107 protein-coding genes and 1 tRNA gene (1 of these 108 running past the window's edge) are annotated in these 115,343 nt (G+C 43.5%); 71 read left to right on the top strand and 37 right to left on the bottom strand.

The features are described 5' to 3' along the window. Nucleotides 1-690: the 5' portion of an Rpn family recombination-promoting nuclease/putative transposase gene (locus tag ACYVRA_RS15155; protein WP_461253570.1), read on the bottom strand. Its footprint begins 279 nt before the window's first position; the window shows 690 of its 969 coding nt (coding positions 1-690); its start codon is at nucleotides 688-690; its stop codon lies off the left edge, out of view. Nucleotides 691-1,050: 360 nt separating this feature from the next. On the opposite strand from ACYVRA_RS15155, the gene ACYVRA_RS15150 reads away from it, so the two are divergent. From ACYVRA_RS15150 to ptsP, 4 genes are all read left to right on the top strand, one after another. Then, nucleotides 1,051-1,986: a hypothetical protein gene (locus ACYVRA_RS15150; RefSeq protein ID WP_461253569.1), complete on the top strand. Its 936-nt coding sequence runs from the start codon at nucleotides 1,051-1,053 to the stop codon at nucleotides 1,984-1,986. 80 nt (nucleotides 1,987-2,066) lie between these two features. Continuing rightward, the gene (locus ACYVRA_RS15145) at nucleotides 2,067-2,879 is read left to right on the top strand and encodes a flagellar filament outer layer protein FlaA (protein WP_461253568.1); all 813 of its coding nucleotides are present in this window, start codon (nucleotides 2,067-2,069) and stop codon (nucleotides 2,877-2,879) included. 11 nt (nucleotides 2,880-2,890) lie between these two features. Further along, on the top strand, nucleotides 2,891-3,637 hold the full coding sequence (locus tag ACYVRA_RS15140; protein WP_461253567.1) for a flagellar filament outer layer protein FlaA: 747 nt from the start codon (nucleotides 2,891-2,893) through the stop codon (nucleotides 3,635-3,637). A gap of 49 nt (nucleotides 3,638-3,686) precedes the next feature. Beyond that, entirely contained in the window at nucleotides 3,687-5,414 is a 1,728-nt protein-coding gene (gene ptsP / locus ACYVRA_RS15135) for a phosphoenolpyruvate--protein phosphotransferase (protein ID WP_461253566.1), read from the top strand. Nucleotides 5,415-5,504: 90 nt separating this feature from the next. Here ptsP and ACYVRA_RS15130 read toward each other — a convergent pair whose 3' ends face one another. Together ACYVRA_RS15130 and ACYVRA_RS15125 are read right to left on the bottom strand one after the other, a co-directional pair. Next, on the bottom strand, nucleotides 5,505-6,506 hold the full coding sequence (locus ACYVRA_RS15130; protein WP_461253565.1) for a hypothetical protein: 1,002 nt from the start codon (nucleotides 6,504-6,506) through the stop codon (nucleotides 5,505-5,507). A gap of 410 nt (nucleotides 6,507-6,916) precedes the next feature. Beyond that, nucleotides 6,917-7,837, bottom strand: a complete 921-nt coding sequence (locus tag ACYVRA_RS15125) for an Rpn family recombination-promoting nuclease/putative transposase (RefSeq protein WP_461253564.1) — start codon at nucleotides 7,835-7,837, stop codon at nucleotides 6,917-6,919. Between the two features lie 298 nt (nucleotides 7,838-8,135). Here ACYVRA_RS15125 and ACYVRA_RS15120 point away from each other — a divergent pair, with 298 nt between their 5' ends. Beyond that, nucleotides 8,136-8,996, top strand: coding sequence for a cation diffusion facilitator family transporter (locus ACYVRA_RS15120; protein ID WP_461253563.1), 861 nt, complete (start codon nucleotides 8,136-8,138; stop codon nucleotides 8,994-8,996). Nucleotides 8,997-9,273: 277 nt separating this feature from the next. Here the strand turns inward: ACYVRA_RS15120 and ACYVRA_RS15115 are convergent, their stop codons facing one another. The 7 genes from ACYVRA_RS15115 to uvrA form a co-directional block, all read right to left on the bottom strand. Continuing rightward, nucleotides 9,274-11,250 carry a tetratricopeptide repeat protein gene (locus tag ACYVRA_RS15115; RefSeq protein WP_461253562.1) on the bottom strand — a complete coding sequence of 659 codons (1,977 nt, stop codon included), beginning with the start codon at nucleotides 11,248-11,250 and terminating at the stop codon, nucleotides 9,274-9,276. Between the two features lie 25 nt (nucleotides 11,251-11,275). Continuing rightward, nucleotides 11,276-12,022: a hemolysin family protein gene (locus ACYVRA_RS15110; RefSeq protein WP_461253561.1), complete on the bottom strand. Its 747-nt coding sequence runs from the start codon at nucleotides 12,020-12,022 to the stop codon at nucleotides 11,276-11,278. Beyond that, complete coding sequence (ybeY, locus tag ACYVRA_RS15105; RefSeq protein ID WP_461253560.1) at nucleotides 12,019-12,492, bottom strand: rRNA maturation RNase YbeY; 474 nt, start codon at nucleotides 12,490-12,492, stop codon at nucleotides 12,019-12,021. The genes ACYVRA_RS15110 and ybeY overlap by 4 nt, the downstream gene beginning before the upstream one ends. Further along, nucleotides 12,485-13,924, bottom strand: coding sequence for an HD family phosphohydrolase (locus tag ACYVRA_RS15100; RefSeq protein WP_461253559.1), 1,440 nt, complete (start codon nucleotides 13,922-13,924; stop codon nucleotides 12,485-12,487). The genes ybeY and ACYVRA_RS15100 overlap by 8 nt, the downstream gene beginning before the upstream one ends. Next, a complete protein-coding gene (locus ACYVRA_RS15095) occupies nucleotides 13,908-14,870 on the bottom strand; it encodes a PhoH family protein (RefSeq protein ID WP_461253558.1) in 963 nt (320 codons plus the stop codon). The genes ACYVRA_RS15100 and ACYVRA_RS15095 overlap by 17 nt, the downstream gene beginning before the upstream one ends. 70 nt (nucleotides 14,871-14,940) lie before the next feature. Continuing rightward, on the bottom strand, nucleotides 14,941-18,351 hold the full coding sequence (locus tag ACYVRA_RS15090) for an LPS-assembly protein LptD (protein ID WP_461253557.1): 3,411 nt from the start codon (nucleotides 18,349-18,351) through the stop codon (nucleotides 14,941-14,943). After that, nucleotides 18,348-21,197, bottom strand: a complete 2,850-nt coding sequence (gene uvrA / locus ACYVRA_RS15085) for an excinuclease ABC subunit UvrA (RefSeq protein WP_461253556.1) — start codon at nucleotides 21,195-21,197, stop codon at nucleotides 18,348-18,350. Before uvrA ends, ACYVRA_RS15090 begins: the two co-directional genes overlap by 4 nt. Nucleotides 21,198-21,554: 357 nt before the next feature. On the opposite strand from uvrA, the gene ACYVRA_RS15080 reads away from it, so the two are divergent. The 8 genes from ACYVRA_RS15080 to ACYVRA_RS15045 all read left to right on the top strand — a co-directional run bounded on the left by ACYVRA_RS15080 (nucleotide 21,555) and on the right by ACYVRA_RS15045 (nucleotide 30,894). Further along, nucleotides 21,555-22,886 (top strand): ATP-binding protein, encoded by a 1,332-nt coding sequence (locus ACYVRA_RS15080; RefSeq protein ID WP_461253555.1) that lies wholly within the window; start codon nucleotides 21,555-21,557, stop codon nucleotides 22,884-22,886. 14 nt (nucleotides 22,887-22,900) lie between these two features. Further along, a protein-coding gene (gene prfB, locus ACYVRA_RS15075) for a peptide chain release factor 2 (protein ID WP_461253554.1) occupies nucleotides 22,901-24,014 on the top strand; the annotation gives its coding sequence in 2 pieces (ribosomal slippage) (nucleotides 22,901-22,972 and nucleotides 22,974-24,014; 1,113 coding nt in all). Beyond that, entirely contained in the window at nucleotides 24,011-25,483 is a 1,473-nt protein-coding gene (locus ACYVRA_RS15070; RefSeq protein WP_461253553.1) for a hypothetical protein, read from the top strand. The genes prfB and ACYVRA_RS15070 overlap by 4 nt, the downstream gene beginning before the upstream one ends. After that, nucleotides 25,480-26,349: a signal recognition particle-docking protein FtsY gene (gene ftsY / locus ACYVRA_RS15065; protein ID WP_461253552.1), complete on the top strand. Its 870-nt coding sequence runs from the start codon at nucleotides 25,480-25,482 to the stop codon at nucleotides 26,347-26,349. Before ACYVRA_RS15070 ends, ftsY begins: the two co-directional genes overlap by 4 nt. Further along, nucleotides 26,333-27,661: a hypothetical protein gene (locus tag ACYVRA_RS15060; RefSeq protein ID WP_461253551.1), complete on the top strand. Its 1,329-nt coding sequence runs from the start codon at nucleotides 26,333-26,335 to the stop codon at nucleotides 27,659-27,661. Before ftsY ends, ACYVRA_RS15060 begins: the two co-directional genes overlap by 17 nt. Beyond that, nucleotides 27,658-28,944 carry an ABC transporter permease gene (locus ACYVRA_RS15055; protein ID WP_461253550.1) on the top strand — a complete coding sequence of 429 codons (1,287 nt, stop codon included), beginning with the start codon at nucleotides 27,658-27,660 and terminating at the stop codon, nucleotides 28,942-28,944. Before ACYVRA_RS15060 ends, ACYVRA_RS15055 begins: the two co-directional genes overlap by 4 nt. Continuing rightward, nucleotides 28,937-29,635 carry an ABC transporter ATP-binding protein gene (locus tag ACYVRA_RS15050; RefSeq protein ID WP_461253549.1) on the top strand — a complete coding sequence of 233 codons (699 nt, stop codon included), beginning with the start codon at nucleotides 28,937-28,939 and terminating at the stop codon, nucleotides 29,633-29,635. Before ACYVRA_RS15055 ends, ACYVRA_RS15050 begins: the two co-directional genes overlap by 8 nt. Beyond that, nucleotides 29,632-30,894, top strand: a complete 1,263-nt coding sequence (locus ACYVRA_RS15045; RefSeq protein ID WP_461253548.1) for an ABC transporter permease — start codon at nucleotides 29,632-29,634, stop codon at nucleotides 30,892-30,894. Before ACYVRA_RS15050 ends, ACYVRA_RS15045 begins: the two co-directional genes overlap by 4 nt. Before the next feature lie 130 nt (nucleotides 30,895-31,024). On the opposite strand, the gene ACYVRA_RS15040 is transcribed toward ACYVRA_RS15045, so the two are convergent. Further along, nucleotides 31,025-31,450 carry a DUF3597 domain-containing protein gene (locus ACYVRA_RS15040; RefSeq protein ID WP_461253547.1) on the bottom strand — a complete coding sequence of 142 codons (426 nt, stop codon included), beginning with the start codon at nucleotides 31,448-31,450 and terminating at the stop codon, nucleotides 31,025-31,027. 222 nt (nucleotides 31,451-31,672) lie between these two features. Between ACYVRA_RS15040 and ACYVRA_RS15035 the strand changes: the two genes are divergently transcribed. The 4 genes from ACYVRA_RS15035 to ACYVRA_RS15020 all read left to right on the top strand — a co-directional run bounded on the left by ACYVRA_RS15035 (nucleotide 31,673) and on the right by ACYVRA_RS15020 (nucleotide 33,544). Continuing rightward, nucleotides 31,673-32,428 carry a leucine-rich repeat domain-containing protein gene (locus ACYVRA_RS15035; RefSeq protein ID WP_461253546.1) on the top strand — a complete coding sequence of 252 codons (756 nt, stop codon included), beginning with the start codon at nucleotides 31,673-31,675 and terminating at the stop codon, nucleotides 32,426-32,428. 232 nt (nucleotides 32,429-32,660) lie between these two features. Next, the gene (locus ACYVRA_RS15030; RefSeq protein ID WP_461253545.1) at nucleotides 32,661-32,924 is read left to right on the top strand and encodes an AbrB/MazE/SpoVT family DNA-binding domain-containing protein; all 264 of its coding nucleotides are present in this window, start codon (nucleotides 32,661-32,663) and stop codon (nucleotides 32,922-32,924) included. Then, nucleotides 32,918-33,256: a type II toxin-antitoxin system PemK/MazF family toxin gene (locus tag ACYVRA_RS15025; RefSeq protein WP_461253544.1), complete on the top strand. Its 339-nt coding sequence runs from the start codon at nucleotides 32,918-32,920 to the stop codon at nucleotides 33,254-33,256. The genes ACYVRA_RS15030 and ACYVRA_RS15025 overlap by 7 nt, the downstream gene beginning before the upstream one ends. A gap of 54 nt (nucleotides 33,257-33,310) precedes the next feature. After that, nucleotides 33,311-33,544 (top strand): hypothetical protein, encoded by a 234-nt coding sequence (locus tag ACYVRA_RS15020; RefSeq protein ID WP_461253543.1) that lies wholly within the window; start codon nucleotides 33,311-33,313, stop codon nucleotides 33,542-33,544. On the opposite strand, the gene ACYVRA_RS15015 is transcribed toward ACYVRA_RS15020, so the two are convergent. The 3 genes from ACYVRA_RS15015 to ACYVRA_RS15005 form a co-directional block, all read right to left on the bottom strand. Further along, the gene (locus ACYVRA_RS15015; protein WP_461253542.1) at nucleotides 33,495-34,181 is read right to left on the bottom strand and encodes a hypothetical protein; all 687 of its coding nucleotides are present in this window, start codon (nucleotides 34,179-34,181) and stop codon (nucleotides 33,495-33,497) included. The genes ACYVRA_RS15020 and ACYVRA_RS15015 overlap by 50 nt on opposite strands. Then, nucleotides 34,153-34,407 (bottom strand): hypothetical protein, encoded by a 255-nt coding sequence (locus tag ACYVRA_RS15010; protein ID WP_461253541.1) that lies wholly within the window; start codon nucleotides 34,405-34,407, stop codon nucleotides 34,153-34,155. Before ACYVRA_RS15010 ends, ACYVRA_RS15015 begins: the two co-directional genes overlap by 29 nt. Before the next feature lie 87 nt (nucleotides 34,408-34,494). Next, nucleotides 34,495-34,761, bottom strand: a complete 267-nt coding sequence (locus ACYVRA_RS15005) for a hypothetical protein (protein ID WP_461253540.1) — start codon at nucleotides 34,759-34,761, stop codon at nucleotides 34,495-34,497. Nucleotides 34,762-35,057: 296 nt separating this feature from the next. Here ACYVRA_RS15005 and ACYVRA_RS15000 point away from each other — a divergent pair, with 296 nt between their 5' ends. The 30 genes from ACYVRA_RS15000 to ACYVRA_RS14855 all read left to right on the top strand — a co-directional run bounded on the left by ACYVRA_RS15000 (nucleotide 35,058) and on the right by ACYVRA_RS14855 (nucleotide 63,847). After that, on the top strand, nucleotides 35,058-35,540 hold the full coding sequence (locus tag ACYVRA_RS15000) for a division/cell wall cluster transcriptional repressor MraZ (protein ID WP_461253539.1): 483 nt from the start codon (nucleotides 35,058-35,060) through the stop codon (nucleotides 35,538-35,540). Next, the gene (gene rsmH, locus ACYVRA_RS14995) at nucleotides 35,537-36,493 is read left to right on the top strand and encodes a 16S rRNA (cytosine(1402)-N(4))-methyltransferase RsmH (protein WP_461253538.1); all 957 of its coding nucleotides are present in this window, start codon (nucleotides 35,537-35,539) and stop codon (nucleotides 36,491-36,493) included. Before ACYVRA_RS15000 ends, rsmH begins: the two co-directional genes overlap by 4 nt. Continuing rightward, nucleotides 36,483-36,779 (top strand): FtsB/FtsL family cell division protein, encoded by a 297-nt coding sequence (locus ACYVRA_RS14990; protein WP_461253537.1) that lies wholly within the window; start codon nucleotides 36,483-36,485, stop codon nucleotides 36,777-36,779. Before rsmH ends, ACYVRA_RS14990 begins: the two co-directional genes overlap by 11 nt. Beyond that, entirely contained in the window at nucleotides 36,769-38,166 is a 1,398-nt protein-coding gene (locus ACYVRA_RS14985; protein ID WP_461253536.1) for a UDP-N-acetylmuramoyl-tripeptide--D-alanyl-D-alanine ligase, read from the top strand. Before ACYVRA_RS14990 ends, ACYVRA_RS14985 begins: the two co-directional genes overlap by 11 nt. After that, nucleotides 38,156-39,235, top strand: coding sequence for a phospho-N-acetylmuramoyl-pentapeptide-transferase (gene mraY / locus ACYVRA_RS14980; RefSeq protein WP_461253535.1), 1,080 nt, complete (start codon nucleotides 38,156-38,158; stop codon nucleotides 39,233-39,235). The genes ACYVRA_RS14985 and mraY overlap by 11 nt, the downstream gene beginning before the upstream one ends. A gap of 13 nt (nucleotides 39,236-39,248) precedes the next feature. After that, nucleotides 39,249-40,412 carry a putative lipid II flippase FtsW gene (gene ftsW, locus ACYVRA_RS14975; protein WP_461253534.1) on the top strand — a complete coding sequence of 388 codons (1,164 nt, stop codon included), beginning with the start codon at nucleotides 39,249-39,251 and terminating at the stop codon, nucleotides 40,410-40,412. Continuing rightward, nucleotides 40,402-41,217: a cell division protein FtsQ/DivIB gene (locus ACYVRA_RS14970; protein ID WP_461253533.1), complete on the top strand. Its 816-nt coding sequence runs from the start codon at nucleotides 40,402-40,404 to the stop codon at nucleotides 41,215-41,217. The genes ftsW and ACYVRA_RS14970 overlap by 11 nt, the downstream gene beginning before the upstream one ends. Next, nucleotides 41,217-42,482, top strand: a complete 1,266-nt coding sequence (gene ftsA, locus ACYVRA_RS14965) for a cell division protein FtsA (protein WP_461253532.1) — start codon at nucleotides 41,217-41,219, stop codon at nucleotides 42,480-42,482. Before ACYVRA_RS14970 ends, ftsA begins: the two co-directional genes overlap by 1 nt. Before the next feature lie 63 nt (nucleotides 42,483-42,545). Further along, nucleotides 42,546-43,826, top strand: coding sequence for a cell division protein FtsZ (ftsZ, locus tag ACYVRA_RS14960; RefSeq protein ID WP_461253531.1), 1,281 nt, complete (start codon nucleotides 42,546-42,548; stop codon nucleotides 43,824-43,826). 1 nt (nucleotide 43,827) lies between these two features. Beyond that, nucleotides 43,828-44,733 (top strand): tyrosine recombinase, encoded by a 906-nt coding sequence (locus ACYVRA_RS14955; protein ID WP_461253530.1) that lies wholly within the window; start codon nucleotides 43,828-43,830, stop codon nucleotides 44,731-44,733. Nucleotides 44,734-44,739: 6 nt separating this feature from the next. Then, the gene (locus ACYVRA_RS14950) at nucleotides 44,740-45,489 is read left to right on the top strand and encodes a tetratricopeptide repeat protein (protein WP_461253529.1); all 750 of its coding nucleotides are present in this window, start codon (nucleotides 44,740-44,742) and stop codon (nucleotides 45,487-45,489) included. Beyond that, nucleotides 45,482-46,456 (top strand): DNA-processing protein DprA, encoded by a 975-nt coding sequence (gene dprA, locus ACYVRA_RS14945; RefSeq protein WP_461253528.1) that lies wholly within the window; start codon nucleotides 45,482-45,484, stop codon nucleotides 46,454-46,456. Before ACYVRA_RS14950 ends, dprA begins: the two co-directional genes overlap by 8 nt. Before the next feature lie 9 nt (nucleotides 46,457-46,465). Further along, nucleotides 46,466-48,613 (top strand): type I DNA topoisomerase, encoded by a 2,148-nt coding sequence (topA, locus tag ACYVRA_RS14940; protein ID WP_461253527.1) that lies wholly within the window; start codon nucleotides 46,466-46,468, stop codon nucleotides 48,611-48,613. A 2-nt stretch (nucleotides 48,614-48,615) separates the two neighbouring features. Beyond that, on the top strand, nucleotides 48,616-49,548 hold the full coding sequence (locus tag ACYVRA_RS14935; protein WP_461253526.1) for a tyrosine-type recombinase/integrase: 933 nt from the start codon (nucleotides 48,616-48,618) through the stop codon (nucleotides 49,546-49,548). A gap of 1 nt (nucleotide 49,549) precedes the next feature. After that, the gene (hslV, locus tag ACYVRA_RS14930; protein ID WP_461253525.1) at nucleotides 49,550-50,089 is read left to right on the top strand and encodes an ATP-dependent protease subunit HslV; all 540 of its coding nucleotides are present in this window, start codon (nucleotides 49,550-49,552) and stop codon (nucleotides 50,087-50,089) included. After that, entirely contained in the window at nucleotides 50,086-51,636 is a 1,551-nt protein-coding gene (gene hslU, locus ACYVRA_RS14925) for an ATP-dependent protease ATPase subunit HslU (RefSeq protein ID WP_461253524.1), read from the top strand. Before hslV ends, hslU begins: the two co-directional genes overlap by 4 nt. Before the next feature lie 59 nt (nucleotides 51,637-51,695). Beyond that, nucleotides 51,696-52,109, top strand: a complete 414-nt coding sequence (flgB, locus tag ACYVRA_RS14920; protein ID WP_461253523.1) for a flagellar basal body rod protein FlgB — start codon at nucleotides 51,696-51,698, stop codon at nucleotides 52,107-52,109. An 11-nt stretch (nucleotides 52,110-52,120) separates the two neighbouring features. After that, nucleotides 52,121-52,582 carry a flagellar basal body rod protein FlgC gene (flgC, locus tag ACYVRA_RS14915; RefSeq protein WP_461253522.1) on the top strand — a complete coding sequence of 154 codons (462 nt, stop codon included), beginning with the start codon at nucleotides 52,121-52,123 and terminating at the stop codon, nucleotides 52,580-52,582. 21 nt (nucleotides 52,583-52,603) lie between these two features. Continuing rightward, nucleotides 52,604-52,999, top strand: coding sequence for a flagellar hook-basal body complex protein FliE (locus ACYVRA_RS14910; protein ID WP_461253521.1), 396 nt, complete (start codon nucleotides 52,604-52,606; stop codon nucleotides 52,997-52,999). 21 nt (nucleotides 53,000-53,020) lie between these two features. After that, on the top strand, nucleotides 53,021-54,727 hold the full coding sequence (gene fliF, locus ACYVRA_RS14905) for a flagellar basal-body MS-ring/collar protein FliF (protein WP_461253520.1): 1,707 nt from the start codon (nucleotides 53,021-53,023) through the stop codon (nucleotides 54,725-54,727). 3 nt (nucleotides 54,728-54,730) lie between these two features. Further along, nucleotides 54,731-55,792, top strand: coding sequence for a flagellar motor switch protein FliG (fliG, locus tag ACYVRA_RS14900; protein WP_461253519.1), 1,062 nt, complete (start codon nucleotides 54,731-54,733; stop codon nucleotides 55,790-55,792). A gap of 32 nt (nucleotides 55,793-55,824) precedes the next feature. Further along, nucleotides 55,825-57,072, top strand: a complete 1,248-nt coding sequence (gene fliH / locus ACYVRA_RS14895; protein WP_461253518.1) for a flagellar assembly protein FliH — start codon at nucleotides 55,825-55,827, stop codon at nucleotides 57,070-57,072. A gap of 35 nt (nucleotides 57,073-57,107) precedes the next feature. Continuing rightward, nucleotides 57,108-58,628: a FliI/YscN family ATPase gene (locus ACYVRA_RS14890; RefSeq protein ID WP_461253517.1), complete on the top strand. Its 1,521-nt coding sequence runs from the start codon at nucleotides 57,108-57,110 to the stop codon at nucleotides 58,626-58,628. Then, nucleotides 58,628-59,062, top strand: a complete 435-nt coding sequence (gene fliJ / locus ACYVRA_RS14885) for a flagellar export protein FliJ (RefSeq protein ID WP_461253516.1) — start codon at nucleotides 58,628-58,630, stop codon at nucleotides 59,060-59,062. Before ACYVRA_RS14890 ends, fliJ begins: the two co-directional genes overlap by 1 nt. A gap of 216 nt (nucleotides 59,063-59,278) precedes the next feature. Further along, nucleotides 59,279-59,959 (top strand): ThuA domain-containing protein, encoded by a 681-nt coding sequence (locus ACYVRA_RS14880; protein ID WP_461253515.1) that lies wholly within the window; start codon nucleotides 59,279-59,281, stop codon nucleotides 59,957-59,959. Between the two features lie 10 nt (nucleotides 59,960-59,969). Beyond that, the gene (locus tag ACYVRA_RS14875) at nucleotides 59,970-60,692 is read left to right on the top strand and encodes an SDR family NAD(P)-dependent oxidoreductase (RefSeq protein ID WP_461253514.1); all 723 of its coding nucleotides are present in this window, start codon (nucleotides 59,970-59,972) and stop codon (nucleotides 60,690-60,692) included. Between the two features lie 9 nt (nucleotides 60,693-60,701). After that, a complete protein-coding gene (locus tag ACYVRA_RS14870) occupies nucleotides 60,702-61,358 on the top strand; it encodes a Rossmann-fold NAD(P)-binding domain-containing protein (protein ID WP_461253513.1) in 657 nt (218 codons plus the stop codon). A 196-nt stretch (nucleotides 61,359-61,554) separates the two neighbouring features. After that, nucleotides 61,555-62,478 carry a diacylglycerol/lipid kinase family protein gene (locus tag ACYVRA_RS14865; protein WP_461253512.1) on the top strand — a complete coding sequence of 308 codons (924 nt, stop codon included), beginning with the start codon at nucleotides 61,555-61,557 and terminating at the stop codon, nucleotides 62,476-62,478. Between the two features lies 1 nt (nucleotide 62,479). After that, nucleotides 62,480-63,151, top strand: a complete 672-nt coding sequence (locus ACYVRA_RS14860) for a lysophospholipid acyltransferase family protein (RefSeq protein WP_461253511.1) — start codon at nucleotides 62,480-62,482, stop codon at nucleotides 63,149-63,151. Between the two features lie 3 nt (nucleotides 63,152-63,154). After that, entirely contained in the window at nucleotides 63,155-63,847 is a 693-nt protein-coding gene (locus tag ACYVRA_RS14855) for an HAD family hydrolase (protein WP_461253510.1), read from the top strand. 186 nt (nucleotides 63,848-64,033) lie between these two features. Here the strand turns inward: ACYVRA_RS14855 and ACYVRA_RS14850 are convergent, their stop codons facing one another. Next, on the bottom strand, nucleotides 64,034-64,378 hold the full coding sequence (locus tag ACYVRA_RS14850; RefSeq protein WP_461253509.1) for a helix-turn-helix domain-containing protein: 345 nt from the start codon (nucleotides 64,376-64,378) through the stop codon (nucleotides 64,034-64,036). Nucleotides 64,379-64,567: 189 nt separating this feature from the next. Between ACYVRA_RS14850 and ACYVRA_RS14845 the strand changes: the two genes are divergently transcribed. Beyond that, entirely contained in the window at nucleotides 64,568-67,264 is a 2,697-nt protein-coding gene (locus tag ACYVRA_RS14845) for an MBG domain-containing protein (protein WP_461253508.1), read from the top strand. Nucleotides 67,265-67,369: 105 nt separating this feature from the next. On the opposite strand, the gene ACYVRA_RS14840 is transcribed toward ACYVRA_RS14845, so the two are convergent. Genes ACYVRA_RS14840 through ACYVRA_RS14830 form a run of 3 tightly spaced genes read right to left on the bottom strand, consistent with a single transcriptional unit; the run spans nucleotide 67,370 to nucleotide 68,180 of the window. Next, nucleotides 67,370-67,621, bottom strand: a complete 252-nt coding sequence (locus ACYVRA_RS14840; RefSeq protein ID WP_461253507.1) for a type II toxin-antitoxin system MqsA family antitoxin — start codon at nucleotides 67,619-67,621, stop codon at nucleotides 67,370-67,372. 58 nt (nucleotides 67,622-67,679) lie between these two features. Beyond that, nucleotides 67,680-67,910, bottom strand: coding sequence for a hypothetical protein (locus tag ACYVRA_RS14835; RefSeq protein WP_461253506.1), 231 nt, complete (start codon nucleotides 67,908-67,910; stop codon nucleotides 67,680-67,682). An 18-nt stretch (nucleotides 67,911-67,928) separates the two neighbouring features. Next, the gene (locus ACYVRA_RS14830) at nucleotides 67,929-68,180 is read right to left on the bottom strand and encodes a hypothetical protein (protein WP_461253505.1); all 252 of its coding nucleotides are present in this window, start codon (nucleotides 68,178-68,180) and stop codon (nucleotides 67,929-67,931) included. 49 nt (nucleotides 68,181-68,229) lie between these two features. Here ACYVRA_RS14830 and ACYVRA_RS14825 point away from each other — a divergent pair, with 49 nt between their 5' ends. From ACYVRA_RS14825 to ACYVRA_RS14815, 3 genes are read left to right on the top strand one after another with little or no spacing between them, the layout of a single operon-like run. Then, a complete protein-coding gene (locus ACYVRA_RS14825; RefSeq protein WP_461253504.1) occupies nucleotides 68,230-68,673 on the top strand; it encodes a hypothetical protein in 444 nt (147 codons plus the stop codon). A 1-nt stretch (nucleotide 68,674) separates the two neighbouring features. Further along, a complete protein-coding gene (locus ACYVRA_RS14820; protein ID WP_461253503.1) occupies nucleotides 68,675-69,883 on the top strand; it encodes a hypothetical protein in 1,209 nt (402 codons plus the stop codon). A gap of 23 nt (nucleotides 69,884-69,906) precedes the next feature. Continuing rightward, nucleotides 69,907-70,551: a FecR domain-containing protein gene (locus ACYVRA_RS14815; RefSeq protein ID WP_461253502.1), complete on the top strand. Its 645-nt coding sequence runs from the start codon at nucleotides 69,907-69,909 to the stop codon at nucleotides 70,549-70,551. Between the two features lie 158 nt (nucleotides 70,552-70,709). Here ACYVRA_RS14815 and ACYVRA_RS14810 read toward each other — a convergent pair whose 3' ends face one another. Both ACYVRA_RS14810 and ACYVRA_RS14805 read right to left on the bottom strand, forming a co-directional pair. Beyond that, a complete protein-coding gene (locus tag ACYVRA_RS14810) occupies nucleotides 70,710-71,381 on the bottom strand; it encodes a hypothetical protein (RefSeq protein ID WP_461253501.1) in 672 nt (223 codons plus the stop codon). Next, the gene (locus tag ACYVRA_RS14805; RefSeq protein ID WP_461253500.1) at nucleotides 71,381-71,656 is read right to left on the bottom strand and encodes a DUF503 domain-containing protein; all 276 of its coding nucleotides are present in this window, start codon (nucleotides 71,654-71,656) and stop codon (nucleotides 71,381-71,383) included. Before ACYVRA_RS14805 ends, ACYVRA_RS14810 begins: the two co-directional genes overlap by 1 nt. Nucleotides 71,657-71,694: 38 nt before the next feature. On the opposite strand from ACYVRA_RS14805, the gene ACYVRA_RS14800 reads away from it, so the two are divergent. After that, complete coding sequence (locus tag ACYVRA_RS14800) at nucleotides 71,695-76,479, top strand: hypothetical protein (protein WP_461253499.1); 4,785 nt, start codon at nucleotides 71,695-71,697, stop codon at nucleotides 76,477-76,479. Here the strand turns inward: ACYVRA_RS14800 and ACYVRA_RS14795 are convergent. Beyond that, nucleotides 76,459-77,466: a tetratricopeptide repeat protein gene (locus tag ACYVRA_RS14795; RefSeq protein WP_461253498.1), complete on the bottom strand. Its 1,008-nt coding sequence runs from the start codon at nucleotides 77,464-77,466 to the stop codon at nucleotides 76,459-76,461. The genes ACYVRA_RS14800 and ACYVRA_RS14795 overlap by 21 nt on opposite strands. Next, entirely contained in the window at nucleotides 77,463-78,515 is a 1,053-nt protein-coding gene (locus tag ACYVRA_RS14790; protein ID WP_461253497.1) for a uracil phosphoribosyltransferase, read from the bottom strand. Before ACYVRA_RS14790 ends, ACYVRA_RS14795 begins: the two co-directional genes overlap by 4 nt. Nucleotides 78,516-78,623: 108 nt before the next feature. Here ACYVRA_RS14790 and ACYVRA_RS14785 point away from each other — a divergent pair, with 108 nt between their 5' ends. The 3 genes from ACYVRA_RS14785 (at nucleotide 78,624) to ACYVRA_RS14775 (ending at nucleotide 81,082) form a co-directional block, all read left to right on the top strand. Further along, nucleotides 78,624-79,832: an LIC_12708 family protein gene (locus ACYVRA_RS14785; RefSeq protein WP_461253496.1), complete on the top strand. Its 1,209-nt coding sequence runs from the start codon at nucleotides 78,624-78,626 to the stop codon at nucleotides 79,830-79,832. Next, on the top strand, nucleotides 79,829-80,437 hold the full coding sequence (locus ACYVRA_RS14780; RefSeq protein ID WP_461253495.1) for a hypothetical protein: 609 nt from the start codon (nucleotides 79,829-79,831) through the stop codon (nucleotides 80,435-80,437). The genes ACYVRA_RS14785 and ACYVRA_RS14780 overlap by 4 nt, the downstream gene beginning before the upstream one ends. A 231-nt stretch (nucleotides 80,438-80,668) precedes the next feature. Further along, a complete protein-coding gene (locus ACYVRA_RS14775) occupies nucleotides 80,669-81,082 on the top strand; it encodes a hypothetical protein (protein ID WP_461253494.1) in 414 nt (137 codons plus the stop codon). A gap of 6 nt (nucleotides 81,083-81,088) precedes the next feature. Here ACYVRA_RS14775 and ACYVRA_RS14770 read toward each other — a convergent pair whose 3' ends face one another. Then, complete coding sequence (locus tag ACYVRA_RS14770; protein ID WP_461253493.1) at nucleotides 81,089-82,072, bottom strand: omptin family outer membrane protease; 984 nt, start codon at nucleotides 82,070-82,072, stop codon at nucleotides 81,089-81,091. 16 nt (nucleotides 82,073-82,088) lie between these two features. On the opposite strand from ACYVRA_RS14770, the gene ACYVRA_RS14765 reads away from it, so the two are divergent. The 3 genes from ACYVRA_RS14765 (at nucleotide 82,089) to ACYVRA_RS14755 (ending at nucleotide 83,653) form a co-directional block, all read left to right on the top strand. After that, on the top strand, nucleotides 82,089-82,481 hold the full coding sequence (locus ACYVRA_RS14765) for a hypothetical protein (RefSeq protein WP_461253492.1): 393 nt from the start codon (nucleotides 82,089-82,091) through the stop codon (nucleotides 82,479-82,481). Then, entirely contained in the window at nucleotides 82,478-83,188 is a 711-nt protein-coding gene (locus ACYVRA_RS14760) for a DUF445 domain-containing protein (protein ID WP_461253491.1), read from the top strand. The genes ACYVRA_RS14765 and ACYVRA_RS14760 overlap by 4 nt, the downstream gene beginning before the upstream one ends. 264 nt (nucleotides 83,189-83,452) lie before the next feature. Continuing rightward, nucleotides 83,453-83,653, top strand: coding sequence for a DUF6722 family protein (locus tag ACYVRA_RS14755; RefSeq protein WP_461253490.1), 201 nt, complete (start codon nucleotides 83,453-83,455; stop codon nucleotides 83,651-83,653). Nucleotides 83,654-83,868: 215 nt separating this feature from the next. Here ACYVRA_RS14755 and rlmN read toward each other — a convergent pair whose 3' ends face one another. The 5 genes from rlmN to ACYVRA_RS14730 are packed head-to-tail and all read right to left on the bottom strand — an operon-like array spanning nucleotide 83,869 to nucleotide 87,424. Next, nucleotides 83,869-84,876, bottom strand: a complete 1,008-nt coding sequence (gene rlmN, locus ACYVRA_RS14750; RefSeq protein WP_461253489.1) for a 23S rRNA (adenine(2503)-C(2))-methyltransferase RlmN — start codon at nucleotides 84,874-84,876, stop codon at nucleotides 83,869-83,871. Nucleotides 84,877-84,884: 8 nt separating this feature from the next. Then, entirely contained in the window at nucleotides 84,885-86,024 is a 1,140-nt protein-coding gene (locus ACYVRA_RS14745) for a tetratricopeptide repeat protein (RefSeq protein ID WP_461253488.1), read from the bottom strand. Next, nucleotides 86,017-86,400 carry a hypothetical protein gene (locus tag ACYVRA_RS14740; RefSeq protein WP_461253487.1) on the bottom strand — a complete coding sequence of 128 codons (384 nt, stop codon included), beginning with the start codon at nucleotides 86,398-86,400 and terminating at the stop codon, nucleotides 86,017-86,019. The genes ACYVRA_RS14745 and ACYVRA_RS14740 overlap by 8 nt, the downstream gene beginning before the upstream one ends. 34 nt (nucleotides 86,401-86,434) lie before the next feature. After that, entirely contained in the window at nucleotides 86,435-86,974 is a 540-nt protein-coding gene (locus tag ACYVRA_RS14735) for an RsmD family RNA methyltransferase (protein ID WP_461253486.1), read from the bottom strand. 6 nt (nucleotides 86,975-86,980) lie between these two features. Continuing rightward, entirely contained in the window at nucleotides 86,981-87,424 is a 444-nt protein-coding gene (locus tag ACYVRA_RS14730; protein ID WP_461253485.1) for a hypothetical protein, read from the bottom strand. Between the two features lie 129 nt (nucleotides 87,425-87,553). Here ACYVRA_RS14730 and ACYVRA_RS14725 point away from each other — a divergent pair, with 129 nt between their 5' ends. From ACYVRA_RS14725 to ACYVRA_RS14710, 4 genes are all read left to right on the top strand, one after another. Further along, nucleotides 87,554-88,783, top strand: coding sequence for a Crp/Fnr family transcriptional regulator (locus ACYVRA_RS14725; RefSeq protein ID WP_461253484.1), 1,230 nt, complete (start codon nucleotides 87,554-87,556; stop codon nucleotides 88,781-88,783). Nucleotides 88,784-89,023: 240 nt separating this feature from the next. Further along, nucleotides 89,024-89,584: a hypothetical protein gene (locus ACYVRA_RS14720; protein ID WP_461253483.1), complete on the top strand. Its 561-nt coding sequence runs from the start codon at nucleotides 89,024-89,026 to the stop codon at nucleotides 89,582-89,584. Next, nucleotides 89,574-90,035: a DUF192 domain-containing protein gene (locus ACYVRA_RS14715; RefSeq protein WP_461253482.1), complete on the top strand. Its 462-nt coding sequence runs from the start codon at nucleotides 89,574-89,576 to the stop codon at nucleotides 90,033-90,035. Before ACYVRA_RS14720 ends, ACYVRA_RS14715 begins: the two co-directional genes overlap by 11 nt. Before the next feature lie 41 nt (nucleotides 90,036-90,076). Beyond that, nucleotides 90,077-92,626, top strand: a complete 2,550-nt coding sequence (locus ACYVRA_RS14710) for an ATP-dependent Clp protease ATP-binding subunit (RefSeq protein ID WP_461253481.1) — start codon at nucleotides 90,077-90,079, stop codon at nucleotides 92,624-92,626. A 199-nt stretch (nucleotides 92,627-92,825) separates the two neighbouring features. Here ACYVRA_RS14710 and ACYVRA_RS14705 read toward each other — a convergent pair whose 3' ends face one another. Beyond that, entirely contained in the window at nucleotides 92,826-94,097 is a 1,272-nt protein-coding gene (locus tag ACYVRA_RS14705; protein WP_461253480.1) for a glucose-1-phosphate adenylyltransferase, read from the bottom strand. Nucleotides 94,098-94,232: 135 nt separating this feature from the next. On the opposite strand from ACYVRA_RS14705, the gene ACYVRA_RS14700 reads away from it, so the two are divergent. Next, nucleotides 94,233-96,518 carry a DEAD/DEAH box helicase gene (locus ACYVRA_RS14700; protein ID WP_461253479.1) on the top strand — a complete coding sequence of 762 codons (2,286 nt, stop codon included), beginning with the start codon at nucleotides 94,233-94,235 and terminating at the stop codon, nucleotides 96,516-96,518. Nucleotides 96,519-96,850: 332 nt separating this feature from the next. On the opposite strand, the gene ACYVRA_RS14695 is transcribed toward ACYVRA_RS14700, so the two are convergent. Further along, nucleotides 96,851-98,428 (bottom strand): leucine-rich repeat domain-containing protein, encoded by a 1,578-nt coding sequence (locus ACYVRA_RS14695; RefSeq protein ID WP_461253478.1) that lies wholly within the window; start codon nucleotides 98,426-98,428, stop codon nucleotides 96,851-96,853. A gap of 246 nt (nucleotides 98,429-98,674) precedes the next feature. Here ACYVRA_RS14695 and ACYVRA_RS14690 point away from each other — a divergent pair, with 246 nt between their 5' ends. The 8 genes from ACYVRA_RS14690 to ACYVRA_RS14655 all read left to right on the top strand — a co-directional run bounded on the left by ACYVRA_RS14690 (nucleotide 98,675) and on the right by ACYVRA_RS14655 (nucleotide 107,552). Further along, a complete protein-coding gene (locus ACYVRA_RS14690) occupies nucleotides 98,675-100,189 on the top strand; it encodes a DUF5312 family protein (protein ID WP_461253477.1) in 1,515 nt (504 codons plus the stop codon). Between the two features lie 73 nt (nucleotides 100,190-100,262). Beyond that, nucleotides 100,263-100,862 carry a V-type ATP synthase subunit E gene (locus tag ACYVRA_RS14685; RefSeq protein ID WP_461253476.1) on the top strand — a complete coding sequence of 200 codons (600 nt, stop codon included), beginning with the start codon at nucleotides 100,263-100,265 and terminating at the stop codon, nucleotides 100,860-100,862. Between the two features lie 18 nt (nucleotides 100,863-100,880). Next, nucleotides 100,881-101,441 carry a DUF2764 family protein gene (locus tag ACYVRA_RS14680; RefSeq protein WP_461253475.1) on the top strand — a complete coding sequence of 187 codons (561 nt, stop codon included), beginning with the start codon at nucleotides 100,881-100,883 and terminating at the stop codon, nucleotides 101,439-101,441. Continuing rightward, nucleotides 101,438-103,198: a V-type ATP synthase subunit A gene (locus tag ACYVRA_RS14675; protein WP_461253474.1), complete on the top strand. Its 1,761-nt coding sequence runs from the start codon at nucleotides 101,438-101,440 to the stop codon at nucleotides 103,196-103,198. The genes ACYVRA_RS14680 and ACYVRA_RS14675 overlap by 4 nt, the downstream gene beginning before the upstream one ends. A 10-nt stretch (nucleotides 103,199-103,208) precedes the next feature. Then, the gene (locus tag ACYVRA_RS14670; RefSeq protein WP_461253473.1) at nucleotides 103,209-104,507 is read left to right on the top strand and encodes a V-type ATP synthase subunit B; all 1,299 of its coding nucleotides are present in this window, start codon (nucleotides 103,209-103,211) and stop codon (nucleotides 104,505-104,507) included. 6 nt (nucleotides 104,508-104,513) lie between these two features. Further along, a complete protein-coding gene (locus ACYVRA_RS14665; protein WP_461253472.1) occupies nucleotides 104,514-105,113 on the top strand; it encodes a V-type ATP synthase subunit D in 600 nt (199 codons plus the stop codon). Nucleotides 105,114-105,153: 40 nt separating this feature from the next. After that, entirely contained in the window at nucleotides 105,154-107,094 is a 1,941-nt protein-coding gene (locus ACYVRA_RS14660; RefSeq protein ID WP_461253471.1) for a V-type ATP synthase subunit I, read from the top strand. A 20-nt stretch (nucleotides 107,095-107,114) separates the two neighbouring features. Continuing rightward, entirely contained in the window at nucleotides 107,115-107,552 is a 438-nt protein-coding gene (locus ACYVRA_RS14655; protein WP_461253470.1) for a V-type ATP synthase subunit K, read from the top strand. A 269-nt stretch (nucleotides 107,553-107,821) separates the two neighbouring features. Here ACYVRA_RS14655 and ACYVRA_RS14650 read toward each other — a convergent pair. The 7 genes from ACYVRA_RS14650 to ACYVRA_RS14620 form a co-directional block, all read right to left on the bottom strand. Further along, nucleotides 107,822-107,894: transfer RNA gene (locus ACYVRA_RS14650), tRNA-Arg, on the bottom strand. Nucleotides 107,895-107,942: 48 nt separating this feature from the next. Further along, nucleotides 107,943-109,199 carry a tetratricopeptide repeat protein gene (locus ACYVRA_RS14645; protein ID WP_461253469.1) on the bottom strand — a complete coding sequence of 419 codons (1,257 nt, stop codon included), beginning with the start codon at nucleotides 109,197-109,199 and terminating at the stop codon, nucleotides 107,943-107,945. A gap of 86 nt (nucleotides 109,200-109,285) precedes the next feature. Continuing rightward, the gene (locus ACYVRA_RS14640; RefSeq protein ID WP_461253468.1) at nucleotides 109,286-110,341 is read right to left on the bottom strand and encodes a flagellar filament outer layer protein FlaA; all 1,056 of its coding nucleotides are present in this window, start codon (nucleotides 110,339-110,341) and stop codon (nucleotides 109,286-109,288) included. A gap of 120 nt (nucleotides 110,342-110,461) precedes the next feature. Next, nucleotides 110,462-110,977 (bottom strand): GerMN domain-containing protein, encoded by a 516-nt coding sequence (locus ACYVRA_RS14635; RefSeq protein WP_461253467.1) that lies wholly within the window; start codon nucleotides 110,975-110,977, stop codon nucleotides 110,462-110,464. Nucleotides 110,978-110,997: 20 nt separating this feature from the next. Continuing rightward, entirely contained in the window at nucleotides 110,998-112,065 is a 1,068-nt protein-coding gene (locus tag ACYVRA_RS14630; RefSeq protein ID WP_461253466.1) for an N-acetylmuramoyl-L-alanine amidase family protein, read from the bottom strand. Continuing rightward, nucleotides 112,046-113,830, bottom strand: coding sequence for an ATP-grasp domain-containing protein (locus tag ACYVRA_RS14625; RefSeq protein ID WP_461253465.1), 1,785 nt, complete (start codon nucleotides 113,828-113,830; stop codon nucleotides 112,046-112,048). The genes ACYVRA_RS14630 and ACYVRA_RS14625 overlap by 20 nt, the downstream gene beginning before the upstream one ends. 362 nt (nucleotides 113,831-114,192) lie before the next feature. Next, on the bottom strand, nucleotides 114,193-115,343 hold a 1,151-nt coding region (locus ACYVRA_RS14620; protein ID WP_461253464.1), incomplete at its 5' end, for a class I SAM-dependent methyltransferase.

Below are 115,343 nucleotides of genomic sequence, written 5' to 3'. Positions count from 1 at the left end.
TTTTACCGCCATCGCTATGCCTTCCTTTCGATTGATTATCTTAATAATTTTACTTCTTTTCTCCTCGTCTGTCAAATATTCAAAAAATACCGCCCACAGTTCCGCGTTTGTCATCTCTTCAATGGGTTTATCGGCTATAGGTTTCGTTTTTACCAGTTCTACAGTTATTATTCTGGTTTTCCCGCCAAGACAGACGCGGGTTTTAAGATCGCTGTATGAAAAATCGTGAATAAGGTTTTTATCCGGAAAAAATTTCCCCTTTGCAAGAATCGCGATTTGATAAGTTTCTTTCAAATCATCATAACTTTTGTCATTTCCGTGAATTTCCTGCCCTGTGAATAATATTGCCGTATAGTACTCAAGGCGTACCATTTCATCAGCATTGGGATTAAATGACATTTCCACATTGACAAGATCGCCTTCCTCTGTTCTGCAGGATACGTCGAAGCGTATGTGTTTTTGCATCAAATTTTTAATAGGCGGTTCGTTGGCTGTGATTGCCTCCACAGCGATAACGCGTCCTATAAGCGTAGAAATCAAGTCCGACAACGCGGCTCTTGACTCTGACGTGTTTCTGGTGAATACGGCTTTGAACACCGGATCATAGCGGATGTCAAAGATTTGCGTCCCATCCTCAAAAGGGAAGGGACCCCACTCGTACTGAGCTGGATTTTGTTTTTTAGTTTTCATAACTAACTCCATAAATAGTTTTTTCCGCCTGACCACTTGAAGTGATCAGGCACCTATATATGGCGCGAGAGTGCCATTTTGCTTGACTGTTTTTAAAAATTTTTCGAAAAAATTTCTCACCAAGAACACTAAGAAAGAGAAGAACACAAAGAGGGAAATGAGCAGTGAGCAGTTAACAGTGAGCAATTTCGTTGTTTGTGGGCGCGGCTTCTTGGCAAAACGCTAAGCTCGCTAACTTCGCTCTTTGATAATTGCTCTTTGCTCTCTGGTCATCTCGACAAGCTCAGTGGCTACTCATTGCTCACTGCTCACTGTTAATTGTTCCCCTATTTATTACAAATATGGTAAAATAATGCTGATATGAGACGGAACCTCAAAACATTGATAATTGCCGCAAGCCTTGCTCTGGCGGCTATTATCGTGTTGGCTATCTATTATACCCGTTCACCCGTATTAATCGTGACGGAGGAGTCATTTATCGAATTATATGGAAGAAAAAGGATTAAAAACGAAGCTTTACTGTCATCGGTTTCTATGTTCCGGAGTGTAAAGACCGTTGAGGTTGCCAATGACGCGGGCGACGATATTGTCCCATTCGCAGTCGCGGAAATTTCTGTTAAGCCGTATTGCGTGCTTTTTCCACTTAGATTTGTACAGTCGGCGCAGCGTTATAAGGAGTTAAACCCCAATATTCCTGTTGTTGTGCTGGAAGGAAGGTATCCTGAGAGTGAAAATCCGGCTGAAAAGACGCTTGGTGAGGATAAAGCTGATTATTTTATCTATAAGACGGATATAAATGACGATTTTTACAATTTAGGGCTTGCAATTAGTGCTTTTAAACATGAGGAGGAACCAAAAAATGATGATTCTGCCCCTGAAATGGAAAAAAAAGAAAAAATCGTAGTTTTTCTTGGTAAGAATTTGTCCCCAATGAAGGATGTTTTACAAAAAGGCTTATTTGACAGGGGAATTCTTACTGAAACTCAATTTTTTAACTCTTTTTCACAATACTCGGAAATACCCGATATATCCTGTGTTATCCTCGCGGGGTTGGGTTTTGAGTATCTGGAAAAGAAAACCGGCGTTCCGGTTATTTCTTTTACATGGATAGACCCTTATTTATTGCCGTCCGACGTGGTCATGGTAATTAACGATTCACCCTGGGCGCAGGCGCGTCAAGCTGTCAGTATGGTCAAAGCAGGGGAGAAAAACGGGCTAATTAAGTCAGAATTCATGGTTTTAAATAGGAAAAAATTTGACAAAGATGTTGTTGCCCTAATAAAAAAAACAAGGTAAAATGTAAAAAACAAGTGGTTAAAGATTTGACAAACATAGTTCAAAATAATATAATTTAAATAGATTAATAAAGGAGCTTAATGATGAAACAAAGAAGCTTGAAATTTATCTGCCTGATTGTATGGGCATGTATAACGGTTTTATCAGTCCATGGTCAGTACAGAGCCGAAAACCTTAACAATTGGGTTTTGGAGTCTTTTAACGGTAATGGTGACTCAATATATAAATGGAAAACGGACGCCAGCCGGTTTATCACCAAAACCGACGATACCACTTATCCGTTAGTCACTTATGTTGACGCGTATCCAAGCCAGGCTTTCAGAGCGGGAAAAGCCGAAGGTTCTCCAAAGAGTTTTGGATTGAACGGACGTTTTGACCGCAGAGGCTATAACTGGATAGATATTTACCCGGTATTAGCTGATGATCCTGATGAAAAGCCTATTGGAATACCGATTCCCGGCAGAATGAAAAGAATGGACATGTGGGTATGGGGATCCAACATGAGGTATTACATGGAAGTTTACTTCAGGGATTACAATGGCGTAGTTCATATCCTCAATTTTGGAAGCACTTATTTCCTCGGCTGGAAAAACATGAGCGTAAATATCCCCACTAACCTTAATCAGACGGTATGGACGGAATCGGAACCTATAAAAAGGTCTAAAGAGATTGGAAAGGATATTATGGATAGACCTCAAATTAAGGACGAGCCCACTTATCCAAGTTTGCATTTTGTAAAGTTCAGGTTGTGGACCCAGCCGGTTGAAAGAGTTGATAATTTTTATATTTATTTTAAACAGCTTAAAATTCTAACGGATATAAATGAAGCTTTGTTTGACGGCAGTGATTTGGCTGATCCGCTTAATGTTCAAAGGCTCTGGGATCAAAAATAAGGAGTATCAAAATGAGGAAATTTTTAGTTATTATTTTAATTCTGTGTATCGGCGGTTTTGCCTTTGCCCAACAACCGCAACAATCCCAACAAAGACAGGAAGTTGGCGCTGCTGAGCCTGAAAGGCTTGGAATTGACGCGGGACAGCAACTGATAAAAGAAGTGTCTGTTGACAGATTCGAGCATGACGGTTTCTGGAGATCCAGAATATCGCATGACGACGGTTTCCCGACAAGCAGGTTGTTTATAGGCGCTCCCGCCGGCAAACAAAAGATTCCAGATGAAGAAGGCATGAATATTCCAGATCAATACGTGCTTGGTACCAGAATAGATTTTCTCCGAAGGGGATTCAGTCAGTTTTATATTTATCCCGCGCGTCCAATTCCAATAGAAGGAATCGCGAAAACCGTTTCCGTGTGGGTTTCGGGACGTAACTTTAATCATGAGCTTTTTTTGTTAATTCAAGATTTCTTTGGCAATGATTATGAATTTAGCTTTGGAAAACTCAATTTTATCGGCTGGCAAAAGTTGACGGTTACCATTCCTCCGGCTCCGGAGAACGAAGGGCAGCCAGGCGTAATTCAAAGAAGCTACCATTATCATGGCAACTATGGCATAAAAATAACAGGCTTTAGAATTAATTGCGACCCGATGGAAGCAAGAGGCAGCTACTATATTTATATGGACGATCTCCGCGCGGTTACCGATCTTTTTACCGAGAATCACCGCGACCCGGACGATATGGTTGACGGCTGGTAAAAACCAAAGAGGCTGCTGATTGTAAATCGGCAGCCTTTTTATTACTCTCATGATTTTAAAAGGAAAAGGAATTGCCCCCGGAATTGCCGTGGGGCATATTTATATCTACGATGAAAAATTTGATATTCCTTGCGAAAGCTTTGTTCCTCAAGGAGAGGAACAGGCGCACCTTGCCCGCTATTATTCAATTAAAAAAGAAGCTATTAACGAGATTGAAAAGCTCAGGCTTTCAGTCTCTAGCGTTGATCCTGTAAAAGCGGAAATTTTTACCGCCCACAAAGAAATAGTAGAAGACCTTATCATTAACGAAGAGATTCCGGCAAGGATACTAAACGAACACTGGGCAGGGGATTGGGCGATTTATCAGGTTTACGAAACCGTCCTTGGCGTTTTGCGAAAAACTTCAGATTCGCTTATCGCCGAACGTGCGGCGGATTTTGACGACATCCGCGCCCTGCTTCTGCGTTTATGGTACGGGCAAAAATCAACCTCTCTTTCCTCTTTAAAAGAGCCCTGCGTCATCGCGGCGCGCGAACTTAAACCTTCCGGCACCGCCGGTTTAAACAGCGGCAATATACTCGCGATTCTTACCGAAACTGGCGGGATAACCTCGCACGCCGCCATTATCGCCAAGAGTTACGGAATCCCCGCCGTTTTAGGCATTGAAGGGCTTTTAAGCGCCGTAAAACAAGGACAGCTCTCCGCGGTTGACGCCGCGCAAGGAACAGTAATTATTGACCCTGAGGAAGAAATTGTAAAAGAGTATCAGGAGAAAAGCGGAGTTTTTAACCGCGATAGAAAAGACGCGGAAACATTTCAAAAGAGGGAAGCGGTTACAGCCTGCGGGACAAGAATTGACATTGACCTTAACATTTCAAACGCCAATGATGACGAACTTGACGCTCAAAGTTACACGGATGGCGTCGGTTTGTTCAGAACTGAATTTCTTTACATGGGGCGCAATACTCTGCCGTCGGAAGAAGAACAGTTTGAAACTTACAAAAAAGTTTTAGAACGTTTCGGCAAAAGACCGGTTATTTTGCGCGTTCTGGATATTGGCGGTGACAAACAAGTACCATATATGGAACAGAATCATGAAGATAATCCTTTCTTGGGAAAACGCGGCATAAGGTTATGTTTCAGTAATCCTGAAATTTTTAAAACCCAGCTAAGGGCGGCTATTCGCGCCTCGCTTTACGGCAATCTTTGGCTTATGCTTCCTATGGTCGGCTCTATTGATGATATAAAAAAAGCAAGAAAAATAATCGCTGAAATAAAAAACGCTTTAAAAAAAGAAAACGTCCAATTTGGCGAATTTAAAATTGGCATTATGATAGAGATTCCAAGTATCGCCCTTATTGCCGGTTTGGCGGCAAAGGAAGTGGATTTCGCCAGCATAGGGTCAAACGATCTTTGCCAGTATTTGTGCGCCGCGGACAGAATGAACGCCGACATGGAGCCTTATTACCAGAGTTATCACCCCAGTGTTTTTAAATTGATAAAAGAGGTCGTTTCGGTTTTTAACAACGCCAAAAAGCCAATCTCCATTTGCGGGGAATTGGGAAGCGATCCGGCTGCCATACCGGTACTTATCGGTCTTGGCTTGCGTAAATTCAGCATGGGAGCCGCGTCTGTAGCTGCAGTAAAAAGGGCTATTGCCTCAGTTACGGTAGAGCAGGCGGAAGAAATGGCGCGGAAAGCGCTGAGTTTTTCTACGGCTTCGAAGATTGAAAAGTTTTTAAGTATAATTCCAAATATTTCTCACGAAGAACACTAAGGAAGAGAAGATCACAAAGAAGAGGGAAGAGGTGGTTGTTGTCTGAAGGCTGTGCGTGGGCTTTACGATAGGATATGTGTGAAAGAAAAGCTAATAATTTTTCGCGTCTCCTATGTTTATGACGATTTCTGATATGTTTTGGTTATTGGTAACAGACAAGTTCACGTCTTTTACTGATATATCAAACAGTAAATAATCAGATGTCGGATTTTTTTGGGAATAGCCTGTTATTTTGAATACAATATCTACTATGGGATTTTTGTTCTCCCCATAAGTTAATGACCAGGGAGTATTAGGTTCCGGGGAAGAGAGACAGGTGATGTTTAATACGCCTTGAACGGGATAAATAGCGTATAACTCTAAATATGGAACCGGATTGCCATCATAGTTAATGTTAATGGTTCCGCTTAAGTTGACGCCTCTGATACTTACTTCTCCGATATTAATGGCGCTTTCATTTATGTCACTTAATAGTATTTTATCAGGAACGGTAATGGTATAAGTATTCAACGAATCACCAGGCAGAACAATGAGTTCAAACGCGGTTTCTGTATTTGGCTTAAACGTTTCATATACCGGAAGCGACCAATTAAGAGCCGCGCTTGCGCCTGTTACCGAACTCATATTTATTTTTTTGTATAAATTCCACCAAGAAGCCGGATATTGAGAAAATGAATAAGCGCGAATTTGTACTTTTGTTCCGGGGGATGGAATATCCGTAAGGGTAATTTTTCCGGTAATTTGGCCTGTCTTTTTACCTTGACCGTTAAGTGATTTTTCACAGTAAAATACGGAGTCTTCGTTAATTGAATCTGAGCCAGAAAAGGGATTTTTCAATTTATTATCTTTGTATACGAATACATTTTGGTTTCCCGTCCATGAATCATAATTGCTTGCGGGGTATGTGATCGATAAAAACCAATCATTCATGGTTAACGCTGGGGACATATCATTAAAAATACCCCCTTGAAATTCATCAACGGTATAGGAGTATGCTCCCGATGTTTCATCGCCGGTTGATAACGGGCACCCCGCCGCAAAGACGGCCATTACGATTATCAGGGCGTTCCAAATGTTTCTTTTTGTAATCATTGAGTAATCTCCTTTGGTTATTAGTGTAAATTAAGTTGGCGTATTCCGCAAGGAATTCACCGCAAGGAATTCTCACTAAGATCACGAAGGGACAAAGTGGACCAGCGGCCCAAGCCGCTTTAAATGGTCATACACAATTTCAGAAAGAATGGTATACGCGATTTATATGCCTGTCAACAGTCCTGGCGACAATTATAAATTTGTAACTATAGATTCAGATACCATTAAAGACGCAAATGGGTACCTTTGGAGAAAGCAATAAACGCGACAGTAACCGACACCATTATCCCACGCATAGCCCTGTCTGTTTGTCAGCTAGGAGTACCACGGAGTTTTGGCACGAAAATCTTCTCTTCCTCCGTGTAACTCCGTGGTTATATTCTTCCTTAAGTTTATGATGTTGTAAAATCTCACAACTGGGCTATAGTCTCCGTAGATAGTCCGGTGTACTTAATAATCTGTGATACAGGCATATTGTCAGCTTTCATCTTTCGGGCGTTTTCGAGTTTTTCTTCCTTACGGCCTTCCTTATGCCCTTTCCGCTCAGCATCCGCCATCCCGCTCCGCCAGTCAAGTTCGCTCTTTATCAGAGTAGTCATCCGCGCGTATTCTATTTCGTCTTTGGTAATGTTTATCAATGTGTCTACAGCCATCGCTATGCCCTCCTCTCGGTTGGTTATATCAATTATTTTAGCCCTTTTCTCAGGATCTGTCAAATATTGGAAAAATACCGCCCACTGTTCCGCGGTTGTCATTTCTTCAACGGGCTTTCCGGCCGCGGGTTCCGTCTTTACCAATTCTATGGTGATTATTTTGGTTCTTCCGCCCAATGAGATACAGTTGTCCAAATCGCAATACGAGAAATTGTGAATGAATTTTTCATCATTATAAAATTTCTCATTCGCCAGAATAGCGATTTGATAGGTTTCCTTCAAATCATCATATTCTTTATCTATCCCGTGAATGTCCTGTCCTACGAACAACTTTGAGACGTAGTACTCAAGCCGCACAGGCTCGCTCGCTATTGGGTTGAACGACATTTCAACGTTAACGAGCTCGCCTTTCTCTGTTTTACAGGCTACGTCGAAACGTAAATACCGCTGTCTCAAATCGTCAATAGGCGGCTCGTTGGCGATGATGGTTTCCACAGCGACAGTACGCCCGATAAGCGCGGAAATCAATTTCGACAACGCGCCTCTTGACGCTGACGTGTCTTTGGTGAATACGGCTTTGAACACCGGGTCATAGCGGATGTCCAAGATACGCTCCCCGTTCCCGAAAGGGAAGGGTCCCCACTCGTACTGAGCAGGATTTTGATTGATTGTTTGCATAAACAACTCCTTGAAATTATTTATGTATATATGGCGTGAGGATGCGTGGCGCTTGACCGAAAATGAAAATTTTTCGAAAAATTTCTCACTAAGAGCACTAAGGAAGAGAAGATCACAAAGGGAAGATAAGAGGTCTTTGTCCGTTATCTTATTGTGAAGCTCAATCTAAGCCTCCGAACAAAAACCCCCTCTTCCCTCTTCCTTTGTGATCTTTGTACCTTTGTGCCCTTTGTGTAAGGTCTTTCGAATTTTTCTATGTTGAATCAATATCGCAACTATGTTAGAATAATAAATTAAAATGAACAGAACAAAAGCGGGGTATGTTGAAGGAACCGTTTCAATAGTAGTAAATTTTCTGTTATTTATACTGAAAATTTGGGCGAGCGTAATATCGGGTTCTGTCGCGCTTGCCGCTGACGCATGGCATACGCTGTCCGATTCCATCAGCTCGATAGTTGTCGTTATTGCCTCGAAATTAGCGGCAAAAAAGGCTGATAAGGAACACCCGTTTGGGCACGGCAGGTGGGAACAGATTGCTTCGCTTTTTATCGCTGTAATTTTAGTCGTCATCGCGTTTGGTTTTTTGGATAGCTCAATCAGGCATTTTTTGGATAAGGATAAGGTTGAATATGGGACAATAGCGGTAATTGTCACCGCCGTTTCAATTCTTGTAAAAGAACTGCTGGCGCAATACGCGTTTTATATCGGGCGCAAGACGGGTAATTCCAGCGTAAGAGCCGACGGCTGGCACCACAGATCGGACGCGCTTTCTTCCGTGGTTGTGCTTATCGGCATTTTATTCGCGAAACAGTTCTGGTGGATTGACAGCGTGTTGGGAATAATAATCGCCATTATGCTGTTTTACGCGGCTTTTACAATTTTAAAAGAAGCCATAAATAAAATTTTAGGCGAGCAGCCGGATCAGGATTTGATAGATAAACTGACAAAAGAAATCCAAAGCATATATTATGATGATTTAAAAATCCATCATTTGCATATTCATAATTATATTTCTCAAAAAGAATTAACTTTTCATATAAGGCTTAATAAAGATTTAACAATAGAAAAAGGCCACAGGATCGCGTCAGAAATTGAAGAAGTTATTTTAGATAAATTCGGCATGACCGCGACCATCCACGTGGAACCTTTAAAATATTAACGCCGAAAGTATTTTACGATCATACAGAACATTATTCTCAAATTTTCTCTCGCAAAGGCGCGGAGGCGCAAAGTTCTTGTCCGATAGCTCATTATTGATCTAGATATATTAGTTTAACTAGAAATTTTAAAGGAAAAACGATAATCTCACAAACAACAACTTTGCGTTCTTTGCGCCTTTGCGTGAGGTCTTCTTTATAAATATTTAGCCGTTACAAAGTGCTATGTTTGCTCCTGGTTCGTGGTAAAATTCAGATTTATTGGGCAACTCCCGTTATTTAACGCAATGTCCTTAATAGCGCCCTTAATTCAGGGTTTGCCGCGCTTTCAGCGGGTTTGCTTGTTTTTTTGGCTTGAAGGATTACTTCGTCTCCCGGTTCAATGCGGTCAAAGAAACCGTTTCTCGCCAAAGCGCCAATGGCTATCTCTTCGTCAACATTGGTGATTGTAAGTTTCCCTATAAGCTCATCGCTTGAATAGATGATGGCGATGCCTTCGTTCGCGGTCTGCATACGCCCGCGCTTTACAACGTCGTATACGGTATCCTGCTGTATGCCGTCGGCCTTTCCTTTGTTGATCAGCGCCTGTCCCTGCTTTCGGATAAGAAGCCTGCCTCGAATCGGCAATGACGATGAAAACTGCGTTACTATGCCTCGTGAAGCGTCGCGCAATCTGTCAACTCCTGTGCGGTAAGTGTAAAAAGTTCCGGCGGGAGAGCCTGTCCTTCCAACAAAAGCTTCGGCTTTTATGGAAATGTCGCGCTCGTTTTCCGTAACTGAAACAAGAATGAAATAATCCGCCCCGCTTTCCCTCGCGTGTTTGAATGCCTGTGAAAAAACCGCCTGACGCAAATCCAGATTCATTGGGGTAATATTACGGTCATGAACGAGCAATTCGCGGATAACGCCCGCGGCGACAGACCCCGCGTCCGCGTGGCAGAAGCTTGATTGCCCCGCAAGCGAAAAGATAGCGATCTTCCAATGCCTCTCCGCCAAATCAACAGGGTTTACCTGCCATTGTTTAAAGAGCGCGTTTGATAAAAGGGAGCCGTAGGCTTCCACCGCGTCGTTTATGCTGCGGTCTGCTATGCCCTGATCCTGCAAGAAGCGAAGTTCTTCAAGGTAGCGGGCGGGGTAGCCGGAAAGCCTGAGCAATTCCGCGTATTCGCGCCTGTCCATCGCAAAGGGATTCATTCTTAAACCGCGGCGGTATTCAAAAAGCGCCTGATCAATTAGATTGCGCTGGCGGAAACTTCGCGCTTTGTTAAAGTGCCACGTCGCAAATCTAGCGCGGCGCGGATCTTCAATAGCGGTGAAAGAGAAAAGAGTTTCTTCCAACACGGCGCGGATAAATTCATCTTCTTCATTAACGGAGATGGCGGTTGACAGGACCGTTATCGCGTCCTGATTGCGGTTCATCCTGAGAAGGGACAGCCCTTTTAAATACCACGCTCCCATGTCCTGCCTGTTGCCCGCGATTATAATGTCGCAAAGCCGCGCCGCTTCTTCGTACTCGCCGTTACGGTAACGGAGAGTCGCCATTAAAGAGCGGCTAGGCGCGTGATCGGGTTTGTAGTAAAGGGAACGTTCCGCAAAACCGATAGCATCCGTAATTTTATTATTCATGGAGTAAATGTAAGACGCGTAATAGTAAACGCGGTAATCTCCCGGATGCTGCAAAAGGGCGCTGTTTATGTAATTAGCGGCGGTATCTCCGTCTCCAAGGGAAAGAGTTACAAGGGCGAGTGAGATTAAAAGCCTGCGGTCGTCTGGGTAGCGCCTTACCGCGTCACGGTAACGCAGCATGGCTTCGGAAGGCCTGTTTCTCGCGATGTCAAGTTCACCGGCGGCAAACAAGGTTTCCCTGTTGTAAGGCTCTTTCGCGAGTATTTCGTTGACAAGAACGGAGGCGGCGTCCAGTTGCCCAAGCGCGATTAGGGTAAAAACTTCCAAGTTCGCTACGGACATGTTGGTCCGCGCCAGCTGTTTCGCTTTTCTTACCCAGTTAAGCGCTTCATCAAATTCCGCAAGCTCGTAGTAACATTCGGCAAGTGAGGCGGTTCCCTCCGCATGGGCCGGATTGAGCCTTAAACATTCAAGGAATGATTCAACGGCGGAGTACCAGTTTTCATCGGCCATTTGGTTTCTGCCGCGCTCAAAATAAGAAGCCGCCGTTCCCCGCTCCTGCGCGGCAGACGCTACGGGAAAAAACGACACGGCGCAAATAAGACAAATTAAAATTCTCAAACGCGGCATTTTACCCCCTCCCCTTTAAAAACAACTATTCCTTTTTATGGGTTACAATTTTTATCAAGTTAATTTTATGCCCGTCCATTTCCTGTATGATAAAATCGTAATCCCTATATTCAATTTTTTCATTCATTACAGGTATTTTGCCGAATAGATCAAATACAAAGCCGCCAAGCGTGTCAAAGTCGTCAACCGGAAGTTCCATGTTTGTTTCTTCCGCTAAAAATTCAAGGTTTACCCTCGCGTCGCATAGCCACACGCCTTCGCCAAGTTTTACCACGTCTTCGGTTTCATGGTCAAACTCGTCCTGAATGTCTCCGATTATTTCTTCTATTATATCTTCCATAGAAACGATGCCTGACACTCCGCCGTATTCGTCCACTACTACCGCGATATGGACTTTTTTGCGGCGCAGTTCGCGCAAAAGATCGTCGATATGTTTTGACACCGGCACGAAAAAAGGCTTTCTTACCATCGAATTAATGTCAAAAGGTTTGACGTTTACAAGGGCTTTTAATACGTCTTTTACGTGCAATACTCCTATTACATTGTCTACCGTGTCCTTGTATACGGGAAAACGCGAATGTTCGCTTTCAGAAATGCATTTAAGCAATTCATCTTTTGACGCGTCGGCTGAAAGAAAAACAGCGTCGGTTCTTGGAACCATCACTTCTTTGACCGTGGTGTCCGATAATTCCACAACGCCCCTGATCATCTGTCTTTGATCTTCTTCCAGTCCTTTAATTGCCTGCGTATTGATCTTAAAAGGGGCTTTCAATTTTTTTCTCCCTTATGGGGGATTATCTGTTCTTTTCCCAGCTTGTCCAGTATCTTTTCCTGTAACTCGAGCATCGGCTCATCCTTTTCCAAAGTTTTATGATCCATTCCGTCTAAGTGAAGAATACCATGAATTAGCAATCTGCGTAACTCCTCATCTTGAGGGGTTTGAAAATAAAGGGCGTTTTCCTTCATAGAGTCCAGGGAAATGACGATGTCCCCAGGCAAATACGTTGTTTTTCCGCCTTCTTTTATTGTTTCGCCAAGGTTAAATGAAAGTATGTCCGTAGGCTCGTTCTTATCGCGGTATTGACGGTTTAAATCGGCGATTGTTTTGTCATCGCAAAAAAGAACGGACAATTCCCAATTATCGCGTTTTATTTCATCAAGGACTTTCAGAGCAAAGAGGCACGCGTCGCCGCTCCATGAAGGCAGGGGGATTTCCAGAGCGTTGATAGTCACATTATTCATCCTGCTTTTCCTCTTTTTGTTTAGGGTACTCGATTCTTGCGTGATAATAACCCGCGAGCACTCTTACAAAAGTCTTTTTAATTATTTCAAGGTCGCGGAAGGACAGATCGGATTCAGAAAGCTGGCCGTGCTCGATTTTTGCCTCGAATAACTGTTGAATAAATTTATCAATTTTGCTCGCCGTAGGCTTGTTTAAAGTCCGTACCGCCGCTTCTGAAATGTCCGCAAGCATTACAATAGCCGATTCCTTTGAGCGCGGCGGGTTGCCCTGATACGAAAAATCTTCGGAACTGACGGTTTCTTCCTGCTCGGTCGCCTTGTTGTAAAACCACGAAATGATCGAGTTGCCGTGGTGTTCCGCTATTATTGAAATTACGTCTTTGGGAAGCCCCAGACTTTGCGCTTTTTCAACGCCCAGTTTAACATGGCTTCGGATTATTGTGGCCGAAAGGCGCGGATTTATTTCATCGTGCCTGTTATGATTGGTTTGGTTCTCGACAAAGTAGTCGGGGTTTTCCATTTTACCGATGTCATGGTAATAAGCGCCGACTCTGGCGAGGAGGGCGTTCGCGCCAATATCCTGACACGCCTGTTCGGCCAGATTTGCCACCATCAGCGAATGGCTGTAAGTTCCCGGAGCCGTCGTGAACAGTTTGCGTAAAATAGGCGCGTTTAAATCGGACAGTTCCATAAGCCTGAACGGAGTTACCGCGTTCAGCGCGTGTTCAAGTGGCGGCAAAAAGCCGAGTGTTAACATCCCGCAGATAATGCCGTTAAGCGCCGCCCAAAATAATAGGGCGGGGTATTCATAAATGTTAGCCTGGCGGATAAGCAATACCACCACAACCGCGAAACAATTTGCGCCGGCGATTACAACTCCCGCCTTTATCAAGCTCATCCTGTTTGATTCGTTATGAAGGACGGTAGACGCCGCAGCCCCTGAAACAAGCGCGATTAAATATGAATAGTTGTCAAAAGCGCCGGTAAAATATGCGCCTAACGGCAAAGCTATCGCCATGATCATTGCAAGTCTTTTTCCCATAAAAACGGCCAGCAGCATTATAAATAGCCCGGTGGGAATAGCGAGGGATATTGGAAATGCGTTGACAAAGGAAGAGAGATATTTAATTAACACTAGACATATGATGTAAGCGCCGGTAATGGAAGCAAGCAGATAACGCTCGCTGTTATTCAGCTCTTTGCCAAGAATCGCGCGTCCCTGTAAAATAACATACATGGCGTAAAATAAGAAAACAAGGAAAATAGTGCCGATAATTTTCCGCAAATCTTCCATAGAACCGATTTTTTCACATGCAATTATCACCACTATTATAATGACGCATAACACAATGCTGAAAAAAGCCGGACCTGAACGAAAACGGCTTAATAGCGAGTTAATGACTTTTTTTTCGTTTTCATTTTTCGCTTTCATTGTATGCCTGTATTATTTTTTTTATCAGCGGATTACGCGCCACGTCGGTTGTATGCAGGAAAGAAAAGTTTAAACCCTCAACGCCTCTTAATATTTCCAAAGCGTGCAAAAGCCCCGAATCTGACTTGCGGTGAAGGTCAATTTGAGTGGTATCCCCCGTAATCACGGCCCTCGTGCCGTTTCCAATTCTTGTTAAAAACATTTTCATCTGTTCTTTGGTCGTATTCTGCGCTTCGTCTAAAATTACCATGCAGTCGTTTAAACTTCTTCCCCTCATGTACGCGAGAGGCGCGATTTCTATTGAACGGGTTTCTTCCATTCTGCTTATCACTTCATAAGGGACAAGCGATTCCATAGCGTCGTAGAGCGGCTTTAAATACGGGTCTATTTTTTGCGCGAGATCGCCGGGAAGAAATCCCAAATTTTCACCGGCTTCCACTACCGGGCGCGTAAGGACAAGTTTTCGCATTTTTTTTGAAAGCAGCATTTGAAGGGCGTGGGCTATCGCAAGATATGTTTTTCCGGTGCCGGCCGGCCCTATGCAGAAGCAAATTTCATTTTCCCTCATTCCCTGAATATAAAGCGCCTGATTTCTGGTGCGTGGATAAACGCGGTTAAAACCGTGGGGGATTTGAATCATTGAATCGCGGAAAAAACTGCCGCCCTTTTCTTCAGTTTCTGAAAAAGGCAAATCATCCGCAAGGGCGCGGATATACTCGGCAGAGGGGTGTTCGCCCTCATTTACCGCTGTGATAAGATTATCCATTATCGTCCTAAAGCGTTTGATTCCAGCTTCATCCTGGCTTTCAAAATGAATCTCATTTCCCCTTGCCGTTATGAAACCGCCCAGAGTGCCTTCTATAACCCTAAGGTTTCCGTCATTTGCCCCGCAAATTCCGGATAAAAGCTCCCTGTTCTCAAAAGCTATAGTTATCCCGTCCTCCAAAAATACCTCTTTAATGATTCTATTCCTGATAAATAGGCTAGTCAAGTGGAGTTAGGGGTAAAGACATTTCTTATTTAACCGTCCATCTGTCAAGTCTGCCGTCATAACTGATATCAGATTTAATTTCTGTAATCGGCGTCCATGTTACAAGCAGGGTAATATCAGAGATAATGTTAATTGTCGGAATTCCTCCCGCATTGTCAGTCTTCTGGTATGGGTACATGCTGATTCTAAACGACGCCGTCCAATCGCCCAAATGATGAGTTAAATCAAGGCTGAATCTCTGCATTTTAAACCCTGACCTGCGCCGTTTTGATACGTCAACAAAATTAAATGAATCAAATAAATCCACAAACAAATTATTTTGCTCGCCTTCTGGATACATTGACGTTAATTCTTCCATTCCGGAAACGCCTTTGAAATATCTGAAAATTACGGCGTTTTGGGACGTTGCCGATATGGACAGATCCAGAAAATTGGTAAGACTTAAATTAAAGCCCATTGAAAATTGAAAGTTAGAATTGGTATATTGTTGTAAATCAAAATTTAACGCCGTATTAACATTAAAAGACAGATTAACGGTGTTTTTAAATATTTTTGTCGTGGGCAAAGAATAGTAATATGAAAATTTTAATTCTTTAGGAAACAGATCAGGTTCCCCTTCATTCGTCCATTTGCCGCCCCCGTAGGGATCCGGTACAAAAACCGATTTTGTCGTCCATATCATTAAAAAATCTGTTGTAAAATTCCATAACTTTAATGTTGATTTAAGATAGGTTAATTTTATATCGTCAATTTTATCCTCTTGCGGGGTAAATTTCATATTATGATTGAATGATCCTATTTTAGGGAATGTCAGAGTTTCATTTATGTCAAAAGGTTTGAATTTCCATTCATCTTCCGCTTCAGGTTTTTCCATACGATAATTAACGGATGTTTGTGATATCCAGACTCTGAACGCGGCGTTTGCCGTAATAAGCCCGTCAATAGGCGGAAGCTCCGCGCTAAATGAAATATTCTGATCCTTGTCAAATAATCTAGCCGCAAAATTCGCGGTAAGCCTGTGGCTGTTAAGTCCCAGTATGTCTTCTCCGTCTTTTCTTTCTTCTTTTACCCATGATCCCCATTCGGGCGTAAGCTCAGGGCCGTCCCCATCCGCGTATCTTTTTGATTTTACCAATGTGCCTCTAAAAGCATATTGAAAACTTGTTTGGCCAAATATGGGATCAAAAAAGAACGGTTTTAGCGTGCCGTTATAAGAGTAAGAAGACGTATAGTTTGTCATACCGTATTGTTGTTTGCGGGCTTTTTCCATTTCTGCCGTATTTACAACGCCTGTAATTGGATCCGTATACATTTCTTCATTCAAGTATGAATAATCACGCCATGTTCCGCTTCCTGAAAGGGCGATAGTATTGCTGAACAAACCCGTTGAATGATCTACGCGAAAATTTAAATTTGTATTTCCGCTAACGCTTGTCAGTATTGACTGGGATTCGTTCCAGTCAACGTCTTCATATGTGTTCCAGTTTTTTGACATAAACTGAAGTTCTGAAGAACTTGTTGGAGATATCGAATAATCAAAGCTGAATTTCGTATTTCCCGCCGACGGCAGGCTAAAAGTTTGGGAAAGAACAGGGGGAGCTATAATTTCCGCCGACGTTGTTTTTTCCCCGTTAATGTCATCCGCCGCCCACGGGGATATGGGAACGCCGATGCCGTTAAACGGATCTTCTGGCGTTTTGGAATCAGGCGTCCTGCTTGCCGGTTTTGACTGTACGCCGCCTAAAGAAAGCGGAGTTCCGGAAATTGAACTTGAAATGCTGTAAATTGTCCACCTGTCCGGCGCGTAAAAAAAACGGTTAGGAGAATTAGGATTTGTCTGGGTTATAAAAGTATCCGGTAAAATTTTAAAAGATAATGTTGTAGAAATGTTGGAAATGGAAAAGCTGGAAATGAAAGGGGAAAGTTTGCCCAATGACGGGCTTAAATTTCCTGTCATATGCCAATTATAAGTGCCGATTTCACTTTCCGCCGATTCCTCTTTAAATGACGCCCCTTTCTGCATCATATTCATCCAATCCATGCTTTCAGCGCGGTTGTTAGTAAAATCCCTGTCAACATACTTGTCGGAAAAATACGGGATATCCCATGAAAGGCCGCCGTATTTCATTGAAATGCCGCTTGTAAATTTAAGCCTGTAACGGAAAGGAACAGGCCATGACAAAAAGTTGGATTTATTCCAGTCAAATGTGCCGTCATAATTTGGCGCATACGGAGAATAGCCAAATTCCGTATCAGTTAACGTTCTTGTAAATCCTACTCCTAAAGACAAACCGGTTTGATTTAAGATTCCTATCTTTGGAGCGGTAAGCTCAAGCCCTATATACGCGCCTAAATTAACATAATAATCAAGCAAAGCTTTAAGACTGGTTGAATTTGTATCTTTTATAGGCCTGTTTGTCGTGCGAAGGAACAGGCCTTGAAGTTCTTTTTCCTTATTGTTTGAATTACCGATTATTCTGCTAAGAGAACTTTTTTCAGTAGACTCAGATTTGGGCTGGCCTATAAGATAAGTTGTTGTTTGAATAAAACCGCCTTCTCTGCTGCGGTATCCTATAACAGGATGAAAGACCACGTCATCCGCCGGATAATAAAAAAACGGAATATATAATACGGGGATTTCCCCTACGTTTAAAACCGCGTTAAAAATAGCGAAGTCAGAACCCGGCAGAAGCCATAATTTTGAAGCTCTGATTGACCAATACGCGTTCTCGTCCGTTCCGTTGGAGATCATGGCTTTTCTTAAAATTGTCACTTCCTGATCGCTTCTGGAAATTACCGATCCTGAAAAAAGATATGAAGACCCTTCGTTTTCCATTGTCGAACTGCCGTCAAGAAAAATACTTGACCAGTTGTCAATGTTTACGGTTATGCTTCTTCCCCGGAAAGTTTCTGTTTTATCCGATTCTGTTTTTTCGTACATTACGTTTCCGCTTGCAGTAATTATATTTCTTGTACGGTTAAACAGTATTTCATCCGCTCTTATTTTATGAGTTTTATCTCCGTCTTTTAAACTTATTTTAACGTCGCCTTTTAACCTCGCGTAATCTTCGTCAATTACGTCAATTGTAAAATACTCGGAGGCTTGGGAGGATTCAATAATTATTATTTTTCGTTTTTCATTATTATTGGCATTTGGTTCGCGCATGCTAAAATGATCTCTTATGCGTTTGGACAGTTCTTCTCTTGTACCGCCTTCCGAAAGCCCAAGAGTGCGGCACCATGCCGCAAGTTCGCTTAAAGATGATGTTTTTAGTTCCATTTCTATGCGCCGGTTTAAATGAGTATCGGTAATTATTTCTTCTTCTTGTTCTTCCTCGGCAGATTCATCCAATGGCGGCGGTTCTTCCTGCGCGTATAGCGCCGTAAAAAATTGAGATAATAAAATAAATAATAAGAAAAACCGTCTTTTTATCATTGTCTTTTATTCTTGCGTACCGCGTTACGATTTAACATTTCAGCCAGAAACGCGCCAGTGTATGACTCGCCGCATTTGGCAATTTGTTCAGGCGCGCCTGTCGCGATTATTTGTCCTCCTTTTTCGCCGCCTTCAGGCCCCAAATCAATAATGTGATCCGACTGCAAAAGCACGTCAAGATTGTGTTCTATCATTATAACCGTATTTCCCTGATCTACCAACCGTTGAATTACGTCCATTAACTGTTTTACGTCGGCAAAATGAAGGCCGGTCGTAGGCTCGTCAAGCATGTACAAGGTTCTTCCCGTGGAACGTTTTGAAAGCTCAAGGGCGAGCTTTACCCTCTGCGCCTCCCCTCCTGAGAGCGTAAGCGCCGACTGCCCAAGTTTCACATAACCCAACCCCACTGATAAAAGGGTCTGCATTTTTCTCGCGATCTGCGGTATGGGGGCGAAAAACGCCGCGGCTTCTTCGATGGTCATGTCTAATACTTCGGCGATATTTTTTCCTTTGTAGCGGATTTCCAGCGTCTCTTTATTAAATCTTTTGCCCTGGCATACGTCGCACATTATGTAAACGTCAGGCAAAAAATTCATCTCTATTTTAATCGTCCCGTCCCCTTCGCAATTTTCGCATCTGCCGCCGCGCACATTAAACGAAAAGCGCCCTGGCTTATACCCCCTCATTTTCGCTTCCGGCAGGTTGGCGAACAGATCGCGGATTGCCGTAAATCCTTCGACATAAGTAATCGGGTTTGATCTCGGCGTTCTGCCTATCGGGCTTTGATCGATATCAATTACCTTATCTATGTATTCCGCGCCGTCCAGTTTTTTATAAACGCCTTCCGTGTGATTAGAACCGTAGATTTTATTCGCAAGCGCGGGATACAGAACGTCGGAGAGCAAGGTAGATTTTCCAGAACCGGAAACGCCCGTGATGCAGGTAAAAATTCCAAGCGGAATTTCCACGTTGATATTTTTTAAATTGTGCTCGCTTACCCCTCTTAATTTTATAAATGCGCCGTTTCCCACTCTGCGTTCTTTTGGAATCTCGATTTTTAACGCTCCAGCCAAATATTGGCCTGTAAGGCTTTCTTTTACTTTCATCACTTCTTCGGGCTTTCCCTGCGCTACGACATATCCCCCATGAACGCCGGCGCCAGGCCCCAAATCGACAATGTGGTCGGCGGTGCGTAAAGTTTGTTCGTCATGTTCGACGACAATCAGCGTGTTACCCAGATCGCGCAGATACATAAGGGTGTCAATCAGGCGTTGGTTGTCTCTTTGGTGAAGCCCGATAGACGGCTCGTCAAGAATGTACAATACGCCCACAAGACTGGAGCCTATTTGCGTCGCAAGCCTGATCCTCTGGGCTTCACCGCCTGAAAGAGTGGATGCCTTGCGCTCAAGGCTGAGGTAATCAAGGCCGATGTTCTGCATAAAGCCAAGACGCGCGTTTATCTCTTTTAATATCTGATACGCTATTTTATTTTCATTCTTGTTAAATTTTACAGTTTTAAAAAAATGCAAAGAATCAGTTACCGATAACTTTGACAATTCCCAAATATTTTTTCCGGCGACGGTTACGGCTAACACTTCCGGCTTTAACCGTTTGCCCCCGCAGTCTTCGCAATCCTTTTGACTCATAAATTTTTCAAGCCAGTCTTTAATGCCCTGCGACTGCGTTTCAAGATAGCGGCGTTTAAGCTCTTCCAGAATACCGGGAAATTTTGACTGGTATTCAAAACGTCCCGTTCCTTCGCGGTTCACATAACGGACTTTAATATCATCGTCGCTGCCGTAAAGAATAGCGTTCACTATTTTTTTCGGCAGTTTGTTAAACGGCGTATCAAGGCTGAAATCGTAATGTTTGGCAAGACTTTGAAAACGGCTGCTGTTCCACGCGCTGTCAGGATTGTACGGGATAACGCCGCCTTCGTTAAAAGAGAGACTGCGGTCGGGGATTACAAGATCAGGGTCGAATTCCAACTTTATTCCAAGACCGGAACATCCGGGACACGCGCCAAACGGGTTGTTAAACGAAAAAAGCCTCGGCTGTAATTCGGGAATTGACACGCCGCAGTCGGGACAGGAATTTTTTTGCGAGAAAACCTGTTCTGAATTTTTTCCGTCCTCGTTAACAAGTACGATTATCAAGCCTTCAGCAGTTTGCAAAGCCGTTTCCACCGACTCCGCCAATCGCGAGCGAATCTCTTTTCCAATTACAAGCCTGTCAACGATAATTTCGATAGAGTGTTTTTTTTGTTTGTCCAATTTGATGCTTTCGTCAAGGTTTACCGGAACTCCGTCTATTCTGGCTCTTGCGAATCCCGCCTTTCGCGCGTCTTCGATTATTTTTTGATGTTCTCCCTTTTTCCCGCGAATGACGGGAGAGAGCAGTTGAATTTTCGTTCCTTCTTTAAATTGTAAAATCGTCTCGATTATTGAATCCACAGGCTGTTCGCGGATTTCCTTGCCGCAGACAGGGCAGTGCGGGACGCCGATTCTGGCGAAAAGAAGGCGGTAATAATCATAAATTTCGGTAACGGTGCCGACGGTTGAGCGCGGATTACGATGGGTGGTTTTTTGTTCGATTGAAATTGCGGGGGAAAGCCCTTCGATGTAGTCCAAATCGGGCTTGTCCATGCGCCCCAAAAACTGGCGGGCGTAGGCGGACAAACTTTCCACATAACGTCGCTGTCCTTCGGCGAAAATCGTGTCAAACGCGAGCGAACTTTTGCCTGAGCCGGAAAGCCCAGAAATAACGATTAATTTGTCGCGAGGAAGTTCAAGATCAATGTTTTTTAAATTATGTTCACGCGCCCCCTTGATGATTAATTTGTCCATAACGTGAGTATAGCGGTTTTTAAGAGGGTGGGGAATAGGGGGCTTTGCCTTGTGTTTATGATAAATATAGTCATTGTTAGCATTGTAATAATATCATATAAAACATATATTAGACTTGTAATAATGATATATATATATGTATATACCTTGTATAAATGATAATAAAATATGTATAAAGAATTGTAATATATGCATAAAAAATGTATATAAGCCTTGTGAAAATGATTATAATTGCTATTTATAAGCTTGTATATTATGTAAATATGGTTATTATTTGCTTTAGATAATTATCAATAATTACTATTTCTACACTTGTATTTTTGACAAAGAACAATTATACTGTTTTAGAGGCAAAAAATGGAAAATACTCCCTATATAAACAGAAAAATAGACAATGATTTACTCCTATGGATGAGGGAAAGTAACCGCAAACCTTTATTGCTTAGAGGCGCGAGGCAAGTTGGAAAATCCAGGGCTGTAAAACACCTGTCGGAACAGTTTGAGTATTTTTTTGAAATAAACTTTGAGTCAAATAACGAAGCGCGGGATTTATTCGCGAAAGGCGACTTGTCTCCTTTTAAACTTTGCCAGGAACTTTCCGCAATTTATCAAATGCCTATAATCCCGGGGAAAACACTATTGTTCTTCGATGAAATTCAAAGTTCAGTTCCGGCAATCTCCTCCCTGCGTTTTTTTTACGAAGAATACGGAGAATTGCACGTTATCGCCGCAGGCTCTCTTTTGGAATTCGCTTTTCAGGAAATACCGTCATTCGGAGTAGGGCGCGTGCGTTCGATGTTTATGTATCCGATGAATTTTTTTGAATTTTTAAACGCCTGTAATCATAGTTTGCTGCTGCAAGCCATTCAAAACGCGGATTGTAAAAATACTTTGTCGGAGCCTGTTCATAAAAAAGCGATTGAACTTTTTAGGATATTTTTAATACTTGGCGGAATGCCAGAGGTAGTGTCCGCTTATGTTAATAATAATGATTTGCTTTCCTGTCAGCGAATTTTAGACGATCTTATTATTTCTTTGAGATCTGACTTTACCAAATACAAGAAAAGAGTTTCTACATCGCAATTATCAGCCGTGTTTGATTCAATTACGGCGCAAATGGGAAGAAAATTTGTATATACGAATATGTCAAATGATTATAACAGCAGGCAAATAAAAGAGGGAATGGAACTTTTAATAATGTCAGGGCTGGTTATTCCCGTTGTTCATTCCGCCGCGAACGGAATACCGCTTGGGGCGGAAATTGACAGTAAGAAGAAAAAACTTCTTTTATTGGATACGGGCATTTTCCAAAGATTATTGGGGCTGCCATTATCTAATTTATTGATAAGCGACGATTTTTCATTGATAAACAAAGGCAGTATCGCTGAATTATTCGCCGGTTTGGAAATACTAAAATCATCTTCCTGCTATGAGAAAAAAAATCTTTACTACTGGCACCGCGAAAACAAAAGCAGTAACGCGGAGGTCGATTTTGTCATACAACAAGGGCTGAATATCGTTCCAATAGAAGTAAAAAGCAGCGGCAAAGGCTCAATGCAAAGCATGCGTTTGTTTATGGAAGAAAAGCAGTCTTCTTTCGGAATCCGCACCTCACTTGAAAATTTCGGCGAATTGCCCGGCATTAAAATCGTCCCTCTTTACGCGCTTGGTAATTTTATATATCATTAAGACAGGAGATTGCCATGTTACTTACCGAATTGGGCGCGCCCATTGAAGATTTAGAGAAAAAAATAAACGAAACATGGAGGCGTCTTTGAAGACGCTTCGTTTGCGCAGCGTATAGCCGAAGTCGAGGCAAAAACCGCAGAGCCGGGGTTTTGGAACAATCAGGAAACTGTCGAAAAGACAATGGCTTCCCTTAAAAGCCTTAAAAACCGGTATGAACCGTGGAAAGCCCTGCGGGATGAAGTCGCCGATTTACAAGCCTTATTTGAACTGGCTACTGAGGCGAAAGATGAAAGCGAAAGCGCCGGTATCGAAAATACAATAAAAGACTTAACCGCCCGCTATGAAAAACAGAATATGTTTGAGCTTATGACGGGCGAAATGGACAAAAACCCCTGTTTTCTTACCGTTCATTCGGGAGCGGGCGGGACTGAAGCCTGCGATTGGACGCAGATGCTCTACCGCATGTACCTGCGCTGGGCGGAACAAAAGGGCTTTACCGTCGAGGAAGTTGATCAGCAGGAAGCGGAAGGGGGGCTAAAGTCGGCAACTTGCCGTATCGACGGAGACTACGCATACGGTTATTTAAAAGGCGAGTCGGGGATTCATAGGCTTGTAAGGATCAGCCCGTTTGACGCAAACGCGCGAAGGCATACGTCCTTCGCTTCGGTTTACCTTTTTCCCGTTATTGATGATACAATCGAAGTAGACATAAAACCCGAAGATTTGCGCGTGGACACCTACAGGTCGGGAGGCGCGGGAGGACAGCATGTAAATAAGACGGACAGCGCGGTCCGATTTACGCACCTGCCGACGGGCATTGTCGTCGCCTGCCAGAACGAGCGCAGTCAGATAAAAAACCGCGCGATCGCCATGAGCATGCTTAAAGCGCGGCTTTATGAATATTACAGGCAGGAGAAGGAAAAAGAAAACGAAAAATATTCGCAGGAGAAAAAGGATATTTCTTGGGGGCACCAGATAAGATCGTATGTGTTTCAGCCGTATACTATGGTAAAAGATTACCGTACAAAAGTTGAGAAGGGAAATATTCAGGCCGTAATGGACGGCGATATTGATCCTTTTATTGAAGAGTATTTAAAATTTTCATGGCGTAATGGGGAGATGAATTGAAAAAAGAGAGGCGTCTTTTAGTTTTAATATTTCTCATTTTAACCGTGCCGTTATTCGCAAAGGGAAAAACCGATGAAACGGAAGTTAAAACGCAAAATGACGAATGGTTCCTGTGCATAACAAATTTTGACGCAAGCTCCCTTCCATCTGATAAATTAAATATTTCCGACGTAATATCAAGAGAATTGACAGACCGCTTGCAATCAATTAATTATCATACCCGCATATCTCCTGAATACGCCTATTATGAAGAATACGCGTGGGCGCGAGAACGCGCAAACGCCGCAAAAGCGCTTTCCGCAAAAATTGATGAAAGATCCCGGCAAATTTACATGGGTGAGCCTGATTGGAAGTACCGTCAAAATATCGTAAAGATAGATAATGAGATAAAAGTACTAAGGGAAAAGCTGGAAGAAATTGATAATAAAATTCCGCTGATAAATAAGGAGCCTGTTTTTAAATTAGTTCCCGGCAATCTTACTCTTACGTTTCCCGCCGCTCCTGAAAAGGGTGGCGAAAACAGGTTTTGCGTAGCCCAAAGAGCGGACGCTTTTTTATCTGGGACTATTACGGATTTTCACGGAAGATATTTTTTAAAGTTAAGACTTTATACTATATATACAAAGTCATACGTTTGGGAGGATAGCGCTATTTTTTCGTATGGCGATATTAGCGGCGCTATTGATGAAATTACGCGAAAATTAATAATTGTTCTTTCCGGAAACCATCCCGCGGCGGTGGCGGTTAAAGCCGAGCCAGAAACGGCGTTAGTGTTAATTAACAGATCATTCGCCGGCAGAGGAGGAGCCCCATTAACGGAATACCCTCCCGGTAAAATAACGGTAACCGCGTCGGCCCCTGATCATGAAAGCATTGTCCTTGAAACGGAACTTGTTTCAGGAGAGCTTGCTGAAATTAATTTAAAGCTTAATCCTATTGAGTATTTTAATACGGATATTTCAAGTAACGCGCGAAATAACGTATATCATGGCTCGTTGTATATTGGTGAATCTCCGTTAACTCTCAGGCTTCCCGCTAACAGTTTTGAATATATAGAAATGGAAAACGCCGACGGAAGTAAAGGTTCTATTGTTTTTAAAACCCCGGATTCTCCGGAACATTCGCAATCAGTATCCGTAAAAACGTCGATGCCAATAAAAAAAGGCCGCGTGGACAAAGAGCGCAGGTGGTATTACTGGGCGTGGGGCAGTCAATGGATTACAGGCATCGCGACATGGATTTTATATTATTCATATATGGGATCAAATAACGCGGCTGCGTATAGTTATGAGCACGGAATGCTGACTCAGGAATTTGTAGATAGCAATACATATATGAATTATTTTAGCATAGGATCCGCCGTCGCTTTTGGCGTAGCTTCAATATATGGCATTTACCGTATGATCAGATATATTTACTTTTCGGGAAAGGATTCAGCGCCAATCGCGCCACAAGGCGGGAAAAAATGAAATTCAGCGAAAAGATAAAAAATTTTTTCAAAGGGAAACCCACGATTAATGAAGGTTTATTTGACGAGCTATGTGATTTGTTAATAGAAGGCGATTTTGGCGCTTCGCAGGCGTATAAAACGGCTGAATTACTAAAAGAGCAATTTAAAAAAGACGGATCTGTCGCGTTACCTGAAAAATTGGCAGAATTGCTTGAAGACGAATTAAAAAAAGCGGCGCCGGTTAAAACTCCCGAAACTTATGAAAATTTGACGGCTATTCTGCTCCTTGGGGTAAACGGAGTCGGTAAAACAACTATCGCGGCAAAACTTTCACATCTTTACAATACCAAGTACAATAAAAAAACAATTCTCGCGGCGGCGGATACGTTCAGAGCCGCGGCGATTGATCAGTTAAAAATACACGGGCAGAAACTAAATACGCGGGTAGTCTCACATAAGCAGGGGGGAGACCCGGCGGCTGTAGTTTATGACGCTCTGGAAGCGGCATTGTCAGGCGGGGCGGACGTTGTTATAGCGGATACCGCTGGAAGAATGCACACAAAATCGGCGTTAGTTGAAGAATTGCGAAAGATTGACAGGGTAGTGGAGTCAAAGGCTGGCGGAATTAGTTATTTGAAATACCTTGTGCTGGACGCTACCACTGGAAGAAACGCTTTCGCCCAAGCTGAAATATTTCACGGCGCTGTCGCTCTGGACGGGGTAATATTGACAAAGTACGATTCTACCGCCAAGGGAGGAGTAGTTTTTTCTTTGGCGTCGGAATTACGTTTGCCCGTAACGTATATATGCATGGGCGAAAAATACGGGGATATTGAATTGTTTGATCCCCATAAATTTGCGAGGGAATTTGCGGGTATCGGGTAAAAAAATAATTCTTATCGTTATTCCCGTTTTGATACTCTTTGGGGGCATTGTAGCGCTTACCCAGGAAACGGATGAGTCATTGCCGGACATAGACTCTGAAGAAACTGAAATTGCTTTAGATATTGAATTTTCTCAGAGAGACGATTGGATAAGGCCGCCGCGGTGGTTCCGTTCAAATTCAGGCGGTATGGCTTTAGAGGAAATGCAATCCCGGTTTACCGCGCTGCGAAATCAATACGCGCTTGCCATAAACTATGTTTCAAATGAAGAATTGCCTGAGTATCTTCTTCCCTATTTTGATGAAAAATACAATGTTGAAGCGCGTATTCTTTATAAAAAAGGCGAACAAATAAGAACGCAATGGATATTAAGGGACGCAAAAGGCAATACAAGGTTAAATGCCGTTTTTATTGAGCCTGAATCGGTACCTGACGTTAAAGAAGAAACAACGGAATTGGTTACGAATGAGGAAAAAGAAACTGAAAGTATAACGCTGGCGGAAAAAGAAGAATCGGAAGAAGGAAAGCCGGAAGAAGCAAAACCGGAAGAAGGAAAACCGGAAGAAGAAGCAAAAGTAGTAATTAATAAAGACATTAAAAAAAGAAAAGGATTTATCGAGATATACGATGAAAATTTATTTTTAAAGTCTGAATATAGGTTTTTTGAAGACGGAAAAACGGAAAAAACAGAGTATATGTTAAAAGACAATATTTTAGTAAGCGCCGAGTATTCATTGTCAGATAACGATGAAGATGATTTTAAAGCGTCTTATATTGATTATTACCGTTATAATCGTTTTCATTATTTAAGGGGAATAGAACGGATATTTTATAAGGACGGAGTATCGGTTGATCCCGTTATAATAGCTTTTCCAAAACATATAATTGATTCAATAAAAATGGATGTCTTTATCGGCGAAAAAATCAATGTATATCCTGAATTCTTTGAAGATGATTTAATTAACGCCGGTTATAAAATGATTTTTGATACTGATGACAGAGGAAGAATTACAAGTCAAACTCTTTATGATGATGAAAATAAAATAGTTTGGACGATAAAAAACACATGGAAGGGCAACCGCATTGTAAAAACTGTAAAGACGGAAGGAGAAACGGTATTAACCGCTGAATTTGCGTATAACTCGGACGGAGACAAGATTTTAGAAAGGAATTTTAAAAACGGCGTTTTGGAAAGGATTGTCAGTACGGAAGGGAAAACGGAGATTGAAGAACTTTACATGAATGATCTTGTAGTGCTTCGCGCTGTTTGGGAAGACGGAAGGAAAATATCAGAAACTAGGGTGAGAAATTGAAAAGATTATGGGTTTTATTTGTTGCTTCCCGCTATATTTTTAAAGGCCGAAGCAGTTCTCCAGTTTTGGCGATTTTAGGAATAGCGGTAGGAGTACTGGCCCTTATTGTGATTATCGCCGTTATGAACGGATTTCAATTAGGTTTTATAGAAAGTATTTTAGAAGTTTCATCGTATCATTTGCGCGTGGAATCTTTTGATCCGGATAAAATTGATGAAATACAGGCGGCTATGCTTGGGATTCCGGGAGTTAAGGCGGCGGTTCCGTTTAAGGAATACCAGGCTATCGCGAGGGGAAGAAGGGCGTCACAACAGGCGGTATTGGTAAGAGGGTTAGGTGAAAACACGCCCGAAATTGACAGGGCAATGACGGGCAGGCTGGATTTTGAAGAAGGCTATTTTGATATTTCAAATAAAAAGAACGCGTTATTGGGTTCTGAGCTGGCCCGCAGGCTTGGCCTGTCCACAGGAGACGAGATAACCGTATTTTCCCTAACCGGTATTCTTTCGCAGGAAGACGGAAGCAGTTTTAACGGCTTTGTTACCGGAATATTTAGAACAGGTTATTATGAATATGATTGCAGTTGGATTTTTATTAATATTGAAAACTCTTCTTTTTTACAAAATGAATGTGATTTAAAGCTGGGAATTAAGCTTGCGAACCGTTTTATGGACAAGACGGTGTTGGAACAGGCAAGAAAAAAATTATCTTCTTACGAGGGAGTTAAATTATCAAGCTGGCGCGATTATAACCGTTCTTTTTTTGGCGCCCTTAGGACGGAAAAATTATTTATGTTTATACTTGTAGGCTTAATTTTTATCGTAGTCGGTTTAAATATTTTTCAGGCGCAAAGAAGGGCGGTACTGCAGAGGCGTGAAGAAATAGGCTTATTACGCGCCGTTGGCGGCACGCAGACAGAGGTACGTTTTATATTTGTCTTTGACGGGGCGATTATAGGGCTTACAGGCGCGTTTATCGGATTAATTATCGGATTGGCCGTCGCATTAAATATGTCAGGCTTTTTTACGTTAGTTGAAAATATAATAAATTGGTTTATTGATATTATTAATATAATAGCTGGCCGGCTTGGAGTCGGAATGACGGGGAATTTCGCCGTTTTTTCTCCGGCGGTATTTTATATAAAAGAGATACCGTCCAGGATTCTGCCGCATGAAGTCGTATTAATATTTTTATTTGGATTTATATCCGCTCTTGCGGCTGCATGGTTTGCGTCGCGAAAAGCGTCAAAAATACAACCGGCGGAGGTGCTTCGTTATGAATGATACGCGGGGAAAAATACTTTTAAAAGTTACAAACATAGTAAAAAATTATGTTTCTGGCGCGGAAACGCTTCACATCCTAAAAGGCATTAATTTTGAAATTGAAGAAGGAAAGTCCGTCGCGATAAGCGGGCAAAGCGGAAGCGGCAAAAGCACGCTTTTAAATATAATAGGCGGCCTTGATCATACCGACGAAGGGAGCGTATTTTTGGACGGGACTGACATAACTTCACTTTCTGAAAAAGAGATTTCCGCATACAGGTCAAAGCAAACGGGCTTTGTTTTTCAGTTTCATTATCTTTTAAAAGATTTTACCGCTCTTGAAAATATTATGCTGCCCGCGTACATTGCGGGGCTAAAGAAAAAAGACGCGATTGACAGGGCAAGACAGTTGTTAGCTGACGTTAAACTTGAAGACAGAAACGGCCATTTCCCGTCTCAGCTTTCAGGAGGGGAGAGGCAAAGGGTGGCGGTGGCGCGTTCCATGGTAAATGATCCCGCGTTAATTCTGGCTGACGAACCGACCGGGAATCTTGACCCGCAGAACAGCGATATTGTCGCGGAACTGTTATATGAAAACGCGCAAAAAAGAAATAAGACGTTAATTATTGTAACACATGACAAAAAGGTGGCGCAAAGGGCGTCTGTCAGATTTGTCTTGGAAAACGGCCTTTTGTCAGAGGAATTATCTTGAAAAAGAAAACTTCTTTTTATATAGCGATTAGATACTTATGGGGCAGGGCAAAGGAGGGCGTGCGTTATCTGCGAGGAGCTGCGGCAGGAATAGCTGTCAGTCTTGTTCCTATTATTGTAACGTTAATTGTCGCGGACGGGATGATAAGGGGAATTACGGACAGGTATCTGGAACTTGGAACCGGCCATATACAGGTTTTTGATTATAATAATTTCATGGGTTTAGAGAGTACAAAAAATGAAATAAATGAGATTGACGGCGTAAGGGGAGTATGGGCGGAACAGCGCGGAATGGGCGTTTTAGCGGGGAAAAAAGGGAAAACTGGCGTTTCCGTCAGGGCGGTTGAATCCTCGTTTTGGGATGATTCGGCAAGCGCTGTCTTATTAAAAATTATTGACGGCGAAAGCAAGCCGCAGACGGACAGGGACATTGTGTTAGGTGAAACTTTAGCGCAGAACATAGGAGTAAAAGCGGGTGATGCCGTGCGGCTTATGACTATCATGTCCGAAGAAGGGGGCAGAATGATCCCAAAAACCGCATCTTTTACGGTTAAGGGAATAATTTCCTGCGGTTATAACGAGCTTGACGCATTATGGTGCATAATTAATTTGGAAGGCGCAAAGCGAGTTTTTTCCCAGGAGCCCTCGACAAATTATTTAATCAAGATTGACGACCCGTACAAAAACGCCGATGATTTCGCGTGGGAAATGAATCTAAAAATGTCAACCAATTACAGCATTTACACATGGAAGGATCTTTTGCGTTCGCAGTACAGTTCGTATCAGACTACAAGGCAGCTTTTGCTTTTCATAATGGCGTTGATAGTGATTGTCGCGGCGGTAAATGTTTCTTCAGCCACAAGCATGCTGGTTATAGAGCGTCAAAGGGATATCGCCATTTTAAAAATTTCAGGGGCAAGCGTAAGCGGCGTTACGGAAATTTTTCTGTGGGGCAGTTTTCTTACGGGATTTATCGGCGGGCTTATCGGAGTAACATTCGGGCTGTTAATAGGAAGCAATATCAATTTTTTAATTCGCTCTTTGGAAAAGATTCTTACGTTTTTTTCAGGCATATTTCACGGGGAGGAGGTAAAGATACTTGATCCCGGTTTTTACCTTGAAACAATTCCCATAATAATAGACTGGAAAGCTGTGACGCTTATCTGGCTTTTCGCCATTCTCTGTTCAGTGCTTGCGTCGTGGATTCCCGCGTGGCGGGCGGGAAAAATTAAGCCGATGGAGTTGCTGAGAAAGACTTGAAACAGTGAGCAGTGGATAGTGAATAGTAAGGTAATGAATAGTGAGTAGACATACTGCTTATTGTTTACTGCTCATTGCTCATTGCTCATTGCTCATTGCTCACTTCTCACTGCTCACTTCTCACTGCTCTCTAACTTAGCAGTTCTTTCGGTATTTTGCCGCCGTTTGCGGCTAATGTTTTCATTAGTTCTTTGTGCAGCCAGATATTCTTTTCGGCGGAGCCGTCGGGATGCGGGCCTGTGTATTTCAGATCGGCGGCAAGTTCTTTGCGGGCGGCAAGGCTGCTGTCTAGGTCTAACGCTTTCATTAAATCGACTATTGATTCGCGCCAGTTGAGTTTTATCCCTTTTGCTTTTACCGCCGCTTCAAGAACGGCTTCCACGTCTACCGGTTTCGCGGCCTCTTTTGCCGCTTCTTTTTCCAATGCCGCTTTTCCCGCCGCCGCCGCTATTGCCGCCGCTGTCGCGCCAGCCGGCGCTGATGTCGTAGCCGCCGGTTTTGCCGGTTCCGTAGATTTCCCTAAAATTTTCTCTTTAATTGAACTTAAAATTCCCATTTTTTTCCCCTTAGGATTGATTTATGGATATTGATTTATCCTTATTATTAATTTACATATTTCGGGGCAATAAGGCAATGATTCTAAGAATTATTTTTAGTAAAAACCGGAAGAAAATACTAAGGTGTCAATCACACTCCAATTTGTAGAAACATCTGAAGTGTTTCAACAGAGTGTTGGGTATCTGTCACCTATATGCTATACTGCGAAAAGAGGATATATATGGCGATTTTTATGTTAGTACTAAGTTTGGCATTTACCGCTTGTGGTAATATGAATGAAAACGATGATAAATTAATTATTCCCACGGATTTGGGAAAGATGGATCAGGAGGGCAGCGGCTGGCGTAAATTACTTTCAAAAATTGAAGATAAAAAGGAGATGGTAAGCCTTGACCTTTCGGCCTGTGCTATGGATGGTACGGAATTTAACCCCGATAATACAGTTTCAACCGGCAAATCTTATATTGATTCCATAATATTACCCAATGTTGCCGAAAGTATAAGAGATGGGAATTTTATTTCAGCTTTTAAATATTTCGATAATCTAAAAACTGTCCATTCAAATACCTTGACCAGAATTGGTAATTCTGCATTCTATGGCTGTAATTCCCTAACCAGTGTGAATTTTAGCGCTGTAAAAAATATTGGCTCCCACTCTTTCCGTAATTGCACTTCCATTACAAGCGTGGACTTGCCAGAAGTGCAAAGAATACCCGCATATGCTTTTGAATATTGTCCTAACCTTACTAGAGTGAACATTCCTGAGGTAACAAATATCGACAATTATGCCTTTTATCAATGTGACGCCTTATCTGAAATAACTGTTAAAGGAGGAGTTCTTACCGATAACGCAATTGATTTAACAAATCAAAGCGATGTATTTAAGGAATTCCATGAATATTATCTTGAAAACACTCAAACTGGTAGAGTGGAGAATTATATATATATTCAAGGTATAGGATGGACGTTACAGTGAGCGCTTTTTCAAACATGATTTGGTGTCAATCACATTCTAATCTGTAGAAACATCTGAGCGTTTCAACAAGGCGTTGGGTCACCCTATATATTGAAATTTTTCCAAAGAAATTCACACGAAGAGCACAATGGGTCACGCGGCGTAACCGACACCACTTTTCCCCACTATTCTATTGACTTTTTCCCTTAATACGGATATACTTAGTATATCCTAATAAATTGGAGGATATTTTATGCAAACCACGATAGTTAAATGGGGCAACAGCCACGGAATAAGGATACCAAAAGCGTTTCTTCAAAATATCAAAATTAAAGAAAATGATTCTGTAGATGTGAGATTGGAAAAAGAAAAAATTATTATTACCAAAAAAAATGTAAAGGAACATAAAACCACCAGAGAACGGCTTGCGGAATTTTATGGGGCAGATTTTGACAAGAAGCGTAAACATCAAAAGGAAATTGACTGGGGCAGTCCCGCCGGAAAAGAAGCATGGTAAAACAGGGTGATATTATTTGGCTGGATTTTGATCCGCAGACTGGCCATGAGCAAAAAGGTAGGCGGCATGCTCTGGTAATAAGCAATAAAACTTTTAACAATTTTTCAAGTTTGGCTATTGTATGTCCCATAACAAATACAAACAAGAATCATCCTTTTCACGTAAAATTAGATAAAAGAACAAAAACAACAGGAGTTGTTTTAGCCGACCAATCAAGAACATTGGATATTAAAGCGCGTAACTATGAATTTATCGAGAAAATTCCAAACGATATTTTATTTACAGTGATAGATATTATCAGCGGTTTTATTGAAGGAGAGGATAGTGAGTAGTAGGTTGTTGATAGATAGCGAAATTTGCGGGCTAAGCAGAAAGGAGAATTTGAGATGATAGCAACGGCAAACCCTGAAATACGGAAAGCGGTAGACATCCTGTATGAGATAAGCGCGGACGAGAAGGTAAGGGCTGAGTATAACGCACGTCAAAAAGCTTGGATGGACAGGCAGTCGCAATTCGACGGCTATTATAAGAAAGGCAAAATTGAAACTGCCAGTAACTTGAAATCTTTACCTACCCTCTCACATACACCCAAGCGTTCCCCTCTTTACCAACCCTCTTAATCACATTCATCTTCATTAACACGTACACCGCCCTTTGGGAGATCCACCTTTTAATACCGGCTTTTTCAGCGTGGGATGAGACTGTAAATTTTTCATTTTTTTTAAAAGGGATAAAGCGCAGATAATCTTTTTGCTTTGACAAAATAATGCTCTCGTGGAAAGCGGATAATTTTTTGTCTTTAATGCTGATTCCCTTCCGCCGCCACGCGCCTTTGCCGTCTTTTACCCGCTTTTCTGTAATGTCAACCAAAGCGATTTCTATTTTTACGCCTCGGATAAGCGGCAGAGTGGGAGCGTGAAGGAGGGCGTTAAAAATGTTCCAGACTGTTCCGTGTAAGGGGCTTTTTCTGCGGTAAAGCAATTTTCCGTTTTTGGCGTGGACTTCAATCGTTTTTGTTACCGCGACAGGGTGAATAATCCGCACTTTGCCGGTTGAGGTGAACTCTTTTACTTTTTTTATAAGCGGGGCAAAGCTCCCCGTTTGAACCTCGATGTATTCGCCGTCTTTTCTTATGCCGTCCGCGACAAAAACGCCTACTTCGGCTTCGGTTTTGCCGCCTGGGCCGGCGTATTGAAATTTTAACGCGCGGTGAAGGGAGCTTTCATTATTAGTGCCTATCGTTTTTCGCGTATTCAAGTAATTCCTCGGCGCTAAGCAAGTCTAAAAAATGATAGGTCTCGCTTACGCCTGTTTTTTCTTCGGTTTTTATCGCCGCAACCTTAAAGACAATCATCCTGTTGGTCGGCAAAGGCAGGCTCAGCACATTGCCGTTCATGTCAACAAGGGAATTAAAGGGCAGCCGCCCCTGTATCTCCTGAATGTCGCCTTCGGGAAAAACTATGAAAAATTCGTTAATTTGCATGATTTATCATATCAAAATGGCAAATTTTTCGCAATTATTTTTGTTGTTCTATACAAATGTATAGTAAAACGCGCAGCTTTATAGCGATTATTTTTTTGTCAACCAAAGGCAAGAATTGGCTCCGTTTACCATATAAGATAAGATTAATGTTTTTCCGTCAGAAGATATTGAAATGTCATAAGAATTATCAAAATGATGAGATTTACCATATTCTGCTGAACGGACACAAACCAATTTAGTATCGGTAACGGCGAATTTATACTCCTCTCCCACTCTTTTTAATACCCCATTAGAATTAAAGACCCATGTCTCCCCTCGCGAGTCAACCCATGTCCCAATAATTTTCTGCTCCATGTAAAAAACTCCTTGCGGTTTTAACGTCTCCGCATTACCAATTTTGTCACATATTTTTAATTTGTCAAATAAAAAGCATAATTTTTATTTTGACAATAATTGGTTTTATGTCGCGTAACTTTTAAAATATGCGAATTTATCGGTTTTTATTCATGTACTACATAGGTGTATAGTTAAATCAACATTTTTTTTTCATTTTTTGAAAAAAATATTATCAATAGTATTGCGTTATTTTTTATTCCGATCAATACTGTAAGTGTCATTTAGTGACATAACCTAGAATACTGAGGATTATCGTGGAATTTCAACTACAAACTGGTACATTTGAATCTACTCTTGATGATAAAGGTAGAGTTGTTATTCCCGCTCCTTTGCGCGAGCTTTATACCGGCAAACTGGTTATTACGCAGGGCAAAGAATTGTGCGTCTGGGTTATGCAAGCCGCCACTTATCAGAGGCTCCTGTCAAAATTTAAGAAAAAATGCGAGGAAAAAGCCCTTAGTTCCGAAGAAATCGAGGCTTTTCAATATCAGCATGAAAGTACGGCTTTTTCAGTGGAAATCGACCCAAAAACGGGGCGAATTCCCGTTCCCGCCTTCCTGCGTTCCTACGCGAATTTAACAAAGGACTGCCTTGTCGTGAGCATCAACAAACATCTTGAGATTTGGAACGCCGACTACAATAAAAACTTCATGGAAGAGGTCAGGCTCATTAACAAGAACACCCATAAAAAACTTCTTGGCAAAGTTAATTTCTTTTCAGATGAGGATGAAGAATGACAAAGTATTATCACACGCCCGTTATGCTGAATGAAGTTCTCGAGTTGCTCGGACCTAAGGGGAGTAACGGACTTTTTATCGACTGCAATACCGGCGAAGGCGGACACAGTTATTCGATGATGTCAAAGTATCCCGATTTAAAATTGATCGCCATAGACGTTGATAAAGACATTCTTGAGATCGCGAAAAAAAGGCTTGAGCTTTTCGCCGACCGCGTTTATTTTTATTGCGGCTGGTCGTTTGATCTCCTGACTGATTATCCTTCGCAGTTTAAAAGGCCGGATAGAATTTTCTTTGATTTGGGCATTAGTTTTTATCATTACAAAAAAAGCGGCAAGGGCTTTAGCTTTGAAAAAGACGAATATCTTGACATGCGCCTTGATACTTCGACTGGCCTTACCGCGGCTGAGCTTTTGGCGCGTCTTCCCGAAAGGGAATTGGCCGATCTGTTTTACAATAACGCCGACGAGCGTTATTCGCGCAGAATCGCTTCGCTAATTGTTAATGAGAGGCAAAAATCGACAATAACTACAACTTCGGCTCTTGCCCATTTAGTGGAAAGAGCGGTACCGGCTTCTTACAGGCATGGGCCTATACATCCCGCGACAAAAGTATTTCAGGCTTTGCGTGTCGCGACAAACGGGGAGCTTTCAAGGCTTCCATCGATCCTTGAGGCGGCGTTAAGGCTTCTCGAGCCGGAGGGGAGGCTCGGGGTGCTGACTTACCATTCTATCGAAGATAGAATCGTAAAAAATTTCATGCGGACTATGAACAAAGACTGTATTTGTCCGCCGAATGCGCCGATTTGTAAATGTGGAGGGCACCGCTCAATCAATATCATTACAAAAAAAGGCATTACGGCCGGAAAAGACGAGATTGAGCGGAATCCTCCTTCCAGAAGCGCCAGATTTCGCGTAGCGGAAAAAGTTTTAGACGAGGTTGATGATGATTAAACGGTATTTGCTGCTTTATTTCCTTGTTCTTACCATACCGCTTTGCCTCGGCATTTTAGTCTGGCAGTCCAACCGTTATCAAAACCTTGTAAAAGAATTGGAACGCCTCGAACAAACGCAGACCGAATGGATCGAGAGCAATAAAAGGCTTATTGCCGGAATCGGCGAGTACTCGTCACCGGAAAGAATAGAGAGTCTTGCCAAAAGCGAACTAGAACTGCAAAAGATACCGCCTGAGTATTTTCTTCAGGTAAAAATAACGGGGGGAAAGGGGCATGGAGACTGATTTGATGAGTATCGGCGAGCTGTCCAATTTATTGGGAGCGCGTCATATTTCATTTTCGCCTAATTTAGGTTTTTCTTCAGCAGCCATTGACTCCCGCGCCGTTAAAGAAGGCTCCATTTTCTTCGCCCTTGCCGGCGCTTCGCACGACGGACATAAATTTGTGCAGGCGGCGTTTGATTCAGGCGCGAAGGGCGCCGTTGTTGATTCTTCAAAACTGGAAAGTTTCGATTTAATTAATATCGCCAAAAAAGCGGGTAAAGATTTAATCGTAGTGGAAAATACTTTAAAAGGCTTGCAGGATTCCGCGAGAGTCTATCTTGAAAAATTTCCCAACTTAAAAAGAGTCGGGATAACCGGCTCATCGGGAAAAACCACCACAAAAGAAATTACCGCGGCGATTATTTCATTCGAAAAAAATACGGTAATGAACAAGGGGAACCTTAATTCCGAGACGGGGCTTCCGTTATCCGTTTTTGAAGTCCGCGCCTGTCATGAAGTGGGAGTTTTCGAGCTTGGAATGAACAGGCCTAATGAAATAGCGGAAATAGCCGAAGTTCTTAAACCAAACATCGCGTCAATTACAAATATAGGTTCCGCGCATATCGAATATTTCGGCAGCAAAGCTAAAATAGTTAACGAAAAAAAGCGCATTTTTAAATTTTTAAAAGACGGCGACATAGCCCTTATTCCGGCAAATGACGAGTATGCCAATGAGATGGCGCAAGGCGTTACGGGAAAAGTAAAATTTTACGGTCAGGAAAATTTTAAGGAGTTTGAAGGATGTCGCAGCCTGGGGTTGGAAGGGACTGAAATTTTCTGGGCTGGGGAAAAAGTGCGTTTTGCCCTGCCGGGGAAACACAGTCTTGACGACGCTATCGCCGCCATCGCTATAGCGAAAGAAATCCCAGTTTCAGATAACGCGATTATCAAAGGGCTTGAATCGGTTAAGCCGCTTTTTGGCAGGCTTGAAATTTTAAACGGAAAGCGGGCGACCGTTGTACGCGATTGTTACAACGCCAATCCTGAGTCAGCGGCAAAGAGCGTTGAATTCTGCGATTCGCTTGAATGGCCGGGAAGGAAAGTTTATGTGATTGCCGACATGCTTGAGTTGGGCGACAGTTCGGTTTTAGAACATGAAAAATTGGGTTTTCATTTATCGGCGTCGTCCGCGAAAAAAGTTTTTCTGTTCGGAAATGAAATAAAAACGGCCGCGCGCGTCATGGAAGATAACGGCAAATCTTTCTTTTATTCAGACGATATAAATGAACTTTCTAAAGCGATTGACAGTTATGTGAAAAAAGGAGACCTTGCGCTTCTTAAAGGTTCGCGGGGCTGCGCTCTTGAAAGATTAACCGAAATGTTAACGGGGGTAGGCGATGTTTCTTGAATTCTTGGATTTCTTATTTAGTTATTTTTCTCCATTCCGCGTATTCTCGTATTTGACTTTCAGAGGAGCGTTTGCCGCTCTTACCACTTTGTTGATTTGTTTTATCTTCGGCGGGAAAATTATAGAGCTTTTGAGAAGATTAAAAATAAGGCAGTCCATCCGCGAAGACGGACCTCAGACCCATCTTGCCAAATCGGGAACTCCGACTATGGGGGGGACGTTTATTATTCTTTCCGTCGTAATAGCGATGCTTTTCTGGGGCAATTTGCATAATAAGGCCATCTGGATAACGATGGGAGCGTTCCTGGCGTTTGGCGCCGTAGGTTTTGCCGACGACTATTTAAAAGTTACGCGACATAATTCACAGGGGCTTGCGGCGCGGGTAAAACTTGCCGGACAGTTTATAATAGCGATTGCCATTGTATTAATAATTTATTTTACGGGCGGCGAAAACATAACGGCGCTTTACATTCCCTTCTTTAAGGAACCTGTTTGGGACATGGGCTGGCTTTGGATTCCATTTGCGGTATTGCTTGTCGTGGGCGAATCAAACGCTGTAAATTTCTCCGACGGTTTGGACGGCCTTTTGGCGGGTTTGCTTATATTAGTTTTTCTTACGCTGTCAATCCTCACATATATCACAGGACGCGTTGACTATTCAACGTATCTTGGAATACCCTATATTCCCGAAGCGGGGGAACTAACAGTATTTTGTCTTGCGGCAACGGGCGCCTGCGTGGGGTTCCTTTGGTTTAACGCCCACCCCGCCGACTGTTTTATGGGAGACGTTGGAAGCCTGTCGTTAGGCGGCGTTATTGCCGTAATTTCGTTAATAACAAAAAAAGAAATATTATTGCTTGTTATCGGAGGAGTGTTCATTATTGAGATTTTTTCCGTGATTCTTCAAGTGGCGTCTTTTAAATTGAGGAAGAAAAGAATTTTCCGCATGGCCCCGCTTCACCATCACTATGAAATGCTTGGCTGGTCGGAAAACAAGACCGTTATCCGCTTTTGGATACTGGGGGGGTTATGCGCCATTATAGCCCTGTCAACTTTAAAAATTCAATAGGAGAAGGATGAATATGTTTGACGCGGAAAGAGCGCAAAATCAAAATACGGCACACCTCTTTTGTTTATGCGTAATACTGTTATTAGGCACGGGGCTTGTAACGCTATATTCCGCATCGTACTCTTTCGCGGCGCGATTTTTCGGGGAAGGAAATTATTTTATTAATAGGCAGTTGATTTACGGCGCGGCGGGAATTGTCCTTTTCATTTTTTCTTCGCTGATTAATCTTAACGTGCTTAGAAAATTCATATTACCTCTTGTAATCCTCGCCGCTTCTTTATGCGTATTAACATTTATCCCCGGCATAGGCGTTGAACGCTATGGCGCGTCACGCTGGATAGAAGTTGGAATATTCAGCTATCAACCGTCAGAGATGGTGAAGTTCGCGCTTCCGTTGTATCTTGCCCATCTGCTTGATAAAAAATCTGATAACCTTGACAATTTTTATTCTGGCGTTCTGCCGCCGGTTTTAGTTACGGGGATTTTCTTCGGTCTTATTTACAGGCAAAATAATTTCTCTACCGCGATTTTTATCGTCATAAACGCATTAATAATATTTTTCCTTGCCGGCATCCGTTTCCGTTATTTCATTGCGGCGATTACAATGATTATTCCGGTTTCCGCGCTATTAGTTTTTACCAAAGAATACAGAGTCAGGCGGCTGGTCAGTTTTTTAAGGCCGCAGTGGGATCCGCTTGGCGCGGGGTTTCAGGTGAACGCGAGCAAAGACGCTATTGTTTCCAGCGGTTTATGGGGGAGAGGCTTCGGGGAAGGCACGCGCAAGTTGGCGAGCATTCCTGAAATTCACTCTGATTTTGTTTTTAGCGCGTATGTCGAAGAAACGGGATTTATCGGCGTTCTGCTGTTTTTTGCCTTGTTTGCCGTTTTCGCGTGGTTAGGATATAAAGCCGCCTTGGACAGCAAGACTTTATTTGGAAAACTGTTAGCCGCTGGATTAACGACATTAATTGTATCTCAGGCAATGCTTAATACGGCCGTTGTTTCCGGGGCCGTTCCCGCCACCGGAATTCCGCTTCCATTTTTTTCCGCAGGCGGCTCATCGCTTATTACGACGATGATTTGCGCGGGCCTTATAGCCAATGTCGCTAGGAATAAAAGCGATGGCGAAAAAGTAAAATCAATTTACGGAGTATCGGAGGATGAAAATGAGTACTGATTATTTTTATGAAACTTCTGATACGGTTATCGTAAAAAAGAAATCCAATGAAAAAATTGAGAAGGGGCTTAAAAGGCTGCTGATTATAGCCGTCATTATTTTAGCGGCGGAATTAATCTGGCTTTTTGGCGTAAGCCCGTTTATTCCTTTCTCTTCTGTTGAGGTACACGGATTTTCAGGACTGTCAAGGGCTCAAATTCTTTCTCTTGCCGGCATTGACGACAGTTCATCATATTTTTCAACTAACGTTAATCTTGTAAAAGAAAAACTTTCTTCCAATATCCTTGTTGAATCGGCTGTTGTAATAAAGCGTTTCCCGGACAAATTGTCTATCTTTTTAAATCCGCGCCAGGCCGCCGCCGTTACATTGGCGACTGTAAACTCAAAACAGGTAATGATTTACATTGACAGAAATGGGGTGTTTTACAAAATTGAAAGCGGCGATTTGCGGGAAAATGCCAATATTCCCGTTATTTCCGGAATTGAAAACGCCCAGCTTAATATGCGTCTTCCTTCGGCGCTTGTTCCGTTAGTGGAAAATCTTGGCAAAATATCCGTATCATCGCCTGAATTGTTATCCGCGATTTCCGAGATACGGATTGAAAGAAAAGCATGGGACGGATATGACCTTGTGCTTTTCCCAGTTCACGGCGGCATAAGGGTAAGAGTGGAAAATAATTTAACGGAAGATACGTTAAGATACATGCTGCTTATGTTAAATGTGTTTAAAACGGACGATAAACGTCCGAGGGAAATTGATTTTAGATCCGGCATAGGTTCTTATAAAATTGAGGAGTTATCCTGATGAATAATGGAATAATTGCGTCGTTGGACATTGGATCAACATACGTGCGCGTCATTGTTTGCGAACGTGACGCGGACGGACGCCTTAAAATAATTGGCTCAGGTCTACGGCCTTCCACAGGTTTAAGAAAGGGAGTGGTGGTAAATATCGAGGCTACCGTTCACGCCATAGAAGCGGCGATTGAAGACGCGGAGATGATGAGCGGGCTTGAAGTGACAGATTGCTGGACGGGAATAGGAGGCAATCATATAAACGGGATAAATTCCAGAGGCGTTGTCGGAGTAACGGGAAAAAAACGCGATACAAGGGAAAGAGAAATTGGGCAGGAAGATATTGACCGCGTAATTGAAGCCGCGAAAGCCGTCGTGATACCGACTGACAGGCAAATTTTGGAAGTAATACCGCAGAATTTTAAAGTGGACGATCAAAAAGGGATAAGAAACCCGATGGATATGCTTGGAGTGCGGTTGGAGTCTGAAGTGCATATAATTACATGCTCAGTGACAGGGGGGCAGAATTTAATTAAGTGCGTCAACCGCGCGGGTTTTCGCGTGAATGAATTGATTTTACAGACTCTTGCATCAGGGCGCGCCGTTCTTACGCAGGAAGAAATTGATCTTGGCGTAGCGTTAGTTGATCTTGGCGGGGGAACTACGGACATGCTCGTTTACGTGGAAGGCGCCCCGTATTCAACTTATACGATACCGGCGGGCGGCACTCAAGTCACAAGCGACATATCAATTATTAAAAATATTTCAGTTGATAACTCGGAAAAGATTAAAATTGACGCGGGTTGCTGCTGGGATGAAATGTTAGATGACGATGAAACCGTAATTGTGCCGGGAGTGGGTGGAAGGCCCCCGATAACGATTCCACGGTCGCAGATACTTGCGATTATTAAACCTAGAATGGAAGAAATATTTAAATTGATTAAACAACATCTTGACTCGCTAAATCTACCGCGTCCGCTTGGAGGAGGCGTCGTATTAACAGGCGGCGGGGCGCAATTGTCAGGTGTTGTTGATCTTGCGAACAGCATATTAAAACTGCCGGCGCGGCTTGGAAGTCCCATACCGTCGCAGGATTTGGCGGGATTGGTGGAAGAATACCGGACGCCCTCTTATGCCACAGTCATAGGGCTCGCGCTTGAGGGAAACCGCAGGGCGGGCGTTGACTCGGGCGAGAGAGGGGAACGGCACGGTGAAAAAAAGAACGAAGCTCTTATTGGCAAGTTAATATCATGGCTAAGAGAGGAGTTCGCATAATCTGAAAATATAAACGTTGTTTTAAAGTCAGATAAAAAAATTTTAACGGGAGGGGTTAAAAAGATGAATGTTTTTGCAGTATGTGAGAAACCACAGGTACTACAATTTAAACCGCAGGAGGCGTCTGTTTCTCTAAAGGTTGTTTCAGCCAATGAAAACAGGGAGATAATAAAAGCGCGTAACGATGTTCCGGCTGTTATCAAGGTAATATCTCTGGGCGGCGGAGGCGGAAACGCGTTAAACCGCATGATTGACGCGGAAATAGCCGGAGTGGAGTTTATCGCCGCTAATACGGATATTCAAGATCTGTATAAAAAGAGCAGGGCGAAGGTTAAGGTGCAAATCGGCGCTGAAATAACAGGCGGGCGCGGCGCTGGAGGAAACCCTGAAAAAGGGGAAAAAGCCGCGATAGAAGATCAGGTGGCGATTGCCGAAGCGTTAAGGGGCGCTGATATGGTTTTTATCACCGCGGGAATGGGCGGCGGAACAGGGACGGGAGCGGCTCCGATTGTCGCTAAAATCGCAAGACAATTGGGCGCGCTTACGGTGGCCGTAGTAACAACGCCTTTTGAATTTGAAGGCCGTTATAAAATGAGGCTCGCCGAAGAAGGGATCGCGAAACTGCGCGATGAAGTTGACACTTTAATAGTTATCCCGAATCAGCATTTGTTTAAAGTTGTTGACAGCAAGACGACATATAACAAAGCCTACATGATAGCGGATGAAATACTGTGCCGTGGAGTGCAGGGAATATCGGAACTTATTACGGAAACCGGATTCCAGAATACGGATTTCGCGGACGTTGAAACCGTAATGAAGGGCAAAGGCGACGCGCTAATGGGCATTGGTTTTGGCACAGGGGAAAACAGGGCGCAGGACGCGGTTAAAAACGCGATAGACAACCCGCTTCTTGAAGATACCAGCATAGACGGGGCGACGGGTGTTCTTATTAATATTGTAGGCCCTGAGGACATAACGCTTGTTGAAATACATAATTGCATTCAAACGGTAAAAGAACAATGCGATCAGGAAGTGAACATTATTCACGGCCTTCGAATTGATCCTGAACTGGAAAACGCTATTCAGATAACTATCATCGCGACAGGTTTTAGCGGAAACAAGCGAATGGACGCAAAAAAAAGCGATCCGGTCAAAGTTCAGAATTTGGATTTTATTGATTACAATGAATTTGAAGGAATGGTTGAAAGGACAAAAAGACCGGAATGTCTTTCATACCTGCCACAGCGCGAATATCAGGATGATCTGGATATTCCGTCCATTATAAGAAAACATAATTACAGGACGGATGAAAAACAGGTTTTGGAAAAAACGGAGAAATATTAGTTTGAAAAATTCAGAACTTCTTGCCAGATACTGTTCTCGTCTTGTTGCGATAGAACGCCTCGCATTACTTACAAAAGAATGTTACCGTCTGGAGATAAAGTGTTTTCTTGAATTTCTTGAATCAAGAAAAATTTCACTTTCTGAAACAGACGCGGCATTTCTTACAGAGTATCTTGTTATGCGCGGTAATGCTGATAAAATAAAGCCCCGTTCCGTCGCAAAGGCGATTTCCGCGCTCAGGTCTTTTTACAGATTTGCCGCGGATGAAGGACTGGTGGAAAGTAATCCGGCGGATGTTCTTGAAAGCCCCAAACGAAAACTAAATATTCCCGAAGTAATGGACAGGAAAACGATAGAAGATCTTTTAAATGTTATAGACACGTCAAAACCGCAAGGCTGCCGCGACAGATGCCTTTTTGAATTAATTTATTCGGCGGGACTGCGCGTTTCTGAAGCCGTGGGACTTAACATAAAAGATGTTGATATCGACACAGGAATCGCAAAGGTAAGGGGAAAAGGCAATAAAGAGCGTATTGTGCTTTTTGGAAAAGAAGCCGCGTATCAATTAAAACAATATCTGCAATACGCAAGGCCTAAACTGGCGGGTAAAATAAACAAGACCCATGCCCTTTTTATCGGAAGAAACGGAAGCCGTCTCTCCAGAAAGGGCATTTGGAAAAATTACGCGAAATCCGCCTGCATCGCCGGAGTGTCGTCGCATATTCACACATTACGGCACAGTTTTGCGACTTCGCTATTGGCGGGTGGCGCGGATTTAAGGACAGTACAAGAACTTTTAGGGCATGCCGATCTTGGCACAACTCAAATTTATACTCATGTGGATACGGCAATCTTACGGGAAAATCACCGTCGTTATCTTCCAAAATTATATAAGACGGAAGGGTGAGATTATATGAAAAGACTAAAAGAAATTTTAAAGGCTTTCCTTGTTGTTGCCGTGATAGGTACGGTGTTTTATTTTGTATATCAGCGCGTAAACACAAAAACCCATAGGGAATTGGTCAAACGCATCGCGGAATTAAGTCCGAAAGGCGGTCCGCCTGAAACCATTGACGGTTTAAGAAAGGCAATCGCGTTATATGAAGATCAGATCGAAAGGAACGTAAGGGAAGGCGCTCAAACCGGAGTTTACTGGAAAATACTGGCGATAAGGCTCGCTGACAAAAATATGCACAACGACGCGCTTAACGCGTTTGAAAGGGCGATTTATTATAATACCGAAGACCCGACTATTTATTATTTAACGGGCGTTTCAGCCGCGTCAGCCGCAAAATCGCTTGTCGGATTTTCAACGGGAGATCAAAAAGAAAAAGACAGATTGTTTAAACTTTCCGAGAATTCGTATTTACGGGCGATGGAACTTGACATTACATACGTAAAGCCAATGTACGGCATCGCGGTACTGTATATTTTTGAACTTGACAGGCCGCAGGACGCGATTCCGTATCTGGAACGTTATCTGAAAATAAACGCCTCTGATATCTCAGCCATGTTTGTCATGGCGAGGGCGTATTATACTACGGAAAATTATTCAGGGGCGGTTGAATTATACGACAAAATAATCAGCCGCACTAAGGATAAAAAGATCAAAGAAGAGGCGCAAAATAACAAAGACATAGTTCAGGGGTTGATATATGAATAAACGCGGTTTGCTGGATTTAATTATTTCTCTTTTACCGGATATTAAAATAACGGAAAGAATTTTATTATTGCAGGCCTTTGAAGACGAAGAAAAATTATTTGTACAGACTAAAAGAAGCATGGAAGAAATTCTAAATCGCGAATTGCGCGAATTTTGGGATATTACGGAAATCCATGAAAAAGCGGGAAGTATTGACACAACTTGCAGAATGCGCTCTATTAAATGGGTATCATGGAATGAGCAGGATTATCCGCCGCTTTTAAGGGAATCTTATGATCCGCCGGCTGTTATTTTTTATATGGGAAATCTTCCCAATCCAGAAAAATCGCTGTTAGGAATGGTCGGCACAAGAAATCCAAGTCCGCAGGCTGCGGAACAGGCGTATAAAATCGCGGGTAACATAGGCAGGGCGGGAATATCGGTAATATCAGGCCTTGCTTTGGGAATTGACGCAATGTCCCATAGGGGAAATCTTATCGGTAACGCCCCCGGTTATGCGGTACTGGGGTCAGGAATAGACCATGTATATCCTTCCGTGAACAGGCCGTTGGCGAAACGGATATTGGACTCGGGCGGCGCGATAATTTCCGAGTATCCGCCGGGAACGCGTCCTAGCAAATGGACGTTTCCAGCGAGGAACAGGATTATCGCCGCCATGTCGCGGGGAGTGCTGATTGTGGAGGCGCCTAAAAAATCGGGGGCGTTAATTACCGCGGCGTTCGCGCTTGAGCAGGGAAAAGACCTTTGGGTAGCTTCCTGCGGAGTGCGGGAAGACGGGAAATTTGACAAAAGAGGAACGATTAAACTCGCGCAGGACGGTGCGGAAATTATTAATTCGGCGAGGGAAGTGCTTTATAAATGGAATATGGCGGCTGAAGAATTTGACGTTGATACGGCTGAGAAATCAGGCGCGGACAAAAATGAAATTATCCATTCAATGGCTAATTTTTTAAAAATTGAAATTTAAGGATGTGGTATGACGGCTGAAAAAACTGTAAAAAAGAGTCCGGTAAAAAAGAAATCATCAAAACCGGAAAAACAAATTCTGGTGATCGTGGAATCTCCTGGAAAAGTGAAAACTATCGAAAAGTACTTAGGTCATTCCTACAATGTAAAAGCGTCGATGGGCCATCTTATTGATCTGCCCAAATCAAGAACAGCGATAGACGTGGATCATAATTTTGAGCCTGAATATATCACAGTCCGCGGAAGGGCGAAAATTTTAAAAGAATTGCAAACGGATGCGAAAAAATCCGGCAAGGTGCTGCTTGCCTGCGATAATGACCGCGAAGGGGAAGCGATAGCGTGGCATTTGCGTAACGCTATTACCGCAAAAACGGAAAAAGTTCCCATTGAAAGGATCAGTTTTAACGAAATAACCCCGCAGGCCGTTAATGACGCGGTTTTAAATCCGCGCGGCATTGATGAAGATAAAGTGGCCGCCCAAAAAGCGCGGCGCGTTCTTGACAGGCTTGTAGGCTATAACCTTTCGCCGCTTCTTTGGAAAAAAGTAAAGAACGGCCTTTCTGCCGGAAGAGTTCAATCAGTAGCGTTACGCCTTATCTGCGAAAGGGAAAAAGAAGTTGACAGTTTCATTCCTGAAGAATACTGGACTCTTGAAGCGGATTTTAAATCGGGCAAATCAACATACGCTTCCCAGCTTGTTTTATGGAATAACGTCAAACCGGATCTTAAAAGCGAGGCAGAAGTCAAATCAATCATAGAAAAAATTCAAAACAGCGATTTCTTAGTTTCTGATGTCCGTGAGACTGATAAAACAATCAGGCCGAAAGCTCCGTTTACAACTTCGCAATTACAGCAGACTGCGGCTAACCGCCTGGGTTTCACCTCACGCAAGACAATGCAGGTGGCTCAGCAGCTTTACGAAGGCGTGGGCATCGGCGCCTCCCGCGTCGGTCTTATTACTTATATGCGTACCGACAGCGTCCGTATTTCAAATACCGCCATTGACGACGTTAGAAATTGGCTTGTGAAAAATTTTCCAGGCGATATGCCTGAGAAACCTGTTGAATATGCGGTCGGCAAAAACGCGCAGGACGCTCATGAAGCAATAAGGCCCACATACACGGAATATACTCCTGAATCAATAAAGGAATACCTTACAAAAGACCAAATCCGCCTTTATACGATTATCTGGGAACGTTTTGTTTCAAGCCAAATGAACAACGCGAAAAGCAGAACTGTCAGCGTTGACATAAAGGTTACGGCAGACAAGGATGAGGGGCTTTTCCGAGTCAGCGGAACCAAGCTTCTTGAGAAAGGGTTTTATAAGGCGATTAAACTGCTTTCTTCAAAAGAGGAAAGCGGCGGTTCTTGCCCGGCGTTAAAGACTGGCGATAAAGTAAAAGCGGAAAAATTTAAAACAGAACAGCATTTTACCCAGGGCCCCGCCCGTTATTCCGACGCGTCAATCGTGCGTATTCTGGAAGAAAAGGGCATAGGCCGGCCTTCCACATACGCGTCAATTATTTCCGTTTTATTGGACCGCTACTATGTTACGCGCTCAAATAAACAGCTTGTGCCGACAGTGTTAGGCAAACTGATAAATGAAGTGTTAGTTGAATATTTCCCTCACTATATTGATGTTGATTTTACCGCGTCAATGGAAACCAAACTTGATGAAGTTGAAGAAAACAAGATTAGCTGGCCAGACATGATCAGGGAATTTTGGCAGCCGTTTAAAACGACCGTAGACGACGTGAGTAAAACAATAGAATCGTACAAAGGCACTTTAGATGAGCAAACTGACTTTTTATGTGAAAAGTGCGGGAAACCGATGTTAAAAAAACTAGGGCGTTATGGGTTTTTCCTCGCGTGTTCGGGTTTTCCTGAGTGCCGGAATACAAAATCAATCCCGCTCGCGAAATGCCCCAAATGTGACGGCGATATAGTCGCGAGAAAAACCAAGGGCAGGGGCAAGGAATTTTACGGCTGTACAAATTATCCCCAATGTGATTTTATAAGCCACTTTAAGCCGATAAATCAAAAATGCCCGAAATGCGGATTTTTCATGGTGGAAAAATATGACAAGAAAAACGGGGCGCATAAGGCGTGTATAAATCCAGATTGCGATTATTTGCACAGCGCGGATGATGAGGAGTAATAATGAAAGAAGAAAAAAAAGTGATGAATATTGATTCTAAAATTGTCACGGAATTCTTATCCTACATGGAATCCGTAAAGGGATGTTCAGCGAGGACGGTGGAAGCTTACGGAAACGATCTTCTGCGTTATGCGAATTACTGCGCTAATCATGGGATTGCGCCCGAAGAAGCGTCCGCTTATGAGGTGCAGAGTTTTATCGCTGAATTGACGGCTGAAAAAATGGCGGCGACAAGCGTGAACCGCTGTCTTTCTACAATTCGCGGTTTTTACCGCTGGATGACGCGTTTTGATAAAAGACTAGATAACCCCTGCTCTTCATTGCGTAACATTAAAACTCCGGTAAGGCTGCCGGATGTCCTATGGGAAGATGAAATGGCTGATTTTGCCGCGCTTCCCGAGGCTACGGGTATTCTCTGGCCGGAAAGGGATAAGGCGCTTATTATGGCGATGTATTCGGGCGGTTTGCGAATATCGGAAGCGGTGTCGCTTTCCATGGCGAATATATCCGCCGATCTTGACGAGGCGAAAATTACAGGGAAGGGGGGAAAACAGCGTTATGTGTTTTTCAGCGACGAGGCGGTTGCGGCGATACAGGAATATCTTCCGCAAAGGGCGGAACTTTTAAAAACGGCGGGGATTGACGGGAAAAAAAGCGCTTTGTTTATAAGCAGGAAAGGCCAGCCCATTTCCATTCCGGGAGTGCGTTGGATTATTTCGCGTTATGCCCTGCATTCCGGCATCGGAAAAAACATTCATCCGCACGCGCTTCGCCACAGTTTCGCGACTCATCTGGTAAATTCGGGATGCGACGTGCGCGTGGTTCAGGAAATGTTGGGACACTCAAGCATTTCCACCACACAGCGTTACACGCATGTTAATTTTGAAAAAATGAAAAAAGTGTATGCGGCTTCGCATCCGCATGCGGGAGGATAACATGGAAGAAAAAATAAGGAGTACTACCGTAATAGCGGTAAGAAAAGACGGCAAGGTCGCGATGGCGGGAGATGGCCAAGTGACAATGGGAAACACGGTAATGAAAAATAACGCGCGTAAGGTGCGCCGCCTTATGGACGGGAAGGTGCTTTGCGGTTTTGCCGGCGCTACCGCGGACGCGTTTACGCTCTTTGACCGTTTTGAGGCAAAGTTAAAAGAATATTCAGGCGACCTCGCGAGAGCCGCGGTTGAATTGGCGAAAGACTGGCGCATGGACCGCACTTTAAGGCGGCTTGAAGCGCTTCTGCTGGTGGCGGATATATCTAAAATACTGTTAATTTCAGGAACAGGGGACGTGATTGAACCCGCCGAAGACGCGCTTGCGATTGGCTCGGGGGGAAATTACGCTTATGCCGCGGCGTTGGCTTTTATGGAAGGAAGCGGGTTTACGGCGGCGGAAATAGCTGAAAAAAGTTTAAAAATAGCGGGTAACATCTGCATTTATACAAATATGCAAATAACATTGGAGGAATTAGGATGATGGAAGACAAAAAAGAATACACTCCAAGACAGATAGTGTCAGAATTGGACAAGTATATCGTAGGCCAGAAAAAAGCAAAGAGAGCCGTCGCTGTGGCGTTGCGTAACCGCGTAAGAAGGTTAAAACTTGAACCAGAGATACGCGAAGACATCGCCCCTAAAAACATTTTAATGATAGGGCCGACCGGTGTTGGAAAAACGGAAATCGCGCGCCGTCTCGCGAAACTCGCGGGATCCCCGTTTATTAAAGTGGAAGCCACAAAATATACCGAGGTAGGTTATGTGGGCAGGGATGTGGAATCAATGGTGCGCGATTTAATGGCAGCCGGGTTTCAAATGGTAAAACAGGAAATGCAGGAAGCGGTTAAACAGGAAGCTGAAAAACGCGCTGAAGACGCTCTCTTGGATTTATTGCTGCCGATAAGCGAGAAAAAACATAAAGAGAAAAAACCGCGTCCCGGCCCGATAATGAGGCCTATGGGCACTTTTCAAATAAACCCTGAAAATTCAAACAGCAGTATTATAGCGACAACATTGCAGTTGGGGTTTCCCGCTTTTAAGAAAAATCAGGAAACGCAGGAAGATGAAAATAACGCGAATGTGCAGAAAAACGCGGAAGGTCAGGAAGAGTCCGCGGAAGAAGTAAAAGACGGCGAAAATGACAGGTTCAAAGCCACAAGAGAAAAATTAAGGCTCATGCTTCGCGAAGGCTTGCTTAATGACAGAACTGTCGAGTTGACGGTTGGGCAAAGCCCGACTATCCCCGCTTTTGAAATGATGGGCGGCAGCATGGAAGATATTGAAGCGAGTCTTTCAGGAATCGCGGGAATGTTGGGCGGCGTACAAAAGAAAAAAGTAGTGACTGTTCCCCGCGCGATGGAAATATTAAGAGCGGAAGAAGCCGAGAAACTTGTAGACCGCGACAGGGTAAGCGACGAGGCGCGTCAGCGGGTGGAAGAAACAGGCATTATCTTTATAGACGAAATTGATAAAATTGCGGTTAAAGGCGACAGGGGAGGCGGCCCCGATGTTTCGCGCGAAGGCGTGCAGCGCGACATTCTTCCCATCGTTGAAGGGGCGACGGTTAATACAAAGTGGGGGCCGGTCAATACTGATCATATTCTCTTTATCGCGGCGGGCGCTTTCAATGTAAGCAAGCCATCGGACTTGATCCCCGAATTGCAGGGAAGGTTCCCCCTTCGCGTGGAATTAGATTCCCTAGGCAAGGACGATTTTTTGCGTATTTTAACCGAGCCTAAAAACGCCCTTATCAAGCAGTACACAGAATTGCTTGCGACGGAAAATGTCGGTCTGGTATTTACGCCGGAGGCTATCGAACATCTTGCGGCTCTTGCCGCGGAGGTGAACTCAAAAATGGAAAATATTGGGGCAAGGCGGCTTCATACGATAATGGAGACTCTTCTGGAGGAGGTCTCCTTTGAAGCGTCCGATATAGCTCCGGCTAAAATTGACATAACTGTAGATTATGTCAACCAAAAATTGGCGGATATCGTCAAAGATCAGGATCTTGGCAGGTACATTCTGTAGGTAAGGCAGGTAAAGGAAGGGGTAAATTTTGCCGAAATTTGAATTGGGAGGAATGTTTTATGAACACATTCGCTAAAACAGTCGATTTATTGCACCGCGCTATGGACGCAAGCGTCGTCCGCAGACAGGTCATTGCCAACAATTTGGCTAATGCCAATGTTCCCAATTTTAAGCGCACGGACGTTAATTTTGAGAGCGAGCTAAAACGGGCGCTTGATTCGGAAGGACGGCGCCCGGCGCTGGAAATTAAAATGACGCGCCCAGGCCATTTTCCTAATTATAAGGAAAGGGACTACCGTGATGTGCAAATTAGGCGCGTGTTAGACTACACTAGCACGTACAACAACAACGGGAACAATGTTGACCCGGAAAAGGAATTCATGCTCGCGACGCATAACCAGATGAGTTATACGCTTTTAGCGCAGTCCGCGGCGTTTGAATACAGCCAGATAGGCAGGGCATTAAGAGGATAAGGAAGGATTAAATGGGAATTTTCAATTCGATAAACATTGCGGCGACGGGCTTAACCGCGAACAGAGTGAGGCTTGACGTAATCGCTAACAATATGGCGAATATCAATACGACAAGAACGGCAGAGGGCGGCCCTTTCAGGCGCAGCCGCGTAATTATGCGGCCAATGACGGAAGGCCCCTACTGGCGTTCACCGTTCCTTCCCGATACCATGGATAATGGATTGGGCAGGGGAGTGCGCGTCGCGGAAGTCCAGCAGGATCGCTCGACTGAGCCGCGTTATGTTTATGATCCGACTCATCCTGACGCGATTCTTTCAGGACCGCGCGAAGGTTATGTTGAAATGCCCAACGTGGACGTTGTTACGGAAATGACGGATATGATTTCAGCTTCGCGATCTTATGAAGCGAATGCCGCGATTATTGACGGATCAAAATCTATGTTTTTAAAAGCCTTGGAAATAGGCGCGAAATAGTTTTTTTAAAGGGAGGGAATTATGAAGATTTTTGACAGCCAGTCGTATGTAAGCGCGTCAGCAGCGAAGGATTATTCGATAACAATGAAGCATACCCGTGAAGGGCACATGCTGCCGCCTGACAGCCCGTATTTTGGAAACGGACATAAAGCTTTGAATCTTAGGGATACGCTAGGCGCGGGGAGCGTTACAAGGGCGGGAGTTTTTGAAGACGCTCTGCTTCAGGCGCTTGATAAAGTGTCGGGGGCGCAGTTAAACGCAAGCAGTTTGCAAAAAGAAGCGATTATCAATCCGGATTCGGTTGATATTCACGATATTACAATAGCTCAGGCCGAAGCGGGCATGGCGCTTGACATTACGCGAAATATTTTAAGCAGATTGATCCAGAGTTGGAGAGATTTGATAAATACAAGATAATAATTATATTTGGGGGGGGAAATGAACGAGTTTTTCAAAAAATTATTTACTAAGGTTGCGTCTTTATGGGCAGGATGGTCTTTACGGCAAAAGATCATAATCGCGGTAATAGCAGTTGTCATCATCGGCACGGTGGCAACGCTGTTTCGGGTTTCAGCCACGCCGGTTTTATCGGCTGTTATCAGCAGGCCGATCACTGATGAAAATTTGCTGAACAGGATAGTAAGCCGCATCGAGCAGGAAAATGTTAAAGTTACGGTTACTCCTGACAATGTTGTGCGGGTTGCGGATGACGCAACGGCGCAGCGCATGAGGGCAATTCTTGTGACTGAGGATTTGCTTCCCTCAAAAATTAACCCTTGGGAGATTTTTGATCAGGAACGTTGGACTACTACTGACTTTGAGCGTAATGTAAGATTTCAACGGGCTCAGGAAATAAAAATCATTGAACATCTCAAGGCGTTTGAAGGTGTTGAAAATGTAAAGTTGGCTATTGTGTGGCCCAAAAAAGCAATTTTTGCCTCTGAGCAAAATCCTGTAAGCGCCGCCGTAACCATCATTCCGTCGCCCGGAAGCGACATTACCCAAAACATAAAAAAAATTAAAGGCATGCAAAAACTTTTAATAAACGCTATTGAAGGGCTGAATGATGATAATATCACAATTACCGATAATCACGGCAATCAGCTTAACGATTTTGACGGATTAAAGGATTTTGACAAGCAAGCCCTTAATGAGCGTCAGCAAAAAGACCTTGTGGCGCAGGAAAAATGGTACAGGGAACGCGTGCTTACGGCGATTCAAAAAATATTTTCTGAGGATCGCGTAAGAGATCTTAACATTAAATTTGAAAAAAATTACAGCCAGGAATCATATACAAGAAAAGATATTCTTCCCACCATAATTAAACCGCAGACTCCCGGCCTTTCGTATGACGATTCGCAAAGAACAATAGAAATTATCGCCGGGGAAACATCAGCTACTACAAAATGGAAAGGAACGGGATTTAACCCGGAAGGTCCTCCCGGAGTGGAAGGGCAGGCCCCTCCCGCTTTAAAGGACATGAGCAATCTTTATGGGGAGATGGAACAAAATACAGAGTCAAAAAATTATGAATGGGGCGAACTTAATGTTCAGGGAGAAAAAAGCCCTCAAATTGATCGCGTTTCAGTTTCCGTAAACATAGACGGGGTATGGAAAAGGAAATATGACTCCAAAAGAAACCCGATAATCACGGCGGATGGAACCATTGAAAGGGAATACACTCCCATTCCCCCTGAAGATGTGGAAAAGGTAAGAAAATATATATGCGACGCTATCGGTTATAATTCGGCAAGAGGGGATTCCGTTACCGTTACTAATCTTCCCGTGGATCGCAGTAAGGAATTCGCGGAAGAGGACGCGGCGTATTTCAGGAAAAAACAAATGCAGCTTACAATAATTGTTTTTATCGCGGGTTTGACATTAATGTTATTTGGATTTATGCTATTTAGGACGATCTCCCGCGAGATGGAGAGGCGCAAGAGGCTTGCCGAAGAAGAGCGGGCGCGCCGCGAACAGATGTTGCGGGAAAGCGCGATGGCCGAGGCGGAACACGAAGGAGAGGATGTCTCAATTTCTACGGAAGAACGGACAAGGATGCAGTTGATGGAAAGCGCCATCAATTTGGCAAAAGAGCATCCGGAAGACGCCGCCCAGCTTATAAGAACTTGGATATTGGAGGAATAAATTATGGCAAAGTCACCGTTAACTCCCGGAGCTGTCGTAGGCGGCAGTTCCAAGAAGAAAAACGTAAAAGAATATTCAGGCCGGCAAAAAGCCGCTATATTTCTTGTAACGATAGGTTCGGAAATTTCCGCGGAAATATTTAAATTCCTGCGCGAAGATGAAATTGAAACTCTCACCTTTGAAATCGCGCGGTTAGAAACAATCGACGCGGAGCAGAAAGACGCAATCCTTCAGGAATTCCAAGAACTGATGATGGCTAACCAGTTCATCTCCACAGGCGGCATCGACTACGCAAGGGAGCTTTTGGAAAAATCACTGGGAAGCCAAAAAGCGATTGATATTATCAACCGCTTAACGTCGAGCCTTCAAGTGCGCCCATTCGACTTTATCCGCCGAACAGACCCGGCGCACCTTTTGAACTTTATTCAGCAGGAACACCCGCAGACAATCGCCCTTATATTGGCGTACCTTGAACCTAACAAGGCATCCATCATCCTGCAAAACCTGCCGCATGAAGTGCAGAGCGACGTGGCGCGGCGTATCGCGACAATGGACAGAACAAGCCCAGAAGTATTGCGCGAAGTTGAGCGCGTACTTGAAAAGAAACTTTCATCGCTGTCAAGCGAAGACTACACCGCGGCGGGCGGCGTTGAGAGTATCGTAGAAATATTGAACCTTGTAGACCGCGCCTCAGAAAAGCAGATCATCGAAGCGTTGGAAGACGAAGACCCGGAACTTGCGGAAGAGATCAAGAAAAGAATGTTCGTATTCGAAGACATCGTTATGCTCGACGACCGCGCCATTCAAAAGGTTATGCGCGAAGTGGATTCTCAGGAACTCGCAAAAGCGCTTAAATCCGTTGATTCGGAAGTTCAGGACAAGATATTCAAGAATATGTCAAAACGCGCGGCAAGCATGCTCAAAGAAGACATGGAGTACATGGGCCCGGTACGCTTGAAAGACGTTGAAGAAGCGCAGCAAAAGATAGTATCCATTATCCGCCACCTTGAGGATACCGGTGAAATCGTCGTCGCCCGCGCTGGAGAAGACGAGCTTGTTGTATAACGAGAAGCATTTTATGAGAAGGGGATAACCTGATGTTAAAGGCTGTTTTCAGACCGAATGAATTGGTAACGCTTCCGGAAAAGGTCGTTATTGATACTCCCACTTCCTATCCTGAAATTACTCATTTATCCGCCTTAGAAGAAGACGTGGAAAGCATGGAGGCAGTTGAAGAGTATACGGGACCCACGGCAGACGAGCTTCGGCGCGAAGCTGAAATGTTCAAATCAAGGTGGGAAGAAGAAAAGGGGCAAATGATTTCTTCGGCAAAAGAAGAAGCGGATAAAATTGTTCAAGACGCGCAGAAAGCGGCCTTTGCGGAAGTTAAAAGGCAGACTGACGAGGCTCAGGTTTTAAAACAGCAGGCTGAAGAAGAAGCCGAGCGCATAATAGCGGACGCGAAAGTAAAGGCAAGCGAACATGAAGACGAAGTAAGAAAGTCTTTGGAGACTGAACGCAGGGAAGCGAAAGAACAGGGAAAGACTGAGGGCAAGGAAGACGGATATGCCGAAGGAAAAGCGGAAGTTGACCGCCTTATTGAAAGAACTCAGGTAGTGCTTGAACGCGCTCAGGACAAGAGGGCGGATATTTTAAGCGATACTGAAAAAGAAATTATTTATTTGGTGCTTCTCATTACGCGGAAAGTTATCAAGGTCATCTCTGAAAATCAGCGTGATGTGATAATTTCCAATGTAGTTGAAGCACTGCGTAAAGTTAAAGCGAAGGGAAATATCACAATTAAGGTTAATCTTGCGGATCTTAAACTTGCCACCGAACACAAGCAGGATTTTATCGCCCTTATGGAAGGCGTAAAAAACATAAATATAGTTGAAGACAGTTCCGTAGATAAGGGCGGCTGCGTAATAGAAACTGATTTTGGAGAGATTGACGCGCGAATCGCAAGCCAGCTTGCGGAGATAGAAAACAGGATACTGGAAATTTCACCAATAAAAACTACAAATGCCGATAATTTGCCGTCTCCTGTAATAAGGTCTGCAAGGCTTAATACCGAACTTGCCGCGTCTTCCGCGATAATGGACGCGCTGAATAAATCAGAAAAAGAAAATGCGGCTGTTGATTCCAATTCCAGTTCAGATTCCGATTCCGATTCTGATTCTGAAGAACCTGAACTTTCAGCCGGCGCGAGCGCGGCACTTACCGCGTCCGCGGCGTTAGCCGCTCTTGCGACAATGGCGACAAAAGGCAAGAGAGAAGTTGACAAGAGAATAACAAGCGGGTTAGATCAAATAACAAGAAGGAAAACTGATACTTCGACTCCGTAATAATTTACGAAGTCAAGCTTGTGGAGGGGGGCCGCATGCGGACAAATGTTGTTGAAGAAAATATTTTTGAAAAATATCTTGAATGCGCGGATCGCACGGATCCGATAAAATGCGTCGGTAAAGTAATAAAAGTAGAAGGATTATTAATTGAAAGCCGAGGCCCTCAGGCTATTATAGGCGAAATATGCAGAATTATCGCTCCAAAAGGCAGGGGCGCGATTAAAGCCGAAGTTGTAGGCTTAAGATATGAATTTGTTCAGCTAATGGCCTATGAGGAAACTGACGGAATTGAAGTCGGTGACAGAGTAATAGCCCTCGGCAGCCGTCTTGAAGTGCAGGTTTCCGACAAGCTTTTAGGGCGCGTTATAGACGCTCTTGGAAACCCTTTGGACAACAAGGGCGATATCGCGTCTTCTTGTTCGTATCCCGCGCTTGCAAGCCCGCCCGATCCGCTAAAAAGAAGGCGGATTACGGAGCGCATAACAACCGGAGTCCGCGCCATTGACGGCCTTCTTGCGGTTGGCAAAGGACAGAGGCTTGGCATTTTTTCAGGTTCAGGCGTTGGAAAATCCACCCTACTTGGAATGATTGCGCGTAACACTTCCGCCGATGTAAACGTGGTCGCCCTAATAGGGGAGCGCGGGCGGGAAGTGAACGATTTTATAGAATACGATCTTGGTCCTGAGGGGCTTAAACGCAGCGTACTGATAGTCACTCCTTCCAATTCTCCCCCTCTTGCCCGTCTTCGCGGCGCCTATGTGGCGACCGCCGTCGCTGAATATTTCCGCGATCAGGGAAACGACGTTATGCTTTTGTTTGACTCCGTTACGCGCTTTGCCCGCGCCATGAGGGAAATAGGCCTTGCCGCAGGCGAGCCTCCCGCGCAAAGAGGCTTCCCGCCCAGCATGTTTGATTCCATGCCGAAACTTCTTGAAAGATCCGGCACTTCCGACAAGGGAAGCATAACCGGTTTTTATACCGTCCTTGTAGACGGCGACGATATGGACGAACCTGTCGCTGATACCGTCCGAGGCATTTTAGACGGGCATATCGTTCTTTCAAGGGATCTTGCCCATGCCTATCATTACCCTGCAATTGACATTTTGCCGAGCATTTCCCGTCTCTCTCCAAAAGTATCGGGGCCTGAAAGCAGAAGAGCCGCAGGCGTTATCCGCAAAAATATGGCGTCTTACGCCGCCGCCGAAGACCTTATCAATGTAGGCGCCTATCATCAGGGGTCTAATCCTGAGATTGACGAAGCAATCGCGAAACACGGCCCCATTGAGGAATTTCTTATTCAGGGGGTGGACGAGCCTTCGTCTTTGGAAGAAACTCTTACGGCAATGTCAAAAATAGCGGGCGTTCCAATCCCGCAGGAAGAAATGACCGATACTAATAAAATGCTTGTAAAAATAGTAAGTCAAAAAATAAAAACCGACGCGCCAAAAATAGCGGCAAAACCCGCTGATACGGAAGACGCAAGAATGGCGCTTAACAGCGTGGCGTCTTTATTTTCTTCACTGCCTGGAATGAATATTTTAAGCGATAACAACTGATGAAAAGATTTACTTTCAGGCTTGAAAAAGTTTTGCAATTAAGAAAATTTAAAGAAGACGAGTGCAAGCTCGCCCTTGGGCAGGCGATTAGTATTCTTAACAAAATAGAAAATGATATAAAGATTACGGCGTTAAAGCGACACAACGCCGCGGAGCAGCGTTTTAATGACGGGCTAAATATGGCCAGTTGGGACATTTACATTCTGCGTCTTGAACAGGAAGCGGAGAAACTCGCGAATCAGGCGGCGCAGGCGGAACTTGTGGTAGAAGAAAAACGCGCCCTGTACATTGAAGCGCAAAAAGATTTAAAGGCGATAGAAAAATTAAAAGAAAAACAAAAAAAAGAGTACCGCAAAGAAATGATGGATTTGCAAATGGCGGAAATTGACGATATGACCGCGGCTAGGTATAAATTAGAACGGAATTATAGCTAAATTATAGCGAAAAATTTCACACAAAGAACACGAAGAAGGTGTTGTTTCAATGAGCAATTAAAAATGAGCAATGAGCAATTTTGTTGTTTGCAAGCGCGGTCTTTTGGCAAGCCGCTATGCTTGCTAACTTCGCCCATTGTTCATTGCTAATTGCTAATTAGTTCCCTTTTCCACTTATATATTCTATAATAAGAACATACTAAGGAGAAACCAATTATGCGCGTATTATTGCTTTGTGATGATTACTGGCATCCGGCCAAAATACTCATTGACGGTGTTACCCCTCTTGCTGCACAAGGCTTTCAATTTGATATAATCACTAACGCTAAGGATTTTGCGCCGAATACGCTTTCGGATTACCCTGTCGTTTTTCTGGCTAAGAGCGATGAGGTCAGCCATGAGAACAAATCAAGCTGGAAAACAGAAAAGGTACAGAAGGCTTTTGTTTCTTATGTGGAGAATGGCGGCGGGCTGCTTGTCGCGCATAGCGGCATTGTGACAGGCGGGAATACAGAAATGCTCGACCGTTTAATTGGTTGTCGTTTTATTTATCACCCTAACGCCTGTCCTGTTACGGTACAGCCAATTAAAAATCATCCTGTTACTGAAGGAGTAGGAATGTTTTGTGAAACAGACGAGCATTATCGGCTTGAAATTCTTGCCAGTGACGCTGACATTTTAATTGCGTCTTATTCACCGCCGCAGGGGGAGGAAGGTAAATATAAGGAGGATCCTTATAATAATACGCCAGCATGGATCTGCCCTGCGGGGTATGTGCGCGCACAGGGCAAAGGACGGGTATGCGTCTTAACACCGGGACATTTTTTACCTGTATGGATCAACCCGCAATATCAGCGGACAATTTCCAACGCTTTAAAATGGTGCGGCGGCCAATAGCGGGCATAATATGAAAAGTGTAATTATAACCGGCGCGGACAGAGGGTTAGGCCTTTCGCTGTGCAAAGAATTTTTAAAACGTGAATGGCTGGTCTTTGCCGGTAAGTTTCTGGATGACTATTCCCTGTTGGAGAATATCGCTGAAAAGAACTCCAATCTGCATATTGTAAAACTTGACGTGAGTTGCGCGGACAGCATTGCCGCAGCAAAGGGCAGTTTGCTAAAAGTAACGGATTCCCTTGATATGCTAATCTCCAACGCGGCGTTGATGGAGCATGTTAAATGCAATCTGTATGAGCCGCCAATGGATATTGAGTCGGCGTGGAAATCGTTTCAGGTCAACGCCCTAGGGCCTGTTCTTCTTGTAGAAAGCCTATTGCCGCTTTTGGATAAAGGCAAAATGAAACGGCTCTGCTTTGTATCAAGCGAGGTGTCATGTATTACGCTGATGAAACATCGCGGCGACAGCCCGTACCCGTATCCCATGAGCAAGGCATCCCTCAATATGGGCGTACGCATTCTTCACAATCAATTGTATTCTCAGGGCTACACCTTCCGCCTCTTTCATCCCGGCTGGATGAAGCGGCGTATGCAAGACGGCTCGCTGTCTAAAGATGCGCTCTATGATCCTGATTATATCGGCGACATTGGGGCAAAATACTTCGAGACGCCGCTTCGCGATGAACACCGGCTTGTGATGGTAGATTATTCCGGCTATGAATGGCCGTTTTAAGGCAGTGATATGAAAAAGATAGCGCTTATTACCTGTTTGGATACGGCTTTTGACGAAACGCTTGCGTCAATATTCGCCCGTGAAGGATTTAAAGTTTTTGCTATGGGCGTTAAACAAATAGAAAATGTTACGCTATTGCCCAATGACCCATACGAAGCCGCGGCGGCGCTCAAAGAGAAAACCAGCAAGCTGGATTTTCTGCTGGACGCCACCGATGTCAATTCTCCAAAAGATACCTTCACGGTACGTGACGGCATAGACGCGAAAGTGATAGAGCAAGTATACCGTCAAAACATACTGGTCAGCATGTCTATTCTGGAAGCCTTTCTGCCATTCCTTGATCAAGGCGAAGGCAAACGCCTCTTTTATCTGACCAGCTCGGACGCGTCGATTAATGAAACGCGCCGCATCGATCATTTCGCTTATAATATGTGCAAAGCCGCTCTTCATCAATTTATACAGATGACGCGCAACAAACTTGCCCCAAAAGGATATACCTTCCGCGTATTCGACCCAATGACCGAAGAAGTCCCGCCAGAAACGGCAGCAGAAAGCGCGTATAACTACATAACGCGAAGACGCGGCACAGAAAACCACGACCCACTAAGAGACGATGAAGAAAACCTAGTAATCCGCGACGCCCAAGGCCGACAACATCCCTGGTAAAGAAAAAGATCACTCTTTTATTCCCCACTTCCAACTATCTACTATATTATTATCTACTCCTAACTACCCACAATCCGCTTCTACTATTGCTCCTTGCTCCTTGCTCCTTGCTCACTGCTCCCTACTCCCCGCTCCCACATGAATTTCCCTAAATAAATTACTGGTAAAATAATCCTAAGTATGATATAATCCTCACATGGCACAATTTGGAAAACTTTGGGTTATTTTTAACCCTACGGCGGGGAAAGGAAAGGCGGAAAAAAAGCGTCCGATAATCGAGCGTTTTCTTCGTGAAAGCGGGCGTAATTTTGAAATATTCCCTACAAAGGGAATCGGCGACGCGCTGAATATGGCGCGTGATTTAAAGATAGGCGCGGATGACGTAACAGTCGCCGCGGGGGGGGACGGAACCTGCAACGAAGTTATAAACGGGTTGTTAAGGCGTAACGCGAGCGCTCCTCCTGTTTTTGGAATACTCCCTATCGGGCGCGGCAATGATTTTTCCGCTACGCCGGCAATACCGCAGGATGTTGAAAAAGCGCTTCAATTGCTGATAACAGGAAACGCTAAGCCCATGGACGCCGGTTTCGTGAAGGGCGGATTTTTCCCCGACGGACGCTATTTTATCAACGGAATTGGAATCGGTTTTGACACCAAGGTCGGCTTTGAGGCGGCGAAATTAAAAATAAAAAGCGGCATTTCCTACGCGGTCGGCGCCCTTATTACCGTTATCCGCTACGAGCCTTCGCCTGTTATTCAAATTAAATTTGATGACAAGGAAGTAACGCTTCCCGCGGTCCTTGTTTCGGTCGTAAACGGAAGGCGCATGGGCGGAAGTTTCTATATGGGGCCTAACGCCCTTCTTGACGACGGGCTTTTAGACATCTGTTATGTGCAACATCAGAAATCCAGATTTGATCTTTTAAAAATAATTTCCCATTATACAAAAGGAACTCAGGGCGAATGTAAGGGAGTAAATTTCGGCAGGGGATCGCGTTTCCATCTGAAGGCGCTTGAGGGAGGAATGGCGGCGCACTGCGACGGAGAGACCGTCTGTTACGAAGGCAAGGAATTGGAAATAACCTGCATTCCTAACGCGCTGCGCCTTATTGGAGGGTAACATGGGATTTCGAAGATTCGCCGTAAGTTATTTCATGAAAGGCATATTAAGCGTTATCTGCAAAATTGACTGTAAGGAATTTATCGAAGCGTTAAAAACTAACGAGCCAATGCTTGTTATTTTTAACCATATAAATTTTTTGGAAGTCCCTATTCTTGTAACTTACAGTTATCCTATTAACGTGTCAGGGCTTGTTAAATCCGAAACATGGGATAACCCGATAATGTCATTTATTTTTAACACTTACAATGCTATTCCGATTGACAGAAAAGGCGCGTTTAGCGAGTCTTTTAAAAAAGTGCTGGACGCGATAAAAAAAGGGTATTATATGTGCATCGCGCCCGAGGGGACAAGAAGCAAAGACGGCGTATTGGGAAAAGGGAAACCAGGAATCATTCAGCTTGCCCTTGAGGCCGGCGTGCCGATTCTTCCTGTCGCCCATTTCGGCGGGGAGAACGTTTGGAAAAACATGCGCCGCCTTAAAAGAACCCCATTTTGTTTTAAGGCTGGCCGTCCCTTCCGCATTAAATGCGAAAGCATGCCCGGAAAAGAAGAACGTGAAAAAGTAATGGCTGAAGTTATGGCTCAGATGGCGCGTCTTCTGCCCGAATGGATGCGCGGGGAATACGCGCCGTACGCGTATAACGACTGTCAATATTTGGAATTTGTATAAACGATGGCAAATGAAGATTTTAACGCTGTCTCTAAAACGCGCGTACATATATTTGACGTTGATCACACGATTGTAAGAAAGACAAGCACTGAATATTTCGTGCAAATGGCGTTAAAAGAAAAAGTTATACGCTATTCTCAGGTAAGCCATCTTCTTATTGACTGGGTAAAGTACAAGCTCGCGTCCCCCAATAATGATTTTATAGAGAACACCGTAAAAAAATTGGCAGGTTTGGAAAAAGACGTTCTTGAAAGCATTGCCGATTCCTGTTTTAAAAAACGGATTAAACCAAATATTTATACGGGCGCGAAGAGTATTATAGAAGAAGCTCTTAAAAACGGAGAAAAAGTAATTTTTGCCACCTCATCGTTTGACTTTATCATAAAGCCATTAGAGCAATTTTTTGGAATAGAAGGCTCCCTGGCGTGCCAATTGGAATATTCGCAGGGAAAGACGACTGGTAATCTTGTAGGTTACAGTTCTTTTGGCCCTAAAAAGAAAACGGCCGCCGTTGAGTGGATGTCCCGTAACGCTATTAACCCGCAGGATGTCAGTTTTTATTCCGACTCATACACCGACCTTCCCCTTATGGAGTACTGTGGAAATCCCGTGGCGGTAAACCCCGACGGCATTCTCGCGCGTAAGGCGAAAAAACGCGGGTGGAGAATATTGCGGTTTACGGATGTGTTGGGGTGATTTTTTTGAAAGAGATTCTCACAAAGAACACGGAGGAAGAGAAGGACACAAAGGAAGAGAGGAAAGGAGCGTTGTCCGAAATCTTTGCGTGGTCTTCACGATAGGATAACGTACAAGAACTCTTCGTGATCTTTGTTCCTTAGTGATCTTTGTGTGAGTTTCTTCTTTCCTATAGTTCCTATTCTATTATTTTAAATATCGTTTAAAAACTCCGTTCATTGTTCTGGTCATTTTTTGAGACATTTCTTTGGAGATACGGTTTATTACTCTTTTAGTGTGTTCGGTTTCACTAACAGGTACGACTTTAGGCACATAATTTGTTTTAAATAGTTCGTATAATTCCACTCCAAGACCGTCCGCCAGTTGCGATAAAATATCCGGTTTGGGAAATTTCAGGCCTCTTTCAATTTTACTTAAATAAGCTATGGAAATATCCGCTTTTTCCGCTAATATGGCCTGGGAATATTGTCTAGAAGCCCTCAAATTCTTGATGTTTTTACCTAATAATGCCTTTATTTCCTTTCCATTCATGATTATTGCCTTTTGACCATACCTTATTGAACAATATGGATTACCTATTGACAAAAGCCGATATGGACTTATATAATGTAATGATACGATATGGACTACTAGAAGTTTATATAAAAAATTACTACTTTCTAAAGTTTTATTAAAAGCGGGAACGCAAAGTGTCCGCAACCAATAAGGGGGGATAAATAAATGAAAAAAGAAGAAAGAAAAATGAAAAAAGGAAATAGCGTTTCAGCTCTATTCCTTTCTGCACTGGCGGTTTTCTGCTTGGTGTGCACCTGTGCGCCGCCCACGGACGGCGATGAAGAGGACGCTTCGATAACCATAACTATTGGGAACGGAAGCAGGACGGCGCTGTCGTGGGACGGCACAATCGACAGTACGCAACTTGACCACAATATAACGCTGACAAATGACTTGGGCGGTAAAGTGGAAAAGACAGGCGTGAGGGAGGGACAGTCGGTTCAATTTGTAGTTAAACCAGGTCATTGGAACATAAGCGTTAAGGCGTACTATAACGGAACGCTCGTGGCGCAGGGGGCGGCTTCCGTCAATTTGAAGCGAGGGCGTAACCCTTCCGTACCTATAACTATGACGCAGGTGGAAGGCAGAACGCCTGACGAACCAGACCCCGATGCGATACCCATCGAAATTGTAAATATCGTTATTGATGTGCCCGTGAAAGACGATATACCGCCGACACAAGTAGATGAAGGCGAGGGCAATTTTACCGTAAGTGGCATTACATGGATTCCGAACGATAGTCCGTTCCAAGGCGGCGTGGCTTATACCGCCTCAGTTACGCTGACGGCAAACAGCGGATACACCTTTACAGGATTGACTTCCGAGAACGCTAAAATCACTGGGAATAATGCGGTAATAACAAACAACACAGGCACGACTGTTACATTATCCCACACCTTTGCGAAAACAAGCGCAAAAACAGTTACCTCTATAACGATAAAATCATCGCCGTCAAAAATGGAATACACGCACGGCGAAACGCTTAATTTATCGGGGCTTGTGGTAACGCTTGTCTATGATGACGGTTCGATAGACGTTACCCCCGAAAATTTTGAGGCTAATGGCTTAACCGCCATTCCGTCGAATGGCGATGAATTGATTTTCTCTGAGCATAACGGACTGTCTGTAACAATAAAACACGGACAACATCTTATGCAAGAAACTACAGCCAAATTGACAGTAATCAAGGCAAATCCTGTAGTCTCCGATTTTATTTTCAGCGTAGCTGAAACAGCAACCTATGACGGCACTGCCAAGTCTGTTACCATAACGCCAAAAGACGGAAAGTCTGACGGAACTATAACAATAAAATACAATGGCAGTACAACAGAACCAATAAACGTGGGAACATACGCCGTAACCTTTGACGTAGGGGTGGGAACAAATTATAACGCTTCCACAACAAGCTTTAGCGCAGGGACGCTGACAATTAACAAAGCACCCATCACCATCTTCACTATCCCCGGCGTAACCGTCCCCTCATTCAACAGAAGTCCAGTTGCAACAATAACCGCAACTGAGCAATACACTGGAACCGTAGCATGGTCTACGCCATTAACAAATGGTAAATTTGCATACGGAACCGTTTACACCGCAACCATAACCCTAACCTTGAAGGATACCGCTAACTACACCTTTGATGGCGTAACGGCAAACTCCTTCTCGGTAGCAGGAGCGTCATCAGTTACCAACACCGCCAGTTCCAATGTTGTAACGGCGGTATTCCCAGCGGCTCCATTAAACGTTTCCACCGACGATGATTGGTCAGCCGCTATCAACATAATCTCAAGTGGCGACAACAACAAGACCTACACCATTAACGTAACAGACGACTTTACCACTACTACTTTCTTTACATTTTCTCCATTAACCTTTACCTTCGGTGATGTTACCGGGCTTACCGTGAACATCGAAGGAACAGGCTCAATAACTTTACATTCAAGCATAACAACAACAAACACGTTCTTGCTCCATATTGGCACAGACCAAACAGTCAACTTGAAAGATGTTAGCCTCAAAGGACGTTCCAATGTTAGTTACGCTACCGCAGTTGTGACCGTTACAGAAGGTGTTTTCAATATGGTAAGCGGAAAAATAAGCGATAACGGAGGTTCAGGGGTTAGAGTAAACAGCGGAAGATTTACCATGTCAGGCGGTGAAATCTCAGGCAACAAAGGTAGTGGTGTGGCTTTGAATGACGGAACCTTCAATATGTCAGGCGGGACAATCTCGGGCAATGATACAAACCCGAATAATTCATCAGTTAATGGTGTGAACTCAGGTACATTCGGCGGCGGCGGTGTGGCTATACGAAGTAACGGAACCTTCAACATGACAGGCGGTACAATCGAAAAAAATAACGCCGGTTGCGGCGGCGGTGTGGCTGTACTTCATAACGGAACCTTTAACATGTCAGGCACAGCCAAAATCAAAGACAATACCGCTTTTGGTGGTGCCCCTTATTATGGCAGCTCCGGCTCAGAAAACAGTGGTGGCGGTGTAATAGTATACGCCGGTGTTGCTGGAAACACCGCAACCTTCAACATGAGAGGCGGTGAAATATCGGGCAATGCCAACAATGGTAATAATACTTTTAATTATGGATACGGCGGCGGTGTGGGTATGGGGCTTAGTAACCTGGGAACCGCAATCTTCCGCATTGAAAATGGGACTATCTATGGGAAAAATGAAGCAGACGAAAGCCTGCGGAATACTTCTACTTATAATAATGCCTTCCATAGTGGGGATAGTAGTAATTCTTGCGAATACGGAACCTTTGACGATAGCGGTGGATGGACACCTAACGACACTCTCAGTAGTACAGAAAACACGATCAAGGTGGTAGACGGCGACCTGAAATAAGAAGGTAGTAGTTAGTGGATAGTAGATAGTATGTAGAGAAAGTGAAGTGCTAAATACTATTTACTAACTACTAACTACTAAAAGAAATGAGGAATGAGAATGGAATCAGGCGGCTTTTTCAGAATAACTAATTACCGCAATTTCGGCGGAAGCGGAATCCGTCAGACTGTGAACAATCTGCTCAAGTCTGCGTGCCACTTCATCGCTGAACGAAGCTTCTCCGCACTGACCGCACACACGGGACGGCACATTTTTGATAACAACAATACAGTCGCCCATGTCGGCGGTGAAGGTAGAGAGCCCGTCCTTTACATTGCCTTTACACATAAAACAGGTCATGTTTTTCTCAATGGTCATTGAGAGAAAATATAGCATGAAAAAGGGGAAAAAGGAAGTAAGAAAAATGAAAGAGAGATTATACAGCGGCGGCTATTTCTTTACCAACCAATTCATCAATGATTTTGGCGGGTGTTTTGTGATCAGCCGTTGCTTTTGTCAAAAGGTAATAGACAGACATATTCGACAGTCCCAAAAGACGCAATTCCCTTTGCGCAAGCCAATCGGTTTCGTTAGGACCAAGCGTAATTTCATTGTTGGTAACAAAATCGTCAAGCGCATACGCTTCTTCTTCGGTCAATCTTGCCATAATTCTCTCCTAATAAAGTTAAAGTCCAAGCATTTTAATAAAACTCTTACGAGCCCTCATCGCATGAAAAACGGAAATAGTGTTATCGTCTACCGGATTATACATAATTTCAAGAGGGTTACCAACACGGTCAAAACCAATGACAGCGTACTTTTCAGGCAACTCCCCAACAAGACCGGCGCGTATTTTCGTCTTAAGAGCACACAGAATATCTTCTTTGCTAAACCCATGCCGAAAAGCCGCTTCGTTAAACTCAACGATAACGTCCATGAGGTAAATATAGCATGAAACCCAAAAATTATCAATATAGGAGAAATGAATGAAAAAAATCTTACTTTGCTTTCTACTAGCCATACCGAGTTTGCTTTCCGCTCAAACCGCCGAAAGGATTGAGCGGCTGTTGGAGCAGAAACAGGTGAACTATCGGGACGCCGCATTGCTTGTGCTGGAAGCGGCGGGTCAGTTGGACAACGTAAATCAAACAAACGCCGATGACGCTTTCAGTTTGGCGATGGATAGGGGGTGGCTGCCCAAGGACACGCAAGCGAACGATTCTGCGCGGCTAAATAACATATCCCTGCTGTTAATGCGTTCTTTCAACATGAAGGGCGGGATAATGTACGCCCTCACCAAAAACCGCCGTTACGCCTACCGCCAATTAACCTACCTTAACGTTATTCAAAACCGCAGCGACCCCTCCGATTTCGTGTCGGGCGAACGGCTCCTCTACTATGTAAACAGAATTCTTGACATGGAGAACTAAAATGAAACTATACAAAATACTTTTAATTTTAATTTTGACGTTTCCCGCCTCCCTTTCCGCCTACGATTTCGGGTTAGTGATAAATGCCGACGGCGGATTCGGTAACGCAGTAACCGAGGACAACGCCTTTGATTTTAAGACGGCGATTTTCCCACGCTTCTCAACGCCGTTAGGCGACAATGGGGAATTAATCGTATCCGCAGGTTTTTCAATCGGAAAGGAAGAAGATTTTTTCTATATACCCGAACTGCTCCGCACCGAGTACAACTTGCTTATTGGCAGTTCAAGCCTGAAGGCGGGACGTGTCAAATATACCGACCCTCTTTCCTTTATAGCGGACGGTCTTTTTGACGGCGTTCAATACGATTACAATTCCAGTGTGGGAAGTTTCCGAGTAGGAGTGTGGTACACCGGGCTTCAATACAAAAACAGGGCAAATATTGCTATGACCGAAACCGATATTGAGAGCTTGTCGGAGCCTGTGGATTACTCCGATTTTGCCAACACTTACTTTTCTTCCAAACGAGCGGTTGCCTCATTCGGGTGGGAGCACCCTTCGATTGCCGACCTGCTTCTATTGAACGCCGCAGTAATCGCCCAATTTGACTTAAACGCCGCCGATGTCAAATACAACAGCCAATATGCGGTACTTAAAGCCTCAGTCCCGATTAATAACCTGCTAATCGAAGTCGGCGGCGGCGTTGAATTGTCGCAGACCGCCTTTGAGGACGAAAAGAAATCCAACACGGCGTTTGCGGGGGAGCTTGGCTTGTTCCTTCTCTTTCCGTCCATCAACAGCCGCCTTTCGTTCACAGGTTTAATCACAAGCGGAATTAACGGCGATTCAGTCGGAGCTTTTGTCCCGATAACCGGCAAGGAATACGGCTATGCGTTAAAAACAAGATTGACAGGGCTTTCAATCTTTACCCTAAATTATTCGTCAAAGTTTAACAGCAATTTAAGCGGCTCGTTCACAGCCTCGTACTTTTTGCGTAACGATTTGGAAACTTTCATGGAATATCCGGTTGTAATTGACAGTGAAGGAAAATTATTGGGAGCGGAAGCGTCGGCACGGATTATTTGGAACGCCGCTTCCGATTTGCAATTCAGCGTGGGCGGCGGTGTTTTCCTTCCGTCTCTCGGCAATGCAGGGCAAAACGAAAAAATAAAATGGCGTGTAGATATAAGCGTCATTATGTCAGTATTATAATTTTTTATTTTAGGAGGAATAAAATGAAAAGAATTATTTTTACCGCGATTTTTATCATGTTGGCTGTCGGAGCGTTCTGCCAGAACGGAGTAATCCGTGAATTGACAGGCGAAGTTGAATTAAAGCGTTCAGGCTCGTCCGCTTTTGTTCCCGCCGCCGCAGGCGACTCAGTGTCCTCAAACACAATTGTTTCGACAGGTTTCAGAAGCACCGCCATCATCGCGATTGGCAGTTCCGTTATTACCGTGCGTCCGCTGACCCGCCTAACGCTCGCAGAAATACAATCCGCTGAAAACGCCGAAAACGTCAATCTCAGTTTGCAGTCGGGAAAAGTGCGTGTAGAAGTGAAACCTCCCGCCGGAACAAAAACAAACCTTAACGTGCAAAGCCCCAGCGCCACCGCTTCCGTCCGAGGGACAACCTTTGAGATGGACGCCTGTAACCTGTATGGCATAGAAGGCAAGGTTCTGTTTACCGGCGTTAGCGGAGTGGGCGTTCTTGTTACAGGCGGCAATTCAAGCTCCTCAAACGCAGACGGAACCGTCTCTGACCCGAAGATCAACGCCGAAAAGTCAGTCCAAGTGCTGCCGCCTGTAGGCGCGGATATAAAAGCGCCGTCAATAGCTAAGGCAAATAACAGCGAAGTGGATCTGGTTGTGGAATACTAACAAAAGAAGAAAGAAAAGAGAAAAAAGAAAAAAGGAAGACGGGAAAGTTTAGCGCGGCTTTGTAAGAAACCGCAACCTTCTTACTTTTTTTTCATTCTTTTCTTTACTTTAGCGCTCTTCGTGTGAATCTCTTGGGAAAAAATCTTTCTACTATTAGCCTACCACGTAAATATAAGCCCCAGCCCGTTCTTATTATCCAATAAATCCATAATACCGATAGAATAAGAAACTAATTTCCCTGAAAGAACGGTCTTCGCGGATGATTGAGGGGGGACGACCTTGCCTTCTCCGTCTGTGACAGCTAACGTTGAATTTCCAGGGCCGCTGAAACTTACAGAAAAATTATAACCGTCCATGACCAAATAAGTACGCATCATGTCCATCAAATCATTGTCATAGGCTGAATCATCTGAGGAACCATTAGGTAAAATTAATTCAAGTTTTCCCGACTGGCCTTGCCTGTTTATCGATGTCATTTCTCCAAAAGGATCAAGCAACGCAAGAAGAGACTTGTCGTCTTTATAATCAATCACTGCCTTTATAACGGTATCCCGTTTATCTTCGACAGATGAATAAGATGCAAGTTTCGCGCCCGGAATCCTGTTGATCGTCCTTTCCCAATCAGCTTTACTTATGGGAATGAGCGGCATTGATTCATTGCCGTCAAGGGCGCCAAGGTTAATCATTTTTGATATCCGGTATCCCATTGTTAATTGACCGGAACCGTCTTTATTCATCTTGATGCTCAAAGATAAGCCGATGCATGAATTAAGCGTTAAAAGTAAAATAAAAATAGATGTAAAATAAATCGCGACGTGTTTGTTTTTCATTAAAATTCCTCCGAATGTATTTTCATGTCCTGAATGCGGACATTAGTTTCTTTTTCAATCATGTCAAACGCTTTTTGAAGCACCGATTCGCCGAAAGTTTTGGAATTGGAAACAAGAGCGCCGCCGATTTGCGCGAAAGAAAGCGAGTCGTTAAGGTCAACTTCCGCCGCGCTTAAATGATAGCGCTTCTTCATCTTTTCCAGAACGGATTTAATTACGCGCCGTTTCTCCTTTATATTGGCAATGTCGGGAATCTCAAAAATTATCTGTATCATCGAAACAATCATTAAAATATAGGTTATTATATCTTAAAATGATTTTTTTGCGAATAGCTATTATCGTCATTCTCGTTTTTATTCCGTTTTACATTTTTGCCCAGGAAGAATCCGCCACGGAAATAAACATGGACGATTTAAGACGCAGAATTACAGGAGAGGCGCGGCAGGAGCTTATGAGCGTTTCTCTTGGTAGTTCCGACGTTTCCCTCTTCGCGACAGGTTCATGGAAAGGCGATTTACAGCTTAATTTTGGCTTATCAAATTCACCTTTGGGCGTTGGTTTTGCCGCTCCCCAAACGCCGTTTTTATATCAACAGGAAGTTGATTTAACGCTGTCCCTGCGGATCAACAACAGATGGTTTGTAGAGGCTAATTTTGTCGATGATTCCGCGCAAAACACCTACCGCGCCGGTTATCAGGGAAAGCCGGGTGAATTCTTGCAGTACGCGGGAATCGGTAACGCGGGTCTTGATTTTCCCGCCTTCCCATATCTTGATCTCGGAGGCGACTCTCCTTCTTCGTTTGGTTTTTATGGCCGTTTTGAAACGAACAATATTGACATACATACGCTGGTTCGATATGACGCGGCTTCAAGGGAAGAGAGAACTTTTTCCGGGGACAGGGAGAGAACTTACAGCGATTTACAGCCGCAAAATACAATACGCGGGATTTCATTTGTTTTGCCTGATACCGATATAAACCCCGATATTACAATTTATATTGAAGACGATAAAGGCGCGTTGCGCGATTCAACGGGGAGGCGATGGCGGCTGGCTCCGCAAAGCGAGTACGCTTTTTCAAGAACGCAAGGTCTTTTGGAGTTGAGTATAAGGCCGACTGGAATGATAGCCGTCTATTATTCCAAAGAGGGCGATAATACCCCGTGGCAAAATTCAATGGGCAATTATGGCGGAGCGGGCGGATTTTTGGCTGGCGTACAACAGTGGTTTGATCCGACTCGCTCTGTAATAAAATTGGAAAATTATCCGCAGTGCGGAAACGGCTCAAGCGTACCCGGAGAAATTATCATCGGCGGCGGACGCGCCCTTGTCATTTACCAGCCGGGGGCTTTTTCCCCCTTTGAAAAAAGAAACCGTTACGACTCTCCTTCAAGCGCCGCCGAAAAAGCCGCTCTAGTGAGCCTTTCATCAGGCAGTGAGATTAGCGGCTTTGAATTAGCGCTGCTGGAAAATACGGCGGTTATTGATGATACTCTTTTTTCCGGCATTGTAAGCGAAATTGGCGTATATGAGCTGGTAAGCGCAGACGCTTTCAATTTACGGGATCCTCAGGCCCGCTGGCCGTTAGCTGCAAAGTATCCTGAAATTTATCTCCCCTCTTCAGGAGTTTTTTCGGGCGATATTGTTATCCGTTTTACAAATTTCAGCGCTAAAAGCGGTTATTTTATCGGCACGGATGTTATTCCCGGCTCCGTGCAGGTTTGGCGAAGCGGCATTCAATACAGCGATTTTAACTATAATCAGTCTTCCGGGGAAGTCGCGATTAACGGCTCCGTAGGTCAGAATGAAATTATTCGCATAACGTACCTGAAAAAAAGCGAGGGGAACAGGCTGGGCAGCATTTCTGCGGGTCTTGGCGCGGTTTATCAAAACTCTGCAAACATGTTTTTGGCTCAAGCCGCCGTGGGAGTCCGTTGGAACATAGCGGAAGATTCATTCACTGAAGAAAATAATTCAAGCGCGGGGAATGTGGGAATAAGCGCGAAAACAGAATGGGAATATGGCAATTTTAACGCTAAAATTACAGGCGGCTTTGCCTTTGTTCAGACTGACACGACCGGCCTTTACCGCGCCGCCGGCATGGAAGGCAATGAAGCGATAGTGCCTCTTGCGCCTGAAACGTCTTTTGTTTCAAATCCGCCTTCATCTTTAATAGCGGGTAACGCTGATCTTGATCTGAATAACCGCGCCGAGCTAATTTACAGGAATTACAGTAACAACAGCATACTTGGCAATAACTTGATGTACCTTGACTGGGACGCTTCTGTTGTTTCAGGACTTGATAAACCTTATCCCGTTAAAGACCGTCAGTTAGGCGACACTCAGGTTCTTACTGCGGAATTTGATCTTGATACGGATAATTGGACCGGATTTCAAGTTCCCGTATACAATGATTCTGGTCTTTTGTCCCGTTCCCGTGAAATAGAAATTCCATTTAGATTTTACGGCTTTAATCAGGCCCCCTCTGAAAAATTCAAGGTAATTATTCAAATAGGTTCCCTATCCGGCAAGGATTTTGCGTTTAACGAAAACATGGATTTAATATGGGAAAAAATCCTTTTTACCGATGACTGGACGGGAATCCCGACAGATTCCTACACGAGTACAAATTTTGATTATAACGCAAGAATAGCGCGGTTCACTTTAAACGATGAAGACAGGCAAAAGCTTGGGGATGTAAAATATTTGCGTATAATTATTGTAAATGAAGGTTCAAGCGGAATATCGGGGAGGTTCCTGCTTGCCCCGCCTATAGCTCGGGGAGCGGCGTTCAGGGCGGTGGCATATAACGCTTTAACGGAGTCAATAATCGGAAATACGGAGAATATTTCCATCATCGAAACAATTGATTCAGGAATTAATTCGCTAGGCTCTGTTTATAAAGAGACAATAAATAAACTTCATCCTAATGATGCCGCGCAGAGGGTATTGAAACTTGAATGGGAAAATATGCAGACGGGAGTTTGCGCGGGTTTTGACGGCAGGGTAGGGGAGCTGCCGTTAGCTGATTATAGGGAATTGTCTTTTTTTATAAAGACTGACAAGCCGCGCGTAAATGAAACGTTAAAATTTATTGCCGCAGAGGGGCCAGATTCTCTTTATAATTATCAGTTGAATGTGGAAATACCGTTAAGCGCGTTTGCAGCGGGGCAGTGGTCAAAAGTTACAATACGCTATCAGGGGATTAATGCGGGAGTAACTGTTAACGGAAAAAGCGTATCCGCGCCTATTAATTACAAACCAAAAATTTTATTACAGGATGATCAGGGCAGGAGGACAAGTTATATCGTTGTTTTAATAAGCCCTGATTCAGGCGGTACTCTTGATGACGGAACAATCTATATTGACGAGATTATCCTTGAAGATTCAATAATGTATTACAGAATGAACGCGGGTACGGCTATTGAATACAAAAAAGAAGGAACGATTATTGCCGCTGGAAATATTCCCGTATTATCTGATTTTCACATATCAACCGCCGTTGAATCGGAAGGACGCGCTCAAGGCGAATCGGAAGAGAATGATTTTACAGGCAGTTTAATAAACCGCACCGGAGCGGGAATATCGGTATTTGGCGTAAAAATTTCAGGTAACATAGCGTTTACGGCGGCGGAAGATACTTTTCTCTGGAGCGCCGATCATTCGCTCTCAAGAACAATCGGCCCTTTTTCCGTAAAAGAAACGTTTTACGCCTCCCCTTGGGATAACAATGCGCGTCACAATTTTAACTTGGCTGTCTCGTCATATTTTTCCGCAAAATTTGAAGCCGACGCTCTTATAGACTCTTCAAGACTCAGGCAAAAATGGAATTTGGGGCTGGGTTATACTCCCCAAAATGAATTTTATCCGTCCGCCTCAATAAATACTCAAATGTTATGGACAAGAAACAATATTGCCGCGGAAATGAACAATTACGGTAAATTTTGGCTGGAATCATGGGAAACTCTTTTACCCGACGCTGGCACGGGCGCGGACGCGAGAAAAATGCAGGCGCAGATAATTTTAACCCAGAGAACTAAACCTGTAGGAGCTGTTATTTCTCTTGAGGGCAATACTAACTCTATGGGCGTAAATAACAGCACGCAGTCAGGGAATTCTCTATTTCTTGACATTCCATTAGCGTTTAAAAAAACAGGAATTAACTTCAGGATGGGACGCGGTTTTAAAAGGCATTTGTATTTTTATGGGCAGGACGCTGCGGACGACGGCAGAAAATTTTTTGAAAGCATAGAGGATTTTTTTCCCGTCTGGACGGTTTTCCCCGGATATTCGCTTTTTGCAGAAGAACTGGAAGACGTAATAAAAAGTACTCTTGATGATTCGCCATCGGCGCAGTCGGCTTATTATTCTTTTTTTAACGATCATTTCAGCGCAAAAATTAATTTGCCTTTAATTTACAATTTATCCGCGTTTTTTATTCCCAATAAAATAACTTTTTTAATAGAAAGAACGCTTGAGCAAAAAATGGACACTTTAACCGACAAACTTAATTATGGCGCAAGCTTAGGCTACTACGCGATAAATATGTTCGGCAATATGGGGTATCATCCTTTTTTTAAATTTTATCAAACCGATGAATATTCACATTCAATTGACGCCTCTGTATATATTCCAAAAGGTGAGGATATTTCTTTTAGAGTACAATCAGTATTAAGCGCGGGTTTTAGGGGGGCGGGAGGAGGCTTGTTGAATTTTGTTAATACCTTTACAATACGCTCCGAGGGCTATTGGCTGGAAAGCTTTATTTCAAGTTGGGAAGCTCCCGTTAATAAAAACCTGTTAATTCTTTTTTATGATTGGTTTGTCTCAACGCTAAAAAAACAAAAATCATTTTTAGGATTATCTTCGTTATTAAATTCAAAATATGAAAAGTTAAGAAAAGAAACACTAGAGTCGGTATTTGACAAACAAACAGATTATATGCGCTGGAGCATAATAGCCGGTCATGAGGAAATAATAAGGATTCAGGGAAAATTGAATTTTTCGACTTTCTTTAAATTAAGATGCGGTGAAGATAAAGAGCGTGACACGTTAATTTTTGACGTTATATTAGGAACGTCATTGCGAGTCAGTTTTTAGGGAAGGATCATCCTCATTTTCCGTTTCGGCCTCCTCAGCTTTCTCAGCTTCCTTTTTTTGTTCCTCTTTGGCTGAAGCCTTTTTCATATCGTTAATAATTTCTTGAATTCCGCTTTTATTCGCGGCGCTAATCTTGTTGTTAAGGAGTTTTTCAATGGCCTCAATATCCTTGAACCCGTCGGTAACCGCGGTTTGAAGTTCAGTAACGCCTTCGGCATTATCGCCATCGGCTATTATCAGAACCCTTGCGACGGCAAAACGTATTTCATATTTTTTTGGATTAACCGCCGTAGCGGAAATTTCCGTTAAGGCTTTTCGGTATTCTTCAAGAGCTCTTGCGTATAACTCATTTTCTTCCAGAAGCTGCGCGTACTCGTATCTTACTTTTGCGTCGGTATTAACGCTCAGCCAATTTGCGAAACTGTCAATCGCTTCAACTTTTTTTAACTTTGCCTGACATCGCGCGTAAAGCAGCATAGTGTCTTTATTTTCCTGCAAAGCGGCAGGGTACTTTTCAAGAACTTCTTCCGCCTGAGTGTAGCGTTCTAACGCGAATAATATTAAAGCGTGGTTGTATCCGTCATCCGCGCTTTCCGGAACAAGGGAAAAAAGTTTCGCGTAATGTTTTTCGGCAATTTCAATTTCGCCCGTTTTAATCCTTGAATAAGCCGCAGCTTTTAAGGCAAGCACGTTATCGCCGTCTTTTTTTAAAATTGACTCAAAAAGTTTTGCCGCGTCTTCGTATCTTTTTGTTTCATAGGCGATGCGTCCCAGATTATATGTTGAGGCGACCATTGTTCTGTCGGCTTGTTTTGCGCGGTTTAACCATTTTTCAGCTTCTTCATATTTTCCAAGTTCAAAATAAGCCATGCCAATAGAAAAATATTCCTGCGCGGAAGCGGCGGTAATAGAGCAAGCGTTTGAAAGAAATAATAAAAATGAAAAAATAAGAAAAAATAAAAAGTTTAAAATACTTTTTTTTATCATTTTGACCTGTTTAAAACTGTGTGCTCAACCTCGCGGAATTGGGAGCGGTAAAGGTTTGCGATTCCGGATCCGTAATCCGCAAGAAGCTGGATAATATTTCTGGGATTTGATTTTTTATCCTGGCCGTTTATTCTGTCTCCGGCGTCCCCAAGGCCGGGCATAATGTACGCGACATTATTTAATACGCCGTCCATCCACAATGTATAGACATTGCAATTATCAACCGCTCTTACAATTCTAAGAGCGCCCTTTAACGCGGCTATTACGTTAAAGAGGGTAATTGAACGCGGTTTTACCCCGATGTCCTTCAAATATTTTATTACCGTAACAAGGCTTCCGCCTGTGGCGTTCATCGGGTCCGCGAATATCAAATCCTTTCCGTCAAGGGCGTTAGGGGTAAAAAAAGATTTTTCAAGGTCAAGGATGTATTCCATGTCATTTTCACTCTTGGTGTCATCGCGGTAAATTTTAAAAAGCGCGAAAGGCGTTATATAACCGCTTGAAGAATATTCTTCAATTTCCTTGCTCATAATCATGGACGGAAGAAGCGCCCCCCGCAGCAATACGCACATTACGGTATTGCAAATTTTATTGTCCACATTGGTTATTTTATGAACCGCGTAATTTTGAACGGGATTAGTTACCGGAGTTTTAACAATCAAATGGTTTTTCTGCGAGCCGGGACTCAGCCACGCCATTTTAAAAAGCATCTCATAAGCGCGCTGGATATAGTAAACAAATTCATTATTTTCGGTATTCACGTCACGTAATTTGGCGATAACCCTTGAACCTTCCGAGTGGTCTTCATGCGGAGAGATAAATGAATAAACATGAAGTCTTGGGTTTTTTTGGCATATCTCCTGCAATAAAATTCCCATTTTATTGTACAGGGAAATTAGGGTTTTTATCGAATCTTCGTTCTCTTTCTGCATTTGGGGAAAAATTTCAATAGCCTTGCTAAAAAGGGCGTCCATTTTGTTAAGACTTGCCTTATCCTCGTCAGTTAAATAGTTGTCAAGTTCCCCTGCGTGTAAAATTACCTTTTCCATGTGAATAGTATATAACGGATAGCGGTGGTTAGTAAATAGTGGATAGTGATTAGCGGTTAGTTAGAGAGTCATTGACAAACAGCGAAAAAAGGTAGATTTTGATAGAATATGAAGAATTTTTCACGCTTTTTATCAATGATTCTTTTCGTTGCGGCGGTCTTTTCGATCTCATGTAAAAACGATAAAATCGGCTCTGTGGAAAGAGAAGACCTCTTTTCGCTTGATATTGGCCCGATGGAAGATCAAATAGCCCTTTTTAAATTGGACGGCGGAAGGGGCATAAAACGCACCGGGTTTACAATGAGGGACGGATTGTTTTTTATAGCCGACGGTAACAGCGGAAAAATTGTGCGTTATAATTCTTACGGCGACTTGCTGTTTATGATTTATAACGATGAGACCAATCCCGCGCCAATCACCCTTAAAACAAATATTCAGGAAGACGAACAGGCGACGCGCTGGGCGTATACTTATCCCCTTGAAGAACCGGGTTGGATAGCGGTTGACTCGCGGAAACATATATTTGTAGAGGACAGGCTGCAGCAGCAGGATCAGCGCACCGATCAGGAAACAAAAGTTGTGTTGGACGGCATAATTCTGCATTTTGACCAGAACGGGCGCTTTGTAAATTATCTTGGCAAGGAAGGAATAGGGGGAAGCCCTTTCCCAAGAATAGTAGGAATGTCCACGTCAATCAGGGACGAACTTGTTGTAATTTGCCGTCTTCCCGGAGGCTGGGACGTTTACTGGTTTAGCCCGGCGGGGATGCTTCTTTATCTTGTAAAAATTTCTTCCAGCGTCGTTTTAACCCTAAATGACTGGCCTGAGGCGCTTTCCTTAATAGACAGCATTACCGCGGCTCCCGACGCGAGAAAGTTATATATCAAAGTGGATTATTCCCACGATAAATTTGATCAGCTGACAAACACCAGAACCGGCAGCGAGCCGATTAGCTCGTGTTTATGGACTCTTAATGTGGAAGACGGAACTTATTTAGGCTCCGTAGAAATCCCCCTCTATGAAGTGACAGAAAACGGCCGCCCTTCCGGCGTTAAAGTTTTTTATTCAATCCTAGGAGCTGCGCGAAACGGACAGGCGCTTTTTTACTTTCCCGTGGAAACAGGCTATTCGTTACTTTTTGTAAATACTGACAACAAGGAACAACGGAGGGGTTATATTCAATTTTCCATGGATGAACTGCGGTACAACGATTTCTACCTTTCAACAGAGGGAATTCTTTCGGCGATGCTGGCGGATAATTTTAAAGTTAAGCTTGTCTGGTGGCGTACCGACAAACTTTTTGGAGAATCTTTGTGAGTGAAGACGGCAAGCAAAGACCAAACGCTAAATACAAACTAAGCAAGCCGGATAACGCTGAAGTTCCTAAAGAAGGGTTAACATTTTATTATAACCGCGAGCGCAGGCTTGCCAAAGCGCCCAAAGACGTTCAAGACCTTTATAAAGAAAAAAAATCAAGCCCTTTTGGTTTTTTCACCGTGCTTGTCGCCGATAAACCGCGGAAAATACTTTTCTTTTCTATCATCGTTATTTGCGTGATGATATGGCTGCTTGGGCTTTTAGGCTATTTTGATTCGTCCTATACCCTTGACGGAAATAAACTCAAAATTTCCGCGTCTCTTTTTGAAGGCACGACGATTGTCGTAATAAATAAAACAGTTAAAAACAAAAACCCATACACGGGCGCCGTAGACGTGGCCGTATCCGTTCCCATTTCCGTGCAAGGCGGCGTTCCCGTCCAAACCGATAAAAATAATTATCCCGTTTTTTACCACAAAATCTTTTTCTCCCTAGAAAAAGAAGAACAGTACAGTTTAGCCGTCCCCTTCGAATCACAAGAACTGCTAATGGTACTTCAAACTGAGAAATACTCTCTGAAAATAAAAATAACTACCAGTCAGTAACAAATAAATATTTACAAAAAGACCTCTCGCAGAGGCGCAGAGGCGCAAAGTTCCCGTCCGATAACTCATTATTGATCTAGATATATTAGTTTAACTACAAATCTTGAAGTAAAAACGACGATTCTGCGAACAACAACTTTGCGCCTCTGCGCCTTTGCGAGATAAAATTTGGGAATAAATTATAGATTTTTTAAGATTGACTATTTAATATTTTTGCGTTATTTTGTAAGTATGATCCAACTGTATTTTTTGTCCATTTTGTGCAACGGAGTGGCGGGATATTTGCTATTCTCCATGAGTGATGGGGAAGAAAGGCCGCAAATTCCTTTTGCTACACCTACCTTTCATCTGGTTCTGGGCATATTATGCGCCGTTACCGGCATTTTAAAATTACTCTCTCCAATCCCTTATGGGCCAAATGCCGTGCGGGGAGTTCTTGTCTTTGGAGACCTTATACCTGCCGCCGCCGGGATTGTCGCTGGGCTAATTTTTATTTTTGGTATTTACCGCAAAGAGGGGGGCGAAAGCTCCGGAGAACTGGATCGCATCGGGACAAGCCTGCTTGTCTTTAAAAGACCGCTTGGCATGGCGTTAATGGCGGCGGCTTTTGTTCATTTTATTTTTGGACAAATACTCTTTTTATAAAAAAGATTAAAAAGTCAGCATGGCAAGGAATTGGAAATCCATAACTGATAAACCAGCGCCTGCTTTATTTTGACCTAGATAATTATTTGTGTATGATTCTCCTTTTGTTTTAGAAATATAACGGTAAGACGCTTCAAGCAAAAATTTAAAGTTTTTTACTGCAAGAGAAATACTTCCCTTGGGTTCAAGAAAAAGCCCAAAACTTGTAAAATCTTTAAAAACTATATAATCAATTCCATTGGGATAAAAATGATTATCTGTCGCCGCGCAATAGGTATAAGGGCTTAGTTTAAAAGAAAGGTCAAATGAAAAAGGATAAAAATTTGCGCCGATTAAACAGCCAGCGGCTAAAAGAAGCCAATCTTGCTGATAAGAAATTACTATGCCATAAACGGGTATAATAGGGGCAGCTTCGATAGGATCATATTTTCCTGATCCTTTAGGGTTTTCGTTGGAATGTTGAAGATAACCGTTTTTCCCTGTAAAACTAAAACGCATCCATGAGCCGCAGATAAATGGCTTTATATATAAATATTTAAACGGAAAAGAAGCTCCGGCGGAGAAATCGATCCATGCAAGCGCGGTTGTCTTATTTTCATGTTTGGAAAAATGGGTAAGGTTGCCATTTACCGTTGACATCCAGTCTCGGTCTTCCAAATTGCCTGAAGAAGCGGGAATTCCGGCTTTAATTGCCAGTGAAGAAAAAAAACCGGGCTTGCTTAAATAGTCAGTTAAACCAAAATCAGCGTTAAATCCAACATAATAGACAGGTTTTATGTCCCAAGTAAGCTCGCTTAAGAAGTCGCCCTTTGTTTCACCCCGATAAGGATAAACATATTCCATAGATTGACCGTATAAAACGCCAAAACCTGTTCCAATCGAAAAACTGTATTTTCTGTTTTTATCATTATCCTGACAAAATACGGGATTGAAAGCCGATAATAAATATATTATGATAAAAATAACCGGTAAGAAAGCAACTTTATTCATTAATATGAGAATAACCGTGAAACAATCACTTGGTCAATTGTCCTTTTTTATAATTTTCCTTGCTCTTTTTTCATTTTTATTATTTTCCTGCGACTCAAAAAAAGAAGAAATTCAAGTAATTCCCCCCATTACATCCCCGCTTTCAGGAGACTATATCGGTTTTGGGGTAATCACTGAATCCTTTACCCATCTTACCGCCGATCCTTCTCAGGACAGTCCTTCTATCGGCTATCTCAGGCGCGGTTCGCGCGTGCGTATAATCAGGCGGCAAATTATTAAAACGCAGGACGGTTTCATATCATGGGTTTTAACGGACGGCCAACAGCAGGGCTGGCTTAAAGAGAATGTAATGGATATTTACAATAATGAAAATCAGGCGATTACAGCTTCGGAGTTATTGTCAAGGTGAACAGGATTCTTCTATTTGCGATACCCCCGGTTGCGGGCGCGGTTATAGGTTATGTAACAAACGCAATCGCCATAAAAATGCTTTTTCGCCCCCTAAACCCGATATACATTTTTGGATTCAAACTGCCGTTTACCCCCGGCATTCTGCCCCGCCAGCGCGAGAGGCTTGCTATCAGCATAGGAGCGATGGTAGAAAGGGAACTGCTAACGGTGGAAGTTTTAAGAAACCGCCTCGCCAATCTTGACGTTACAAATTTTCAAGTGCTTATTACGGAATTCCTTCGCCGCGACGATATACGCAAGGAGTTTGAGTCCAAAGGGCGCATACTCATACGGAACATTTTTTCAAAGATGAACGCCTTACAGCGTTTTTTTATTTCCGCAGGACAGTACGATCAAACCCTTGAACAGAAAATGCCAGAAATAATTGACGAGTTAATCGCGAGCGTGGATACCCTCCTGCGGGAAGACAGAATAAAAGCGAAGATACTTGCCGCGGTTGACGGTCAAATAGAAAACATTTTAGCTTCCATTAACATTAAAACCCTTGTCGCCGACAGAATTGATTCCCTTGAAATGGAACGGGTAGAGAAGATAATTCTAGACGTAATGGCAGATCAATTTAAATGGATTAATGTCTTCGGCGGCCTTCTAGGCTTTTTGATCGGACTCTTTCAGTCATTATTTACATGGTTTTTCAGATATTAAAATTTTTCGCAAGAAGTCTCACACAAAGAACACTAAGGAAGAGAAGATCACAAAGAAGAATCAGGGGTTTTTGTCCGATGGCTATGCGTGAATTTCACGATAAAATAACGAAACAAAAACCCCCTTTCCCCCTTCGTGTTCTTTGTACCTTCGTGTTCTTAGTGAGAGTTCTTTTGCGATTTAATTTATATACTTGCTGATTTGCCATAAAAAAGGTAATATTAAAACATGGGAAAAGAAAAGAAACCCAGAAAAGAGACAACCATGAAAGAAAACATGGGGAAATTATTGCTTGACTTGGGTAAGCTGGTAGTTGGCGGTATAATTATCGGCGGTATCTTGCGCGGCGCAATACCGCAGATTATATTGATCGCTTGTGGGTCTGTAGTAGCGATAATATTCTTTATATTTGGACTTCTCTGGACTGAGAAAGATAAAAAGGAAAAGGAAGAAAACAAGGAGTAACCTATGAAAGACGCGATTATTTTATTTGGCGGAGTATTTTTAGTCGGGCTTCCCTTTATAATAATGGGATGTGTTATCTCCTGGCGTGAACGCCAAAGTAAAAAATTGATAGAACAATAGACTGTCGTAACCCCCCCTTTCCCCCTTCGTGTTCTTTGTACCTTTGTGTTCTTAGTGAGAACTCTTGCGAATTAATTCCCCAACTGCCCGCATGCTCACATAACGGAACGCCCCTTATGAAGGCGCATTGTAACTTTTAATCCGTAACTTTCAAGCAGACTGATAAAATCTTCCGTTTCTCTTTTACCAGGCTCACAAAGAGGCCTTCCCTCAAACTCAAATCCCGCGACGGGGTTCCACGGTATGACGTTTACAACCGTATCCAAGCCTTTGGCGAAGGCGGCTGCGGATTTCGCGTCCGTGTCGCGGGTGTTTATCTGTTTGAGTAACGGTATTTCAAGAGTGATTCTCCCGCCGCTTTTACTCTGAAAAAGTAAAAGGTTTTCTTTTATTTTATCAAGAGGGTTTGATTTTGTTATGGGCATCAGTTTTTGGCGCAAAGATTCATCGGCTGTTGTCAGCGAAAGGGCGAGCCTTACATACGGCCCATTTTGGGCAAGGTCGTATAGGCCGGCGCAGACGCCGCAAGTGGAAATTGTGATTCTTCGCGAAGAAAAGTTAATCCCCTTTTTATCATTTAATAGTAAGATGGCTTTTCTTAGGTTGGGAAGGTTTAATAAAGGCTCGCCCATGCCCATCACTACGATGTTGTCTATGACATGCCCTGAATCTTTGGCGTGGGAAGCAAGACGCAGGCGTAGAAATTGTTCGATTATTTCCGCGCAGTCTAAGTCACGCTTAAAACCCAGCGAGCCTGTTTTACAAAAGACGCACCCCGCAGGGCAGCCTACCTGCGTGGAAAGGCAGGCTGTCAGGCGGTTTTTCCCGTCGTTTAACAGTACCGATTCAATTTTTAAACCGTCTATTAAAGAGAAGACATATTTTTTAGTTTCGCCGTCTTCAATTACATTGTCGATTGCGCTTGAGTAAAGGCAAAAGCGCTCCTTTAACTCATCACGAAGAGATAAGGGAAGATTAGTCATCTCTTCAAAATTATTTACGCCTTTAGCTATCCATTTAAAAATTTGACTAGAGCGAAAACGTGGCAGATTGGGGAGTAATTCTTCAATTTCTGTAAGCGTTAGCCCTGATAACGAAGTCATTGCGTAATTTAGCGGGGAGTGTCTCTTCGTTGCGGCTCGGCGATGGAATCAAGCAATTCCACAATCCTCTGGTTCTTTATTCCAAGTTTTTGAAATTCTTCCAACAGTTCAGCGGCCTTTCGCTTGTCGCCCATTTTGATGTAACACTCGGCAAGCTCCGTATAAAGCCTGTAGTTCTTGCTGTCCTGTTGAATTAACCGTTTAAATGATATTACAGCTTCTTCAAATTTTCCCTGTTCTTTCGCAAGAAGGGCAAGCCCCATAACGGCATAAGTGTCAAATTCAATGTTTAAGGCTTTTTCGTAAAAAGCTTTGGCGTTGTCAAAATCTTTTAAGTTGCGGTACGCGTCCCCGGCGCGCGTCAAGATCATTTTATTTCTTGGGTCCTGCTCAAGAATACGAGTCCAGTAGGCGAGGGAATTTTCAATTTGATTCAAACCGCGGTAGCAGTCGGCTAGCCCGAAAAGCGCGTAAAAATTGTTGTTGTCCCTTTTTAATACGGTTTCAAAATAGGGAATGCCGTCTTTAAATGTTTTTAATTTTCTGTGGCAGTTGCCGATTGAAGTAAGAACGCGGATATCAACGTCATCGCTTGAAGGGCTTAACATTCTTTCCCAATAGGATAGGGCTTCGTTGTACTCTTTAAAATCATAATGCAAATGGCCAAGCCCGATAATCGCGTATGGGTTGGACTCTTCCATTTCCAGAACTTTCAAATATGTTTTTTTTGAATTGGCAAAATCGCGGACCTTCCTGTAAGCGTCGGCTATCCTTGTAAGAACCGTAATATTTTTATCGTCATGCACAAGGTACTGTTCCCAAATGTCAATTGCCTTTTGAAACTGGTTCATTGCCTTGTAGCAATCGGCAAGCCCAAAAAGCGCGTAATTATTTCCCGGATGGTGAGACAGGCACCGTTGGTAGTACTTAATGGCTTCGCGCACGGAACCGTTCTTGCGCGTCGCGTCCCCCATGCCTACAAGCGCGTAATTATTATTTTCGTCAATTAGAAGTATCCTTGTAAAACAATCAATGGCTTCGCTAATTTTATTTTCTTTTAATAACTGGTAACCGTGTTTTGAAATATCGGTAATTTTTTGTGAATCGTTGTAGTGGGGAATATCTTCGTTATATTGAGTATCACTCATTTTTTACATCCTGTTCTTCCAGAGAACTTGAGTCTTCTTCAGGAATAGCGTCATCCTCGTGAAGCACACCCTGTAATAAAGAAGCCAAATTTTCTATTAACGGCTGCGCCTTAGTGCGGTCATGCGCCATCCAGTACATTTTTAACGCTTCAAGCGGTTTGTCTTTGGATTTATAATAATCGCCAACTCTTGAAAGCCCGTCGGAATAACCTGTAGTAATGAAAATTCTTTTGGCGCCTTCAATGTCACCATCGTTAAATTTTTGGTTTCCTTTGCGGTTTAACATCGCTTTGTCCGCTCCGACAACTGGCGAAGGTTCTGATACTTTTATAAATGCGTTTTGGTCGTCAAAATTTTCAAATAAATTTTTATTCATATTTTTTCTTTATTACTTTTATTATCACCCTTTTCTAGGAAAAACACAAGAAAAAATCGACGACGGATCTCCCATATTCCCTTGAGTCCGTCCTTTGTAAATTCGGTATTTCTGCCTTTAAATAGTCCCCTCTTGGCCGGTGAATAAGAATTTTTGTCTCATTGGAAACAAGGGCGGAAACCGCGATATTCGCAATAAGCTCCCATTTGTATTGGTAGGGAAATGGCGGGTCAAGAAAGATGATGTTAAATGGAGTTTTTGCCCGTTTTACATAAAGTTCAGCCGGCATAAAACGGCAATTTATACGCGTGGGGGAAATTGACACATTTTCAAGTAATGTTTTTCGTTTTAATTTATCCTGTTCTACGGCTTCGATATATGACGCTCCTCGGGAAGCGGCTTCTATGGCGATAATTCCCGATCCGGTAAAAATGTCAAGGAAAGAAAGTCCAGTAATATCTCCAAGGGACGCAAAGACAGATTCGCGCATCTTATCCATGCTTGGCCTGATTTCACGGGAGCCTTGAGGGACAGAAACCTTTCTACCGCTTAGGATTCCGCCCGTAATTCTCATGATTTCTTATATGGCGCCAAGGAGGCCGTTTAACTCGGCATTGCTTACGACAGGCTCGGCAATGGCGCTTTCCGTCGGGACATAAGATTCATCTAATTGCTTTTTACGGTTTAAACTGTCCGTTCTTAATCTGGCGATTATTGCCGGCATTTCCGGGTAAAGCGTGGGTGAAAATGGGCTGGAATTGCCTGATATTTCATTAATAATCTGACTAAATTGCCATTCAATGTCTAAAATATTGTCCGCTTCAACTTCCCTATCCAGAAATTTAAGGTTTTCAAGGAATTTTCCAATGAGTATGTCCAGTACTGAGCTGATAAATTCAAGGTCTCCCATTGTTTGACGGTAGAAAAGGTTCGAATCAGTATCCAATCGCATAAGGTCGCGGATCATTCTAATTCTGACATTTAAGATGAATATTGTATCTTCAAAATTTATTCGTTTATTCATAGCATTACTATCATTATCGGATATAATAAGATAAAATGATAGAAAATTGCGTTTATCTTTACCTATAAGGGATGGTTGACATTATGTCGATATAGTTTCTATAATAGTGTTTATGGATTGAGGGGAGAAATGGCCGCGCCACTGCAACTGGCATTTGTAAATTTTACCGCAAACTCGTATATAATTGTCGAAGGTAAAAGGAACGCTGACAGATTTTTTATTATCCGCACGGGAAAGGTAAAACTGTCCAAAGAAGTTCAGATTGTTGCCGAAGAATCGGGCGATATTCTTGGACCTGGCGATTTTTTCGGCGTTGTCTCTACTATGTCAGGCCATAGCCATATTGAGACGGCGCAGGCTATTACTGACGTCACTCTTATCTCAGTTCAAAAAGAACAGTTCAGCCAGTTAATTCAAGGCAACGCCCCCGTAGCTATGAAAATAATTATGCAGTTCTCCAAAAGAATGCGCTACTTGGACGAGGCCCTTACAAGATTGACGTTAAAAAGCAACGCTGCGGAAGACTCAAGCCATATTTTTAACGTTGGCGAATATTACGTCAAGCATAACCAGTACAATCAGGCTTTTTACGCGTATCAAAAGTATGTGAAATGCTGTCCAACTGGCGCAAATGTGGCAAACGCCGTTGAACGCATGAAAAAAATCGCCCCTTATGTCAAAAATCTTCAACAGCCTCCCAAGCCCGGCGAGATGGTTCGCTCTTTTTCTAAAGATCAGATTGTTTTTTGCGAGGGAGAGCCGGGAGACGAGCTTTTTATCATCCAGAAAGGTTCTGTTAAGATAATTAAAATTACCGATAACGAAATTCTCCTTGCGGTGTTAAAAACCGGGGATATTTTTGGGGAAATGGCGCTTTTGGAGTCAAAGCCAAGAGCCGCCGGAGCCGTAGCCTATGAAGACTGCCAGCTTATGGCGGTAAACAGGGAAAATTTCCAGCAGATGATTAAAACCCAACCCCAGCTAATCGCCCGCCTTACGACATTGTTGTCCGAAAGAATATGGCTTATTTACAAACAACTCGCAAACACCCAAATAAACGATCCGTTAGGCAGAATGTTTGACATGCTCCAAATCCAACTCGACAAAAAAAGAGTTGATATTAACGCCATCACCAATTACTCGTTTGACTTTGGCCTAAAAGAGCTTGGCAATATGGTAGGGCTTTCACAGGGAGACGCGACAATATACGGCAAAAAACTGATGGAAAACCGCACTTTCCAAATAATGAATGAAAAGTTATTTATCAAAGACGTAAAAGAAATCCCACGGCAGATATCGTATTTCCGCAAAATGCAGCAGTTGGAAAAATCCCGTATGGGAAATAAGGCTATTACTTAGTACTTTGTAACAGCTAAAATTTTATTAAGAAGATATCTCGCAGAGGCGCAAAGGCGCAAAGTTCCTGTTCGATAGCCCATTATTAACTAAATATATTAGTATAACTACAAATATTGAAGGAAAAACGATGATCTTGCGAACAACAACCTCTGCGCCTTTGCGAGAGGATATTCTTGGGAATATTTAGTTGTTAGAGCGTACTAGTAGTCTTTGCGGTAAAAATATCCGATAATTAAACTAATGACCCATAAATACATAATCTTTGCCGTTTTACTCTCCTTATTGCTTGCGCCTGTATTCGCTCAGACAGCGCCGGATGACAAAGCTGCCGATGACAGCAAGCTTCCGCGCCAGTACCGCAGTTTGTCACTTGGGATGAGCCTTGATGAATTAAAGGACGGGCTTTCAAAAGACGGGCTTTTTCAGTTCAGGGGGGACAGGGATGTTTCTTTTTTGCCTATCAGGGAACAAAGCCTTGTGGAAACAACGGGGATGACATTTATTAAACGGGCGTTTTTCCAGTTAAGGGACGGTAAAGTTTTTATAATGGCGTTTACGCTTAATACTGAATTAATCGACCATTATTCAATATTTACCCAGTTTGTAAAAAAGTACGGTCAGCCGTCGTATCTTGATCCAAGCATCGCGGTCTGGGAAACGGATGATACCAGAATAGCGATTGAACGCCCCCTTACCGTCAAATATATAGACAGGGCGGTCTTTAACGAAATTGTAAATGAATCAGGCTTAATTGAATCAGGACACGTCCAACTGCGCCAGGATTTCTTAGATGAATTCTAATAAAAAAATTCTCCTTTATTCTTTATTCTTTATTCTTTTTTCTCTTTTCTTTTTTTCCTGTGATTCAAAAAAACTGCCCATTCAGGATATTGCCATTGAAAGGGACGGGCAGGCTATCACGGTTATAAAAGTGGAAATCGCGAAAACTCAGGAAGAGCGCAATAAGGGCTTGATGTACCGTAAGAGTTTACAGGACGGATGGGGGATGCTCTTTGTTTTTGAAAGTGATGACGTGCTGTCATTCTGGATGAAAAATACCCTTATCCCGCTGTCTATTGCATTTATTGCCTATGACGGTAAAATAATAGATATAAAAGACATGTATCCCCATGATACCAATTCGGTAAAATCGAGCCGTTCCGCAAGGTACGCTTTGGAAGCGCCTCAGGGCTGGTTTTCGCGGGTCAGCGTAAATGTGGGAGATACGGTAAAAATCGACAATATTCATTGAAAAATGATTTAAATTGACTATAATTATAAAAGAGGTGCGTTTTGTTTAAAGGACTTACAAATAGGGTGCAGAGGCTTCTTTCTACAAATGCCCAGGAAGAGGCGAAACGTTTTAACTCTGATCAACTTTTGCCGGAGCATATAATTATCGCCCTGCTCAAAGAAGGCGGCGGGACAGCCTGCAAGGCGCTTATGTTCCTGCGGATTGACATACCTGAATTCAAGCATATTTTGGAAGGTTCAATTCCCCGTATCCCAGGCCTTATAGTCAGGGGCGAAGTGCCGCCTTCAAGGCGCACTAAAAATATGCTTGACATCGCTACGGAAGAAGCCAGGGCAATGGGCAGCGATTATCTGGGAACGGAACATCTGCTTTTTGCCGCCATGCGCGAGCAGGATTCAAGCGTACAGGTCTATTTAAACCAACGCGCCGTTGATACCGACATGATGAGGGTAATAATTCAAACAACCTTTAATCAGTCGTCTTCTTCACGAAAAGACGATTATGTCCCGTTAGAAAGATTCCAGCCGCATTTTCTTAACAGGGAAAGAACCGCCGTTCACCATAGGGCGGGAGTGGAAACAGACCGCCATCCAAGAATAAAACCCGCCCCGTTTCCCGTGCTTACTCCGGTATTAGACGCATTTTCCCGCGATCTAACCGCGCTTGCAAGGGCGGGGAAGATTGACCCTGTCGTAGGCAGAAAACCGGAAATTAACCGCGCAGTTCGCATTTTAGCCCGCCGTACAAAGAACAACCCGATTTTAGTCGGAGAGCCTGGAGTGGGTAAAACCGCCATTGTAGAAGGCCTTGCCCAACTTTTTGTAAGCGAAGCGGTTCCAGACGCTCTCGCCGGAAAACGCATACTGTGCCTTGATATGGGGCTTGTCGTAGCGGGAACAAAGTACCGCGGCGAATTTGAGGAGCGCATAAAAAAGATTCTACGCGAAGTAAGCCAGGCTGGAAATATTATTCTCTTTATAGACGAGATTCATTCGATAATAGGGGCTGGAAGCGCCGAGGGAACTCTTGACGCTTCAAATATGCTTAAACCCGGTCTTTCACGCGGCGAGATACGCTGTATCGGGGCAACGACATTGGCGGAGTACCGCAAGCATTTTGAAAAAGACGCGGCTTTGGAAAGACGTTTTCAAGCAGTGATAGTGGAGGAGCCTTCTTTTGACGAGACGGTCGAGATTTTATACGGTATCCAGAAAAAATATGAAGAACATCATCAGGTGAAGTTCGCTGAAAATACAATTACGCTTGCCGCGAAATTAGCCCAGCGTTATATCACAGGCAGATTTATGCCCGATAAAGCGATTGATATTCTTGACGAAGCCGCAGCTTTCCGCAAACTGGAAAACCGCGAACAGCCGCCTGAGATTAACGGTCTTGAAGATGAAATCGCGAAACTGTGCGAAGAGAAAACCCTCTATGTAAGCTCGCAAGACTACGAACACGCCGCCGAATTGCGCGACAGAGTCCGCGTGTTAAAGGCGCGTCTTGAAGAGATCCACGCGTCATGGGAACGCGCTTCCATAAACGAATGGCCTGTAGTAACGGAAAACGACGTGCGCCGCATTGTAACGGAGGCGACAGGAATACCGGTGATGCATCTTGAGGAGCAGGAATCGCGCCGTTTGCTTTACATAGAAGACGAATTACACAATAGCGTAGTGGGGCAGGACGACGCTATAAAACGCGTAGCAAGCGCGATAAGGCGCTCTATGGCTGGCGTTTCCTCTCCAAAGCGGCCAATGGGCTCATTTATCTTCCTTGGCCCGACGGGCGTCGGAAAGACGCTCCTCGCGAGAAAACTTGCCCAATACCTGTTCGCTAACGAAGAGGCGCTTGTAAGAATAGACATGTCCGACTTTATGGAAAAGCACAACGCTTCCCGCCTTGTGGGGGCGCCGCCCGGCTATATCGGCTATGAAGAGGGCGGAATGTTAACTGAAAAAATAAGGCGCAACCCCTATCGCGTAGTTTTATTTGACGAGATAGAAAAGGCCCATCATGACATTTTTAACATCCTGTTACAGGTAATGGAAGAGGGGGAATTAAGGGACAGCCTGGGGCATACCGTAAACTTCCGCAATACGGTCATTATCATGACAAGTAACGCCGGCGTTAGGGAAATTACAAAAGACTCAAGGCTTGGCTTTACGTCCGGTTCCGGCCTGATGACTACTTCCGAGATTGAATCAGCCGCCATGTCCGAGCTTCGCCGTATTTTCAGCCCCGAATTTTTAAACAGGGTTGATGAAACTGTAGTCTTTAATCCGCTAACCCGCAAACAAATAGAATCAATTTTTGACATTGAACTAAAAGAACTATCAAAGCGCCTTGCTGAACAAAATTACGGTATAAAAATAACCCCCGAAGCAAAACGCGTTCTTGTAGAAAAAGGCTGGGATCAAAAATTCGGCGGCAGGCCCCTACGCAGAACAATTCAAAAAGAACTGGAATCCCCGCTGTCAGAACTAATTTTAGAAGGCACATGGGAAAGCGGCACAGTTTTCACCGCAAGCGCTAAAAACGGGCAAATCAAAATAAATGCAAAACAAACCGTGAAAATTTTTGCCTAAAGAAGGAACTAATTAGCAGTGAGCAGTGAGCAGTGAGAAGTGAGAAGTGAGAAGTGAGAAGTGAGAAGTGAGAAGTGAGAAGTGAGAAGTGAGCGAAGTTAGCAAGCATAGCGGCTTGCCAAAAGACTGCGCCAGCAAACAACGAAATTGCTCATTGCTCATTGCTCACTGTTAATTGCTCATTGCTCACTGCTAATTGTTAAATAACAGTCCCTGGGTACAGAATTGTATTCTTAGGAATAACAATTATTCCATCCACTATGTAGTAATGGCCGTAGTTGCCGTCTGTGCGTTTAATGTCGTCTACGCCGATACGGCAGCCTTCGCCTACGCGGACATTTTTGTCGATAATCGCGCCTTTAATGATTGCGCCCCTGCCTATTCCTAAATTGGGGATTCTCTCTTCGGCTTTTTGCATTTTTTCGGCTTCCGTTTCATAATAGTCGGCGCCCATGCAAACGACGCCGTTAAGGCTTGAGCCTGTTTCTATGATTGTACGGATGCCGACAATGGAGTTGGTGATATTGGCGTTGGTAATAATGCACCCTTCGGCGGCAATTGACTGGTTCATATTGGCAAAATTCATTTTTGAGGGGGGAAGATTACGCATATGGGTGTAAATCGGCTTGCGCTCATCGTAAAAATCGAATTTAGGCTTTACCGACGTTAATTCCAAATTGGTATCGTAAAAGTTTTTAATTGTTCCTATATCTTCCCAGTAACCGTCAAAAAGATAGGAGTTTACTTTAAGTTTGCTAATAGCTTCGGGAATAACTTCTTTTCCAAAGTCTGTAAGCTCATTTGCAAGGCAGTCTTCCATCGCTTTTGCGTTAAAAACATAAATTCCCATAGAACCCAGGAAACAATCGCCCTTATTTTTATCGCGAAGCAGTTCTTTTGGAGCCTTAAAGTCGGAAATATCCTTACTCGGACCGGGTTTTTCCATAAATTCAGTGATTTGGTTGTTTTTATCGGCCTTGAGTATGCCCAAACCGCTCGCGTTTTCACGGGAAACGCCGGTACAGGCGATAGTAATGGCGGCTTTTGAATCAATATGGCTTTTTAATAGGTCTTGCAAATCCATTCTGTACAACTGGTCGCCTGAAAGCACTATGTAATAAGAAGGATTCTGCGTTCTGAAATGCGGAAAATTCTTTCGCACCGCATCCGCCGTGCCTTCGTACCAGCCTGAATGAATAAGGCTTTGCTCGGCTGCCAAGATTTCAACGAAACCGTTTGTAAAGGGATCGAAAATGTAAGTTTGACCAATATGCAGGTGCAAAGAAGCGGTATTGAACTGAGTTACTATGTAAATTTGCTTTAAATTCGCGTTTATACAGTTAGATAGGGGTATATCGACAAGGCGGTACTTGCCGCCAAAGGGAACAGCCGGTTTTGAACGGAACTGAGTTAATGGGAACAGACGTGTTCCCTTGCCACCGCCCAATATTATGGACAAAACTTCAGACATATTGGCACTCCTTTATTTAACATATTATATGTTTATTTTAAATTTTTGTCAAATAGGAATGAGGAATTTGTAAAAAAAAAAGAATTTTTTTTGATAGTATTCCATGTATTAAAAATAAAAGGTAAAATATCCGGCATGGATCCCCGTAAAAACCTTGAACAACTTTTGGAAAGTCCCGAATTTGCGCCAAATATAGTAGTGAACCGTCTTTTGCCGGCGCAGGAAGGAGTTTACGAGGATTTTCCAAAGGATTTAAACCCCCGCGTCATGGAAGCTTTTAAAAGCAGGGGCATCGGCAGGATTTACAGCCATCAGGCTGAGGTCTGGAGGCTTGCGAAAAACGGCAAAAATGTCGTCGTGGTAACCCCGACGGCCTCCGGAAAGACCCTCTGTTACAATTTACCCTGCCTGCATGAGCTATTGACCGATGAAAATTCAAGGTGCCTGTATCTTTTCCCCACAAAGGCTCTTTCCCAGGACCAGCAGGCTGAGTTAAATGAAATTGCTGGCAGTGAAGAAAGCGGGCTTGATGTAAAAATAGCGACTTATGACGGGGATACGCCCGATTCCCTCCGCATTTCAGCACGAGATAAAGGCAGGATAATCATTTCAAACCCCGATATGCTCCACGCGGGAATCCTGCCCAATCATACAAAGTGGATTAAGTTTTTTTCCCGCCTTAAATACGTCGTAATTGACGAGGCGCACGCCTACAGGGGAGTAATGGGCAGCCACGTGGCAAACGTACTGCGCCGTTTAAGGCGGGTAGCCGAGTTTTACGGCTCCACCCCCCAATTTATCCTGTGTTCGGCGACAATAGCCAATCCCGCCCAGCTTGCGAAATCGCTAATCGGGCAGGATGTCGAATTGGTGGATAAAAATGGCGCTCCCCGCGGCGAAAAAAGAATCATTCTCTACAACCCGCCCTTAGTTGACGCGGTGCAGGGCATTCGCAAATCGGTCATAACCGAAAGCCGCCGCTGGATGATCGCGCTTCTTCGCGCCGGAATTAAGACGATACTTTTTGCCCATTCGCGGATTAAGACGGAAGTAGCCGCGTCCTATGTAAATGAAGACTTAAAAAACATTTACAACGACAATTCCGGCATAAAAGTAGAGGCGTATCGCGGCGGTTTCTTGCCTAACGAGCGCCATGAGATAGAGAGGGGGCTTAGGGAAGGCTCGATACAGGGCGTTGTTTCAACTAACGCCCTGGAATTGGGGATTGACATAGGCGGGCTTGACGCGTCGGTAGTGGCGGGTTTTCCCGGCTCTTTTAACAGTTTCTGGCAGCAGTCGGGCAGGGCGGGCAGAAGGGGAGGTACCTCAGTTTCCGTGTTTATCGCAACCGTTTCCCCCATCGATCAATTTATTATGAATGACCCGCAGTGGTTTTTCCGCAAGAGCGCGGAGGAGGCCCATGTTGATCCTGACAATCCGTATATTTTAACGGATCACGTTAAATGCGCCTGTTTTGAACTGCCCTTTACCGATGAAGAATTGGATAACGGCGGCATTTATGGCGATAATGCGAAGGACGCTCTTGAGTATTTGCAAGAAGCCGGTATTGTGCGCCATACGGCTGAAAAGTGGCATTGGGCGAACCGTTCGTATCCTGCCGAGGGAGTGAGTCTTAGAAGCGCCGGCGCTGACAATGTTGTAATAATTGACGTAACTGAAGGAAGAAACCAAGTAATTGGCGAAATGGACAGGCCGAGCGCGAAAGAAATGATCTTTGTAAACGCCGTATATATCCACCGCGGTCGGCAGTACATGGTTGAGTCGCTTGATATTGAAAACAGAAAATGCCTAGTCCGTGAAGCCGAAGTTAATTATTTTACGGACGGTCTTGTAAAGACTGACATTAAAGTTTTAACGGAAGACGAAAAATTTGTTTATGCGGGAGGGGAAGGAGTCTTATCAGACGTTCTTGTTCGCTCCCAAGTAACCAAGTTTAAAAAACTCCGTTTCCGTACCCATGAAAATATCGGCTACGGGGACATAAGCCTTCCCGAAGAAGAAATACAAACTCGCTGCCTGGCGCTTTTATTCGCGCCCAATTCAAAAGGCGGCAAAGTTCTGTCTCAAATGGACGAGCAGCGCATTGGGGAATCTCTATCAGGCGCGGGGACTTTAATACGGAACATCGCCTCGGTTTTCCTTCTTTGCGACCCCAGAGATTTAGGGATAGCCGAGCGCGTCAAAGACCCGCATTTTGGGGTAAGCGCGCTTTACATTTACGATAAGTACCCTGGCGGCACGGGTTTGACGGAAAATCTAGCACAACGGATTGATCCGCTGTTACGCGCAATTCTTGAGGCAGTGGAACGCTGTCCGTGCAAGAATGGCTGCCCTTCATGCGTAGGTCCGGGGCGGGATAAAAACGCGACTAAGGAATTTTTGAGGGCAGTGGCACAATAAAGAATAAAAATCACAGAGGAGACGGAATTTCACGGAGTCTTTGTACGAAAATCTTTCTTTCTTCGTGAAACTCTGCGTTCTTTGAGGTCAATAAAGAATAAAAACCACGGAGGAGACGGAGTTTCACGGAGTCTTTGCACGAAAATCTTCTCTTCCTCCGTGTAACTCCGTGTACTCCGTGGTTATAAATCTTCCATCCCCGTTCCCTATCTCTTCACCGTGCGAGGCTCAATCCAGTACTCCGTGGTTATATTCTTACTTATTGGACATCACTATTAAACCAGCTAGCGAAAAAAAAAGCCCCGCGATTTACGGGGCTTTGCCTATATCGGTTATCTCTTAAAATTCCAAACAGGACCGTCTTTTATATAAACTCCCGCGGCTTTTTTATTGGTGGTGTAATAAGTTCTTAGACTTGATTCAAATGTCGCCAAATTGTCATCGTGCAAATTTGCCGGGAATGTGACAAGAATAAGAGTATTGGGGAAAGTAAGAGGAGAGGAAGCCGTGTATTTGGCGTTATATCCGCCGATACGCGGGCAGTCCAAATTGTTGATTTTGGTTAATCCTACCAGTGACGCGGGTATATTGACGGATTCCATAGGGTTATTTGTAAAAGCTTCGTCATAAATTTCAGCGACGCCGTTTGGAATGAATAAATCCTTTATTCGGTTTTGATGAAACGCGAAACGGCGTATGGTTCTGACTGACGGTTGTAACGCTATGTCAGGCAATTGATTGTTTCTAAAGGCGCTCTCTCCGATAATTTGAACCGTTTTACCGATTATCGCTCTTTTAAGTCCGCAGTCCTTAAAAGCCCTTGCCCCTATTTCAGTTACCGCGTCGGGAATTACAATTTCCGTAAGGTTTTTGTTGTTTTCAAACGCGCCAAGTTCGTAAACTTCTACGTTTCCCTGAGAGACTCCGCCTCTTATAATTTTTAAGCCTTTTCCTAATGTGACTTTTTCAATATTGTTGTTGGCAAACGCTCCAAAGCCAATTTCGGTGACCGTATCGGGGATGGATACTGATCTTAATCCGCAGTTTTTAAACGCTTCATAGCCAATGATTGATAAATTTTGACCAAAGACTTTTTGCGGGATTTCTACGTTAAGAATGCCAAAATGAATTAAATGGCTTACTCCGCCGATAATTATTGTTTTAGTTTCAAAAGCTTTATATTTAGTAATCGTAATAATGTTGCCGGCTTGCGCGACTTCAAAATCGCTGTCTTTTAACGGCCTGTTATACGATAACAATTTTGTTTGCACTTCCTGCGCTTCAGTGATAAGGCGTTGAGCTTCGATTGTTTCAGCCGTTGATAAAGCGCCCGTATTAACAGCGTGTTCGTATTGGGCTATCGCTTCGGCGTATTTCCCGTTGATAAACAGATCATTTGCTTTTTGAATCGCCTGCCTGGCCTGCTCAGCGCGTTCTTTCTCCGCTTGCTCTTTAGCCAACCTTTCCTGTTCTTGAAGCAATCTTTGCTGTTCTTCAAGCGCTTTTTGTTCCTTTTGCAAGGCCTGTTGTTCTGAAAGGGCAAAAGCTTTTTGCGCTTCATCTCTGCGGTTCTGTATGTTACGGGTATTATATCCGGGAGGCGCGTACCTGATAGCCGAATTGTACAGCGTTATAGCCTCCGTGTAATTTCCTTCCTGATGAAGTTTCTGGGCCTGCTCAAAAGCTTCCTGCATTCTCTTCTCCTGCGCTTCTTTCAACAGGGAAGGGGCCTGCTTGTTCTTCGGCTCAAGTTTAAGAGCGGCTTCAAACGCCGCGACCGCCTCCGCGTAATTTTTTTGTTTCAGATATTCCTGCCCCTGAGCGATAAGATCTTTAGCTTTCTGCTGTGCGAATACCGCTGTGCAAACAAGGCATGCCGTTAAAACCGCTACTATTATTCGTTTTGCCATGACATAACTCCTTAAAATTAGTATTGCTGTAAAAAAAAACCGCTTTTTTAACCTAATAATATAATTTTCTTCTATACCTACCATATATGTCAATAGGTTTTTATAAAAAAACAATATTATATATTTTAATAAATATAACACTTTTATTGAAAAAAAACATGCTTTTGTTTTGAATATTTAAAAACACTTTTAGCTAAACTATTGCCTAATTAATAAAAATACGCTAACATTAAACAGAGGTGTAATATGGCTGAAGACCTTATGGATAAAGTATTTTCTTTCTTTTCCGGCGAAGGGCTGACTGATGAAAAACAGAATATGCTAAAGGGCATAGCTAAAGAATTGAGTCAGAGCAAGTACGCTAAATTTTTCAGAGTTAGAACAGAGGAAGCCGACCCTTCATTATTATCATTTTTATTTTCAGTATATAAGACGATTTATCCCATCAAATTGTTCATGAAAGATGAGCAAAAAATGGCAAAATTGCGGCATCTAACCGTAGAATCATGTATTGACCCTAAAATTAAAGAAATAGTAAAACGGCTGGATACGGCGTATCTTGAATCAAAGCTTAAAACCATGACCGGTGAAGAACTGATAGCGGCTATTCAAGCGGATGTGGAATTGCTTAACACCCAGTTTGATAATGTTCATATAAGCACTGTAAACCATAGGTATGAATTGGCATCCGCCCTAAATCAGCTGGTAAAGTATAATTTTCCCGGTTTTTTCAAAAAATTCGACAATCATTTTGCCGATGGAAGCTTCCTTGTGGAGCCTAAATTCCCCGCGGTAAAGACTATCTTGATAATCGACCAAATAGGCGACTTTTTATCGGCAACCCATGCCCTTAGGCCGGAAGAAGACTGGAACGGGCTTCTAAAAATCCTAAAAGAATGTGAAGGTCAGGATCTTGTCATCCCTGACCAATTCAATAATATGATAAAAACGTTAAGAGAGGTACATACCTCAAAAATTCTTGAATTAATGATTCAATACACCCTAAGAAACCCCGTTTGGCAGTTCAAACACACTGTTTTTAACGAAACAATCGGCGAAGTATGGCTGGAAGCCAAGCAAGGCGAGGCCAGCGCCTTCATTACAAGGATCAATAATGCTAAAAAGGCGAGCCAGATAAGCGCCCTAACCAAGCAGGTTTTTGAATCATCCGACCTTAACAGGATGGAAAATTACACCGTACCCCTAAGCGAGATTTATAAAAGGAAGAATGTTGATTATTACCAATATGCCGAGGGGTTAAATTACCTAAAAGCCCTCATGGATGACTATATTAGCAAGGAAATCAAGGAATTGTGCGATATTTTGCTTATCCGCGGCCAGTGGACTAATAACGCCCTAGCGCGGGAAATGAGCGACGCTTTCCACAGGGTAGAAGATACCGCGTCGTCCATAACTGATTTGGACGTTGTTTTATCCGAAGATGGCGCAGACGGCTCCCGTTTGCGGGCTGCCATGCTCAGAATAGATAGGGATCCGACTCAGGCGCGGTATATAAACAGCATTGTCGGGAAAGTAAACACCGAAGCCTATGATATTATTAACGAAGCCGTTCAGGGGCTTATTATAGTAGGGAAACAACTAAAAAACCTTATTGAGGACGTAGAGAAAAAGCACCCGGAACTGCTTGTAAACTGGAGGGAGATAAATTTGGCCTCTAAAGAGCCTATTCATCAAAGAATGATAAACACCTTTAAGAAGATAAATTATTTTATCCAATTAATGCATTTATGCACTCAATAGTGTTTTTTGGTATTGACTATAAAGTTTTTATATGTTATTATGAGCATGTTATTATTATTAAGAAGGTGAGGTTATGGAAATTCAAGTTCAGGAACTTATCGATAAGATAAAGAAAGACGGAATTAAAACCGCTACGGAAGAGGCTAATAAAGTCAAGGCCGAGGCTGGTATCGAGGCCCGCAGGATCGTTGATGCAGCCAAAAAAGAAGCGGACGAATTGCTTGAACGCGCCAAACAGGACGCGGCCCGTTCGGAAAAAGCGGGGATTGCCGCTCTGGAACAGGCTTCACGCAACCTTATTTTAGCGTTCAAGGATGAAGTCCAGGCGTTGCTTAACAAAATAATCAATGAAAAAGTAAGCGCGAATTACAACGAGGACGTATTAAAAGCCGCGTTACCTGAATTGATTAAATCATGGACGGACAAGGGCGAAACTGACCTCGCGGTTATCCTGCCGGAAAGCGAGCTTTCTAAATTACAGGGATACTTTAATGATAAATTAAAGGACCAACTTTCAAAGGGCGTAGAGTTAAAGTCTAACCGTAAATTGGCTTGCGGTTTTCATATTTCAAATAAAGAGGGTTCCGTTTACTACGATTTTTCTTCTGAAGCCGTCGCGAAACAGCTTTCAGCCTATTTAAATCCAAAATTGGCCGAACTTTTAAAAAAGTAAGAAAAAGGAATATAAAAGGTGGGATCATACTATTATTTTATAGCCCAGCTTCCTTCTCTCATTTATGGGACAAAACCGCCCATGTCATCTAAAAATTTTAAAGAGATGGTTTCGGACCTGTTAGATGACAGCGACGCTAAATTTATGAAGTATCTTTCCTTTGATAACGTGTTTTCAAACGATTCATGTGACTGCGCTTTTATCAATAATTGGCGGAATTGGGAACGCGCCCTTAAATTGAATCTCGCGAAAGAGAGGGCGCTAAAATTAAAGAAAGATATTCCGGTAACGGACATACCCTTTTTTCCGCAAGAGGCGGCTGTCGCGGCCTCTAAAGCCGTTGACGAAAAGTCTCCGTTAGACGGCGAAATTTTACTGGATAAAGCGCGTTGGAACGCCATAGACTCAATTGCAGGAAATGAATATTACAGCATAAACGGCATATACGCTTATTATTTAAAATTATTGCTTCTTGAAAGACGGCAAGTCTTTAACGCTGAAAAAGGATTTGCAGAATATAAAACATTGTACGCTTCCATTCTTGAAAGCGCGCAAAATTCCCCGGGGGAACCTAAATGATTGGAACAAAAGGAATAGTAACAGCCGTAAACGGCAACATGGTTAGCGTCCGTTTTGACGGAATCGTCTCCATGAACGAGGTCGGCTATGTAAAAGTCGCCGATAAGCGGCTAAAAAGCGAAGTAATCAGAATTCGCGGCGAGATAAGCCAACTTCAGGTTTTTGAAATTACCAAAGGTATTTCCATTGGCGATGAAGTTGAATTTACAGGGGATATGTTGTCGGTTGAGTTAGGCCCCGGTCTTCTTGGACAGGTTTACGACGGTCTTCAAAACCCGCTTCCCCAGTTGGCGCAAGCCACAGGATACTTTCTGGAAAGGGGCGTTTATCTTGACGCTCTGCCGGTGTCCAATATGTGGCAATTTACGCCAAAGGCAAAACCCGGCGATAAAGTAGAACGCGCCGATACGCTGGGGACGGTGCCTGAAGGTTCCTTTACCCACCGTATTATGGTGCCTTTTAACCTCTATGGCAGTTACACCGTTTCATGGGTAAAACCGGCGGGAAGTTACAATATCCGCGAAACAATCGCAGAGCTTAAAGATGAAAAAGGAAACGCCGTTCCCGTAACGCTCAGTTTCCGCTGGCCTGTAAAAAGGGCGGTAACTTGTTATGAAGAACGCCTTAAACCTTCAGAGCCGATGGTGACCCGCGTCCGCCTAATCGACACGTTCTTCCCAGTAGCCCGCGGCGGAACCTACTGTATCCCAGGGCCATTCGGCGCGGGCAAGACGGTTCTTCAACAGATTACAAGCCGTTTTGCGGACGTAGATATAGTAATTGTAGCCGCCTGCGGCGAGCGCGCCGGCGAAGTTGTGGAAACCTTAAAAGAATTCCCCGAATTAAAAGACGAAAGAACAGGCCGCTCCCTCATGGAAAGGACAATCATTATTTGTAACACTTCTTCAATGCCCGTCGCCGCGCGCGAAGCTTCCGTATACACGGCGGTTACGCTTGCCGAGTATTACAGGCAGATGAGCTTGAACGTTCTGTTGCTTGCGGACTCCACAAGCCGCTGGGCGCAGGCTATGCGCGAAATGTCAGGGCGTTTGGAAGAAATCCCCGGTGAAGAAGCGTTCCCCGCCTACATGGAATCGACAATTGCCAGCTTCTACGAAAGAGCCGGTATTGTCCGCCTGCGGGACGGCGGCATAGGCTCAGTCACAATCGGCGGAACTGTAAGCCCGGCGGGCGGTAACTTTGAAGAGCCTGTAACGCAGGCGACATTGAAAGTCGTAGGCGCGTTCCACGGCCTTTCACGCGAAAGATCAGACGCGCGCAAGTTCCCAGCCATCCACCCGCTTGATTCATGGTCAAAGTACAAAGGAATTATCGAAAGCGAAAAAGTCGAATACGCGCATGGATTTATGCGCCGAAGCTCGGAAGTTGAACAGATGATGAAGGTTGTCGGCGAAGAAGGGACAAGCATCGAAGACTATGTTATTTTCTTAAAGGGCGATTTAATAGACTCCGTATACTTCCAGCAAAACTCATTTGACGAAGTAGACGCGGCGGTCAAACCTGAAAGACAAAAATATGTTTTTGCCAAATTGTTGTTTATTCTTGGTTCCATATTTACTTTTACGGACAAGAATGAAGCGCGAACATGGTTTAATAAACTCAGGCAAAAATTCTTGGATTATAACGGAAGCAAGTGGAAGAGCGAGCGTTTTGACACCCTTGAATCTGAAATTGAATCGGCGGTAAAGAGTCAATCTAAGGGTCTTGATAAAACAGCCGAAAAAATTATTTATTAGGGCGGGAATTATGAACAAAGTATATAGCAAGATTGAATCAATAACTGGAAGCGTTATCACGGTAAAGGCGGACGGAGTCCGTTACGGCGACTTGGCGGAAGTCGATACGGTATTCGGCACGTCTCTTGCCGAAGTAAACAGGCTGCAAGGCGATACGGTATCGCTTCAGGTTTTCGCGGGCGGACGCGGTATCTCAACAGGCGATACAATCCGCTTCTTAGGCCGCCCCATGCAGGTGGCGTTCTCCGAGAACTTGATGGGCAGGGTGTTCACAGGTTCGGGCAAACCGCGCGATAACGGCCCCGATTTAACTGAAAATAAAATCCCCATTGGCGGCCCTTCCGTAAATCCGTCCCAGCGCATTATTCCGCGCAATATGATCCGCACAGGCATCCCGATGATCGACCTATTCAACACATTGGTCGTCTCTCAAAAACTGCCTATTTTCTCAGTCTCCGGCGAGCCGTACAACGAGCTTCTTGCGCGTATCGCCATGCAGGCGGAAGTAGACGTAATCATCCTCGGCGGAATGGGTTTAAAGTACGACGACTATCTTAACTTTAAAGACACGCTTGAAAATGCGGGCGCCCTTGCGCGTACCGTAATGTTTATTCATACCGCAAGCGATCCTACGGTTGAATGTCTAATGATACCCGATATGTCGCTTGCCGTCGCCGAACAATTTGCCTTGCAGGGCAAGGACGTGCTTGTCCTCTTAACCGACATGACAAACTTTGCCGACGCGATGAAGGAAATCTCTATTATTCAAGAGCAGGTTCCCTCTAACCGCGGTTATCCCGGCGACTTGTACAGCCAGCTCGCGAGCCGTTATGAAAAAGCGGTTGACTTTGATACCGCCGGCTCTATTACAGTCCTTGGAGTTACGACAATGCCAGGCGACGACGTTACGCACCCGGTGCCGGATAATACCGGTTATATTACTGAAGGCCAGTATTATCTCAAAAACGGCCGCATAGAGCCGTTTGGCTCACTGTCGCGCCTTAAACAGCAGGTAAACGGTAAGACGCGAAAAGACCATCGCGCCCTTATGGACGGCATGATCAAGCTTTATTCCGCGTTCCGCGACACTCTGGAAAAAAAGGCAATGGGCTTTATCATGACTCCTTGGGACGAAAAACTTTTAAAATACGGCGTCCAATTTGAAAAAAGAATGATGGATCTTTCCGTCAATATCCCGCTTGAAAAAGCGCTGGATTTAGGCTGGGAAATTTTATCGGATTGTTTTAACAAAGAAGAAACAGGTTTGCGCACGGAATTGATTAACGAATTCTGGCCAAAAAAAGATTAGGGCAGTATGGCAAAAATTAAGCTCACAAAGAATGAGCTGAAAAAACAAAAAGATTCTCTAAAAATGTACAGGCGTTATCTGCCTACGCTGATGTTGAAAAAACAACAGTTACAAGGAGAGATTCGTCTTACCGACGCGCGGTTAAAAGAATTGAAAATATCCGAAGAACAGCTGGACGAATCATTTAAATCATGGATTGGCGTTTTTGGGGAAACCGGTATTTTTATAAAAGATATGTTAAAAATTAAGGATGTGCGGACAAGCCACGGAAATATCGCCGGCGTTTCAATCCCTGTTTTTGAAGGCGCAGATTTTGAAATCGCGACTTATGATTTCTTGAAAACTCCGCTTTGGCTTGATTTAGCCGTTGACCGCATGAAACAGGCGCTTCTCTTGCAAATGGAAATGGATATTGTCGAAGAACAGCGAAGAAGGCTTGATAAAGAACTGAGAACGACAACCCAGCGCGTCAATCTTTTTGAAAAAATTAAAATCCCCGAATCAAGAAACAATATCAAAATAATTCAAGTTTATTTAGGCGATCAGCAGACGGCTGCCGTTGTACGGGGCAAAATCGCGAAGAGCGGATTGGCGGGCAAACAATGAAAAAAAGCCTGATTGATAAAAGCGTAAGGAAGGTCGAGTTATGATTGTACCGATGAAGAAAATATGCCTCTTGGTACAGGATAAATCCCATGAGGAATCTCTTAAAAAACTTCGCGCGGCGGGAGTGGTGCATCTTGAAAAAAGAAATGTTCCTTTAGACGCTAATTCAACCGCGTTAAAAAGAAAGACAAAAGTAGAAGAATCGATAGGCTTAATTCAAGATTATAAAGTTCCAAAGAAAAAACCGCGTGACGCCAAAGTAGACGACGGGCCATTAATAGAACGCAGGCAAAAACCAATCGGACTGCACAGGGGAAGGAGAGCCGAAGACATTTACGGCACGGATGATGAATCGCCGTATTCGGTTGACGCGGTAAAAGCGAAACCCAGGCCTTATCTTCCCGATTTGATGAGTAAATTAGGCGATGATCGCAAACAGATAAAAGAAAAAGAAGCTGTAATAGGCAGGGAAATTTTACGCATAGAAGGATGGGGAAATTTTGACCCCTCAATTATTGGGGAAATATCAAAAACAATACCTCTTTACCTTTATGAATTGCCTGTGGATTTATTTAACCGTTTAGATAAGGATATTCAATATATCAAGGTAAAAAGCGATAAATCTATCGCGCGCATATTTGTTTTTGAAAAAATGATACCCGGCATTACCCCGTTTCTATTACCGCAAAAATCTTTAAGTGAATACAGGGAAGAAATTGAAAAACTTGATCTTGAAATAAAAGAAATAGACGGTGAATTGGAACATTATGCGGATCGCCGTCCGGCATTGCTTAAAGAAATGGAACGGGTTGAATATGACCTTGAATTTGAAACGGCGGTTGCCGGTCTTAATAAAGTGGAAGATGTTCCTTCTAATCAAGGGCTTTGCTGGCTTACAGGTTATGTGCCCGCCGAAGACCTTGGACTTGTAAAAAAACTCGCCTCCGAGAACGGATGGGCGTTATCAGCCGAAGAACCGCCTGAAACTGATGAATACGTGCCGACAAAATTAAAGAACAATAAATTTGTACAACTGCTTACCCCCATTACGAACTTCCTTGACATTAATCCCGGATACCGCGAAGTTGACGTATCGCCTATTTTTATAACATTCTTTTGTATCTTCTTTGCCATGCTTTTTGGAGACGCGGCTTATGGTCTGATTATTACCTCTATGGCGTTAATCGGCATTATTCTCGCGCTAAAAAATAAAAAAGCAGTTTCGATTCCAATAAAAATGCTTTTATTGCTGGGGCTGCTTAACACGCTATGGGGCGTGCTTACATGCTCGTGGTTCGCGATAGACGCCAAATTACTGCCTGATTTCTTAAAAAAGATTTCGCTGTCTTATATATCTTCGGCAAATCCCAATCAGGAAAAAGTAAGTCAAAATCTGCAAATATTCTGTTTTTCCCTCGCGGTAATACACTTGGTGATCGCGCATATTGTCGTAATATTTAAATGCAAATCATTAAAAATATTAGGAGAATTGGGAACAATTGGAATGTTATTGGGAATGTATAATGTAGTGTTATACCTGATTGTCAGCAAAGATATTCATATTTTGCCTGTTTCTATATATTTGATCGGCGGCGGATTCTTTTTAAGTTTTATTTTCTCCTCATACCAAGGGAGCATATTAAAATCGATATTATCCAGTTTTCAGAATATCATTACCGTTGTTCTTGGAGTAGTAAACGTATTTTCTGATATTATGTCATATATCAGGCTTTGGGCGGTAGGGCTTGCCGGAGCGGCTATCGCGCAGACAATAAACGGCATGGCCGGTCCTATGCTTGGCAGTTTTTTAATTTTCGCGGGAATTATACTGCTGATTTTCGGACACGGTTTAAACATGGTGCTTAACGTATTATCGGTGCTGGTTCACGGAGTACGTCTTAACACGTTGGAATTTTCAGGGCATGTGGGTCTTGCCTGGTCAGGCACGGCTTACAAGCCTTTTAAAGAAAAGAAAATTTAATATTTATTAAGGAGAGAAGTATGAATTTAGGATTATTAGGAGCCGGGTTGATTCTTGGTATTGCGGCTGTTGGTTCGGGATTCGGTATTGGTATCGCCTCACAGGCGGCTATTGGCGCGTGGAAAAAATGCTATTTGACAAATAAACCCGCTCCCATGACGCTGCTGGTATTTGTCGGCGCTCCATTAACGCAGGTTTTTTACGCTTACATTTTGATGGGCACTATACGCGATAACGCGGCGACTTCAGGCAATTACAGTTTGCTTAACTTTGGTTTTAGTATCGCCTCCGCAGTAGCCATCGCGTTCTCGGCAGTCTTCCAAGGAAAAGCGGGCGCATGCGCCGCCGACGCCCAAGCTGAGTCCGGAAAAGGTTTTGCCCAGTACGTCGCAGCCATCGGCGTTATAGAAACCGTCGCCCTCTTCACGATGGTTTTATCAATGAACAGCTTACTTTAACACGATAATATTTCACACAAAGAACACGAAGTACGCTAAATGAATGCACGGCGTAGCCGTGTAGATGAAAAATGCCGCAAAGCGTAGCACCAATAAATGTTGGTGTTTACAATAAAAGCAAGGCTGACTTTAGGCAGCCGACAGTGCGAGAAGAACACAAAGAAGAATCAGGGGTTGTTGTCTGAAAGATAATCGTGAATTTCACGATAAGATAACGGACAAAAACCCCTGTTCCCTCTTTGTGATCTTTGTGTGAGGTATTCGCGAATTGATCGAGGAGAGAATCGAACTCCCGACCAGTTGCTTAGAAGGCAACTGCTCTATCCACTGAGCTACTCGACCGTTTGTTCAGTATAAAAAAATTTATTCATAAAGGCAATATATAAATCCTTACATTTTAAGTTTCTCAAGAAGAAGTTCTTTAAATTTAGAAGCGGATTTGTTATTTGGTTCAAGGGAGAGTGAATTTTCGCAATCTGCCAGTCCCTGCGGATAGTCGCCGATGTGGTAGTAAGCCTGTCCGCGCCTGAACAGGCAATACGGCTGATACGGATTTATTGACAGTGAAAGAGTGTAGTCGTCTATCGCCTGCGAGTACTGTTTGATAACGGAATAAACTACGCCGCGGTAATAAGCCGCTTTATACGATTTCTTGTCAAGTTCAAGCGAATTAGTAAAATCTTCTATGGCTTCGCTGTAACATGAACAGGCAAAGTTTGCCATCCCGCGGTGTTTGTAAATGATAGACAGGATATTGTCGTCATTTGGCTTTAACTCTAAAATTTTTGTATATTGGCTTATCGCTTCGTTAAAACGGTTCTGGTTGTGCGCGGACAGGGCCTTAACCAATAAATCGTCAATGGAATTATTGTAATCATGCATTGGAGCATTGTCGCTTTCAATAATGGGAGAAACAGTTTTTGGCTGTTCTGATTCAACATCAAATAGAAGATCATCTGTCGATTCTTCAATTTTTTGATAAAAACTTTCCCGCCTTTTACCCATTTCCTTGCTGTATTTTCTTTGATAACTTCTAATTTCCTGAAAGATCATATCCGCCAAAGAAAGGCTTGCATTCACAGCCGCAAGTTTTCTTTTCATAGGTTCGTCAAACGGGTTTAATTCAGCTTTATAAACAAGTTCGTGTTCAACTTCCGCCCACGCGTCCTGCAGAATGGTGCGTATTTGAATTTCCGCTACGTCAATTCCCGGGTCGCCGTATTTATTAATCAGTACTTGAGGTATTTTTATTAAAAGATGAATTGATTCATAGCAAAATTCCTGAAAAGAATAATGCCCTTTTATTTCACGTTCAACTACTTCAAAGTATTTTTTAATTAACTCTTCAGCCGCCTGTAAATCTTCGATAAAAGGGCAAATAACCCTAATTCCTAAAAGGTCGGTAATTTGAGGATTTACTTCGCCTGTTTTTAAAAGGCGTATGTATTTGGAAAAAAAGCTTGAAAAGTTCTTAATTCTGCCGCTTACGACAGGATTGGAATCCAAGGATGTAAGAATATTATCTGTCAGCACTTTAAGGTCATTAACGATTAAATTGCGAATATCAAGATATTGCTTATATTCCTTTTGTAATTTATTTTTTTCCGGAGTAGGAGTAGGATTTTCTTTATCTTTAATTTCTTCCATTATTGTTATGTTTATAAAAAAAAGCTGTCTGAAAACAATGTTTTCAGACAGCATCTTAAAATAGCCTAATGAGGCTCTATATTATTTTACTGTTGTTGCTGCTGCCGTGAAGGATCACTGAACGGAAGCTCGGTAGCCTGTTTGGATTGCTCAAGATAACGAAGTACCTGATTCTGTCCAAAACGCTCCATTTCCCAAACTTTACGGGCTTCTTCACGGGTCTGGATGATGTTCCAGATCGATTCATCGTTAATGTCGCGTTCGGTATCAAGAACTGCCATGTCGTAAATGATGGCTACATCTTTAAAGTAACAAACAAAATCTCCGCCGTCATTTGCCGCGTCGCGCTGGATAAGGAATCCGCCGAATTTAATATATGGAGTATTAAAAGGATACAGAGGGACAATTCTAAGATCGCGGCTTCTGATTTCCTGCAAATAAGCGGGGTTTCTCCAAATAAGTTCTTGCCAGCCGTCAAACTTAAGGAAGCCCATGAAAATGGTTCTTTCATTTCCCAGACTGTCAATGAGCATTGTTGAAAGGCCATGCGGGAAATTTAGACCGTAAACGTTTACTTTTACTTCCCTGATAACTCCGACATTCTTGATAATGCCATAAGCCGGTTTACCATCTTCCTGAGCTTCAAAACGGCTCTTAATGGTGGTTATGCCGCTTGAGGCGTCCATCGGGGTAATAGTGCCGTCAGCGCCGACAGTCGTACTTTCAAAGGCGGGAATTTCAAACGGGGGTTTAATCATCGCCCAAGAATTGAACGGTTCAATCGGGAAGCGAATCCTGACGCCCATTACAGTGTCATACTCCTTGGATTTGGCTTCTTTTGTAAAACTGAGCGTTGTGTTCTGAACGGTCCTTGATGAAGACGCAAGAATTACCTCCCAGTTTTTAATAGCCAGAGATGTTGTCATAAACTTCTTTTGCTGGGGTGTGAAACTGCCGCCTGCAACATGGGCAAAATCCATCAATGTCTGACGGTTTTGGTTGGGCGTATCACCTGTGTCATTAGTACTACTATTGACATGAATATCCGCTTTCAGGGTAGTGAAGTCGATAAGCACGCCTTCCTCCGCAAACAACGGAACCGCAATCATCGCAATTACGACTAGAATGAGCATCTTTTTCATGTAAAGCTCCTTTAAATCACTTCTTTCAAAAATTTTGTTAGTCCTCATTTTATAAAATTATTAATATTTTGTCAACGACAAAATACTAAATTTTCAATATTTTTGAATTTTCCTCTATTATTAATTATCGGAAAATTCTTGACGGATTGCAACCGTTTCAGGCCAAAATTCTTCAATGTAAACCGCTTTTCCGTCAATGAAAAAACGAACGTCTTTTACATATGAAAAATTCCTTAAAATACCGGCATGGAAGGTGCGAAAGTTATCAATCGTCCTTCCCCCTTCTATGGGCGGCAGGGCGGCATCGGCTGAAAAATCAACAAAAACCACCCCATTTCGGTATAATAACGATTTAAGCCTGGTTCCCCTTGGGAAAAGAGGCAATAAATCAGGTGAAACCGGCCCCAAAAGCATTTCCTCCGTATAACGGATAATATCATCCTCCCGTGATATGGAACGCTTTAGCATCCGGTCTTCAACGGATATAACACCCTCATTAATAGTATAGAACACAAAAGTTCTTCTTGCAAGCCCTAAAATGAAAAATTCTGACAATGTCGCAAGCGCTAAAATAATGATTAAAAACAGGCGGAGTTTTGCTGTAGTTGACAAAAAACCGACGATTGATTTAGCCATCGCGCTTATAGAACCTTTCCTTAATGTTCAAAAATACCAATAAAATTGATAATCCCATTGTACAATGAATCGGTAAATTTATTCAAGCCGTCCTCACTGGTCATAAAAAGCGCGTCCTGCTGGTTGGATATAAAACCAAGCTCGACAAGAACCGCCGGCATCCGGCTGTTTCTTACGACAAACCAGTCGTTTGCCTTTCTGCCCCTGGAAGGCATCGCGCCGCCAAATGTTTTTTGAAGGCCGGCAAGTATGGAATCGGCTAAAAGTATGCTTTCTGTCGTGTATTCTTCTTCAAGCATGGCGTTTCGTATCGCGTTTACATCGGTTGAATAAGTATGTTGGGAAGAGTCTAAAAGTTTTCTGTGTTGTCCTGAAGTTATATGCCAGACTTCATAGCCGCGGGCGGAAGAATTAGCGCCCCAGTTGGCATGTATAGAAATAAAGATTATCGTCTCATTATCCCTTACCGTTACCGCGTTGGCCATTTCAGCGCGCTGGTCAAGAGTTGGGTAAATATCGGTATCCCTTGTCATTAAAATACGTTTGTCGGGATACGCGTTAATAAGCCTGTCCCTTAACGCGAGGCCGGTTTTTAGGGTAATGTCTTTTTCGTAAATTTTAACGGTTTTTCCGTTTACGTTTAAATTCCCTACCGCCCCCGAATCCTTTCCGCCGTGTCCGGGATCGATGATAATTGCCGCGACGCGGAAACTTGACATATCGTTTTCATGCAGGCGTAAAAATGTGTTTTTAAGGGTGGAAACAAAATTTTCCGGAAACACCAAAGTTCCGCCGCTGTTGTACGGAAGTGAAACATTAAAAAGCTCGCTGTTGTCAAATACAAGAAACCCTGTTTCTCCTTCGCGGCTTGCTACGGAAAATGTCCCGAAATGGCCGCCTAAATTGAAACTGCCGTCCCGAAATAAAGGATCCCAGCGGAATTGTACGGATTCGTTTGGAGATATGGATTTTATCGCGTTTAACGTTTCGTCAAGAGAAAAGGCGTAAAGCGAAGCGCTTTGAATAATGAATATAAAAAAAACAAAAAGTAGTTTAAATATTCTGTTATCACTGTGATTTTGAATCAATTTTTTCTCCCAAATTATCAATGTAGTAGACCGCGCCCTGATAAGAGCCGCGAATAAACGCGCTCCAGAACGCCCTGCCAAGTCTTACTATATTTTCGGCATTTTCAGAGGTTACTGGAATGGGAAAACCGGTCAATAATCGCACGGCGTTAAGGGCTTCTTCCACGGTTCTGCCCATGTAGTCTTTAAGGCCTGAGGAGGTGAATTCGGGGAAGGGGTAGATGTGGGGAGTGAGCAGTGAGTAGTGAGCAGTGAGCAGTGGGGAGTGGGGAGTGGGGAAATCGGGGAGTTGGGAAAGAGCGGTTTCTAATTCATCAGAAAGAATAAAGGCATTAGGAGGAAACCCCTTTTCTCCCCCTTTGCGCCTTTGCGCCTTTGCGAGAGGTAAATTCCCATCTTCTTCTTTGCGCCTTTGCGCCTTTGCGAGAGGTAAATTCCCATCTTCTTCTCTGCGCCTTTGCGTTTCTGCGAGAGGTAAATTCAATAAAAATTCCTTAGTTTCCAAATCTGCCGGATCAAGCCTGATTAGGATTGAGCGGGCGGCGGTTTCGGCGGCTTGTATGGCGGTTTCCCTGTTTTCGGCGGAGGCGATAATGTTGCCGCATTTTGTCACGTTGTTTTCAGGGAAGGAAACTTTGCCGCCTTCCGCGATTCGCAGAAAAAAGTCATTAACGTGGTTTGCGGCTTTTGCTTTTTCTACGCCCGCTATTTGTTTGACGGTTCCCGGTATGGAGATAAACGCTCTTTCGGCGCACGTCCATTTTTTAGTTGGGATAAGTCCATCAGGCTTGCGTCCCATAGCCGCGAGAATAGCGCCTTTAATTGGCAGAGCGCCGGAAGAATAGGGGTATGTCCACCCAGACATATAACCGCCTGAAAGCCGCGCCGCTATTTCTCCAATCATAGGCCCTTTTGCGGTCAGTTTAATGTCCCCTTTTGCGGCTCCTATGCTTTCTTTTCCGGCAAGCCCTAGGGCGTGAATTCCAGCGCGGAAAGTGTCAAGAATCGCGGCTTGTTTTTCTTCTTCTATAATAGTAGGCATTGTATGTCCCATTTCAATAAAATAGGGCGGGAAAAAAATGTGCCTGTCGGCAAGGCCGCAAATAGTAATTTCCCCATGATAGACAATCGCGTCTACTGAAAACTCAGGGCCTTCCATATAACCTTCTACAATCGCGCGGCCGGATCTTGAAAAGCCGATGGCGGTTTTTGCCGCCTCGTTTAATTCTTCGGCGCTGTCAACACGGCGGCAGCCTCGGCTTCCCATGTTGTCTACGGGTTTGATTACTAGGGGGTAGTGAGCAGTGAGCAGTGAGCAGTGAGCAGTGAGTGGTGGGGGGGCGGCGTTGCCGCCTTGGGGAGTAAGCGGCAAGTCCTTTGCGGTAATGGTGATGAAAGCGGGGGAGGGGAGATTGGCTTTTTTGAAACATTCGCGCATTCTTGATTTGTCTGAGGCATTAAGGGCGGATTCGTAGGAGATGCCGGGTAACCCTAATTTTTCCGCTGTCCACGCGACATTGGCTGAAAAATCAGTCCCCGCCGTCATTATTCCAATGCGGCTTGTCGTCTTTTGAATTGAGCGGGCAAACGCTTCTATCCCTTCTTTGTCTTTTAAATCAATTTGTTCAAATTGATCCGCCAGGGAAACGCACGGCGCTGAAGAACTGCCGTCCAAAGCGATGGCGTAGAAGCCCAACTCTTTTGCGATACTGATAACCGGCCCCTGCATGACTCCGGCGCCGAGAATTATTAGCTTTTCTTTCATAATTACAGATATTATTGATATTTTTTTAATTCGTCAAATATATGGAAAAAGACTTGTTATGGAAAAGACTCACACAAAGAACACAAAGGGACAAAGATCACAAAGGGGGATTAGGGGTTTTTGTTCGAAGGCTAGTGTTCTGTAAAATACATATTACAAAATACCTATTTGGCAAATATATAAAAATATGAAGAAAAAGGATAGTAAATCATTCATTTTTATCATAATTACCCGCACTTATGCTTTTAAAAAATAAAATCAAAAATGAAATATTTTGTTGCCTGTTTTTTACGGAACACTAGGCTTGAGCCTCACTATAAGATTACGGACAAGAACCTCTGATTCTTCTTCGTGATCTTCTCTTACTTTGTGTTCTTTGTGAGAAAATTTTGTGAGAAATGTTTTTTAGCGTAAACTTCAAAAGTGTCGCCCAAGCCAAAAATTTTGCTGACAGCCATAAACACCCAATACAGCGGGCTTTTTTTGCTCTTTGCGAATTTTCCAAAAAATGGGAAACGTTCCGGGTGGAAGCCGGTTATTACTATTTTTTTTACTTTAAAGCCGGCGAGGGCAAGTGCTTTCTTGCACATTTTTGGTGACCAGATTGTAAAGTGATCGCTGGGACTGTTTTCTAAAAACCTCCGAAGCGAATTGCGCCCGCTAACGCCTGAATATGAAGGTGTTGAAAACGCGAGAATGCCGCCCGGTTTTAACAGTTTTTTTATTTCAGCTAATACGGTAAGGCAGTCTGTAAAATGCTCGATAACGTACCATAAGGTGATAACGTCGTAGAGTGGGGGGGCGGCATTGCCGCCTTGGGGAGTAGGGAGTTGGCAGTTAGGGAAAAATCCTTGAACGGCGGTAATGTTTAGCGTTTCTTGCACATAACGCACAGCGTCCCCTGCAGGATCAATTCCAACCGGCGAAAAACCTTCTTCTTTAGCGGCGACAAGAAACGCTCCATAAGCGCAGCCTATGTCAAGAAGCGCAGAAAAATCCCCTCTTTCCTCTTCCCTTTGTGTTCTTTGTACCTTTGTGCTCTTTGTGTGAAGTATTTGCGAAATATGCCTAACGCGGCGTTTTGCCATAGCTACAAGATTGGGAAAGTCTTCCAAATAAGTTTTACCGTACTGTTTTTTGTACGATTCAAAAAAATACTCCCTCTCGTACTCAATGGGGGGCGGACAGGTTCTGTCCATGTATATTACGCCGCACTTTGAACAACGGCGGTAGGTGCGCTCAGGTAAACGGGCCAAACTGCGTGACGGCGTGTCCGCGCCGCAGACAGGGCAGGAGCGGTTCACTTGTGGGGAGAATGAATTGATTAAATTGGCAAGGGTTGGTTCGTTAGCGCACTGTCGGGGATGTCCAATAAGAATTTTAAACCACGGAGGACACGGAGTTTTTGTACGAAAATCTTCTCTTCCTCCGTGTAACTCTAAGCTGTCCTTTGGACAGCAGTACTCCGTGGTTATATTCTTAATTTGATTAATACTAGGAAAACCTGCGGCTT

This window comes from Treponema sp. R8-4-B8 (assembly GCF_054786175.1).
Note: the sequence above shows the minus strand (reverse complement) of the source record. Positions and strands in the feature narration are given on the sequence as shown.

Coding starts and splice junctions, on each gene's coding strand:
- ACYVRA_RS15150 (WP_461253569.1), top strand. CDS start 1,051: ATGAGACGGAACCTCAAAACATTGATAATTGCCGCAAGCCTTGCTCTG.
- ACYVRA_RS15145 (WP_461253568.1), top strand. CDS start 2,067: ATGATGAAACAAAGAAGCTTGAAATTTATCTGCCTGATTGTATGGGCA.
- ACYVRA_RS15140 (WP_461253567.1), top strand. CDS start 2,891: ATGAGGAAATTTTTAGTTATTATTTTAATTCTGTGTATCGGCGGTTTT.
- ptsP (WP_461253566.1), top strand. CDS start 3,687: ATGATTTTAAAAGGAAAAGGAATTGCCCCCGGAATTGCCGTGGGGCAT.
- ACYVRA_RS15130 (WP_461253565.1), bottom strand. CDS start 6,506: ATGATTACAAAAAGAAACATTTGGAACGCCCTGATAATCGTAATGGCC.
- ACYVRA_RS15125 (WP_461253564.1), bottom strand. CDS start 7,837: ATGCAAACAATCAATCAAAATCCTGCTCAGTACGAGTGGGGACCCTTC.
- ACYVRA_RS15120 (WP_461253563.1), top strand. CDS start 8,136: ATGAACAGAACAAAAGCGGGGTATGTTGAAGGAACCGTTTCAATAGTA.
- ACYVRA_RS15115 (WP_461253562.1), bottom strand. CDS start 11,250: ATGCCGCGTTTGAGAATTTTAATTTGTCTTATTTGCGCCGTGTCGTTT.
- ybeY (WP_461253560.1), bottom strand. CDS start 12,492: ATGAATAATGTGACTATCAACGCTCTGGAAATCCCCCTGCCTTCATGG.
- ACYVRA_RS15100 (WP_461253559.1), bottom strand. CDS start 13,924: ATGAAAGCGAAAAATGAAAACGAAAAAAAAGTCATTAACTCGCTATTA.
- ACYVRA_RS15090 (WP_461253557.1), bottom strand. CDS start 18,351: ATGATAAAAAGACGGTTTTTCTTATTATTTATTTTATTATCTCAATTT.
- uvrA (WP_461253556.1), bottom strand. CDS start 21,197: ATGGACAAATTAATCATCAAGGGGGCGCGTGAACATAATTTAAAAAAC.
- ACYVRA_RS15080 (WP_461253555.1), top strand. CDS start 21,555: ATGGAAAATACTCCCTATATAAACAGAAAAATAGACAATGATTTACTC.
- ftsY (WP_461253552.1), top strand. CDS start 25,480: ATGAAATTCAGCGAAAAGATAAAAAATTTTTTCAAAGGGAAACCCACG.
- ACYVRA_RS15050 (WP_461253549.1), top strand. CDS start 28,937: ATGAATGATACGCGGGGAAAAATACTTTTAAAAGTTACAAACATAGTA.
- ACYVRA_RS15040 (WP_461253547.1), bottom strand. CDS start 31,450: ATGGGAATTTTAAGTTCAATTAAAGAGAAAATTTTAGGGAAATCTACG.
- ACYVRA_RS15035 (WP_461253546.1), top strand. CDS start 31,673: ATGGCGATTTTTATGTTAGTACTAAGTTTGGCATTTACCGCTTGTGGT.
- ACYVRA_RS15030 (WP_461253545.1), top strand. CDS start 32,661: ATGCAAACCACGATAGTTAAATGGGGCAACAGCCACGGAATAAGGATA.
- ACYVRA_RS15025 (WP_461253544.1), top strand. CDS start 32,918: ATGGTAAAACAGGGTGATATTATTTGGCTGGATTTTGATCCGCAGACT.
- ACYVRA_RS15020 (WP_461253543.1), top strand. CDS start 33,311: ATGATAGCAACGGCAAACCCTGAAATACGGAAAGCGGTAGACATCCTG.
- ACYVRA_RS15010 (WP_461253541.1), bottom strand. CDS start 34,407: ATGCAAATTAACGAATTTTTCATAGTTTTTCCCGAAGGCGACATTCAG.
- ACYVRA_RS15005 (WP_461253540.1), bottom strand. CDS start 34,761: ATGGAGCAGAAAATTATTGGGACATGGGTTGACTCGCGAGGGGAGACA.
- rsmH (WP_461253538.1), top strand. CDS start 35,537: ATGACAAAGTATTATCACACGCCCGTTATGCTGAATGAAGTTCTCGAG.
- ACYVRA_RS14990 (WP_461253537.1), top strand. CDS start 36,483: ATGATGATTAAACGGTATTTGCTGCTTTATTTCCTTGTTCTTACCATA.
- ACYVRA_RS14985 (WP_461253536.1), top strand. CDS start 36,769: ATGGAGACTGATTTGATGAGTATCGGCGAGCTGTCCAATTTATTGGGA.
- mraY (WP_461253535.1), top strand. CDS start 38,156: ATGTTTCTTGAATTCTTGGATTTCTTATTTAGTTATTTTTCTCCATTC.
- ftsW (WP_461253534.1), top strand. CDS start 39,249: ATGTTTGACGCGGAAAGAGCGCAAAATCAAAATACGGCACACCTCTTT.
- ACYVRA_RS14970 (WP_461253533.1), top strand. CDS start 40,402: ATGAGTACTGATTATTTTTATGAAACTTCTGATACGGTTATCGTAAAA.
- ftsA (WP_461253532.1), top strand. CDS start 41,217: ATGAATAATGGAATAATTGCGTCGTTGGACATTGGATCAACATACGTG.
- ftsZ (WP_461253531.1), top strand. CDS start 42,546: ATGAATGTTTTTGCAGTATGTGAGAAACCACAGGTACTACAATTTAAA.
- ACYVRA_RS14950 (WP_461253529.1), top strand. CDS start 44,740: ATGAAAAGACTAAAAGAAATTTTAAAGGCTTTCCTTGTTGTTGCCGTG.
- dprA (WP_461253528.1), top strand. CDS start 45,482: ATGAATAAACGCGGTTTGCTGGATTTAATTATTTCTCTTTTACCGGAT.
- topA (WP_461253527.1), top strand. CDS start 46,466: ATGACGGCTGAAAAAACTGTAAAAAAGAGTCCGGTAAAAAAGAAATCA.
- ACYVRA_RS14935 (WP_461253526.1), top strand. CDS start 48,616: ATGAAAGAAGAAAAAAAAGTGATGAATATTGATTCTAAAATTGTCACG.
- hslV (WP_461253525.1), top strand. CDS start 49,550: ATGGAAGAAAAAATAAGGAGTACTACCGTAATAGCGGTAAGAAAAGAC.
- hslU (WP_461253524.1), top strand. CDS start 50,086: ATGATGGAAGACAAAAAAGAATACACTCCAAGACAGATAGTGTCAGAA.
- flgB (WP_461253523.1), top strand. CDS start 51,696: ATGAACACATTCGCTAAAACAGTCGATTTATTGCACCGCGCTATGGAC.
- flgC (WP_461253522.1), top strand. CDS start 52,121: ATGGGAATTTTCAATTCGATAAACATTGCGGCGACGGGCTTAACCGCG.
- ACYVRA_RS14910 (WP_461253521.1), top strand. CDS start 52,604: ATGAAGATTTTTGACAGCCAGTCGTATGTAAGCGCGTCAGCAGCGAAG.
- fliF (WP_461253520.1), top strand. CDS start 53,021: ATGAACGAGTTTTTCAAAAAATTATTTACTAAGGTTGCGTCTTTATGG.
- fliG (WP_461253519.1), top strand. CDS start 54,731: ATGGCAAAGTCACCGTTAACTCCCGGAGCTGTCGTAGGCGGCAGTTCC.
- fliH (WP_461253518.1), top strand. CDS start 55,825: ATGTTAAAGGCTGTTTTCAGACCGAATGAATTGGTAACGCTTCCGGAA.
- ACYVRA_RS14890 (WP_461253517.1), top strand. CDS start 57,108: ATGCGGACAAATGTTGTTGAAGAAAATATTTTTGAAAAATATCTTGAA.
- fliJ (WP_461253516.1), top strand. CDS start 58,628: ATGAAAAGATTTACTTTCAGGCTTGAAAAAGTTTTGCAATTAAGAAAA.
- ACYVRA_RS14880 (WP_461253515.1), top strand. CDS start 59,279: ATGCGCGTATTATTGCTTTGTGATGATTACTGGCATCCGGCCAAAATA.
- ACYVRA_RS14875 (WP_461253514.1), top strand. CDS start 59,970: ATGAAAAGTGTAATTATAACCGGCGCGGACAGAGGGTTAGGCCTTTCG.
- ACYVRA_RS14870 (WP_461253513.1), top strand. CDS start 60,702: ATGAAAAAGATAGCGCTTATTACCTGTTTGGATACGGCTTTTGACGAA.
- ACYVRA_RS14865 (WP_461253512.1), top strand. CDS start 61,555: ATGGCACAATTTGGAAAACTTTGGGTTATTTTTAACCCTACGGCGGGG.
- ACYVRA_RS14860 (WP_461253511.1), top strand. CDS start 62,480: ATGGGATTTCGAAGATTCGCCGTAAGTTATTTCATGAAAGGCATATTA.
- ACYVRA_RS14855 (WP_461253510.1), top strand. CDS start 63,155: ATGGCAAATGAAGATTTTAACGCTGTCTCTAAAACGCGCGTACATATA.
- ACYVRA_RS14850 (WP_461253509.1), bottom strand. CDS start 64,378: ATGAATGGAAAGGAAATAAAGGCATTATTAGGTAAAAACATCAAGAAT.
- ACYVRA_RS14845 (WP_461253508.1), top strand. CDS start 64,568: ATGAAAAAAGAAGAAAGAAAAATGAAAAAAGGAAATAGCGTTTCAGCT.
- ACYVRA_RS14840 (WP_461253507.1), bottom strand. CDS start 67,621: ATGACCATTGAGAAAAACATGACCTGTTTTATGTGTAAAGGCAATGTA.
- ACYVRA_RS14835 (WP_461253506.1), bottom strand. CDS start 67,910: ATGGCAAGATTGACCGAAGAAGAAGCGTATGCGCTTGACGATTTTGTT.
- ACYVRA_RS14830 (WP_461253505.1), bottom strand. CDS start 68,180: ATGGACGTTATCGTTGAGTTTAACGAAGCGGCTTTTCGGCATGGGTTT.
- ACYVRA_RS14825 (WP_461253504.1), top strand. CDS start 68,230: ATGAAAAAAATCTTACTTTGCTTTCTACTAGCCATACCGAGTTTGCTT.
- ACYVRA_RS14820 (WP_461253503.1), top strand. CDS start 68,675: ATGAAACTATACAAAATACTTTTAATTTTAATTTTGACGTTTCCCGCC.
- ACYVRA_RS14815 (WP_461253502.1), top strand. CDS start 69,907: ATGAAAAGAATTATTTTTACCGCGATTTTTATCATGTTGGCTGTCGGA.
- ACYVRA_RS14810 (WP_461253501.1), bottom strand. CDS start 71,381: ATGAAAAACAAACACGTCGCGATTTATTTTACATCTATTTTTATTTTA.
- ACYVRA_RS14805 (WP_461253500.1), bottom strand. CDS start 71,656: ATGATACAGATAATTTTTGAGATTCCCGACATTGCCAATATAAAGGAG.
- ACYVRA_RS14800 (WP_461253499.1), top strand. CDS start 71,695: ATGATTTTTTTGCGAATAGCTATTATCGTCATTCTCGTTTTTATTCCG.
- ACYVRA_RS14795 (WP_461253498.1), bottom strand. CDS start 77,466: ATGATAAAAAAAAGTATTTTAAACTTTTTATTTTTTCTTATTTTTTCA.
- ACYVRA_RS14790 (WP_461253497.1), bottom strand. CDS start 78,515: ATGGAAAAGGTAATTTTACACGCAGGGGAACTTGACAACTATTTAACT.
- ACYVRA_RS14785 (WP_461253496.1), top strand. CDS start 78,624: ATGAAGAATTTTTCACGCTTTTTATCAATGATTCTTTTCGTTGCGGCG.
- ACYVRA_RS14775 (WP_461253494.1), top strand. CDS start 80,669: ATGATCCAACTGTATTTTTTGTCCATTTTGTGCAACGGAGTGGCGGGA.
- ACYVRA_RS14770 (WP_461253493.1), bottom strand. CDS start 82,072: ATGAATAAAGTTGCTTTCTTACCGGTTATTTTTATCATAATATATTTA.
- ACYVRA_RS14755 (WP_461253490.1), top strand. CDS start 83,453: ATGAAAGAAAACATGGGGAAATTATTGCTTGACTTGGGTAAGCTGGTA.
- rlmN (WP_461253489.1), bottom strand. CDS start 84,876: ATGACTTCGTTATCAGGGCTAACGCTTACAGAAATTGAAGAATTACTC.
- ACYVRA_RS14745 (WP_461253488.1), bottom strand. CDS start 86,024: ATGAGTGATACTCAATATAACGAAGATATTCCCCACTACAACGATTCA.
- ACYVRA_RS14740 (WP_461253487.1), bottom strand. CDS start 86,400: ATGAATAAAAATTTATTTGAAAATTTTGACGACCAAAACGCATTTATA.
- ACYVRA_RS14735 (WP_461253486.1), bottom strand. CDS start 86,974: ATGAGAATTACGGGCGGAATCCTAAGCGGTAGAAAGGTTTCTGTCCCT.
- ACYVRA_RS14730 (WP_461253485.1), bottom strand. CDS start 87,424: ATGAATAAACGAATAAATTTTGAAGATACAATATTCATCTTAAATGTC.
- ACYVRA_RS14725 (WP_461253484.1), top strand. CDS start 87,554: ATGGCCGCGCCACTGCAACTGGCATTTGTAAATTTTACCGCAAACTCG.
- ACYVRA_RS14720 (WP_461253483.1), top strand. CDS start 89,024: ATGACCCATAAATACATAATCTTTGCCGTTTTACTCTCCTTATTGCTT.
- ACYVRA_RS14715 (WP_461253482.1), top strand. CDS start 89,574: ATGAATTCTAATAAAAAAATTCTCCTTTATTCTTTATTCTTTATTCTT.
- ACYVRA_RS14705 (WP_461253480.1), bottom strand. CDS start 94,097: ATGTCTGAAGTTTTGTCCATAATATTGGGCGGTGGCAAGGGAACACGT.
- ACYVRA_RS14700 (WP_461253479.1), top strand. CDS start 94,233: ATGGATCCCCGTAAAAACCTTGAACAACTTTTGGAAAGTCCCGAATTT.
- ACYVRA_RS14695 (WP_461253478.1), bottom strand. CDS start 98,428: ATGGCAAAACGAATAATAGTAGCGGTTTTAACGGCATGCCTTGTTTGC.
- ACYVRA_RS14690 (WP_461253477.1), top strand. CDS start 98,675: ATGGCTGAAGACCTTATGGATAAAGTATTTTCTTTCTTTTCCGGCGAA.
- ACYVRA_RS14685 (WP_461253476.1), top strand. CDS start 100,263: ATGGAAATTCAAGTTCAGGAACTTATCGATAAGATAAAGAAAGACGGA.
- ACYVRA_RS14675 (WP_461253474.1), top strand. CDS start 101,438: ATGATTGGAACAAAAGGAATAGTAACAGCCGTAAACGGCAACATGGTT.
- ACYVRA_RS14670 (WP_461253473.1), top strand. CDS start 103,209: ATGAACAAAGTATATAGCAAGATTGAATCAATAACTGGAAGCGTTATC.
- ACYVRA_RS14665 (WP_461253472.1), top strand. CDS start 104,514: ATGGCAAAAATTAAGCTCACAAAGAATGAGCTGAAAAAACAAAAAGAT.
- ACYVRA_RS14660 (WP_461253471.1), top strand. CDS start 105,154: ATGATTGTACCGATGAAGAAAATATGCCTCTTGGTACAGGATAAATCC.
- ACYVRA_RS14655 (WP_461253470.1), top strand. CDS start 107,115: ATGAATTTAGGATTATTAGGAGCCGGGTTGATTCTTGGTATTGCGGCT.
- ACYVRA_RS14645 (WP_461253469.1), bottom strand. CDS start 109,199: ATGGAAGAAATTAAAGATAAAGAAAATCCTACTCCTACTCCGGAAAAA.
- ACYVRA_RS14640 (WP_461253468.1), bottom strand. CDS start 110,341: ATGAAAAAGATGCTCATTCTAGTCGTAATTGCGATGATTGCGGTTCCG.
- ACYVRA_RS14635 (WP_461253467.1), bottom strand. CDS start 110,977: ATGGCTAAATCAATCGTCGGTTTTTTGTCAACTACAGCAAAACTCCGC.
- ACYVRA_RS14625 (WP_461253465.1), bottom strand. CDS start 113,830: ATGAAAGAAAAGCTAATAATTCTCGGCGCCGGAGTCATGCAGGGGCCG.